This window comes from Paenibacillus sp. 32O-W (genome assembly GCF_007679495.1).
Classification (GTDB): domain Bacteria; phylum Bacillota; class Bacilli; order Paenibacillales; family NBRC-103111; genus Paenibacillus_L; species Paenibacillus_L residui.
The window spans coordinates 1-115,343 of the sequence record NZ_VEGP01000007.1; the positions used below are offsets into that span (position 1 = coordinate 1).

The following is a 115,343-nucleotide window of genomic DNA, read 5'->3' on the forward strand; positions in this document are numbered from 1 at the left end:
GTTTTCCAGTTAGTTTCCATATTTCTTCCGAATATAGAAATCTAACTGTATGAAATCCATTTAGTTTTCAAATTTCAGCCCTCGGGGTTATTTTCAGGATAGAAATTTTCTCATATTAAGTATAGCAAGAAATGGATCGATTACAATGTTTCCAGGAAACATTACTGACAAAGGTTGAAAGGATTGTTAATATTGTTTCCCGGAAACTATTTTGAAGATGAGGGATAGAGATGATGAAAATGAAGGCGATTCGTATACATTCCTACGGAGGCCCTGAAGTTATGCAATTGGAAGAGCTGCCCGTGCCGGTGCCGGGTCTCGGCCAGGCGCTTGTGCGTGTCCAGGCGGCGAGCGTTAACTTCCTGGATGTTCAGCATCGCCGTGGCGACCTTGTGAATCAGGCATTTTACAAAAAGGAAGGGGCCGTGGAATATAAGCTTCCGGCCACTATAGGGAGTCAATGCGTGGGGATTGTGGAGTCGCTGGGCCCTGGTGACAGTCCTGTTCAGGTTGGAGATAGGGTCATCTGCGGAGGAGGCAGCGGAACGTACGCCACCCATGTGATAGCCCCGGTTCAGCGGCTCATTCCCGTCCCGGACGAACTCCACCTGGAACATGCCGCGGCAGGATTATCCCAGGGCTTTCTCGCTTATGCGCTAACCCATGCCGCGTATCCCGTCAAGCCGGGGGATTGGTGCCTGATCCAGTGGGCAGGGATACCTTCGAGGCCAGCCTCGACAGTCTTGCCCCCCGGGGATATCTGGAGATTTTCGGGCAGGCAAGCGGGTTCATTCCGCCGTTTGATCTCATGCTCCTTCAAGAGAAAGGCTCGCTTTATATCAACCGTTTTTCCGGGCTATATTTTATGAAGGAATGGCATTCGTATCTCCCGAAATTTTTAGATTGGATCCGGGAAGGCCGTCTTTCGGTCAAAGTAGGGCGCACATATCCGCTGGCCGATGCCGCCAAAGCTCATATTGCTTTTGAACAGAGGCAGGTTACAGGCCGGGTGCTGCTTATTCCGTAATCTTATCCGCAGTCCAAAGCATAGTAGAAGATAATATTTTCATAGTGCTCCTGGATAAATCATTCGCAACCCTCGCGATGAGCGTCGAGGGTTCTTTGTCGTGTTTGCGAGTTAGGCTGCGGACTAGCGATATTGATCGAGCAGGCGGGAAGCCTGCTTTTTGATGAGCTCCACAATTTCCTGCGGTTCGATCACTTGGGCCTCCGTCCCTAGCTGGATGAAATAGGAGGACAGAAATTCGACCTCGCTGTAATCAATCATCGTATCGATATACCCGGAATCCTCATCCACAGATACGATATGCGGTTCGAACCAGGGCTTGCTTTGACACTGTCTCATCCCTTCTCTGGTCAGCTTAACATACAGACGGACCGGTGTATGGATCGTATACCCGTCTAACCAATCGGGCAAATTCATTTTCAGCTCGCAGGTTCTTTTGGAATTTTCCAAAGACAGGATTCTGTCCGCCCTGAACAGCCGCACCTTGTCTTTTTCCATGTCCCAGGCCGGCATATACCAGAATCCGTCATTAGCATATAAACCGATGGGCACGACTTCTCTCTTTTTACGGTTGGATTTGGAACGGTATTCGATAATGAGTACGTGATGGTCTAATGCCGCTTCAATAATCTCTTTCAGAAAGGGAGAGGAAGCCCTTCTCTTCGGATTCCAAAAAGACAGGACGGATTCCAGGCGGTCTATTTTCTTCTTAATGTCATCGGGAAGGCTGAAATACAATTTTCTGGAGGCGGAGTCCATATCCGTATCAAAGGGCAGGGATGGATAGTATCTCAAGGACTGGAAAGCGAAGAAAATCGCCAGCGCCTCGTGCTCATCCAATAACACGGGCGGAAGAATCCGGTTGTGCAGGATACGGTATCCTCCGTTTCTCCCCTGTTCCGTATACAAAGGAACCCCCATTTCACTAATTTCCATCAGGTACCGATGGGCGGTCCGGACGGATACGTGAAATTCATCGGCAATCTCTTGGGCGGTAAAGCTTCTCTTCGAGTTGGCATACATAATCAAGTCGAATAACAGCTTGGCTTTCGACATAAATTTCTCCTCACTTCCGAAGACAGTGATTAAACTGGACAACATTTGGCATGTTTAAAGTGTATCTTATGTAGGAAAGGTCGTCAAAGCCAAATCATTGGATAGACTGAAACTGAAATAGCAGGGGACTGCACGCGGAATTTATGCAGGTTATATGACTTGATTCCGCCTGCGAACTCCGTTAAGGAAGGAGAATGACAGCTATGAGAGAAGAATTTCGGGGAAATCCTATACAGGTTATTGGAGCCAGGGAGAAAAACTTGAAAGGGATAAGTGTGACGATCCCCAAGAAGCAGATCACAGTATTTGCAGGCGTATCCGGTTCCGGGAAATCGGCCCTTGTCTTTGATACCATTGCAGCGGAGTCGCAGCGCCAATTGAACGAAACGTATTCCAGCTTTATCCGCCATCGCCTCCCCCATTACGGACAGCCGGATGCGGACACGTTGAACAATCTTTCCGTGGCGGTGGTCATTAATCAGAAGAGGATAGGGGGAAACGCAAGATCGACCGTTGGAACGATTACGGATATCTACTCCTTGCTGCGCTTGTTATATTCCCGAAACGGTCGGCCCTTCGTCGGATCTATGGACATGTTTTCATTTAACAATCCTCAGGGCATGTGTCCCGAATGCAAGGGATTGGGAAGTGTGCAGACGATAAATATAGACCGGCTGATCGACCGGCAGAAATCCCTCAACGAAGGGGCGATCCGCTTCCCTACCTTCCGGCCGGGAGAATATCGTTGGAAGCGGTATGTTTGCACAGGGCTGTTTGACAATGATAAAAAGCTGAAGGATTACACGGATGAGGAATGGAACACGCTCTTGTACAAATCGGGCTTCAAGCCTCCCCATCCGACGGAGGGCTGGCCTCCTACTTCCAAATACGAGGGAATCATTCCGAGGATGGAACGCTCCTTCCTGAGCAAGGAATCGAGGGATGTGAAGCTGTACAAAGAGGCGATTGATTACGTGGTGACCCAGGGGAAATGCCCATTGTGCCGGGGGGCTCGGCTGAATGCCAAAGTGCTGGAGTGCAAAATCAACGGTCAATCGATTGCAGACTGCACGCATATGCAGGTCAGTGATCTGATCGGCTTTGTCCGGACGATCCGGGAGCCTTCGGCCCGTACGGTAGTCGATGCCATCGTCCATCGCCTGGAGCATCTGATCTCCGTAGGATTAGGCTATTTAAGCTTGAATCGGGAGACATCGACCTTGTCCGGCGGCGAATCTCAACGAATTAAAATGGTCCGCCAATTGGGCAGCAGCTTGACGGAGCTGACTTATATTTTTGACGAGCCCAGCATAGGGCTCCATCCTCACGATGTCAGCAGGATCAACCGCCTGCTGCGGCAGTTGCGGGACAAGGGCAATACCGTGCTGATCGTGGAGCATGACCCGGATGTTATTCAAATCGCCGATCATATTATCGAAATGGGGCCTCGGGCCGGGACCGAAGGCGGCAAAGTCGTATATGAGGGGGATTTGCAGGGGCTGGTCCGGGCCGGGACGCTGACCGGACAATTTCTGAATCGCCGGCCGGCTTTGAAGAAAGAACCAAGACAGCCTTCCGGCTGGCTCTCGATCAAACATGCGTTCCTTCACAATTTGAAGGACGTTAGCGCCGATATCCCGAAAGGGGTCATGATCGCAGTTACGGGCGTTGCCGGATCGGGGAAGAGCACTCTTATCCGCCAGGTGCTGCCGCAATATTATCCGGAAGCGATTTTCATCGATCAAGGAGCGATTCAGGCCTCCAACCGTTCGAATATGGCCACTTTTATCGGCATTTTCGATTTCATCCGAAGCTTGTTCGCAAGGGAGAACCGGGCCGACGCCTCTCTCTTCAGCTTTAATTCGAAAGGGGCCTGTCCGGAATGCAAAGGCTCCGGGATGATGAATATCGATCTCGCTTTTATGGATACGATTACCAGTATTTGTGATGCCTGCCAGGGGCGCCGATTTAAAGAGGAGGTTCTCGGGTTCACCCTGCGCGGGAGTACGATCAGCGAAGTGCTGGAGATGACGGTGGACGAGGCTGTGGAATTTTTCCGGGAACCGGAAATAAGGCCTGCTCTGCTGCGGTTACAGGACGTAGAAATCGGCTACTTGACCCTTGGGCAGCCTTTAACTACGTTGTCGGGCGGCGAGCTTCAGAGGGTAAAGCTGGCGGCGGAGCTGGAGAATCATGGAGAAATTTATGTGTTGGACGAGCCGACGACCGGACTGCACATGTCCGATACGCAGCGGCTGATTCGAATCTTCGACCGGCTAGTGGATCAGGGCAGCACCGTCATTGTCATCGAGCATAATCTGGACGTTATAAGCCAGGCGGACTGGATTATAGACCTGGGTCCGGGAGCGGGGCAGGAGGGGGGAAGGGTGATCTTTCAGGGACGGCCGCAGTATTTGGTGAACTGTAAAGCTTCGATTACAGGACAATATTTACGAGGCCGGTAAGGTGCAATCAGACGTTCATCCGTTCTTTCCTTATTTACCACATTAGAAAGTTTAAGTTCATTAAAGCATTAACATGGAACAAACTTTCTAATTGGCATAAAAAGCTTCCTCTAATACCGGGTTATTCATCTTCGAGATGGCTCCGTTAGGAGCTTTTTTTATCTTTGAATCCGATGGCGAATTGCATGCCTTCGCTGATGGCGTCATAGAGCTAAGAGCGGCGACATACTTTAAATAATGATTATTAATTGGACCCTATGTCAAGAGTTCCCGGAGAGGAGGAAGCTCCTTGAATCCTGTCGTTATTGTCGGAAATGGGAAACTTGCAGAAGCGGTATGCAAGCAATTATCCGGGCTCCCCATAGTGCACAGACCGGATTTCGGCGAAAGCGTACCGGCTGCGGGGCTCGTATGGGTGGTGCAGGATCAGTCTGATTCCGCTCTGAATGTGGAAGCGGAGAAGATTCTGCGGCCGCGCGGGCTTCCCTGGTCACGGGCCTGCTTATCCAGAGAAGAGGGGGAAGGGAGGATAGGACCGTTGGTCCTTCCGGGAAAGCCCGGCTGCTTCCAATGTGCGGAGACCCGGCTATCCTTGGCGGGTGGCGGGCGCGAAGAACCGGACGACTCGCTTATGAAACTAATTTCTCCAGATGCGATCGCTCCTTCCCCCCCGGAAGTTCCGCCGGCAGCATTCCGTCATATGGCGCTTATCGTCTCATTGGAAACGGCAAGGCTGCTGCGGGGGGAAATAACGGATTCGGAAGGCCGCGTCCATCTAATCAACTTAAGAAGCTTGACCAGCACCGTTCACTACATTCTGCCGGACGGGCTCTGTCCGGTTTGCGGCGAGCTGCCGGAGGATTCACCGGAGGCGGCGGCCATATCCCTGGAGCCGTGCAAGAAGCTCAACAACAGTTACCGCTGCCGTTCAATGGGCGACCTGCGGAAGGTTCTGGCCAAGGATTATCTGGATAACCGGACCGGGCTCATGAACGGCAAGCGGCCGGACCTCGCATCCGCCTTCGCCGGGGTAGCTATGAATCTACCTTTAGGACTGTATAATGAGGTGGTTGGGGGCCATTCGAATTCTTATGCAGATAGCGAAATGGCCGCAATACTGGAGGGGTTGGAACGATTTTGTGGGCTTGCTCCCCGGGGCAAACGAACGATCGTATCCGACAGCTATTCCCGCCTTAAGGAGGTGGCGCTGGACCCTGCTAAGGTAGGCTTTCATGCTAAAGAACTGTTGGAACAACCGGATTTTCCTTTCCAGTCTTTCGATCCCGATATTCCGATGGATTGGGTGTGGGGATATTCGTTCCTGCAGGAGCGGCCCATTCTCGTTCCCGAACGATTGGCCTATTACAGCCTGGGCTATGGCGGGGGATTTGTCTATGAAACCTCCAATGGCTGCGCCATAGGGGGCAGCCTTGAGGAGGCGATCCTGCATGGAATTTTCGAGGTTGTCGAGAGGGATTCTTTCCTGATGACCTGGTACACCAGGCTGCCGGTTCCGCGGCTTGATCCCGCCTCAGCGGAGGATCGGGAGCTATTGTTAATGATTCATCGCTTAAGGGCGGTTACAGGATACGAGGTATGCTTGTACAATACAACGATGGAGAACGGGATTCCGAGCATCTGGGCATTGGCGAAGGGTGGGAAAAAGCCTGGAGTAAATCTGCTCTGTGCCGCCGGAGCTCATCTCGACCCCGTCCGTGCGGCCAAGAGCGCCATACACGAGCTGGCGAACATGATCCCGATGGCCGAAGCCCGCTATAGGGAACGCAGGCCGGAGGCCGAGTCGATGCTCAAGGATTCGTTCCTGGTGGAGAGCATGGAGGATCACGCCTTGCTGTACAGCTTGCCTCAGGCGGAGGAAAGACTCCGGTTTTTGCTCGACGAACGGCGTCCCCTGCGTACATTCGCCGAAGAGTTTCAGGCTGCATCGACGAATGATGATCTAACGGAAGATTTGAAACAGGTCCTTCGAACGTTTCGCAGTCTTCGGTTGGATGTTATTGTTATCGATCAATCGTCCGGTGAGACACTCCGCAACGGCCTGCGCTGTGTGAAAGTGCTGATTCCGGGAATGCTGCCTATGACGTTCGGACACCGGTTTGCCCGGTTGACGGGCCTTGATAGGGTCTTCGAGGTCCCGATGAAGCTGGGTTATGCAGAGCACAAACTGACGCCGGAGGAGCTTAATCCATACCCGCATCCCTTTCCGTAGCGTGGGATAAGAATGTCAAAAAAGAAGAGCGAGGTTAGCGGTGCTGTTTCCACCGACACACTCGCTCTTTCTCTTTCATCGCAGGGACGGCCAGAATCCCTTATAGCTTGCTAATCATGCGATAACGTAAAGTATCGCTAGAAACTACACAAGCCATGCACGGGAAACAATAACAAGCAGAATGAAAAGAACAAGAATAACCCCTGTAGATGTAAACAATCCGCCACAGCTACCTGCTCCACCAAATCCCATAACGACATCCTCCCTTCTATTTTTTCTGTATTATATGTGTCTGAACGGCCGGAAGATTGGACGCCAAGGAAAATGTGCCGTTATAAAGGAAACAATCGCCTATTTCCTTGTATGGGAAAGGAGGATGGGTTTTCGGACCCGTTAAGTAATAACATTCGAAGATTCCGGACTGTATTGGAATGAGAGAGTATTCTTTTATTTTTTTTACTGCCTATGATGGATAGAGTTTTAATATACTTATTGTATTAGTAACGTAAGCCGCTTTCCCAAAACGGTCAGGAGGATGTAATGAACAAGCTGAAAACCATTTTGAAGGAGCATTATAGCTTAGAGATCAAGGGAATTTTACCGCAGCAGGGAGGCTGGGCGGCACTCGCTTATAAAGTGTCCGGTGACAGTGGCACCTACTTTTTGAAGGCGTATGAAAAAAGCAGAGCGTCCACCCCCAAGTGGACAGCTCTTATTGACAAGTATGTGCCTATCACCATTTGGCTTCTGCAAAATAGCGGCTTGAAAGGCAAACTTCCCGTGCCGCTCGTAACAAAGCAAGGGGAATACAAATGTGAGGACGAGGAAGGAATCTATCTGCTCTATGAGTATATCGATGGCGAAACGATAGGAGACCGAGATTTATCCGGGGAGCAGGTTCGCCAGCTTTCGGAAATGATAGCGGAGCTTCATTCATATGGGGAAGAAATACCGCCGGACACCGATGCCATTAAGGAAGATTTCTGCATCCCGTTTATGCAGCGGCTGAGGAGTACGTTGGGCGGGGAGTATTCCCGTGTTCCTGCCGAAATCAGAGAAGTGACGGACCCTTATCTTGAGCAGGTTAAAGGGTTGATGGACACTGTGGACAAGCTGTCCGCCGGTTTGAAATGCCGTTCGTTAAGGATGGCCCTGTGCCACACAGATATTCATCATTGGAATCTGATGCAAGCCGGACAACAACTGATGTTGCTGGATTGGGAAGGATTGAAATTGGCCCCCGTTGAAGCGGATATCATGTTTATGACAGACAAGCCCTACTATGAAGACTTTGTAAGCATCTACAAGCAGGTTCACAGCGATTATACCGTTGATCCCGATGTTCTGCTCTTTTATCAGGGAAGGCGTAAATTGGAAGATATTTGGGAATGGATGGAACAGCTTCTATTCGATCGGCAAAATGCAAAAGAAAGGGCCGCCTCCATCCAATATTTGGCGAACGAACTGAAAACGATAGGCGGATAATTGTTTGACACAGGTACCGGATGGTTCGGCCCGAAGGAATAATTGTGTTTTCCCTTACGGTTATGTTACTGTAATAACAAATTGTTTTGCATAAAATGGAAATTCCCCTGTTTCCTATTAGAATGTGATCCATTTTTTTGAAAGGAGTACCGTTCATGGGAAAGCTGGATAAGTGGTAACCCCTTCATCTTGTTATTGGCCGGGAAAATCGAATTCGCGGACCGCCTGCCTTTATAGTAAGCAGGAAATCCAATCAAAAATAGGGAGGCCGTGAAACGATGATGAGAAGTGAGAGAGAAATGCTGGATGACATCCTCGCATTCGCCGAGAAGGATGAGCGGATTCGAGCGGTGACCCTGGAAGGATCAAGAACCAATTCGAATGTGCCCAAGGATATGTTTCAAGATTATGACATCAGTTTTCTTGTGACCGAAATGGACTCTTTCGTGCAAGACCCCAATTGGGTCGACCGGTTCGGAGAACGAATCATTATGCAGACTCCTGAGGCGATGGCCATGTTTCCTCCGGACCTGGGCAGGCGTTTCTCTTACTTGATGCTGTTTACGGATGGCAACCGGATCGACCTGACCTTGATTCCGTTGGATGAGAAGGACGAATACTGTAAGGAAGATAAGCTGCTGCTCGTGTTATTGGATAAGGATAACTGCTTGCCGGATATTCCCGCTCCGACGGATGAAGATTACTGGGTGAAAAGGCCATCGGCGGAATTTTTCGCGGATTGCTGCAATGAGTTTTGGTGGGTGTCCACCTATGTAGCTAAAGGTCTATGGAGACAAGAGATTCTATTTGCCCTGGACCATCTTAATCTATATGTCCGGCCGATGCTTCTCAAGATGCTGGAGTGGCAGGTCGGCATTCAAACCGATTTTTCGCTCAGTGTCGGCAAGAACGGCAAATATTTGGAGAACTATCTCCCGGAGAACCGCTGGCAGCAGCTATTGCGCACCTATCCGAGTGGAGATTATGAAGAAGTTTGGAATGCGCTGTTCACAGCGGGCGATCTGTTCCGCAGAACAGCCCGGGAGGTAGCCGAACATCTGAAGTATGAATATCCTGCCGAGGACGACCGGCGTGTCACGGATTATTTGCAGCATGTCCGGGTCTTGCCGCGAGATGCCACTGAAATTTTTCCGAATATGATTAAGGAAAAGCTTTGGGATTAATCACAGTATTCTGCTTGATAGCGATTAACACAACTTTGAGGGGCGGTCCACCAGGCTGAAGCCTGGATGGGGACGCCCCCCTTTTTGTTTATGGTGTTGTTACACGCCAGAGTCGTAACTTTTCGAATTTACGTTCGGATATTCACTCTCTCGCTTGCTCTTGATCTCCATTCCACCGTCCCTTGGACTGTTATCCCCATTGCTCAGAAAGCACGTAATCCGGAAGCCGACAGACTTACTCCGGTTCAGGACGTATAACTAACGGCCAAAGCGGTAAAAGAAATAATTTTTTAAACCGTATGCGGCTGGTTCCCAGGGTTAGTTGGTTTGAAAATCTATATGAGGAGGAAGGAAATTACTTTCGGCTTCGAACTGCATAGGTTCGATTTAACGGGACAGTTTCGGCTGGCCCTAAGCAGTTTTCTGATTAAATGGGATAACAGTCAAAAAGGGGGGAGGAGATAAGGAAGAAGATTATTCTGAAGACGGTTGCAAAAAAACGTTGACATTTGATAGCCGGGAAATTAAGATATCACTATAGTTTATTCTTTGCATAAACTAACTGGCTACATACTTAAATTTTAGTCTTGAGGAGATTGATGGATGGCGTTGATTATGGGAGTGGACGGCGGTGGGAGTAAGACCTATGCGGTAATAACCGACGCCGAGGGGAATTTGCTTGGAGAAGGTCTGGCCGGTGGAGCCAATTACCAGAAGATAGGTCTCGATAGAGCGATGGACCATATTTCAACTGCAATGAAGCATGCACTGGAACAGGCCGGCTTGCAGTATGCGGATCTGGATTTTGTCCAATATACGCTCGCAGGGGCCGACCGCGAAGCAGATATGATCCGGCTGGAATCCGGACTTAAGAAAATACCGGTAACCAGCTGGAACCTGGCTTGTGATACAATGGCCGGGCTGCGCGCGGGTAGTCCGGACAATGTGGGCATTGTGCTTGTCTGCGGAAGCGGAACGAACGCATTCGGCAGAAACAGGGACGGGCAGGTCGTGCAAACAGGGGGATTCGGTTATCTGTACGGCGATTATGCCGGGGGCAATCATATGGCAATCGAAACCTTCAGAGCGGCAGTCCGGTCGTGGGAGCAGCGGGATATCCCTTCTATTCTTACGGAAAGGGTTCCTTCCTACCTCGGCTATTCTTCCATGGAAGCGCTGCTCAACGATTATTTGGACCGGCAGGTAAGGACGGTTCCATCCGAATTGACCATTGTTCTTCATGAAGCGGTCCAGGACGGGGATGCTCTCTCGATCCGTCTGTTGTCCGAGGTCGGGCACGAATTGGGCAATGCGGCACGCTCCGTCATGAGAAGAATAGGAAGCTTCGGTGTGGACAACATTCCGATAGTGTTGATCGGAAGCATTTTCCAGAGGGGCAAGAGCTCCTGCCTGCTGCAAAGTCTCGAAGAGACCCTGCGTGAGGAGCATACTGATTTTACGATTGAAATCCCGGAAATGGAGCCGGTCTTCGGAGCGGTATTGATGGGGATGGATCAGCTTCAGCTTCCTGCGGGGCCGCAAATTACCGAACGATTAAATTCGTACAGGAGGGAGATTATCGTTGAATCCTAAACCGCTTAAAGTGGCCGTTATCGGCGGGGGCTCCTCTTATACCCCCGAGTTGATTGAAGGGTTTATCAAAAATTATGAGCAATTTCCGCTGCAAGAGCTGTACCTCGTGGATATTGAAGCCGGCCGCGAGAAGCTGCAGATCGTCGGTGAACTTGCCCGGAGAATGATTGAGAACGCGGGGGTTCCCATCCGGCTGCATCTGACGTTGGATCGTCGGGAAGCGATTTCCGGGGCCAGCTTTGTACTGACGCAAATTCGCGTTGGCGGCCTGGATGCCCGGGCGGTGGACGAACGGATTCCGCTCCAGTACGGCTGCATCGGCCAGGAAACAACCGGGGCCGGAGGGTTCGCGAAAGCGATCCGAACGATTCCCGTCATCCTGGACATATGCAAAGAGATGGAAGAGCTTGCACCCGAAGCTTTCCTGATTAACTTCACTAACCCGGCAGGCATTATTACGGAAGCGGTATTGAAGCATTCCTCCATTCGTACCATCGGCTTATGCAATTTGCCCATCCATACCAAGATGCAAATTGCCCAGCTGGCGGAGACCGATCCGGCGAATGTCGATATGGAAATGGTCGGCATCAATCATTTGAACTGGACGCGAAATATCAGGATCAACGGCGTCGACCGGACGGAGGACATCGTGCGGATGTTTGACAACGCCAGCGGCCTGTCCGTGAAGAATATCCCCGATTATAAATGGGGGGACGGGTTTCTTGCTTCTCTCGGAATGATCCCCTGCTCTTATCTTCGCTACTATTATTTGAAGGATAAGATGCTCAAGGAGCAGCAGGAAGCGCTGAAGGTCAAAGGAACCAGGGCCGATGCGGTCAAGAAGGTGGAGGCGGAGCTGTTCGAGCTGTATAAGGATCCGGAATTAAAGGTGAAGCCGGCTCAGCTGGAACAACGGGGAGGAGCGTACTACTCGGAAGCGGCGGTTGACCTTATTACATCGATATACAACAATGCCCGCAATATCCAGGTAGTCAACGTTCGCAATAATGGGGTTATTCCGTGTCTGGGAGAGGATGTTTCGGTGGAGGTCAGATGCATCATTTCTTCGGAGGGGGCTACTCCGATGATGCTGAGCGGCGGGCCGCTGCCGGCTGAAATCCGGGGCTTGATCCAGGTCGTTAAAGCCTACGAAGAGCTTACGGTAGAAGCCGGTGTGAACGGGGACTACGGCAGTGCTCTACAAGCGCTTGCCATCCATCCGCTGGTAGGAGGCTCTTCATTGGCCAAAGCTGTACTCGATCAGATTTTGGCGGAGAACAAGCCGTATTTGCCTCAGTTTTTCAAGTAACAAGGCACAGGTATTCCAGACAGATGCAGACAGGACTTCCGCCGGTATAGCGCAGGAACGGGGAAGAATGGAATCTTCGGCAAGGGGATTGCAAGCCGGCCTATGCATTAAGCGGAATTTCCTGAACCGCATTTGGCTGTATTACTATATTTTGTTAGATTATTCGACAAATAAACTAACTAATTATGCAAAAGGGAGGACTTATTCATGAGTTTGGCAGATGAAAGAATTAAAGAGCTAGGTTTGATACTTCCAAAGATCGATTTGCAGGGAAAAGCCATCGTGCCGATCCGTCAGCACGGCAACCTGCTGTACACTTCCGGCCACGGACCGGAACGGGAGGATGACGGCAGTCCGATCTGGACAGGCAAACTCGGCAAAGATCTGACGGTGGAGGAAGGCTATCAGGCAGCCCGGGAATGCGGGATTATCCTGCTGGCCCAGCTCAAGAACTACTTGGGAAGTCTGGATCGTGTCGATGCTTTGGTCAAGGTGCTCGGTCTGGTCGCCAGCAGCGAGGATTTCTATCAGCAGCCTCAAGTAATGAACGGCTTCTCGGACTTGATGGTGGATGTTTTCGGGGAAAGAGGCAAGCATGCCCGTTCCGCAATGGGTACCTATGTGCTGCCTAAAAATATCCCTGTCGAAATCGAAATGATTGTAAGGATCAGAGATTAGTAGAGCATTTAAGCTGAGAGATGAAGGGGAGAGCGTATTAATGAAAAGTCCTTTTCGAGTAATGAAAATGTCGATGGCCGCCGTTATGTCCGTATCCTTGCTGGGTGCCTGCTCCCAGAGCGGCGGCAGTGAAGGATCGTCCTCGGAAGAGAAGGTAGAGCTTGTATTTCAGCATATCGGCGGAACGGTCCCCGCGCAGGTGACCCTGTTGGATGAAATGGCCAAGGAATTCAGCAGCCAAAATCCCGGAGTCACTGTGAAAATCGTCAATGTCGGCTGGGGGGAAGCTTACTCCATGTTCCAGCGCCAGCTAACGGTCGGACAAGCTCCGGACCTGGTCATGCTTAACGGGCAATGGGCCAGCGAGTACCAGCGTTTGGGAGCGTTCGCTCCCGTCAATGATTATGTCTCTCAAGAAATGCTCAATCAGTTCCTGGAATCCGGATTCGATTCGGTGAAGGGGGAAGACGGCAAGTATTACGGCGTCCCTTGGGATGGAAGCGTATGGGGCTTCTTCTACCGCACCGACCTGTTTGAAGAGGCGGGGTTGGATCCCAATAACCCGCCTGAAACCTGGGAAGAACTGCTGGAGTATGCACAGAAGCTCACCAAGGGCGATCAATACGGACTGGCTTTCCCGGCTGCCGGCTGGGAGCCCGATGATTATGTGCTTCCTTTCTTCTGGCAGGCCGGTAATGACGTTATCGTTCGCGAGGGGAACTTCTGGAGACCGACGATTAACAACGAATCCGGACTTGCTGTTGCGAAGTATATCTACGATTTGTCCAATACTTACAACGTGATGCCGAAAACGGTTACAGGTATGGATTGGGAAGCGACCATGAACAGCTTTATTTCCGGAAATACGGCGATGATGTTCAACGGAATGTGGGCGTCGGGCAGCCTGAAGGCCAATCCTAATCTGGATGGGAAATGGGCGACCGCCCCAAGCCCTGCGGGACCGGCCGGGAAAGCCGTGCTTGGTTATCCGAACACGTTAAGCATCACGGAGCAAAGCAAGCATAAGGAAATTGCAGGAAAGTTTCTGGAATTTATCTTTACCGGAGAGAAGCCGACTTACTACGATAAATTTGCCGAAGTGACCAGCGTAGTCGGCTGGACGAAGGATTTTGCGACGACGGAATTTGCCCAGGATCCGATTATGAAACCGTTTGTCGATCAGGTGTCCATTAGCCGCAACCGCCCGTTAGCGCCCAAGTATGAGGAATTTAGGCAGCTGCATTTCAATGCGGCCATCCAAAAGCTTATTCAGGGGCAGCTGACGCCGGAGCAGTTTGTCAATGATATGCACACGAGACTGGAAGAGCTAATGGGTCAATGATCATTCTTTAGGAGACATTCCGATAGCCCGGCGGCACAAGCATGCTGTAAATGCTGCCGGGCTTAATCTTTAAGGAAGCCTGGAGGTTAACTTAGTTATGAAACTCACTGCGAGTTTGTTTTGGAAGAGGGCGCTACCGTATTTTCTCATAGCACCGGGCGTCATATTTGTCGGACTCATCTTGATATATCCCATGATCTCGGGGATTATCTCCAGCTTTTTCACCCAGCATTCCCTGACCGCTTCCGACCGGACCTTTGCAGGGCTCGATCATTACAGAGCGCTGTTCTCGGACAGTATTTTTACGGGAGCCTTCTGGAATACGGTCATTTGGACGGTAGGAGTAGTTGTCGGCCAGTATTTGATCGGCCTTGCCGTTGCTCTGTTGTTAAATGAAGAAATTCCCGGGAGGGGTATCTTCCGGAGCTTGATCCTTATTCCCTGGATCGTGCCCATGATCGCCGCCGGTCTCACCTGGAAATGGATCTATTCCAGCCAATTCGGGATTTTGAACTATGTGTTAATGAAATTGGGAATTATCTCGGGGCCCATCGACTGGCTCGGAGATTCCGCATATGCCCTTTATTCGGTACTGGCTGTAAGCGTTTGGAAAGGAATCCCTTTCGTCGCTGTTGTTCTGCTTGCCGGACTGCAAGCGATCGACCGTGAAATGTATGAGGCGGCTAACATTAGCGGAGCTAATTTGTGGCAGCGTTTCTGGTATATCACGCTCCCCAGTCTCAAGGGGGTTTCTCTTGTAATTGTAACTTTGACAATCATCTGGTCCTTTAACCAGTTTGACTTGGTCTACCTGATGACTAAAGGCGGACCTTCCAATTCGACGCAGCTCATTCCGGTATACTCGTACCTTAATGCCTTCAATTTCTTTAAAATGAATTACGCTGCGGCCATTTCTACTATTGGCGTACTCATGCTGAGTGTATTCGCCATTTTCTATCTGAAGAAAAACAAGGAGGACTAAAACATGGGGGGGAATGCGAGAAAAAAGTTGCTCGTCAAACGGAGCATCACTTACGTTTTATTGACATTGGCTACGGTGCTGCTCGTGTTTCCGTTTGTATGGATGATTTCCACTTCGTTTAAATCGTCCGCTGAAATTTTTGCCGAAGTGCCCAAGTGGTTTCCGAACGAGCCCACCCTGGAGAACTACCGGACGCTGTTTCAAGAGACCGGATTTCTGCAGTATTTCAAAAACAGTGTCATCGTCGCCATTTCGACAACGATTGTCACTTTATTTATAGCCATCTTCTTTTCTTATGGCCTCTCCCGTTTTAAATTCAGGGGCAGAATGCTGTTTTTGAATTCCTTGCTGGTTTCCCAAATGTTTCCCTTGGTGCTGCTTATTATTCCGATCTTCGCCATCTTTATCAAGCTGGATCTGATCGACAGCTACCTGTCCCTTATTATCGCTTACTGTACGTTTGCGATACCGTTCGCCACATTGATGATGAAAAGCTACTTCGACGGAATCCCGAAGGATATGGAGGAAGCCGCCTTTATCGACGGCTGTACACCGGTAAGCGCGATCTTCCGCGTTGTGATTCCGCTGGCGGCTCCGGGAATCGCCGCCGTAGGCCTGTTCTCTTTCATCCTGTCGTGGCAGGAGTTCATCTTTGCATTGACGCTGACCAGCTCCGACACCATGCGGACTCTGCCCGTCGGCATCTCTCTGATGGTAGGAAACCGCGAAGTGCTGTGGGGACAGCTGATGGCCGCTTCGGCCATGGTGACGACTCCTGTTGTAATCGTCTTTATCTATTTCCAAAAATATTTAATCAGCGGTATGACGATGGGCGGCGTGAAGGGCTAGCCGTCGCCGGTATACCCGGTATGGAGGAATCTTGATGAGCTTTGATGTTTGCATTAGAAATGGAATGATTATTGACGGAACCGGGAACGAACGCTACAAGGCGGATATTGTGATCAAGGACGGCAAAATCGCCGGAATCGGCAGCTTCCCCGACGCGGAGGCGCGTTACACGATCGATGCGAGCGGCCGCGTCGTCAGTCCCGGCTTTATTGATACACATGTCCATTCGGACGTGATGCTGCTGTGGGACAGGCAGCATGCTTGCGGATTATATCAGGGAGTCACGACCGAAATCCTCGGTCAGGACGGGTTGTCCTACGCTCCGTTATCCAAGGACAATTTGGAAATGTACTTTAAGTATTTGGGCGGATTGAACGGAACACCGGATATTCCGCTGGACTGGTCGACGGTAGAGGAATACCGCAGCAAATTCGACGGAACCGTGGCCATTAATACGGCCTACCAGGTTCCTCATGGCGTTCTGCGCCTGGAAACGGTCGGCTTCCGAGATGTGCCGCTAACCGGCGCTCATCTGGAGAAGGCCAAGCGCTTGCTGGCTGATGGAATCGATCAGGGAGCCGTTGCTTTCTCCACAGGCCTTAGTTATTTCCCGGGCTCCTATGGAGATACGCAGGAACTGATTGAGCTGTCCCGTGTCCTTGCGGAGAAGGACAGCATCTATGTCACTCATTTGCGCACCGTGTTCAAAGGTGAGAAATTCGATGCGATTCAGGAAGCGCTGGATATCGGATGGCAATCCGGCTGCAAAATCCACTATTCCCATTTCCGCACGGGGCCCAACAACGCGGGCAAGGTGGATGAGCTGATGGGGCCGATCGATGACGCCTACCAGAAAGGACTTGACGTCAGCCTCGAATTGTATCCTTATGCCTTCGGAAGCAGCACAGGCGTCATTCACCTGCCGCCTTGGACCGTGGAAGGGGGCTACGAATCGACCCTGGAGAGGCTGGCGGACAAGAAGCTGCGCCCGGCTATTGTGCGGGACATTCAGAAGGATTTCCCGAATATTGACGGCACTTTCTCCTACCTGCCTTCGGGCCGCAATGATGAATTGCTTGGATTAACGTTCCAGCAAGCGGCGGACTTGCGCGGTCAGACGGTGTACGAGGTGCTGTGCGACCTGCTCCTTGAAGAGAAGCTGGCTGTGGGGATCTTAGGGGAGCGTCCCGAGGACGAGTCTGTAGTGAAGCAAATTGAGGACGACCTGTTCGAGCTGCTGTCCCGCCCTTACTATATGGTAGGAAGCGATGCGATTTATCTCGGGCAGAACCCGCATCCTAGGGCATTCGGAAGCTTTCCCAAGCTGCTCAGGCTGGCCAGGGAGAAGAATTTCTCGCTGGAAGTGCTGATCAACCGGATGACTATGGTGCCTGCCGAGCGTTTCGGACTTAAGGACAGGGGGGTTATCTTGGAAGGGAAAGCGGCTGATCTCGTAGTGTTCGACGCGGAGACCGTCACGGATACATCCGTAGTTCAGCAGGCCAGAACAGGCCCGTCAGGTATTTCACACGTATTGGTTAACGGAGAAATTGCGGTGTGGGACGAGAAGGTTACCGGAGTATTCGCGGGCAGGGCGTTGCCGGTTATGCGATAAGGAAAGGGGAGCAGGATTATGCAATCATTCTATGACCGATTCGGGTTAAGAAAAGTAATTAATGCCAGGGGGCCGGCAACCGTATTGGGCGCATCGCGGGTCAAAGACGGCATACGGCAGGATATTTATGACATGCTCGGGCTGTCCGTGGAAATGTGGGAGCTGCAGAGAAGAGCGAACGAAGCGATCGTTAAGCTGACCGGCGCCGAAGCCGGTGTCGCTGCAGGCTGTACGGCCGCCGGGATGGCCATCAGCATCGCCGCCACGCTGACCGGAGACGATATGGGCAAGATCAAGGAGCTGCCGATTATCCGGGGGCCGAAGCATAAAGTAGTCATTCAGAAAGGCCATGTTATCGGAATCGGCGATACGCCGGCCAACCAATTGATAAGGCTGACCGGTGCGGAGCCCGTGGAAATCGGCGAGGCGCTCGATTGTGCCTCCTATCATCTGGAGGCCGCACTCACCTCCGATGTAGCCGCGGCCGTCTATGTGATGATGGATGTGTTTCCTCCCAATCTGCTGCCGTTCGATAAATTCGTGGAGATCTGTAAGTCCAAGGGTGTTCCCGTCATTGTCGACGCCGCTTACGACACCGATTTCCGCCATTCCATCGCCAAAGGGGCGGATTTGGTCGTTCACAGCGGGCAGAAATGGCTCGGGGGAGCGACTTCAGCTCTCGTCGCCGGGCGCAAGGATCTGGTACACGCCTGTTTCCTGCAGGAGTTGGGCATCGGGCGGCCGATGAAGGTGGGCAAGGAAGGCGTGCTCGGATTGATCTCGGCCATCGAGCATTGGCTGGCCAGGGACGAAGAGGCGATTATCCGGCAGCAGGAGGCGTTTGCCGAGCGTTTTATTGCGGCCATGGCCGAAGTTCCGGGTTTGACGGGGTCGATCAAGCGTACCCGCTTCTCGCCGTCCGTCAGAGTCGTCATGGAGATCGATGAAGAACAGACCGGGGTTCCGGCATGGGAGATCAACATGAAGCTGGGAACCGGCGATCCGGTCATTAAAATGGACGATTACGCCGTATACCACGGGAAAATGGAATTCGATCTGTCCTTTCTTGACGATGGGGACGAGAGAACGATCATTAAAGCTATTGCCTCTATTGTAGAGGAGAAGAAGAAGAACGGCGGCGCAGTTCGGCAGCCGGAGCCGATGAATCGTCTGGATCTACAGTATCACACATTGAGGCGGTGGTTGGATGACAACCCGAGGGCATAAGCTGCGGTTCGGACTGATTGGTTTTTCCCAAGGGTTCTACGCAACCACCTATACCCGGCACTTGGCGAAGCTCAAGGAGGTTGAAGTGGTTGCCTGCTGTGATCTGGGCCAATCACCGGAGTATGTGGAGGAGTGTGCGGGAACGACGGCAAGCCGGTTTTGCGAAGAGATCGGCTGCCGTCTGGTTCATCAGCCCGAGGAGCTGTTTGAGCTTGGCGTAGATGCGGTCATGGTCGCTTGTGAGGTATGGGAGCATGCGAAATACGCGGACATGGCGCTCCGGCATGGCTGCCATGTCTTCGTCGGCAAGCCGTTATCGCTGGAACCGGATGAAATCCGTTCCCTGATGCGGACGGCGGAAGCCGGAAGAAGCATCGTCCTGCCGGGCAACCCTCTGCGTTATGAGGGATCGATCATCTCCATAGCCGATCGGATTCGCCGGGGAGAGATCGGCCGGCCTACGAATTTGCGGCTGTTCATCCATCATGAGGCGATGATTCATCAGGAATGGGAGCGGGACCCTGCACGAAGCGGAGGTCCTCTCGGCACCTTCGGTGTCTATCTTATCGATACGGTCCGCTGGATGACCGGAGATGATTTGACGGAGCTTTATGCGGCGGGCGGACAATATGTATTCCGGCAAATCGGCACCTGGGATACCGTTCAGGCCATGGGCAAAACGTCGGGAGGCGCACTCGTGCAATTAAATCTTGTCTCCTCGATGGATTGGGATTTCCCGTTCTATATGCTGGACATTGTCGGAACCAAAGGAGTGATCCGGACCGATCACGACCGTTTCTCCTATGTTATGCAAAATCCGAAAACCGAGCTGGGTCCGATCCGTTATGATCCTATGGGAAGCCTGGAAATCGAGCATTTTCTGAACTGCTGTCTGGGAAGAGAGGAGCAGTGCATGACATTGGAGGATATGCTGCATGCGGCCAACGGAATCAAGGCCATGGAGCAGAGCATTCGGACCGGCCAGCCTGTTCTGTTGTAAGTGCATAACGGTAATGCACACTAAGAGCGAGCAAGATTGCAGAGGAGGAACTTCAGGGTGAAGAAGAGGATCATTATCATTGGTGCGGGCTGGGCCGGCCAGCATCACGCCCGCGCGGTATACGAGCATCATGACACCGAGCTTGCGGCCATTATCGACCGGGGGGAAGAAGCGGCGGGAGCATTGGCACAGAAGCTCGGAGGCGTCCCTTATTATCAGTCGCTGGAGGAGCTGGAGCGGCAGGGAACCGGCTACGATGCGGCGGTCATCTGCACATTGCCGGATACCCACGCTTCCTTCTGCAAGGCGCTTCTGCAACGCGGCAAGCATCTGTTCTGTGAGAAGCCGGCCGGCAAAAACTCCGGCGAAATCGCCTGGCTGCTCGCGCTCTCCAGAACAACGGAGGCGATTGCGGGCGTCAACTACAACCAGAGATACTCTCCTTGCTACCGGAAGCTGAAGGATAAAATCAGCGGCGAGAAGCCGCATTTAATCGCCATATCCATGCAGCAGCAGGGCCCGGTGAAGCAGTCCGACCTGGCCCATCCTTACTTTATTGTGACGGATTCCTGCTGCCATATGATTGATACCTTAAGGTATATTAACGGGGAGATCCGCAGCGTCTATGCTGTCGGCAAACGGATTGACAGCGAAATCCTGTCCGACGTGGCCGTCAGCCTCGAATTCCGCAACGGCAGCATCGGAGTCATGACCCATACGTTCGTCGGCGGCGTCCATGAAAGCCAACATCCGTTCCAGCATTTCGAGCTGTCTACGGACAAGGCCAGGTATGAGGTGACGAACATGCTGGAAGGTCTTCACACCTATCCTCACCATTCGATGGAAAGAACGACCTGGTCGCCCTCCGTCTTCGAAAGCTGCAATTATGCGGAGACGCTGAAGAGTTCGATTCACGCTTGGATAGAGAGCTTGACCGGTTCTTCACCGGCACCCGTCGACCTCCTGGATGCCTACCGCAATGCATTGGTTGTCGAAGCCTGCATTAAATCTCTGGAAACCGGACTGAGAGTTCAATTGCAAGATGATATTGAGACAGGGGGCGGGTTAATATGAAGAAAATCGGCTTTATTGGCTGTGGCGAAATTGCCCATATCCATGCCGCATGCATACTGCGGCATGGAGGAACGGTTGCCGGAGGCTTCGATCTTGCGGAGTCTTCGGCCGGCAAGCTGACTGCAGCTTACGGAGGAAAAATCTACCTCTCGGCGGAAGAGCTCTGCGCGGACTCTGATGTCGATGCCGTCTATATCTGCACCCGGCATGATTCGCATGTTGCCTATATCGCGATGGCCGCGGGCCATGGCAAAGCCGTCTTCTGCGAGAAGCCGATCGGGCTTCGGCTGGCGGATGCGGAACAGGCAGCGGACATTGTCGCGAGCAGCGGCATCCGTTTCGCAATGGGATTTAATCACCGTTACTCTCCCGGAATGCAGAGATTGAAACGATTTATTGACCAGGCCGGATCGAAGGTCGATGCTCTGAATGCCCAATTCGTTACGGCCCCGTTCATGCAGGGATGGGCAGGGGGCGCTGAGCAGGGAGGCGGCGTTTTTGTCTGTCTGGGAAGTCATATATTTGATCTGGTCCATTACCTAATCCCGGGCGAGATTCAAGAGGTCAAGGCGGTTTCCTCCCGGATCCGGCTGGGCCCGGAATATGAGGATGACGCTTTTGCGGCGATTCTGATGACAGAGGCCGGGCAAATGCTGACGCTCAATGCCCATGAATTCGGAAATGCTTCTTATTCCACCGATCCCGGGCACCGCATCAATACCATAACGGTATTTAAAGGTCATGAAGCGGCTTCCGCAGGCACCGGCCATTTCGAAAGCTTCTCTGCCGGCGGAAGCACGATGGAGCGGTTTCCGGCAGATCATTTGTCTTTATGGGGATACTCCGAGCTTAACCGCAGATTTTTGCTGACCTTACAAGGAAAAGCGGTGGAAATTCCGGGAGTGGACGCGGGCTTGTTCGCGGCCCAACTTATCGAACGCTGTAAGGAAGGCTTATAAGATAGATCCAACATGGCGGAGGTAATCGTTTTGAACAAAAGAACCATTTTCATATATGCATGGGACTTGCTGGATGAAGGGATCGAGCCTGTACTGAACAAGTTGAAGGAAATGGGTGTAACCGGCATTGCGGTGACGGCCGCCTATCATTCCGGAAAGTTTTTGCTGCCCCATAATCCGCATAGAAAAATATACTATCACCCTTACAGTTCCGTATACTATAATGTAAATACTACCAAATATGGGCAGCTCCTGCCCCGGACGGGGGAAGCATTCGAGCAGCACCGCAGCGCGTCGCGAGGAACGGGTGCACCCGGAGACTTATTGACATTGATATGTCATCACGCCAAAGCACTTCAGATGGAAGTTTACGCATGGGTTGTAGGCTTCCACAATTCATATCTCGGAGAGGCCTTCCCTGAATTTACGGTTCGCAATGCGTTCGGGGAGTCTTACCGGCATGCCTTATGTCCGGCGCACAAGGAAACGCAGCAGTATGTGAAGGCAATCCTTTCGGATTTGGCCGAAGGCTATGATTTAGACGGCTTTGTGCTGGAATCATTCGATTATCCCGGTATGCTTCATGGCGACCATCATGAGTTGGTCTGCTCTGCCCGCAAGGATGAGCTTGAACGGCTGCTGGGGCTTTGTTTCTGTAATCAATGCATGGCCAATGCCCGGGCTGCAGGAATAGATGCGGACCGGTTCCGGCAGGAAATCGCACATGCGGCGGAAACGGTGGCCAACAGCCGGGAGCCCGTAACTGCGACGTCTCTCCCTCAATATATGCAATTCATTCAAATGAGGGAAGACACGGTGGACGCTGTTTTCGCACAGTGCCGCAGTATCGTTGACGGCTCCGGGAAGCCTCTGCAGATGCTTAGCACCCTGTGGATGGCCTATGGAGCCGAGCCGGGACTGTATGGCATGAATCCACGAAGGCTCGACCGGTATATAGATCAATGGGTAGCCTGCTATCCGTCTTCCGCTGAGGATACGGTACCGTTCGTGGACAGAGCCCTGCAATCCGTCCCGCGGCATAAGCTGGCGGCAGGCGTCAGAATGATCGAGCCTGAAATCACGGCCCCGGAACATCTGGACGGCTATTTGAACGCTTATGCCAAAGCGGGGGTTAACGATTTGTTTTTCTATAATTACGGCTTGGCGTCCAGAGAAATAGTCGAGCGGCTTGGGATAAGCCTCGAATAAAGAGGAGGACACATGGTCAAATTTGCCAAAGCGGGTGACCAGAGGTTTCTGCAAACTTTAAACAGAACGCTGGTCTTGAATACTATACATCATTTTAAGACGATATCTCGAATCGATATAGCCAAAAAAACAAAATTGAGTCAAAGCACCGTCTCCAACGTGGTGGATGCCTTGGAGAAAGAAGGCTACATTGTCGAGGTCGGAACGGGCAATTCGACCAAGGCGGGAGGCCGGCGCCCAACATTGCTCACCATAAACGCAGCCGGCGGATATATGGCTACTCTTGCAGTCGTCACGGAAGCTTTTCATATTACGCTGCAGGTCTGCCTGTTCGATCTGCATCTGACGATGGTGGACGAGCAGGAAATAGAGGTCAAGGAAAAAGGCGCGGAGTTAGTCGAAACGATCAAAGCTTGCGTCCACAGCTTCCTTCAGAAGCATGCCGACAAAAATATTATCGGCCTCGGGTTTTCCATGCCTACGGTATTGGACCGGGCAGGCGTCGTATATAGAGGACACTTGTTGGAATTGGAAGATTACCCGTTTGAGGAAGAGATGCGCAAAGCGTTCCCGTCCTTGTTTCTCGTTGTGGAGCAGGAACAGCATGCGGCCATTCTCGGGGAGCGTGCGATCGGTCCGGCCAAGGATGTTAATAACCTTATCTATGTGACGGTGGGCAGGGGGATCGGATCCTCGGTCATCGTCAATAACGAACTGATTCGTGGAGAATATGGCGGGGCCGGAGAAATCGGGCACATGTCCATTAATAAATACGGCCCCAAATGCATATGCGGCAAGAAAGGCTGTCTGCGCTTGTACGCAACGGAGCTGGCCTTCATTAATAAAATCAATGAGGCTGCCCAGAACGGGTTTCCGCTGCCCCCCAAAATCTACAATTCTGTGCTGGATCAATGCAATATCCGCGAAGTGTATAATCTGGCGATGGAGGGGGATGAATTTTGCAGAGAAATGCTGACCAGCTTGCTTGACGATCTGTCCATCGGCTTAAGCAATTTAATTTACCTGATCAATCCGAAGATGATTATCATTGGCGGAAATTTATTGTTTGCCAAGCCTTTCGTGCTTCCTTATATTACGGACAAGCTTAAGGAAATTATGGATTCACCGACTGCGGATATAGAAATTGTTGGAGCCGCCCTGGGTAATAAATCATCGGTTTACGGAATGGCCTCATTAATTCTGGATAAGCATTTTTTGAAGAAGGAATTAATGTTTCACAGTGCGTGAGCGATGGACAACGAAGAGGCCCCTTCATTTTTTTGAAAATACAGCGATTAATTCAGGCGGGTTTGCGTGGTTACGTAAACCCGCCTGTTTGTGCTGCGACGGGGTCCGGGCATAACCATGATTCACCGATTCTGGGTCAGTGTCATATGTTGTAGCAGTATGGGGAAGGGGGGTAAAAGCTTGGTAAAGCTTACTTTAGAGACCGCGAAGAGATTACTGGCAGCCGCCGAACAAAAATCCCGCCAGATGGGACTCTCCAGCAATATAGCGATTGTGGATGACGGTGGGAACCTGGTTGCTTTTCAGCGTATGGATAATGCTCGAATTGCGGGAATCGAAATTTCGAAGAATAAGGCTTGGACGAGTGTAAGCATGCAAATGCCGACGGCAAATTTGGCGCAAACCGCTCAGCCGGGTGGCCCTACGTTTGGTATAAATACCACGAACTTTGGCAGAATTGTTATCCTGGGAGGAGGCATTCCATTAGTCAGTAACGGACATATTGTTGGCGGTATTGGCGTAAGCGGAGGGACCAGCGCCCAAGACATCGAAATTGCCAACGCGGCGGTTCAAGCCTTCGAGGGGAAGGTCAACGCTCGTATTGGGTCCTTGCAGCAGTCATACAGTTAATCGGGGGCAATGGACGTTTCAGCATGACGGTCATGACCGACTGGTAATCCTTAGATTTTCCGCCGGAGGGCAACCAAGAGGATGATACGATTAGCAGGGGAGCTTTCGACTTTGAACTCCTTGAACATTCGCCTGGTTGCCCAACGCTGTCATAGCGGAAATTTCGGAGAAACTTGCATCCTATTTTCGTAAAAAAGCCGCATTAAGGTTTGCTACAGAACGCCCTGAAGGGTGAGACAGCCTTTTCATTTATTCTCGGTAATGAGAGATGTCCCCGTACAGATCTACTATCGGTCTGCCGTCATCCATTGTAATCTTACATAATGCAGTAGGATAGATGTCGGGCATGCTTGCTATTTCATGAAGCTTTTTATGCAAAAAATGACTCATGACCGCTTTCAAAGTAATTCGGTGAGTAACAATAAGCACCTGCTCGCCTTTATGCTCTGTCAGAATATTTTCGATGACGGGGAGTGTTCTTTCCAGTAATTCTGTATAAGTTTCTCCATGACCTGCGGGCCTGTATACATGCGGCTCATTGAAAAATTGATCATATTGAAGGGGATATTGCTGCTGAATGTGTTCTATCTGTCGGCCTTCCCACAGCCCCATGTTAATTTCCTTAAGTGAATCATCCTCCAAAATATCCAATGAGCGGTTTCCCAGGAGAATTCGGGCTGTGTTTAGCGCCCTTGGACTGGTACTGGAATAGATCGCATCCAAATGGATATTCTCCAAACGTTCCTTTAGCCATCCGGCTTGCTGAATACCGTATTCGGTTAGAGGGGAATCTTTATGCCCTTGCATTTTCTTCTGCAAATTCCATTCCGTTTGACCGTGACGGGTTAAGTACAGAGTTGTTTTCATTGTGGAAAGCCTCCGATCGATGTGCGATTGAAACTATGAATCATTTTCCCATGTCTACTTTTATCAGGTTAGTCCCCTTCTTGGCCCTCCATTTCCCCTATATTATTGAGTTCAACATATTCATTTTTATGAATGTAATGCATTTCCTGCAAAAAGTAACCACCCAATTGGATAGCAATAGGAACAATCCGCTTTAACCGCGAAGTGGTTGGCGCACAATAGATGGAAATGGATGGTTACTAACGGATTCATAGCTGCTATATTGGAGTTGAGCTGGGGGTAAGATAAAAGGGACTGTTCATTTAGAACATCCGAATTATATATAGACTGATGATTAGGAATTCTAGTACTGCTACTAAGTTTAGGGGGGATTTCAATGGAAGTGCCAGCGGGTGTGTGGATTATATCGGCCGTAGTCACTTTTATCGTCTGCTATATCACTTTCTGGATCACGAGGAAGGCCTACTCCAAAAAATGGGAAGATGATGAATAGCATTCAAAAAAGAGCTTCAACCGTCTATTGGAGAAGATCGTAAATCTCCAAAATAAATCTAACTTTGCGAGGAATGGTCGATGAGAAATCGTAATATTAAGGCAGCCGTTGTTCAGTCCGCGCCTATCCTGTTCGATAAACAATCGGCCATGGACAAGATTGCAGCCATGACGAGAGAGGCGGCCGGCCAAGGGGCCGAATTGATTGTTTTTCCGGAGGTGTTTCTTCCGGGTTATCCGCGGGGATTAAGCTTCGGTACGCGAGTCGGAAGCCGCAATGACGGCGGGAGAACAGACTGGGGACGCTATTGGGCGAACGCAATCGAGATCCCGGGTGCCGAAATCGAAACTATTGGCGAATGGGCCAAGGAGCTGGGAGTTTATCTAATCATTGGCGTTGTGGAGCGGGATCAGGAATTCAGCACCGGAACGCTATATAACTCAATGGTATACATCGGGCCGGACGGGCGTCTAATGGGGAAACACCGCAAGCTTGTTCCGACCGGTTCCGAACGACTCTTGTGGGGACAAGGGGACGGCAGTACGCTTACGGTTATCGATACTCCCGCGGGAAGAATCGGCGGTTTGATCTGCTGGGAAAATTACATGCCGCTTGCCCGAATGGCCATGTATGTACAAGGCATAGACATTTATGTTGCTCCGACGGCGGATGCCCGGGATACGTGGCAAGCGACGATGCGGCATATCGCCTGTGAAGGCCGCTGCTATGTCATTTCCTGCAATCAGTTTGCAACCAAGGCCTCTTATCCTGCCGATTTGGCTTGCTATGAAGATATTAGGGAAGACGAGGATATTCTATGCAGAGGAGGAAGCGCCATCATAGGACCGCTTGGCGAATATGTCGTCGAGCCGCTCTATAACCAGGAAGGCATTCTGGTGGCCGATCTGGATCTTACCCGGGTTACCCAAAGCCGGTATGATTTTGATGTTGCCGGTCATTACAGCCGGCCGGATGTATTTCAATTGATCGTTAACGATAAAAAACAGGAAATTGTAAGAACTACAGACATGAATACATTGGTTTAAAATGAGACACGATCTTGGGTCGTGTTTTTTTGTTGTCTGTATTAGGTGATGCAGGACCGATTTCGGCAGATAGGTGCCGGTAGGGTTGTTGGGAGAACAGAGACAAATCATTTTGGTTCGTTCTGTCACCGCTTCTATAATCGCATCCAAATCGAAAGAGTATTGTTCTCCGAGCGGTACGAAAATGACGCTCGCCCCCATAAGATGCGCCCCGAATTCATACTCGCTGAATGACGGAGAGAGTACGATGATTTCATCGCCGGGCTCCAGGAATGTCTCGGAGATGAGTGTAATCAGTTCATCCCCGCCGTTTGTAAGGATGAGCTGCTCCGGTTTCATGTCCAGTTTGGAGGCAATTACCTGCTTCAATTTCAACGCACCTGCATCCGGATAACGGTGAATGTCCGCTAAAGAGCGTTGTACGGCTTCCAATGCTTTAGGAGAAGGTCCCAATGGGTTTTCGTTAGACGCCAATTTAATGACTTGCAATAAGCCAAGCTCGATCTGAAGCTCCCAAATCGGCTTTCCCGGAGTATAAGGGCGGATATTTTGTATTGTCTTCCTTGCTGTCACTTTCATATTTTCAGACATAAGCAATCTCCTCGCAGTATTAATATTCCTCGACTAGTCCATTCATTTCAAATGTAAATCTTCTTCCAGGTTTAGTAACCATCCAATTCCTTGTCTTTGGACCAGTCCGGTGCCCATAAATCCATCTTGCCTGCCGTTATCTTGTTCGGCAATGCACTAAGGTTGAGCTCTTCATTTTCTATGGGGGGCATTTTCTTTTCCACAGAAAGTTTATATGGCTCCGTTGGGTGCTTTTTTTATGGAAAGGAGATTCGTCAATGGGTAAATATTGCCTATTTTGTTTCATTTTATTGAACATGGTCGGTTCATTGACTTCGGTATCGGTTGGTGACAGATATCACATTCACCCTTAAAGTAAGGCGTGATGATATACCCGCAATTCGATAGGAGATGAGAAAGAAATGAAGACCCCCAAAGCACTCCGCCGGTTGGCTTCCTGGTCCAGGATTTCTATATTTGGGGGATACAGGTTTCTCCATTATTTTGACGATCATTCCCGTTGCAGTCGCCGTATACGGCTGGCTGGAGGGGATGGCGAACACAATCGTTCTGATGACGGCAGCCGTGCTGCAGTTCGTCGTTCAACTGATTTATTTCATGCATCTGCGGGAGGAAAAAAAGCCTCGTTACAACCTGGTGACCCTGATTCTTGGTCTGTTCATTTTACTTCTTATCGTTATCGGCTCCATGTGGATCATGATGTTTAATATGGTGGCAACATGAGCCGGTCTTCCGCAAGTTTATCGGCTTCTGACAGGAGGAAGGAGGTGATGATCAAAGATTGGATTCAATTGACCAAGCCGCGAATCCTTCAATTGAATCTCGTTACCGCCTTTGGCCGGTATTGGTTGGCTTCCCGGAACTTCGTCTTGCTCATCCTGATCTTGGACACCGCCGGTAGTTCATTTTAATAATAAAAATTTGGAGGGATCGTTTATGAAAAAAACTAGTTTGCTGCTGATTGGTCTTATGTTTATCTTATTCACCGCAGCCTGCACAAATAGCGATATTGCCGAAGATTCCGGGCCGCTTCAGGTCGAAATAAAGACGGTTCAGGACACTCTGCAGCCGGGACGGGCCATTCTTATTGACGCATCTGTTACTCAGGGCGCGGAAAAGGTGACAGATGCCCAGGAAGTCAAGTTTGAAATTTGGAAGAAGGATCAAGCAAAACATGAGACGGTCACCGCGAAGCATTGGCAAGATGGAACTTATCGAATCAAAACGATGTTCCCGGAAGACGGCATCTACTATGTAGTTGCTCACGTTACGGCCGGAGATATGCAGGCCATGCCGAGAAAAGAACTGGTTGTGGGGAAAGTAATAGCGAGTTAATTTGGCTCGCCTTGAATGAATGTAAGATATCTTTATTTTGGGAGTGGAGTGGTTGTTTTGAAGGCAAGCCTGCTCTGCTTTGATATAGAATGGCATAACAAGGAGGGGCGAAAGGATGATCCAAAGACTCGATCACCTTGTTCTGACCGTAACCGATATGGAAAAGACCATCCGGTTTTATACGCGTATTCTCGGGATGGAGGAAGAAACGTTCGGTTCAGGAAGAAAAGCACTGCGATTCGGCCAGCAAAAAATCAATTTGCATGAGGCCGGCAAAGAATTTGAACCGAAAGCGAAACATCCTGTGCCCGGATCGGCAGATCTGTGTTTTATTTTCGATGGGATGACTATGGGGCAGCTTATAAATCATCTTGGAAATAATGATGTGGAGATTGAGGAGGGACCTGTCAGAAGGACCGGGGCGCTCGGCCCGATTGTGTCCGTATATGTTCGGGACCCGGATCAAAATTTAATCGAAATCTCCCGGTATCTTGAGGAGTAATTGGCTGACGGGCAAGGAATCCGCTTGAGTGATACAAGGGATCAAGAATCTGCAAACGGATTCTTGATCCCTTTATAGGTCGATTTCGAAATGGCTCCTTTAGGGGCTTTTTTACCGGATTAACCAAGAATGGTCCGAAGTGCTGAGGCGAATTTGGAAATGCCCGGAACGATTTCATCCGGCTTCGGTCTAGCAAATGTGAATCGCACATAGCCCGAATCCGAACCGTAGACGCTGCCGGGCACAAAGATGACTCCATGGCGGATAGCCTCCTCCAACAGCTTGCTATCGTTCACCTCGGGGATAATTCTGCACCACAGATGCAAGCCTCCCTGCGGAATCGAGAAGCGGACCAGGTCCGGCAGTTCTTTCTGAAGCGCTTCTATCAATAAATCCCGCTTATAAAGCAGATTCGTTCGCAAACGTTCCAAATGCGGCCGGATATACTTGGACTTCAAGAACTGGGCAGCAACCTGCTGGGGGACAACGCTAAGCCCGAAATCCATCTGCTGTCTGGCATCGGCAAGCCGCTCGACCACGGAATGAGGAGCGACCATCCAGCCCACCCGCAGCCCGGATGCGGCCATTTTGGAGAAAGAGCCGATGTAGAGGACCGAGCCGATGGAATCCATCGATTTCAGCGGTGTCGGCGGCGTTCCGTCGTAAGACGTCAGGCTGAAGGGATCATCCTCCACAATCGGGAGGCCCAGCTCGCTGGCCAGATCCAGCAGTTCCGTCCGGCGTTTGGCATCAAGGACGACGCCTGTCGGATTCTGATAATTCGGATTGATGAATACCATCTTGATGCGGTGTTTTTTGTATAAAGAGCGGACGTCCTCAGGACGGATTCCTTTAGAGTCAACGGGGAGACGGAACAATCGCAAGCCTGCCGATTGAAACATGGGCAGCGAGTAGCAGTAAGAAGGATCTTCAATGGCGACCGCATCTCCGGGGGTCAGCAAACACTGGGTAATTAAATACAAGGATTGCTGGGAGCCGGATGTGATGAGGATCGACGATTCCGTCGTTTGAATGCCCCGATATTGTTTTAAATACGAGACAACTGTTTCCCTAAGCGGAACAAATCCTTGCGGATTGTCATATCCGAGATATCCCGTATAGTGATTCTCGTCAAGAAGAGTATTGATCTCTTTCACGGGAGAGAGGTCCGCACCCAGTTCGCCGCTGGCAAAATCAATCAGCGCTTTGTCTTTCTGCAATGCTTCCCGAATTCGGCGCAAAAAAGGCAGATTAGGCAGGAAGCTGCCGCCTTCAACGTACCGGTGCCAGTTGGGGGTATGCTTCGGCATGGCTCCCCATTTATACTTGCTGACCCGGGTTCCGCTTCCCGTACGGCTTTCGATGATCCCTAACGAGCGAAGCTCCGCATACGCAAGAATGACCGTGCTTCGATTCACTCCCAATTGTTCGGCCAGTTTTCGTTCGGACGGTAGCAGGCTGCCCGGCGGAAATTCCCCGTATGAAATTCTCCGTTCGATGTCATCCGCAATTTGTTGATACAGAGGTTGGCTGCTGAGACGATCGGGCTTCCGCATCTTGGTCACCTCCTGCATGATGTAATGGAATGGATTGCGTCATAGGATTATTTTCATCATAACATTGGCTTGTAAATCATAGGCCATTCTTTTTATCAAAAAAATGACGAATCTATTTCAATCCGTTGAACATGGAGGGTGATTGGGCTGACAAATTGGATGGTGTACTCGGCAGTTAAGTCCCGAAGTCTCGATTACCGTTATTCCGCGAGTTTAAGCAGGGCCGGGGAGTAACGGTCGTGCTGTGAACGGCCTTCGGAGCCTCTTTGTTGCTTGGACCCCCGACAAGTAAAAAAAGCAGAAGACTTACTTCTGCTTCCCGCTATATTGCAAATGCAATATCGGATAAGGACGGCCTGCACTGTCCGTCGCATCCTCGCTGACCATCGAAAAGCCGCTTTTCAAGTAGAACATGACGGCATTCTCGTTTTGCTTGTTTACATCAACGGACGTCACGCCATAATCATGAATTAATGACCGGATGATTTGTTTTCCGTATCCTTTGCCGATTTGGCCGGGATCCAGAAACAACATCTCCAAGTGATATCCGTTTGTGGCTGAAAATCCTATTAAAGAGCTTTCGGCGTACCATAGCCGTACATCGAGATGAGGAAAATACGAAGGAATTTCTATCTTCATATCCTGTATATCGTTGAAACTTACAAAATGATGAGTGGCCGCTACAGATTGTTCCCACAGCTCATCATGCTTTTAGCAAAAGTGGATCAGGTCTTGAAAGCAGCGGGCGGATATATTAATATAAAATTGTTAGCACTCCACTAAATTGAGTGCTAAAACGCCAAAAGTGAAAGGAGAGAAAATAACAATGAGGAGATTGCGTAGAACCATTATCCGAGGTCTGAAAAAATCCGCCGGGTTATGGCCGAGAACGCGGCTCCGGAATGCTTCGTAATCAGCGAAGCCGGCAGCATTAGAACAATTTCATATCTGAAAATAGGAAGAAGCTTTTAAAAAACCATTGATTTTTTCTGAACAAGCTGCAAAGGCACGTTATCTGCAACCTGTTCACAATCAAATTGCGCAATACGTTGTTGCTTTCAAGGGACCGCGTATTACGGAGTTTTTTTGGCCCTATGGCGTGAGGATCCCTGGCTTTTCAAAACTTCTTTTTTATTTTTCAGGAGGGTGGTTCACAGATGAATGCACTTCTGCTAGCGGGAGGACTGGGTACTCGGCTGAGACCGTTAACGGAAAGCTTGCCTAAACCGATGGCTCTGGTGGGCAACAGCCCATGGCTGGAGCGTCTGGTCATTCATTTGCGGGAACAAAACATCCGGGAGATTGTTATGGCCGTCAAGCATTATTCGGAGGTTATCCAAGACTATTTTGGCACAGGGGAGAAATGGGGCGTCACCATTCAATATGCGGCGGAGTCATCGCCGTTGGGCACGGCCGGAGCGATCAAAAACGCAGAGCCTCTGCTGCACGACACGTTTTTAGTGATCAATGCGGATATTGTCCATGACATAGATTTGCAATCGCTGCTGTCGTACCATAAACGGCACGGCGGGGCCGTAACGATCGGATTAACCGAAGTAGACGATCCGACCTCTTATGGCGTCGTTGAACAGGACGGTGACGGCCGCATTGTCCGTTTTGTGGAAAAACCGGCACGGGAAGAAGCGCCTTCCTGCAGGATCAATGCGGGAATTTATGTCATGGACAAAAAGGCGCTGCAGCATATTCCGTCAAACCGGGAAGTGTCCATTGAACGGGAAACGTTCCCTTTACTTATTGAAAAGCAGTTGGGCGTTTACGGCAAAGTGGTGGACGGCTACTGGATGGATATGGGGACGAAAGAGCGCTATCGGCAAATTCACTGGGATTTGTTAAATCGGGTATATACGCTGCCGCTTCCGGGGGAGCAGAGAGGAAACGGCATCTGGATTGGAAGCAGCTGCAGCATTCCGTCCAGCGTTCTATTGATTCCGCCTGTGTTGATCGGCGACCGCGTAAACATTGGGGAGCGAGCGATAATCGGGCCGTTCAGTGTCATTGGAGATGACTGCATCATCGGAAGAAATGTTCGCTGCGCGGAAACGATCATGTGGCACCGCTGCCTGACCCATAACGAAGTCGTCCTGAACAACTGCATATTCGGGTATGATCTGGAAATCGGATCGGAGCATATTTTGCATGAAGCCGTCATGAGCCGAATGGAGGTGCTGCAGTCTTGACCCGAGTCGCCTATGTCAGTACTTATGTGCCGCAAAAATGCGGTTTGGCCACCTTTACCTTTCATTTAAGACAGGCAGTTAACGAAGCGAAAGGGAGACAGGATCGGGACCCGGTTGTCGTTCCCGTCCAGCCTGCCGGCGAATGGCATGAGGATGCGATCTTGTGGCCGCTGCGCCGCGACCGGCTGGAAGACTACGCAAAAATGGCGAGAAGAATAAACCGTTCCGGCATTGACGTCGTCTCGCTGCAGCATGAATTTGGCATATTCGGAGGAGAGGCCGGGGCTTATGTATTGAATTTCGTGAGGCAACTGGAGAAGCCGCTGGTGACCACCTTCCATACGGTGTTCGAGCATCCCCGCCCGCCTTATGATTCGATACAGAAGGAAATTGCGGAGCGAAGCGATAAAATCGTGGTCATGAACCGTAAAGCCATTGATTATTTACATGAAGCGTTCGGGGTGCCCCGCAGCAAGATCGTATTCATCCCGCACGGCACACCCGAGCCGAATCCGGAATTAAGGCAGGAGTGGCGCAGCACATTGAACTGGAGCGACCGCAAGGTACTGATGACCTTCGGATTGCTGAGCCGGGGCAAAGGGCTGGAATGGATCATAGAAATTCTGCCGGAGATCGTGAAGAGGGTTCCCCAAGCGCTGTATGCCATTGTCGGGCAAACCCATCCGGAGGTAAAGCGGCAGGAGGGTGAACGGTACCGGGAGCAGTTACGGGGGCGGATAGAGGAGCTCGGGCTCGAGCAGCACGTCATCATGATCGATCGCTATATGGATGAGCCCGAATTGGTTAAGCATCTGACGGCTTGTGATATCTATGTCACGCCTTATCCGGGACTGCAGCAAATTACGAGCGGTACATTGGCTTATGCGGTCGGGCTGGGCAGACCGGTTGTCTCGTCTCCCTATTCTTATGCGACCGATTTGCTGGCAGATTATCCGGAGCTTCTGCTGGATCCCGGGGATTCGGACGCCTGGATTAACAAAATAACCGAGCTTCTGGCGGACGATGCAGAGCTGGAGAAATGGAGCCGGAAGATCGGTTTCATTGGTCAAAATATGCATTGGCCGGAAGTCGGCAGGCGCCATGCCGAGCTGTTTTCCGAGGTGAGGGCTCTTGAGTACGTCCGTTGACGCGCTTAAGCATCTCTTCCGGTTAACAGATGATACCGGAATTATGGAGCATGCTTGCGGTATCGTTCCCCGGAGACAAGAAGGATACAGCACCGATGACCAGGCCAGAGCGCTTTGGGTTTGTCTGGAGTGGCTGGACATCGTCAGCGAGAGAGAGTCGGGAAGAATATATGCGCTCATCGACAAGTATTTGTCCTTTATGCTGTGGGCTCAGACGGAAGACGGCCATTTCCACAATAATTTCGCTTACGATCGCTCGCGAGAGGCCGAATCTCCGTCAGAGGATTGTCTAAGCCGCTGCCTGTGGGCCTGCGCACGGCTTATGGTTCGCCTGCCGGATACGAACCGGTTCATTGCTGCGGAGACGATGCTGAGGCAAGCGCGGAAATACATAGCCGGTATGAACTCTCCCCGCGGCTGTGCGTATGCGCTGGCATCATTCAGTCTGCTGGCCAAGCATCGTTATCCTGTCGATTACGAGAGCGAAGTCGCAGCTCTGGCGAATAAACTTGTGAGCCATTACCGGCGGCATGCAAGGGAGGATTGGCATTGGTATGAGCCCGCGGCGACCTATAGCAACGGGCTGCTGCCATGGGGCCTGCTGTGCGCATATGAGGTTACTCCGAACCGGCAATGGCTTGACGTTGCGGTCGAAAGTCTGGACTTCTTAATTCGTCTTATGACGAATGAACGGGGACAAATCCGCCCGATAGGGAACCGGGGATGGTGTACCCGCGAGGGGAGGGCGAAATGGGATCAGCAGCCGATCGATGTCATGAAGCTTGGCCTGGCGGCGGCCAAAGCTTATGAGATCGTGGGGCGCTCCAAATATTACGATGCTGCCATGAAATGCCGGGCCTGGTTTCACGGGGAAAATGACGCCCGCACGGCTATGGTGGACCCGAAGACAGGGGGCTGCTACGACGGGATTGGTGAACGGGGAGTGAATTATAACCAGGGAGCGGAAGCGATCATATCTTTTTTGTTGACAGAAGCGATCATGATGAAATTAACCCATTCCGGAGATGAGGTGAAGGTACATGCAAACTACGCAGGAGCGATATCTTGAAATCCCGAAGCAGGTGTTCAGGGAATATGACATTCGCGGCAAAGCCGGTGAGCAAATCAGTGCTGATTTCAGCTATTTGCTCGGTGCTGCGTTCGGCAATAAAGCGAAGCTGGCGGGAGCCGACAAGGTAGTGGTCGGTCATGACAACCGCAAATCTTCTCCCGATTTTCACCGGGCGCTCATCAGCGGCCTGCATCAATCCGATTGCCGGGTGATCGATATTGGAGAAGTGACAACGCCGATGTTCTACTATGCTTTGGAACACTTCAAGTGCCCGAGCGGAATAATGATTACGGCCAGCCATAACCCAGGGGACGACAACGGCTTTAAGATAGCGATGAACTACTCGACTATATATGGGGAGGCCATTCAGGAACTGCGGCAGGCGATGCGAATGATAGCGGATAAAGAAGAGCTGCCCCAGAAGCACCGCTGGAAGAATGGTTTGCTTCAACGCGAGGACATCGAGGTGCCTTATTTGTCCATGTTGAGGGATAAAATCAAGCTTGGCCCGCGAAAGCTGAAAGTCGTTGTCGATTGCGGCAACGGTACGGCATCGCCATTCGCGCCGAAGGCACTCCGCAACTGGGGCTGTGAAGTGGTAGAGCTGTACTGCCAGTCGAATCCGGACTTTCCCCATCATCATCCGGACCCCGTGGATCCGGCCAATTTGGCCGATCTGATCGCGAAGGTCAAGGAAGAGCGGGCCGATCTTGGCATCGCGTTCGACGGCGACGGGGACAGGCTTGGCGTCGTGGATGAACAAGGAAACATTTTATGGGGAGATCAATTAATGATCTTGTTCTGGAGGGAAATATTGCCGAAATATCCCGGCTGCCAGGCGCTGGTGGAGGTGAAGTGCTCGCAAGCCCTGGTTGAAGAAATTGAGAAACTGGGCGGCCAACCGATCTTCCACCGCACCGGACACTCGCATATAAAAGCGTCGATGCGGAAGCTCGACACGCCTTTTACCGGAGAAATGTCGGGGCACTTGTTCTTCCGGGATGAATACTATGGATTCGATGACGCTCTGTATGCTGCGGGACGCTTGTTACGAATAGTGAGTCAATCCGGCAAGCCTCTCTCCGGGCTCTATGCCGACGTCCCGCGGTATTGCTCGACTCCGGAAACGAGAATTCCGTGCGAAGAGAATGAAAAATCTAAAATCATAAATAAAGTGAAACAGTATTTCCGCGGTCTTCATGAAACGGTAGAGGTCGATGGAATCCGGGTATTGTTCCCCGATGGCTGGGGGCTGGTGCGGAGTTCAAACACACAGCCTATCCTGGTGCTCCGGGCCGAAGCCGGCAGTCATGAAGGGCTGAAGCGGATCAAGGCCGAAATGGAGAAGGCGCTGCGCAGCGCTTCGGGACATGTGCAAGTCCAGTGGTGATCCAAGGGGAGGCTCATCCTTGCCGCGGAGGGAAACGCCTTCCTTCCGTCCTTCCGTCCCGAAGCAAGAGGTGCCGGAAGGTTATGAGTGAAATGGTTGTATGAATTTAGGTTATAAATTCAGGTTATAAATTTAGGTTTGACAAAAAAATTCCAATACCCTATAATAGCCAATAAATTAATACTCCAAATGTTGTGATTAGAATTAGTAGGAGTGAAATGACCTTCCAGAGAGCCGTTGGTTGGTGTGAAACGGCAGCGTCGATCACTTTGAACTCGTCTATGAACAGCTGCCCGATAATGTAGGGTATGACGGAATTCCCCCGTTACAGGGATAGATGGTGATGGCCATCGAAAGAGATCATTTCGCATGAAATGAATTAGAGTGGTACCGCGGGTTAACCTCGTCTCTATACGTAGAGACGGGGTTTTTTTGTTGATTAAAGTCCGGGTTTAATCAACCCCGCTTGACATATAGATATCCAAAAAGGTTTAGGGAGGAAACAGAGATGAACCGAAACATCATCGTGCTGGATACCACATTGCGTGACGGCGAACAAGTGCCGGGCGCCAAGCTGAACGTCAATCAAAAAGTCGAGTTCGCTCAGCAATTGAAGCGGCTTAATGTAGATATCATCGAAGCGGGATTCCCGGCTTCTTCCGCGGGAGATTTCAACGCGGTCCGGGAAATTGTCCGCACCGTAGGAGATTCCGTATCGATTACCGCTCTTGCGCGGGCGGTTAAGAGCGATATCGATGCCGTACATGAGAGCATCAAGCTTGCGCAAAATCCGTTCATTCATATCGTGCTGGGCACCTCCAACATCCATGTCGACAAGAAATTTAACCGTTCCAAGGAAGCTGTCATGCAGATGGGAGTCGATGCGGTCAAGTACGCCAAAACTTTGCTTCCTGAAGTGCAGTACTCCACGGAAGACGCGTCGCGATCGGATTTCGAATATTTGTGGCGAACGATCGAGGCCGTAGTCAAAGCGGGGGCCACCATCATCAACGTGCCCGATACGGTAGGCTATGCTGTTCCGGAGGAATTCGGCGATCTGATCCGGCGCATTAACGAGCGTTTAAAAAATTTGAACGAAAACGTAATCCTTAGCGTTCACTGCCATAACGACCTGGGGCTGGCGACGGCCAATACGCTCAGTGCGATCCATAACGGAGCCGATAAAGTCGAGTGCACCATCAACGGTTTGGGAGAACGGGCTGGCAATACATCGCTGGAAGAGGTTGTGATGGGGCTCAAAGTGAGGGAAAACTATTATCACTGCTCCACCCGGATCCAGACGACAGAGCTGCTCAGAACTTCCAGATTGCTGACCCATTTGACGGGACTTGATGTGCAGGTGAACAAAGCGATTACCGGCGAGAACGCTTTTGCCCATTCTTCCGGCATACATCAGGACGGACTGCTGAAGGACCGTCAGGTCTATGAAATCATGTCGCCCGAGGAGGTCGGGGCGGAAAGCATGGAGCTGATCCTGACGGCCCGTTCCGGAAGGCATGCCTTCAAGAACGCAGTTGAGAAGATGGGCTTCGATCCGGGCGATGCCGAAGATTTCGAAGCGCTGTTCGCGAAATTTCTTACTTTGGCCGATGCCAAGAAAGAAGTTTACGACCACGATGTGTTTTACCTGGTGACCAGTCACCGCACCTTGAATGAAAACAGCGGTCATCTGTACGAACTGGAATCCTTTCAAGTAGTAACGAACGATCTGTATCCTACCGCTACGGCCAAATTGAAGAAGGGCTCCGAGACGTTCAAAGGCAGCGCGGTTGGCGATGGTCCGATCGATGCCTTGTACAGTGTGCTGAAAACATTGACGGGGCTGGAGGTCCAATTGAAGGATTACAAAATAAACAGCCTGTCCCGGGGCAAAGAAGCGGTCGGCCGGGTCAATATCCGTATCGAGTATCAAGGCAAAATCTACTCTGGACGCGCCATGGACACGGATATCATCAAGGCCAGCGCAGTAGCTTTCCTGAACGGCATCAATGCCGCATTGCTGGATGCAGGCAGCGACAGCCCGAACCCGCAAAGCTAATTTCTAAGCCCCATAGTGCCTAATTCTAAGCAATAATGCACGTCTTTTCGGAGAAAGTGTCGGAAGTACCTGATTCTAGAGCAATAATGCACGTCTTTGGAGCGTTTTTTAGCAAAAGGGTCCCATTTTGTGAAAAAGACCTGCACATTTGCGCGTCTTTCGCCTTTTTATTGGAAAAAGGCACCGATTTTAATGTATTTTTGCTCGTCTTTGCGATGTCTTCGCCGATGTCCCGACGTATTCCGTAAATCCGGATGATCTCTCCTGCCGGCGGCGTGGGATCGTGCATAGAATAGCGAGCCATTCCTTCTTGTTCAGACGATGGCGTACAAAGAGATGGTGACGGGTATCCCCGGAGACAGAAAGCCGGTTTAATTTCATTTGGAAGTTAATCCGGCTGTACGCAGGGTGGTTAGTTGAGATCGGCATTGCTTGTGCCGGACAGCAGGTTGTCTGAAGCAGCAGGGGAATGTGGTGATACCAGAAAATGGTAAAAGCAACCCACGGTTTGCGGGCCGCTCTTAACCGATCAAGCAGATTCAAGGTACGGTATTCAATAGAAACGGCATAGTCCAATCGAGGCCGTTAGCCGCGCTTCAGGGCTGGACGCCCCGGTCTTGCCGGACAGCGTCCGTGGTCGGCTTCGCGGATGGCCGGTGCCATAAGGCGATAAGGAGAAGAACGATCGCGCTTCCCAGATAAAGATACAACATTCCGTTAGGCAGGCCGACCAACAAGTATGTCAACATCGGGCCCAGCGCGGAGCCTAGATCGGTAGCCACCGAGTAAGCGGTCATGACCGCTACGACGGAAGAGAGCCGGGCGACATCCGACGCCAAGGCGTCCAATAAAGTGGAGACGGCTGTGCTGGCCGCCATGATGAACAAGATAATCGCGCACCAAGCGTACAGCGGAAGGTTCCAAGGCACCAAGGCGTATCCGGCCGCCGAGACGACCAGCGCCAGGCAGAAGAGGGGCAGCCGACCCTTCGGGCCGTCCGAGCGCCTGCCGACCCAGGCGGCGAGGAACGGCTCCCACGCCCAGCGGGCCGCCTGGAGTATGCCTGCCAGCATCGTGCTCGTCATGACTATGCCGATCAGCATCATTGGCTGAGTATAGTTGGTTTCGATCAACAGACTTAAAGTGGCGACCATGACTGTCTGGATAAGATAAAGCAGCAGGCCGGTAGCGATGATTATGATAACTGGCTTGGTCCAAATCCTTCTGCTTATGCTCCGGTCTTCCTTCTGCATCTGCGAAGCTTCGGTATCATTTGCTTTACCGCCGGTAATGTAGAGGGCGACATAGGGAAGACCTGCCAGCATGAACAAGCCGAATACGATGGAGACGGCATCCATGCCGCACAATGGAACGAGAATGCCGCCGGCCAGCATGCCAACGAGGCTTCCGAGCCGGGATATTCCGTTAAAGCGTCCCATCAATCGCCCCCGATTCGAATCGTCGGAGTAACGGATAACGGTTAAATAGCCGCCCATACGCAGGAAAGACCAGGCTATCCCCCACAGGCCTCGGAGAATGAGCCATATGGCAAATCCATCGAAAAGTCCGTAACCGACTGTCGTTGCAGCAGCCAGCAGCACGGCAAGGAATAGTCCGATGCGTAGAGGCATTTTTCTGTAAAGCAGACCGATTAGCGGCGTCGATGGCAGGCGGATAAAACGGTTCACCGACAGGAGAACGCCGACCTCCCATAATGCACTGAGGCCGGCTTCTTTCCAGTAAATAGGCAGTACGATGTACAGCATGGAATCTCCGAGCAGACAGAGTGCGGTAACAATAGCAATGATCGTAACCGGCCGCTGCCCGTTGCCGGTCGTCGTTTCTTTCAATAAATTAAGGTTCATAGATTGTCATGAGGGTCAGAAAGGCCGTCTGTTCGTCACAGGGTACCTTGTACCTTGTGCGTAAGACCTGAAAATGCCCAACCGGTTCGATATGAAGCAAACCGAGAATGTGGGCGACCTTCATTCTTCTCCTACATGCTCCTTTTTCTGGGAAATCTTTCTTCACTCCCTTCTTTTTACCCCTTTTTAACATTTCGGTCAAGACCAGACTTATAAATAGCCGATGAAGCCTCCGTGAGGGCGCTGCTTTCCGGTGTAGTCAAACAGGGTCCGGGCCTTCGCAAAAGCGGAAAAGCGCCGAAGGAACCGGGTTGGTTCCTTCGGCGCCCAAGGCTCTTCCGATTATTCCTGCAAGCTTTCTCCCATCGGATTCTCCTTCCACATCATTGTAATCCCGAGTCCGATGGCCATAATGACAGCAGCGAAAAGATAAGGATAATGGATGTTTAAGTCAAATAATATTCCAGCGACCGCAGGCCCGACGATATTACCCAGGCTCGTATAGGTGGAGTTCATTCCCGCCACAAATCCTTGCTCTTTGCCGGCAGACCTGGATAGGGAGGTTGTCAATGCCGGACGAAGCAGGTCAAAGGCGAGGAAGATGAAGCAGGTTACGGCCAGCACGACCCAAAAGTTCGAGATTACGGTAGATACGACCGCCATTATGGCGCCAGAAATCAAACATAATTGGATCAGCTTCTTCTCACCGAGAATATCGACCATTTTTCCAAACATGAAGATTTGCACAACAACGCCGAAGATGGAGCTTATCGTAATAATGGTGGCTATGTCCTTGGGCGTAAAGCCGAATTTATGATCGGAAAAGAGGCTAAAAACCGTTTCATAGGCCGATAATCCGAAAGCAAGAACAAACACGATGATAAAGGCAATAATGTAAAGCGGATTAAGCGATTTTCTTAAATCTGTAATAAAGCTAGTATGCTTTGCAGCCGCAGAGATTTCCTTAAGCTGTTCCTTGGTAAGCTGCTCCTTTAGGATAAAAATAGATGAGATACAGGCTATGAAGGCAATCGCCGCCGCAAAGAAGAAAGGCATGCGAACGCCATATTCGGCGATAAAGCCACCGACGCCCGGCCCTATAATAAAGCCGGTGCTGATCGCCGCGGAAACGTAACCCATCGCTTTGGGTCTCTCCTCGAGAGACGTAATGTCTGCCACGTATGCAGTAACCCCGGGCATAATAAAGGCGGCGCTGATTCCTCCCAAAATCCTGGACAGGTAAAGCCACAATACCTCCGTAGCCAAACCGAAGATAAGTTCCGAAACGCTGAAAAGGAGCAGGCCGATGGTGATGATTTTCTTCCTGCCATAACGGTCAACCCATCGTCCTGCGAACGGAGATGTCAGAAGCTGTGCCACCGCGAAGATCGCTACAAGATAGCCCATCGTCTTTCCCGACAAATGCATGATATTCATAAAAGACGGCATGACGGGGATGACGAGGCCGATGCCCAGAAATGCTATGAATATATTGCTCAGAAGTATGACTAATACCATTTTTTGTTCTTTTATTGTTTTTTTCATGGATCAACACTTTCTTTCTCTAAGTATCAATGATGCGAAATTCCTCTCCAGAATACCGTCCAGGAGGCTTCCAGCTTTTCTTTCAGCCTTCTCTTATCATTGCCGTATACTAACTCAATCATTATGGAATCGACGACTCCCAAGAAGGCGAGGGTCGGTGTTTTCGCTGCCTCTCCGACAATGGCATCGGCATCGATCCAATCCCGGAATTTGCTCTCCAGTACCGCCTGTACCTTCTCCTCGAGATCAATCACTTCCTTCTCGATAGCTTGAGCCAGATGAGCCGGCGGGAAGAAGGACATCCGCAGCCAAAACGTTAACTGCTCATTTTTTTGGAAAAGATCTATGACCAGCTGCAGAAAACCATATAAATTCTGTTCAGGATGGCGGGAATCCATATTACGAAAATATTCAAGCTTGGAAGACAGCTCCGTCTCTTTCGCATCACGCAAAACTTGCAGAAAAAGATCATCCTTTCCTTTAAAATGGGCGTAAATGGATTGCTTCTTCATGCCGACTTCTTCGGCGATCTGAGAAAGGGAGGCTCCTTCATAGCCATGAATGGTGAAATATTTTAACGCAGCCTCTTTAATTTCATTGCTTTTCAACCTTATCACCTCAATTAACGAACGTTCGTCAGTCATCATAGCAAAATAAAAAATGATATGCAAGCAAAAAATAAGCCCGCCCGGCATATTGGACAAATGTTGCGGACATGAGAGACCTTATTTTGCCCATGGGCTATTTTGTTGAAAAATATTTGCCATACCTATTTACAAACCGACGGTCGGTTTTTATAATTAGAGTATGTAAAATGTCTGGAGGAATGATTATGAAGAATGAGGATCGCAGGAAACAAACCATCCGGCAATTACTGGATGCGACAAAACAATTGCTTAGGGAGAAAAGCTGCCACGCTATAACGATGAAGGATATTATGGATCAATCGCAGTTGTCCAAGGGGGCCATCTTCCATTATGTGAAGAGCAAGGATGAAATTTTTGCCTGGGTGCTGCAGGAACGGCTGGAGGAGATCCACGAACATTTTATGAGCGAAGTTGAGAAGGGCGGAAGAACGTTCGACGGACCGATGCAAATCATCTCGAACAATCTGGCCGGCTTGGAGGATGCAGAGGAGGTAACCAATAAGGTTCTCGTGTATTTGCTGGGCAGGGAGGATGAACCCGCCGTCGCGGAAGTGCTCCGGAGCTTCTATGAGAGATCGGTGCATCTGTCCAAACAATGGATTATGATCGGCCAACAGCACGGTGTGATACAGGAGTCGGTCGATCCGGACAAGACGGCGGAATTGTTCGTTCTGCTCGCTTTCGGTCTGCGCGTTCGGGCTTCGCTGCCAGCGCTCCCCGTTTCATTCGCTGCCGGGGATTTATCGGCGTTCATGGCCCATCTGTTGAAAAAATAATAGCTTCATAGAAAGGAAAATGCGCTATGCATTTATGGCTGTTACTGCATTTGGCCGGTGTCGTATTATTTGTCGGAAATATCGTTACGGCGGCGTTCTGGAAATTCGCGCGGACCTGCACAAAAATCCGGTCGTCATTCACTCTGCGGTCAAAAACGTCATGCTTGCCGATTTTGTGTTCACTCTGCCGGGACTCGTCCTGATCATTCTATCGGGGATTGTTATGGCTGTTCAGACGGAAATGCTCGCTCAGGGATTTAATTGGCTAATGGCGTCGTTGATCTTGTTTGCGGTTACCGGCGTAGTCTGGCTGGCGGTGCTCCTTCCCCTGCAGCGGGCCATGATCCGTTATAGCGCCGCATGTGTGGATCGCGGGTACATCACGGAGGAGTACGCCCGAGCTTCCCGTTGGTGGGCTGTCTTCGGCACCATCGCCACTCTGCTGCCGGTTGTTATTCTTTATCTGATGATTGCAAAAAGCTTCTAAATCCGGGGAGGGATAACAATGGCTCCGTTTATCGCTCTGCTTTCATCCTTTGTGCTCTTTCGGGGCATCGGCTTGCTTGGCTGGCCTTATTTCGACGGTTGGCATTCTTCCCTGCGGGCGGCTGTAGTGGTCATGCTGCTGCTTGCCGCCTCCGCCCATTGGGGCAAGAGGCGTCCTGATCTGATACGGATGGTCCCGCCTTTTTTTCCAAAAAGAGAATGGATTGTGACCGTGACCGGTTGTCTGGAAATTGCAGGGGCTATCGGCCTGCTGCTGCCGGCTTTCTCGTTTGCTGCATCTGTGTGCTTGACCGTGCTGCTTCTTGCCATGTTTCCCGCCAACGTATATGCCGCCCGGGAAAAATTGACGATCGGCGGCAAGCCTGTGCCAAAGCTGTCTTTCCGTATTGTGCTGCAGATTGTTTTCATAGCGGCGGCCCTGCTGTCATCACCGATGTTCGGTCCAGAGCTTGGATGACAGGCAAGGGTTAAAACAATATCATAGGCAGGTCGGCTATAAGCCTCCTGGACATTCTCATTGAGAAGCTTCTCTCCATGTGATTGTAAGGGGGCTTTTATTTATGGGCATCAAAGGACGGGCATAATTTTTGCAAAAATAAAATTTGTCCCGCAAATTCCTGACAAACGGATGTCAGGGTCGTAGGTTTATACTTTTAGATAAAAAGCGAATGGGGGAGTTCCATGTCACAGCAGGAGTACATTGTCATACGGGGAGCCAGGGAAAATAACTTGAAAAATGTATCGCTTCGAATCCCCAAACGGAAAATAACGGTTTTTACCGGAGTGTCGGGATCGGGTAAATCATCGATCGTTTTCGATACGATAAGTGCGGAAGCACAGCGGCTGTTAAATGAAACATTCACGGCGTTTATCCGAAATCGTCTGCCTAAACACAGCCGGCCTGATATGGATTCGATAGAAAATCTGTCCACCGCCATCGTTATTGATCAGAGACGTCTGGGGGGCAACTCTCGTTCGACATTGGGCACTATTACCGATATTTATTCGATGCTCCGCCTGCTTTACTCGCGCGTAGGCAAGCCATTCGTCGGGTACTCCCACGTCTTCTCCTTTAACGATCCGGCAGGCATGTGTCCGGGATGTCAAGGCCTCGGCAAAAAGGTGGAGCTCGATGTTCGCAAACTCTTTGATCCATCGAAGTCATTAAATGAAGGAGCGATATTATTTCCCGTGTTTTCCGTAGGGTCGTGGTATTTAAAAACATATACCTTGTCAGGTTTATTCGATAATGACAAGAAGCTTGCGGACTATACGGAGCAGGAGCGGGAGCTGCTGCTGTACGGCAAAGGCAAAAAAATAAAGCTTCCGTCCAAGGGAGGACCGATCCAGTCTGATTATGAAGGAGTCGTCCACAAATTCAACCGTCTGTATATTCAAAGAGACAGCAGCGAATTGTCCGAGAGTACCCGAAGCAAGGTGAACCGCTTCATTACCCTTGTCGCGTGTCCGGAGTGCAAGGGCGCCCGTCTTAATCAGGCGTCTTTAAGCTGCACCATCAACGGACTTAACATAGCGGAATGCTCTGCGATGGAGATAAGCGAGCTTCATAAAGTGATAAACCGTATCAAAGATCCGATCGCGGCCCCGCTCGTATCCGCTTTGTCGGAGCGGCTGCAGCATCTGATCGACATAGGGCTGGATTATCTCACCTTGAACCGTGAGAGGCGCTTGAATTTTTTGATAAAGAAGAGATACGACGCCAGCTGCAGGCTATAGATGATGTTGGTTTGCATTATTTGACACTCGGCCAACCGTTAAGCACGCTGTCCGGAGGGGAATGCCAGCGTATTAAGCTGGCGGGCGAATTGCACAGGAAAGGAAAAATCTATGTCATGGACGAGCCGACAACGGGACTTCATCTATCGGATGTGGATCATTTGTTGACCATTCTAAACCGACTTGTCATTGTTATTGAACACAACCTGGATATCATCAGACAGGCGGACTGGGTGATCGACCTTGGACCGGAAGGCGGTCATAAAGGCGGACAGGTTATTTTTGCAGGAACGCCAAGGCAGCTATCTGACGCTCAGGGATCGTTAACAGGTATGTATATAGGAAAATGAAGAATGCTCAAGATGGATGAAGTACACTTGGGTGTCAGCCGTTGCTGGGATGATGGCTAAGTGGTTGACCACCGTCATGCGACGCCAAACACCGCGCGCCGGGAGTCTGGAGCGTTGCGGAAGGCTGGGGGGCCGCTCGTGCTTTTGGTCTGTTGCCGATATAATCGGGATAGGGGGGGATTTGGCTTGAAGCTGGATCGATTACTTGCTATTACAATGTGTCTGCTCAGTAATAAAAGAGTGACTGCCGCCGAGTTGGCGGACAGGTTCGAGGTATCCTTAAGGACTGTCTACCGGGATATCGACGCGATTAATCAGGCTGGAATTCCTGTTGCTTCCTATCCCGGTCCGGACGGAGGGTATGAAATTATGCCGGGCTACCGGATAGATAAACAAGTATTGACGCTGGAACATTTAGTTGCGATCTATACTTCGTTGCGAGGCATTCAATCGGCAACGGATAACTCCGAGCTGACCGAGCTGCTTGAAAGAATCGGGGCTTTGATCCCGGAGGATTTCACAACCTCTGCCTCATTCAGCCTCGATTTCCGGCACTCTTCGAATGCGGATGTCAAGGAGAAGATACGGTCTCTTCAGCTTGCTGTCCGGGAGATGCATACAGTGAAATTTGACTACATGGATAGTAGGGGAGCAGAGACGTCCCGAACGGTTGAGCCCATGGGATTGTACCTGAAGCGGAGCGCTTGGTATTTATGGGGGTTCTGTCGTATCCGTTCGGCCCTCAGGGTCTTTCGTTTATCCCGCATGAACAATTTGAAGCTCTTATCTGAAAGGTTCGTCCGCCGCAACTTGACCATTGAGGATATAGATAAGGACCGCAACATAAAGCCGCCGGATGGCGTGGATGTAATGCTATGCTTTAACCCCGCGGCGAAGGCTAGGGTCAGGGAAGAGTTCGAAGCCGCCGATATTGCGGAGAATCCCGATGGAACCTTGCTGATAAAGGCCTATTATTATTCGAGGGAGAAGGCCGTACAGCATCTTTTGAGCTTTGGGATTCATGTAAGGGTGCTGGCACCGCCGGAGTTTATTGATGAATTCCGCTGCCAAGTGCTTCAAATTTCGCGTCTGTATCAGCATTGACGGTTTGGCCGTAGAAATGTTGTTGTTTATTTTATTTAAGTATTTACTTTATTAAGGAAAAGATTTAATATGAAGTCAGAAATAACCGGAAGGGAGGAAAACGACTAACGATGCCTGTCGATATATTTTCTGCACTTGCCGACCCGACCCGGCGCAGGATTCTGGAGATGCTCGCTGATCATGACGGGTTATCTGCATCCGAGATTTACGATCAATTCAAAGTCAGCCCGCAGGCGATTTCCCAACATCTGAAAATTCTTCGCGGGGCGAATTTGGTAGAGGTGGAAAAGCGGGCACAGCAGCGCATCTATCGAATCAACACTAAAGCAATGGTCCAATTCGAGGAATGGTCTAAGCGGATGAGACAGCGCTGGAGCCGAAGACTGGATACCTTGGATGCAGTATTAAAAGAAGAAATGAAGAAACATGCAAATAACCAAATTGAAAAGGAGAAACCCGAATGAATCCAAAAGAGAGTCAGCAAGCCCTTGTCATTACCCGCACGTTTGAATACGGCTGGACAGTGCTTGGGCCCATGTCAGACAATGCCGTTGCCGGCATGAATCAATCGCTGGATAAGCTCGTCCAAGCCATCGCGTGAGAAGGGGAGCCGATCCCGACCGTAATTAACAAGTTTAAACATTACTACGGATTAGCTCCAGGCCAAGTATTTAAATCGATTGTCCGTTTTGTACAATGATTATGGACCTAAATATGCGATGATTTGCTGAAAAGATTAAACATCGACACAGGAGGAGAATAATGAAGCCTCGAATTTCCGTACTCACATTAGGCGTGGACGATTTGGAAAGATCATTAAAATTCTATCGGGATGGACTGGGCCTGCCGACCCAAGGGATCATAGGCAAAGAGTTTGAACACGGGGCGGTCGCCTTTTTCGACTTGCAGGCCGGTGTCAAACTGGCCATCTGGAACCGCCGTGATCTCGCCCATGAGGCGAAGGTCCCTCTGGGATCGCCGAGCCCGACGGAAATGACCATCGGCCATAATGTAGGCAGCAAGGAAGAAGTGGACAGAATTATGGAACAAGCCCGGAATGCAGGGGCTGTCATTACGGATCCCGCGCATGACGCTTTCTGGGGCGGGTACTCGGGACACTTCCAGGACCCCGATGGCCATTTATGGGAAATCGTCTGGAATCCTGCTTGGGAGATCGAGGATTGATCTATCGTCCCGCTCGCATAGGGCGGGAAAGAGCAGCCCAACTATAGGAAATAACACATAGGCAACAATACTCTCCAGACGATTGGTTGCAAACATCCATGCATGTATAATAGTAGCCAGAGGAACAAACGCATTATGCATAATGAAAAGAAGCGGAGAGGAAGAGATGAACCACTCGAGTCACGGCGGACCATACCATGTACGTCCATACCGTCAGGAAGATCGGGAAGCATGTATGGCTTTGTTTGAGAGCAATGTACCGAAATATTTTGCGCCCGAGGAGCTTAAAGATTTTGTTTCTGATCTGGATGATTTGAAGTGGCCGTATTTGGTCATGGAGGATGAGAACGGGAAGATTGTCGCCAGTGGCGGTTATGGCGCTATAGGAGAAGACGGGACCGTTGCCGCTCTCTGTTGGGGGATGGTCCGCCGGGATCTTCATCGATGCGGGCTGGGCAGGCGGCTTCTCGTCGAGCGATTGAAGAGGATCGCGGCGGAGCCGAAATTTACCAGAGTAACCATTGAAACGTCGCAGTACAGCCGCGGCTTTTTCGAACGTTTCGGGTTCGTCGCAAAGCGGGTTTGCCCGGATGGTTTTGCCCCGGGCTTGGATCTAGTAGAGATGGAGCTTGATCTTTCCCGGTTGAAATTATAGCTCGACTTTCGGTGCGAGATCGCATTAAACCTGAAAGTTGAGTATTAAGATCTTTGGGATAAGCTGCCGTGAAATTCAAAGATCATGTACGGTTACACAAAGTTGGATAACGATCCCAAATGGATCTTGTAGTACAGCATATCCAGGACTAAAGTAAAGTGCATCGTTTACTCCAGCCTATGCAGAACATTCGGATGATCCTCTTTAGCGAGAGAGAAAGCGGCCGTACCGATAATTCAGTAAAAATTACCGGCTTTCGCGGAAGCGCGAACGGCTGAGGGGTATATGGCCGAGGAATTCTTCTCTGCATGTCAAAATCGACTCTGGCGGCGGGCGGCTTTCGCTTGCCTTAACGGCGATGCAAAAAAAAGCGAGTGTTTGTGGGTACCCGACCACGAACCTCGCTCTTTTATTTTCCTTCTTCGATCATTAAACCGATTCCGCAGGCAAGTTCCCGCCATACACGTTGCGAGCGATAATTTTCGCCACTTCCGATTTATGGGCTAAATAAGCATCCGATTTGGTTTCGATAAAATCGGCTTTTCTCATTTACGTCTGTTCCTAACTATTATATAATGAGTTAAAGTCCTATATAGGTATAGCGTCTCTATATATGAGACGAACAAGATTCTCCTTTTCAGAATTCCATTAAATAAGAGCGAACGAGTCAAGACTTTTCAGAGAACTAAGAGTGGGGGATTGAATATGACCAACGCTTTGGTAAAGAGGGAAGTTATTCGTTTGGCGATGATCGGCATGGTTGATGGCAACGGGCATCCTTATTCCTGGAGCGCCATCTTCAATGGATACAATGAGAGGGCTATGCAGAACTGTCCTTATCCCGGCATTCCGGAGTATTTGGCTAAAGAGCCTAAGGAGAATTTGCGCATCAAGGGAGCTAAGGTGACTCATATTTGGACGGATTCGCCGGAAGATGCCCGGCTTGTTGCGGAGGCGTCCTTAATTCCCCATATTGCAAGCTATCCGGAGCAGGTTATTGGCCAGGTGGATGCGGTCATTATAGCAACCGACATAGGGGGAGAGCATGTGGAGCGGTGCCGGCCTTTCGTGGAGGCAGGTCTTCCCGTGTTCGTGGATAAGCCGCTGGTGGATAATGAAAGCGATTTAGCGATATTTGCCCAATGGGCGAGAGAGGGTAGGGCAATCCTGTCCTCCAGCAGTATGAGGTACAGCAAGGAATATATGCCTTATCGGCTGTCAACGGCAAATTTAGGGCAGCTGCGCTATGTAACGGTGGCTATGGCCAAGTCTTGGGAACGGTACGGTATCCATGCGCTGGAAGGAATTTATCCTATTGTGGGGCCGGGTTTCTTGACGGTGCGGAATACGGGCACCGAGGACAGGAACATCGTGCATCTTAAGCACCGGTGCGGGGCGGATATAGTGATTTCCGTTACAGCCGATATGTATGGAGCTTTCGGCCCCGTGCTTCTGTGCGGTACATCGGGGCATGCGTATGTTTCCTTTCAAGATACTTTCTATTCGTTCAAAGCCCAGCTTCAAGCTTTTATCGATTATTTGCGCACAGGCGAAAGGCCCTTTCCGTTTGCGGAGACAGCTGAATTGATGAAGCTTGTCATAGCGGGAATCCGAAGCCGCGAACAGCAGGGAGCGGAAATTGCGGTGAAGGATATAGCACCTTCCCTTGCTGGGTTAGAATGATAGAACTGCTTAATTCTGTCAGGGAATCAGGTTGTCGGCCGGGCAGCCGTTGACAGATCAACCGCCTGTTTGCCGTTGACGATCCGTCGAACGTTAGCCTGTGACGGATCAGCTTACCGTTTAGCTGGAGTTCTAGGCCCCTCAGTTAATACTTTGCTGCCAGCCATAACAACTCAATAATCAGGAGGAACCGCTATGTCCGTAAGAAAGTACGCAATGCGGCCTAGTAGAGTACTGAGAAAGCTGCATGCAGGAGAAGTAGCTTATTGCACCAAACTTAATCTGGCCGATTCCCGTTCGGCGGAAATAGCCGCTATGTCGGGCTTTGATTGTATCTGGACCGATATGGAGCATGTGCCCAATGACTGGTCTGCGGTAGAAAAGCAAATTTTGGCCGCCAAGGCTTACGATGCGGATACGATTGTCCGAGTTGCACGCGGAAGCTACAGCGACTATATCCGCCCGCTGGAAATGGACGCGGCCGGCATTATGGTGCCGCATATTATGAGCCTGGAGGACGCGCAGCGGGTGGTCCGCAGCACGAAATTCCATCCGCTTGGCATGAGGCCGGTCGACGGGGGCAACTCGGATGGAGCATACTGCAACGTGGACTTTAACGATTACATCAAGCAGGCGAATGAAGAACGCTTTTTGATTCTGCAGATTGAAGATGTGGAGCCGTTGGATGAGCTGGAGCAGATCGTTGCTTTGCCCGGGGTTAATATGATCTTTTTCGGTCCGGGCGATTTCAGCCAATCGATCGGGGCTCCCGGCCGGATGGATCATCCCCTGCTGTTGGAAACGCGGAAGCGGATAGCCGATCTTGCCAACAAATACGGGAAGTTCGCAGGCACCGTAGGGACCGTGGACAACCGCGAGGAGCTGATCGGGCTTGGTTACAGGTTCATCAGTATTGGGGCGGATGTAGTCGCTTTAAGCCAGTATTACAATGCCATTATGAAGCGGCTGTTGTCCTCTTGCGGAAGACCGGCGGACAGCATTTACTCGGAAAGCTCGAAGGAGGGAACAACATGAACGTTATGTCATCTTTTTCACTCGAGGGTAAAGTAGCTGTTGTAAGCGGAGGCAGCGGTTTGTATGGGCGGCAAATCGCCTCCGCGCTCGCTCAGGCGGGGGCGATTACCCAGGTGACTTCCCGCAATGGCGACAAGCTCGCCGAGATCGAGGCAGACTTCGCCGCTAGAGGGGTGCAGGTTACCGCCCGCCAGCTGGACCAGGCCGAGGAGCCGTCTATTCTGGCCCTAAGGGACACGCTGCTGGACGTATACGGACGCATCGATATCCTCGTCAACAATGCGGTGCTGCGTACGATGGGCTCTTGGCAGGACCCCTTGGAGACGTTCACCAAGAGCATGGAGGTTAACGCAGCGGGATTATTTGCAATGACCCGCGCTTTTGGTGATGTGATGGCCCGACAGGGAGGGGGATCTATTATTAATGTAGGTTCTATCCAAGGCATGGTGGGGCCTGACGCCGAAATATACCGCGATGTCGAATTCCATGGCTTTGTTCCCGACTACTTCTTTCATAAAGGCGGCATGATTAATTTTACCCGCTTTACGGCCAGCTATTATGGAAAGAGCGGGGTGCGCTGCAACTGCATTAGCCCGGGAGGAATGGCCTCCGAGCGTACGCCTCCGGCTTTTATTGAAAGCTACAGCAGACGGACCTTCCTCGGGAGGATGGCGGGGGAAAGCGATCTGATGGGCAGCATCGTTTTTTTGGCATCGGATGCTTCGGCTTATATCACCGGGGTCAACCTTCCCGTAGACGGCGGCTACACCGCCAAATAGCGGGTTTGGATTGCATAAGCTCAGCCCGGTAAGGTAACGACCGGCATGGATTTGATAATCGAGGAGGCTCGAAGAATGTACAGTTGCTTGTTTTCCATGGAAAACAGAACCGTTGTCGTAACCGGAGGAAGCGGTTATTTAGGTCGAGAAATCGTTCGCGCCATGTCTGATTTTGGCGCTGCGGTTGTATCGGCTGATTTGCAGCCCGCAGAGCATACGGGAGAGAGAATCGTCAGTGCGGTTTGTGATGTCTCTGATACCGAATCGATTCGCCGCCTGTTCAACGAAGCTAGGGAAACGTTCGGCCGCATCGATGTCTTGATCAACTGCGCCACTTACGGGGCCGGCTACGGGCCGCTGGGCACCGTGGAGCAGATGTCCGACGAGGATTGGGCGTACGGATTGGACGGGGCGGTGGGTACCTGCTTCCGCTGTACCCGTGAAGCTGTGCCGCATTTGGAGGCTGCGGGGGGCGGAAGCATCGTCAATATCGCTTCCATGTATGGAATGGTTTCGCCCGACCCGTCCATCTACGGAACCAGCGGGGCGAACAACCCTGCCAATTACGGAGCCGGCAAAGCGGCCGTCATCCAGTTTACCCGTTATTGTGCGGCTCATCTGGCTGCGAAGGGCATCCGCGTGAATAGTGTTACCCCAGGGCCGTTCCCGAATCCCAACACCCAGCAGGATGAAGCTTTTCTGACCCGTCTGAACAGCAAGACGATGCTTGGCCGAGTAGGACAGGCGCATGAAATCGTAGGAGCCGTACTCTACTTGGCATCCGGCGCCTCCAGCTTTGTAACCGGATCCAACATCGTAGTGGATGGCGGTTGGACCGCCTGGTAGCGTCTCGATTTCGTTGTTAGGTGTCCATTCGCAATTTTGGGATAGCAAGTAACTCCGTATTTGTTATTCACCAGCGCCCTCATTTTAGAGAATAATGCATTTGCTTTACTTATGTTCACATGCACTACTTGCATCTGTCACCGGACAGCTTGTCTTTCGAAGGGGGGTGGGGACGAGCCGACAGGGAATAAATGAACTTGATTCATTAACGGATAAATAGAAGCGATTTCGGAGCGGAGTCATCGGAACCTGCTGAATGGAAGCCCTACGCTATGGTGTCAAGGAATGCCAAATCTAATTCGGAGGATGCTCATATGAGAAAATTACCGATGATCATGCTGATGATCTTGCTAATGTTGATGATTCCCTTGGCCGCATTGGCAGCCGTACCAAATCCGTCAGAGCCGGATGTGATTGTAGCGGCAAAGACGGCTGATGGTTACAATACCTATTTTCCTTCTATGGAGCAATTGCCGTCCGGCAAGCTTGTTGTAGTCTACTACAGTGCAACCGCTCATCAAGGCACGAATGGCAGAATTGCTATGGTAGAGAGCACGGATGAAGGACTGACCTGGTCTCAACCGCGGATCATCATGGATACGCCTGAAGATGATCGCGATCCTTCCATTACCCTGTTGTCTGACGGAACGCTGCTTCTGAACTGGTTCAAACCTGATAACGGAGTCAATCAAGTATACGTATCCCGAAGCACGGATGAGGGCTTGACCTGGAGCGCGCCGACCAAGGTGCAAACGAATCTGATAAACGCCGCAGTTTCTTCCAAAATGGTTGAATTGGATACCGGAGAGCTCCTGCTGCCTATCTATGGCTCTTACACCTCCGATCAAGGGGTTAGCCGATCGGTAGTTGTTCGCAGCTCGGACGGTGGCTTGACCTGGAATCCGTCGTTGGAAGCGACGATGGCCGAGCCGGTACCCTTGCCTCAGCCGAATCTGTTTCCAGCTATCGGGTTTGTTGAACCGGTTATTGCCGATTTGGGCGGCGGGCACCTGATAAGCATGCACCGAACTTATTCAGACAGCGACAATGGGATTGCCTGGGAATCGGAGTCTTTTGATAACGGGCACACTTGGAGTGCCGCGGTCAGAACCACGATGTACGCCCACTGCTCGGATCTGCTTGTGCTCAGTAATGGTACTGTGCTTCATACGTGGGGAGACCGCAAATTTGACTTCAGCAGCGGAAGAGCTGTAGTAGGGCGGGTAATGGAGCCCGGAACCGATTGGGAGGACTGGGAGGATGCTCTAATTTATAAAAGCCCCGGCTCTACGGACATGGCTTATCCGAGTGCGGTTGAGCTTTCCGATGGGCGGATCTTTATTGTCTTCTACGATGCTCATTCCACCAAGGGCTTCATAGGCGGAAAGTATTTTAACCCGGAGGATGTAACGGTTGAGAAACGTACCGACCGTATGGAGCTGCTTGCCATGTATAATAGCGGAAGCCTGCAGATTGATACCAATATGACTTATGAGGATCCGGGTACTCCTAGCCGCGTGAATGTCAAACCAACAGGAGCCATTGATGGGGTGGCTAGCTTGAATTATGCTGCCTGGGGAAGCGTCCCCATGCCGCCGGAATCCTATTACTACACTCTTATTTTACCGAAAACTTACAAACTTAACGCTATCGGGATCAACTTGAAACCGCAAGCCGGAAGACCGGAGAGCGCGGTTGTCGAATATAAAGATGCGCAGGGTCAATGGCATTCCTTGTTTTCTTACACCGACGTTGTTCATGAGCAGGGGATTCTTGATATCCATGAATATGATCCGGGGCTTCTGGCCAAGGAAGTTAGGGTAAGAATTACGAAAGCGTCCGGGCAAGCGGTTCTGAGCGAAATAGCTTTGTACGGTGAGCCTGCGTTATCCCAGATCGATCTGCTGTCGCTATACAATAACGGCCAAATTCAAATTGATACCGATATGACTTATACATCGGGCAGGGTGGGCATTACCGGACCGCTGGACGGCAGTCTGGATTATTGGGATTCCGCCACGCGAAATTCACCTACACCGCCACCGGCATACTATACCGTTGAATTGGATACTGTGAGGGAGCTTAGTGCCATCGGGGTCAATTTGAAGCCCAGAGAGTATGCGGAGGACGCTATCGTATCTCTATCCGTAGACGGTACGACATGGACACCGGTCATTTCCTACACCGGGGCAAGGCACAACAGCGACAGTATGGAAATCCATCATTTCGACACTGTTCAAGCGGCCAAGTACGTTAAGGTGGAAATAACAAGATCCGAGGGCTGGCCTCAGCTGAACGAATTGAGGCTCTATGAAGAATACTAACACTCCTTGTAAAGATTCGTAGTTATACAACTATGGGGCAGGGGAAGAGGAGTTCCCCGTTAGGCCGGCTTTTATATAAACCATGAATAGGCTGCCTCTAATCGTCCTCTAGTCAGACAGGGCCATTGCCCCCCTAAATATTTAGGAAGACAATGGCCCTGCATTTTGTGTGGCAAAAAGACAGCGAATTTCTAGCTCGACGGTTGTTGAGTGAAGCGTAGAGGGGAGCATAATGATGAGACCAACTGCTGAACGGAAGATATCGAAGCTTACTTTGGGTACGGTGCAATTGGGGATTCCATATGGCATTAACAACCGGGAAGGCATGCTTACGGAGGAACAGGGGCTGCGGCTTCTGGAGCTGGCCTGGAGCGAGGGCATAACTTCATTCGATACTGCTGCGGGGTACGGCCGCGCGGAAGCGCTGCTTGGCCGGTTCAGCCGAGGCAAGAGTCCCTTCATTATTACCAAGCTGAAGACGGGAGTCGGCGGGAGGATTGATCCCGATAAGCTGGAGCAGAACATGCGTAAGGAGGCCATCGATTCCTTGAAACTGCTGGGTGTGTCCTCCATTCCGCTGTTAATGCTGCATAATACCGATGTTTTGAAGGAGCACGGGGACGCTATTGAGGCCGGCTTGCGATCCCTGCGTAAGGAAGGCTTAATCGAGCGTGCCGGCATTTCCGTTGCATATAACACCGAGGAAGAGTATTCGCTGATCGGCAGCCGTTTGCTTAACGATCTTTATGAAGCGGTCCAGCTGCCTATGAATTTGCTTGACCACCGCCCCTTGCGCAATGGCTGGCTGCGGAAACTGAAGGAGAGGGGAAAGCTGGTGTTTGTGCGCAGTGTTTTCCTGCAGGGTCTTATCCTTATGCAGCCGAATGAGCTTGGGAAAACGATGGCCAAGGCAAAGTCGCCGTTGATGGAGCTTCACGACCTGGCCGGGAAGTACAGGTTTCCGCTGCCCCAGATGGCGGTTTCCTTCGTCAGGGATTGCGGCAGCGCAGACAGCCTCATTATTGGTGCGGAGACAGAGGGGCAGATTAGGGAGAACCTGCGGCTGATGGCCGGACCGCCATTGCCTGAAGAGCTTAGGGAAGAGATCTTGAACCGTTTTGCAAATATAGATGATGCAGTCATCACCCCCCATTTGTGGGCGCCCCGCTAACATATAAAACTCGCCACTGTCGAAGAAACGAGACAGCGTATTTCTTTTTTTCTTTGGTTTGTGTATACTTTTATTAACCGTTTCTGCGGATTTTTATTGTATGTCATGAAGCTATTGTATATTGCACAGCTTACACTACACTGGGGCCTTACTGAACTTATCTTTAAATACAGCGGGAGCAGGTGACTTGTCATGAGTGACTCATCCATCAAATCGAAAGATTCCCCCTATTTCCTGATCCAGTCCGTGGACAGGTCGTTGACAATTCTGCAAAGCTTTATAGAGGAAAGGCGCCCTATGGGGGTAACGGAAATCGCCAAGCGGCTCGGGCTGCACAAGAGCGTCGTTCACCGTTTAATGCTGACCCTGCAGGCACATGGTTATTTGGAACAGGTTCGGGATACCGACAAATATATGGTAGGCCCGAAGGCATTTGAGCTCGGCTCCGTATTTACAGGCTCCACTTCCCTGGTAGATGAGGGCAAGCAGATACTAATGCAGGTGGTCGAGGAAATAGGCATGACTGCGCACCTGGCCATCCTTGACAGAGACTCCGTGCTGTATATGGTGAACGTGGAACCGGATCACTTCAAGTATTTATTTGGAGCCGTCGGACAAAGGAAGCAGATCTATAATACCGCCTTGGGCAAATCCTTGACTGCCTGGCTGCCGGAGGAAAAGACCAGGAAGCTGTTGGAAAACTGCAGCTTCGAGAAGCTGACAAGCACTACGATCGGATCGGTAGAGGAGTACTTGGAAGAGCTGGAGAGGGTAAGACAGAACGGTTATGCGATTGATAACGAGGAAGCGGTAGTGGGTGTGAGATGCGCATCCGCACCGGTATGTGACCGTGGAGGCGATGTCATTGCGGCAATCAGCGTCAGCGGCTATAACGTCTCGTATGAGCAGATCCATGAAATCGGGATCAAAATTAAGGGCCTCGCCGCACAATTGTCCCGCAGGCTGGGGTATTTTGGAGCAAGATAGGAATTGCAGCACCACAAGGATATGAACAACAAGCCGGAGTTCCCACAAGGAACCCGGCTTTTTTTCTAAATATAAGAAAGTATAAGCTTTAAGAGCTTATTCAGGTCATCCACCGGATTATGTAAAAGACAATCAATACAGCAGGTCTTTTTTGGAAAAAGACGCACGATGCCTAATTCTAGAGCGATAGTGCAGGTCTTTTTTGGAAAAAATCGCGAAATGCCTAATTCTAAAACGATAATGCAGGTCTTTGGAGCGATTTTTGCGGAATGGCCCCATTTTGTCAAAAAGACCTGCACATTTGAGCGTCCTTCGCTCTTTTTTGGGGAAAGGGGCGGATTTTAATGCACTTTTGCTCGTCTTTACGACTTCCTTACCGACCCGGATGCGGCATGAAGGCGATTTCATTCCGTGCTTGACACTAATTAGGGTCTATAATAGAATATAAGTAATAAAAGAGACTATGTCTCTCATTGTGATACGAACGACAATGGCATCTTTAGTCCTCCAACAACGGATCGGCCCGGTGTTCCTTTTATAGCTGCAGGTTCGCCTGTTTCTATACATTAATTATTATGACTTTTGGGGGGAGATGGATGAGAAGGTTTCGCCTACCGATTATGAGCGGACTGCTCGCGATCTTATTAATGGCCACGGCTTGCTCCGGTCAGCAGGGAAAGGGCACCGGATCAGAGGGGAATGCCGGGGGAGATGGGGACTCCAAAGAAAAGCCGGTCACAATCACTTATTGGATTGACCCGCGTTTCCAATTAATTGAGGGAATGGAAGATGAGACTAAAAATTACGGCGACTACGAGAAGATTCAAGCGCAAAAATTTATGGATCTTCACCCTCACGTAACCATCGATATTCAAACGCTTACATGGGATGATCTTCCAAAGAAAGTGCCTGTAGCTATTGCTGGCGGAACACCTCCGGATATTTTACGTGATTACCTTGGAAGAACTGCACAATACGCCTATGAAGGGGTGCTGGAGAATTTAGAAGACTTGCTGCCTAAGGAGGAGCTGGATGATTATATTCAGGATTACCTGGATTTGTATACCATCGATGGGCACCTTCATGCGCTCCCAGCCTATGCGTGGGCGGCAGGCCTTGTCGTCAACAAGGAATTATGGTCGAAGAAGGGCAAGGAGAATCTCCTGCCGACACCTGAAAACCCTTACTGGACGATAGAGCAGTTCGATGAGGCGATCCAAGCGATTGCCGAGAAGAATAAAGTCTTCCCTTATGCCGTACAGATTGCGGTTCCTCAGGGCGACCAAGGCATCCTGAACCTTCTCTGGGGCTTCGGAGCCAAGCTGTTCAAGGACGGCGATTACAGCAAGACAGCGTTAAACAGCCCGGAAGCTGTCAAGGCGCTGGAATATCTGGTCAAGCTGAACGATGAAGGCAAGCTGCAGCCGAGTGCCGTTACGACTCAAGCCGGGGAAATAGATACGCTGATGTGGCAGGGGCAGTTGGGCTCGGTTAGCGATACTTTGGCCGTCTGGGCGAGGCTGAATGCCGCCAAAGAAGAAGGCAAGACGAACGGGGAGCACGATCTGGTCATGGTCCACCAGCCTAATGACGAAGGAGTCAGCAATGGGGTTCCTGTAGGACCTACCGGATTCGCTGTATTCAAGCAAGATGACGAGTATAAATTGAAATGGGTTATCGAATTCCTGTTATACCTGAACAATACGGAGCATCAGCAGGTATATGCGAAGAGCGCTGGACAATTCCCGGTGAAGAAATCGGCCGGAGTCCCTATGAAGGATGACGCGAACTATAGGGTGCTGCAGAAAATCATTGAAGAACGAGGGCTGGAGGATATGGGCGTGACTCATCCGAAATATGCGGAATTCCGCGTTCTATTGCAGCCGGAAATTCAAGCGGTTCTATTAAAGCAGAAAACACCTGCTCAAGCGCTGGAGGATTATGAGCGGGCAGTCAATAAAATACTGGCGAAATAACATGGGGAAAAGTGTGGAATGCCTGGGTGAAGGGCATTCCTTACCCCTGTCTTAAGGTTTCGAGTGCTTAGGGGATAGAATAGGAAGGAGGGCATTAAGGTTGATCAGAAGAATCATACAGGCTAGATGGGCATATTTTTTTCTCCTTCCGGCTTACTTCTTTTTTGTCATCTTTACATTGTTGCCTTTGATTCAAGGAGTAGGCTTCAGCTTATATGACGTTAAGCTGAACACAAGGAAATTCGTTGGACTGCAGCATTATGTTGCCCTCTATCATGACGACGCCTTCTGGAAAGCGTTAGTCAATACGCTGCTTATTACACTGGGCGTTGTTCCGGCCGTAGTCGTTATTTCTATCCTGGTAGCCGTAGTGGTTCATCCGTTAAACAAACATGTCCAGACCTTCTTCCGGATGTCTTTCTACATGCCAGTTGTAGCGAGCGGAGTAGTCCTCTCCATGGTTTGGCTTTGGATTTATAATCCCACTTACGGGCTTTTTAACTATTTAATCGGTCTGATAGGACTGGAGCCGGTTGCATGGCTGGGAACCCCCGGCAAAGCGCTCGTTTCGATTATTATAGTTGTTATTACCCTGGTGCTTGGCCAGCCTATCATTCTGTTTCTGGCTGCCTTAGGGGGAATCCCCCAAGATTTGCAGGAAGCGGCAATGATAGATGGGGCAAACAGCCGTCAGCGGTTTTTCCGGATTACGCTTCCTCTATTAAAGCCGACAACGCTGTTTGTTATGGTGACGCAGACGATAGCCGTTTTCCAGGTATTTGTCGTTATCATGCTCCTTACCAACGGGGGGCCGGCCAACGGGACGCAGACGATTGTTTACCGCATTTATCAGACGGCATTCGATTTTTTTAATTTCGGTTACGCCTCCGCGCTTGGTGTGGTTATGCTGGTCATTGTCAGCTTCCTGGCCTGGTTTAACTTCCGCTTGCTCGGACAGGACACGGAGTTTTGACTTCTGATAAGACCGCTGATGGAAAAGGAGGGCCCGTTAAGATGAATTACCGCAAAATGAGTGCGCCAGAAAAAGGCTGGAGTATATTGGGGTTGGCGGTCGTGATTGTTCTCGCCCTATTTTCCCTAATGCCGCTGTATTGGATGCTGACCGGCTCTTTTAAAATTTTGTCAGACACGATGAAGATACCTCCGGAATGGTTCCCGAAGTCACCGACGCTGGCCAACTATAATCAATTGTTTACAAATAATCCGGCCTTCCGCTGGTTGTTCAACAGCATTTTTGTTGCCGGCTGTGCGTCGATCGGGGCTATTCTTACCAGTACGACGGCGGGGTATGCTTTTGGCAAGAAGCAGTTTCCCGGGAAGAAGCAGTTGTTTTGGCTGATGCTGATCACGATGATGCTGCCGCATCAGGTTCTGTTGATTCCGCTCTACCTGCTAATCGCCGACTTGAAATGGATCAACACTTATGCCGGTCTGATCGTACCGTTTATCGCTTATCCGTTCGGGGTATTTCTGGTTAAGCAGTTTATGCAGTCCGTGCCCAACGAGCTTCTGGAAGCGGCCCGGATCGATGGAGCGGGGGAAATCCGAACGTTTATCAGCATAGTGCTGCCAATAATTAAGCCGGCGATCGGCGCACTGGGGATTTTCTCGTTCGTGGCGGTATGGAACGAGTATTTATGGCAGCTGGTCGTCACGGACAAGAGGGAAATGTTCACCCTGCCGCTTGCGGTATCGAAGCTGGCTTATGGGACGCAGAGCATTAATTTGGGGCTGGCAATGGCCGGGGCGACGGTCACTTTTATCCCTATGCTGCTGTTTTTCCTTGCTTTTCAGAGGTTTTTCGTCAAAGGAATTGCGGTAGGCGCCGTTAAAGGATAACGGTATTCCGGCTGAATCGGTGTGGCCCTTTAGAAAATACAAATTCAAGTTCAGAAGACCCCTACAAACTAACGAGGTGACGGACAGTGATAGAAACGATAGCTGGTATTCAAGCGGTTCTGGGGGAAGGGCCGACATGGGATGGACAGCGGGAAGTGCTGTATATGGTGGATATTATCGGGCAAACGATTTACGAATACGACCCGCATAGGGAGACGATACATAAGACCGCATTGAATCAGATGATCGGCGCACTCGTTCCTCGCCAGGCGGGCGGCCTGCTGCTGGCGCTTCAGCATGGGTTCCATACCTACGATCCGGATAGTGGAAAGCTGACGGCCATTCATGATCCCGAACAGCATCTGCCGGGCAACCGCTTTAACGACGGGAAATGTGATCCGGCGGGCAGATTCTGGGCCGGAACGATGTCGTTAACCGGGGAGAGCTTCCAGGGAGCCTTGTATCGCCTCGACGAAGACTGGAATGTATCGCGGATGGTGGAATCCGTATCCTGCTCCAACGGCTTGGCCTGGAGTCCGGACGGGGGCACTTTCTATTACATTGATACGCCAACGAGGGAGGTGGCTGCCTTTGACTATGAGGCGGCGACAGGAGCAATCAGCAGCAGACGGGTGGTCATCCGCTTGGAACAAGATCAGGGCTTGCCGGACGGTATGACGATTGACGAGGAAGGAATGCTTTGGATAGCTCATTGGGGCGGAGCCCGGGTGTCCAGATGGGACCCCGGAAGCGGCAGGCAGCTTGGACAGATTGAGCTTCCGGTTCCTTTGGTCACCTCCTGTACCTTTGGCGGCCCTAATTTGGATGAGTTGTATATAACTTCGGCACGAGTAGGCATGTCCGAGCAAGAGCTGGAGGAGTATCCGCTAGCGGGCAGCCTCTTCCGAACAAAGCCGGGAGTAAAAGGGATGCGAACGATTGCGTTTCAAGGATGAGAAGTTCTCAGTTAGTTAACCAACAATGCTTATATCTCCAGGAATGGTTAACCCAAGCTTTCTTGCCGTTCTCACGGCTCCTAACACTTTGTAAACATTTGCTGCGAAAATAATTGTAGGCGGGTTTGGCAGGTCAAGCCATTGGCTGGTCCCTGCCCTCCCATTTCCTCCATCTCCTGAATGACTTTGTTCAGGGTACCCCGGTAAGAAGTCCCCCTTTATCAAAAATACATACCTAACGAAATAATGACATCTTTACGTTGTTCAAAGTTTATTTCATAAGTTCCCGCCGTAAACGCTGCGCTCGATAATATCCGCCACTTCCGATTTATGGGCCAGATACGCTTCCCGAGACAGGCTGCCGTTTGCTAGACGTGCGTCCAGTTGTTCGGTCAATTCGGCGATTTGCAGATCGATGACGTTCTGTACATCGGCATTGTTAGCGGCGGCGATGTCAGCCAGTGATTTGCCATCATATAACGAATAGTAGACTTCCTCATCCGACGCAGCGCCAAGCGCATGAAGCAAAGGATCTCGAACGGCGGCGTCTTGCTGTGTTCCGTCGCCGCCGGAGATTTTGCTTAGAATTTTATATTTATCGACGCATGCTGCAGCGCTTTTCTCCTCATTCCATACGATGCCAATGGCGATGGCGGCAGCCATCGTACAGACGATCACAATTCGTTTGGAACTCATAAGTAAAAATCCTCGTTTCCGGGGCCGTATTATGTAAGCACTTTTTCCCCTGGAATACTTCTACGGATAGGATTTGATTTGGTTTCGATAAAATAGGCGTTTTTGAAATAGGGTAAAAATATTGCACACTTCAGCTAAAATTTGAACCCGCACCGCTCTCCTTATTTCGCTAAAATGGGTAGAAAGCAATGTAAGAAAGCGAAGGGAGCTTGTTATGGTGTGGAAAAAAGCGATTGAAGACGCCGTCGCCAAGACGTTAAACAACATCGACCGGTTCGGGGACCGATTCCCCCATGTCAGCCAAAACGGGGTTTACCGGCAAATCGAGAACAACGATTGGACGAACGGATTTTGGTCCGGCAATGTGCCGGGGAAAGCGGGAGCCGATAAAGTGTACGCACGCTACGTCAAGGTCGAATTCCCGGTCAACGTCTGGGTCTTCCTTGATGAAATCGAAATTCTCGGCATTGACGGCAAGGCGAATGGAGCCGTAGTTTTGCCGCCGAGGCGGTAAAATATGATTTCCCGCGCGAGCTCAGAATTCGATGGCATCCGGCCTGACTTCCATGATATTGACTTTGGATGAGGATAGGGCATTCCATGACAAATTCTGCCGCGCCACGATTTATGCTAATTTATGTTTCGTAATAAAAGCCATGGACGCAGCGTTATTTTCACGCTGTGATCTGTGGCTTTTGCTTTTGAATCACTATATGACTGGTCCGTTATCTAGTGCAGCGGCATTGTCCCCGTTTGCTCATCGATCCGGCCAATCTCAATTGACAATGATAATCGTTATCAATTAAGATTATGGAGTCTAGAGAATTAACTACTGTTCGGAATAATGATGAATACTTCCGCCTAGTACTGGTCTAAAGGGGGAATAAATTTCATGGGTGCAGATGACCGCAGCTCTGTCACATCGTCAGATCGACCCTCCGGGATGAACTTGCAGCAGATTCGAGAGTATATGGAGAATCATTATCATGAGCCTCTGTCCATTGCGCAATTGGCTCATATGGCCAATCTGAGTCCAAAATATTTTGTGTATGCATTCAAAAAGACCTTTGGCCAAAGTGCCATGGATTACTTGACGGACCTGAGAATCAATCGGGCCAAACGATATTTGCTCGAATCGGAATATCGGATGCGTGAGATCGCCCATAAGGTAGGTTACAGCGATGAATTCTACTTTAGCCGGAAGTTTAAGAAAGAAGTGGGGATTTCCCCGTCCGAATTTGTCAAGAAACGAAAGATACGGGTTGCTGCATGCTCCCCGTCGGTTATCGGACAATTACTTGCTTTGAAGATCATTCCGGTGTCGGCTCCCTTAAATTCGAAGTGGACGCCTTATTACTACTATGCTTATCGTTCACAAATTGAAGTATGTCTGGAATATGACGGCCTCCGGGAAGCTGATTGGCGTCAATGGGTCAGGTCGCGGCCTGATGCCATTGTCGGGGATGTGCATCTATCGGAACATGTACGACGGAAGCTTGAAGATACGGCTCCGGCGCTTTTCCTTCCCTGTCCACCGCTGAATTGGCGGGAGCAGCTTCATCAGATTGCGTTGTTTCTTGGGAGGGAGGAGCAATGCAAGGCCTGGATTCAAAGCTATGAGCAAAAAGTGCAATTCGCGCGAAAACAGCTTGCCCCCGTTCTCGATACGGATTCATTTGTAGTGCTGCGTCTTTGCGGCGAAGTCCTGTACATATATTGCAATCAGGGAATCCATGATTTATTGTATTACGATTTGAAGGTGACGCCTGCTTATCCAGCGGAAGCTTTATATAATACAGAATTAACGATCGAACAACTGGACCGGCTTGATCCGGATCGTATTCTGGTCGCAGTCTGTCCCGAACCTGTATCACGGGCTTATTGGCTGTCGCTTCAGCATAACGAAGCATGGTGCAAGCTTAAGGCGGTGAATCGCGGACATGTTTATACCATTCCTTCCGATCCGTGGTTTGAATATTCGGCAACGGCTATCGACCGGATGTTGGATGAGATTTTGCTTTTCTTCACTGGCAAAAATCCAAAACGGATGTGGCGAAAGTCCATGGAGACTTCGATGAGCATCATATATAATCTCCCATATTGAGAATGATTATCATTGAGAGGAGATTTATGAATGCTGTACAAAATTCGTTCGACAAGGGGACGATTTGGAATCAGTGTGCTGCTGAGCATGAGTCTGCTAGCCGCATGCGGTTCCAATCAAACGGATATGAGCGGTTCAAAAGCGAATCCAACGGTTGCGGCAAAGAATCCCGAAGCTGCCGTTTCCGCAGAACGGGTATTTACCGATGAATTAGGACATGAGGTGATTCTGCCGAAACCGCCCGTCAGAGTGTTTGCTCCATATATGGAAGATGCGTTGCTAAGCCTTGGCGTTAAACCTGTTGCGCAATGGTCGAACGGAAACCAGGGTCATCGTTATTTGCAGAACGAACTGCAGGACATTCCAAAGCTTGATTTTTCAGGCGGGCTGCCGTCCTCGGAGGTGCTGCTGTCGTATAACCCCGACCTGATCATTCTGCATACGGCGAATTATGCGGATAACGGCGTTTATGAGAATTATTCCAAGATCGCGCCAACCTATGTGTTCAGCAACGCAGCGGGTGATGTCGAGAAATCACTCGAAATATTGGGAGAACTGTTAGGCAAGACCGATGAGGCCAAGCAAGCACTGGACAATTATCGCCGGAAAGTCGAGGACGCCAAAGCGGCTATCGAGAAGAACGCAGCAGACAAGAAGGTGGCGATCATCCGGTTTGCCAATAGAGGCGTGAGTTTGATGGGCGGGAATTACTTTTGCGGGTATGTCATTAATCGGCATTTGGGCATTGACATGACCAAGCTGACGGAGAACGAGAACAGCTTGAATTTCTCGTTGGAAATTCTTCCGGAATTGGATGCGGATTATATTTTCGTCATCAATGCTTATGGACAAGGGACGGAACGGATGAAGGAGATGACGGAAAGCAGCATCTGGAAGAGCGTTCCAGCCGTTCAGCGAGGCCATGTGTACGAAGTAAACGATGAATACTGGCTTGGAAGCGGCCTGATTGCATATGAGAAAGTCGTAGAGGATGTTGTAAGGGTGTTGTCGCCATGAACATGGACAGAACAGAAAAATACTGCATGCCCGGATGTGTTGAACAAGTTCTCTGCTCCAGCCATAAACAATTGGAATACAGGATTCTGATTGCAGTACCCGGTGAAGATCCTCCCGAGCGTGGTTATCCTGTAATTTATGCTCTGGACGGAGACGCGGTATTCGGAACCTTGGTTGAAGCGGCTCGTTTGCAAACCCGTAAACCTCATGGTTTTGATCCGGCCATGATCGTCGGGATCTGCTACCCGTCCAGAGAGCCGTTTGACCGGAACAGGCGCTATTATGACTTTACGACGCCGGCTCAAGCGGAACACTTGCCGGAACGGCCGAACGGGTGGGAATGGCCCGATCTTGGAGGGGCGGATGCTTTCCTCGACTTTATGGAAGCGGAATTAATGCCGAAGATTTTCGGACAATATCCGGTTGATCGCGAGCGGCAAGCGATTTTTGGACATTCGCTCGGGGGATTGTTAGTTCTCCATGCCTTATTCAGCCGCCCGCAATTGTTCCAGCATTATATTGCCGGCAGCCCCTCGATTTGGTGGAACAACCGGGCGATTCTGCAGGAGAAAATAAAGTTCGAGACGACGCTGGCCGAAGCTCGTATCTACCCGCGCCTGTTGATAACGATAGGAGCCGATGAACTGGACTACATGGTCAAGGATGCGGAACAACTGGCGGAGAGCCTAGAGCCTCTTGCTGCCTGCGGATTTCATTCGGAAATGGTGAAATTCGCTGATGAAAACCATGTTAGCGTACTGCCTGCGGCCCTAAGCAGATTACTAAAATTTACACTGGGCGGAGCATAAGTGTCGGCCTGTGGGAGCCGGTCCAAACCGATCCAGGTGACCGTTCCTTATTCGATACGGTCACTTCGCATCAAACAGATTGCGGAACCATTGCAGCAATGGTTTTATAATTTCACGCGTCATCCAATGGATCGCCGGAGACACTACATGTCTCCACCCCCATCTCAACGGATAATATATGATGTGCATCCATAACCGCCCAAGCACGCGAAACAGCCATGCTACTGCAATGCCGCTATAGCGCAGCACCGGAAGCAGAACTTCCCGCCAGAACCAGCGTAAACCATGGTTCCATAATATAAATAGCGTACGATATATGCCGTAATACATGACAGGGTACAGGACATACTTCCACAAAAATATTAGAGTCGGTTTAATGGCGTGCTTCCATAGCCATTCAAGCGGACCTGAGGCAGCCTCAAACACAGGCACGATAATATACTTGATGAGTGCCAGCACGAACGGGATGATGATTTTGTTGAACAGCCATTCTATGGAAGGAGAAAGAACGTCTATAACAGCGCTAATCAGGCGAATCAACAGGTAGAATGGAAAATAAACAGCAAAGACAATACCGCGGAGTACGTATTTAATCGCTTTTGACAGAGCTTCCATAGGCGGTTACTCTCCTTCCGAATATGTAATAACAATTCAGCTAATCTTTGCCGGTGTACATCTTTCTTTATATATACTGCGGAATTATTTGGATGGTTTCATAGGAGCGTGTCACGGAAGCTGCAAAATCTTCCCCGGTTAATCGGCAGCTTCCAGTGTAACTTGGACACATCGATTTATAAGAATGAGGAGAACGGGTATGCCGGAATGGACAGAAAGAGCGAACAAGAATGAATCAGGTGTAGAAACGGCGAAATTGCGGGTAAGGCCGCTCGCTGCGATCTTAATTATGTTGGGAGGAACCGTAGCATTATTGCTCGGGATTGCGATCTCTGTTTCCTTTGGTGCTGCCGATATAGGGCTTGGCACTGTATGGGAAGCTATAGTCTGGTTTCATCCGGATATCACCCAGCATCAAATCATTCAAGAGCTTCGTCTGCCGCGTGTGCTTGGCGGAGCAATGGTGGGTGCGAGCTTTGCGGTAGCGGGCGCACTGATGCAAGGCATGACCCGCAATCCAATGGCAGATTCCGGAATACTCGGACTCAACGCCGGGGCCGGCTTCGTTCTGGCGATATGTTTAGCCATTTTTCCCGGGCTGCCGTTTATGGTTCTAATCTTATATTCATTCCTCGGCGCCGGTGTGGGAGCAGGGCTTGTGTTCGGTATCGGCTCGCTGGCCAAAGGGGGATTGACGCCTGTACGTCTTGTATTGGCCGGAGCGGCAGTCAGTACGCTTCTCGCAGCGCTAAGCGAAGGTATCGCCCTCTATTTCCGCATCGGGCAGGATTTGGCATTCTGGTATGCAGGCGGCGTGGCGGGCACGAACTGGTTTCAACTGAAAATCATGTTTCCCTGGGTTGCGGGAGCAATGCTCGCGGCGATCATGCTCTCCCGATCCGTTACCATGTTAAGCCTTGGGGAAGAGGTCGCTACCGGTCTCGGACAACGGACGGGGCTCGTCAAGCTTGCGGGAACAATCATCGTTCTCATTCTGGCCGGTTCCGCTGTTTCGGTAGTCGGCGCCGTCAGCTTCGTCGGCCTGATTATCCCGCATTTGACGCGGTTTCTGGTTGGAGTGGATTATCGTTGGATTATTCCTTGTTCTGCAGTGCTTGGCAGCTTGCTTGTCGTGTTCGCCGATCTGGGGGCCAGAATCATCAACCTTCCGTATGAAACTCCAATAGGGGCGCTGATCAGCTTGATCGGAGTGCCGTTCTTTCTATATCTGGCACGTAAACAGAGGAGGGAGCTCTCATGAAAACGGGGCAAGCCGTACCCTCCGCCCGAACTAGAACGGCCCGGGGGATAACCGTCATGGTCGTTCTGGCTGTGCTAATTATCGTTTCTTTCGTCATTAGCATGAATACCGGCTATATTCGCCTGTCTCCATGGGATGTACTCAAGACGCTGGCAGGCTTGGGCACGGAGAAGCAGTCGCTCGTATTGTTCGATTTCCGGCTGCCTCGCATTGTCCTGTCCATTCTGGTCGGTGCAGGATTGGCCGTGTCGGGCTGCATCCTGCAGGGCGTCTCCCGCAATGCGCTGGCAGATCCGGGGATTTTGGGGATCAATGCCGGGGCCGGACTCATGGTCATGCTGTTCATTTATTTCTTTCCGGCAACGACAGCGGCCCCGGTATTCCTGCTGCCGGTTCTAGCCTTGGTCGGGGCCGGGTTGACGGCCTTGCTGATTTACACGCTTGCTCACCAACGGCATGAAGGCGTCTCGCCGACCAGGCTAGTGCTTACCGGAATCGCGGTAGCTGCGGGGATTAGCGCGGCCATGATCGTGCTGACGCTTCGTCTCGATCCCGCCAGGTATCAGTTTGTGGCCACTTGGCTGGCCGGCAGCATCTGGGGAACGAACTGGACATTTGTCCTCGCCCTGCTGCCATGGATAGCTGCGCTTCTCCCATTTGTTTTTAGCAAAGCCCGGGTCATGAACGTATTGAACCTTGGTGAGCAGGCGGCGACCGGACTTGGCGCCCCGGTGGACAAAGAACGGCTTCAGTTGCTTGCCGCAGCAGTAGGCTTGGCCGGTTCCTCTGTGGCAGTGAGCGGCGGGATCGGATTTGTCGGCCTGATCGGTCCGCATTTGGCCCGCCGGCTAGTCGGCCCGAAGCACGAGCTGCTGCTGCCGGCTTCGGCTTTGACCGGAAGCTTGCTGATGATCTTGGCCGATACGATCGGACGCTGGATCTTCCAGCCGGCGGATATTCCGACAGGTATTGTCGTTGCGGTCATCGGTGCCCCGTATTTTTTGTATTTGCTGGCGAAGGCGAAAGCCGGATAAGCAGTCCGGAAGCGAGGCCGGATTTGAAGAAACGGCGGTTTTGCAAGATCATCCCAGGCAGAATATGACCTTATTTGGTAAAATAGAGAAAATGTTCATCCTCATGGATGATTGCCAAAAAGGAAGTGGTCATGTAATGATCATTGCTACCAAATTGCATATTCCCCGGCCACGAACTGCGCTTATTACGCGTCCTCGTCTCATCCATCGTTTAAAAGAAGGACTGAATCGCGCACTCACGTTGGTCACAGCCCCTGCAGGATACGGCAAAACCACACTGCTCAGCGAGTGGGCGGAAGTGTTGGAAAGCCCCGTCGCCTGGGTATCGCTGGATATGGGAGATAATGATCGATTGCGCTTCTGGGCACATACGATTGCGGCGTTGAAACAAGCTTACCCGGCCTTCGACGAACAGGCTGTGCTTCGTCATGCTGCGGAAGACGCATCCGGTTACTCGCTGATTGCCGCACTCGTTAACGGGCTGCATCGCTTATCGCAGACGATAGTACTTGTGTGGGATGACTTTCACCAAATCGAAGAACCAACGCTGCTGAAGGGAATCATCTACCTGCTGGAACGACTTCCTTCTCACGTTCATCTCTATATCGCAAGCCGAATTTCACCATCGCTTTCCCTTTCCAGAATCCGGGTGGGAGATGGGCTAAATCAATTAGAAGCGAGTGATCTGCGTTTCGATCCGGAAGAGACGAGCGAATTTTTCACAAAATGCTCCGGGGTGGAATTGTCCAGCGTAGAAACGGCAGCCGTTCAGGAACGAACGGAAGGGTGGGTAGCCGCCATGCGGCTGGCTGTCTTGTCATTGAACGACAATTTCGATCCAGCCGCGATTATCCGGAAGATGACGGGAACGGAGCGTGACATTTCGGATTATTTCTTCGAAGAAGTGTTGTCCCGGCAGCCTGAAGCGCTGCAGCAATTTCTGCTTCAGACGTCAATCTTGCAGCGGATGAGCGGCGAACTTTGCAAGGCGGTTACCAGAATGACCGAAAGTGCCGCATGGCTGCATTGGTTGGAGCAGGAGAGCCTGTTTATTGTGTCTTTGGACGAGCAGAGGAATTGGTATAGGTATCATCATTTGTTTCAGCATTTTTTGACAGGGCAGTTGAAAATAAAAGAACCGCAGTTATGGGAGACGCTTCATATCGCGGCAGGAAGATGGTTAGAGGAAAACGGATATCCTCATGAGGCGGTAGAGCATTATTTGACGGCAGCGAGTTATGAAGATGCGCTTGTTATATTGGAAGCGATGGCGCCGGAGTTGATGATGAACGAATGGACGATGCTCTGCAAGTGGCTAAGCGATATTCCCGATTCGTTGTTGTTTGCCAAGCCGATGATGCTGTTGACTAAACTCGCTTCCCAGTATTTAGCCGGGCATACCGAGGCAGCCACGGACGGGTATTGGCGGGCGATCCGCAAGCTGGAAGAGGACGCAGGCTCCCTTCATGCCGACGAATCCGAGACGCTGCAAGCCGGCCTGGCTTTTCTGGCTGCATTCCGCACGTTTTTGGATCGGGATTTCGAATATGCCGTTCAATTCTCCAAGGAATTTGTTGAGAGACACCCTCAAGGTGATTTATTCATCGGCTTTGGCAACGATTCGGACGGTTACCATCCCGTTTGGGACATCTATGTGTCGGAAGACAGTCTTCGATTGGCCGATCAGGTGCTGACACCTTTATTGTCCATTTGGTCCAAAACACAAAATGTATATTTTGTCGCTCACCTGAGTATAGATTTCGGAAAGCTGCAGTACGAAAGGAATCGCCTGGATGAAGCCAGGACGTATATGCAGCGGGCATACGATATCGGAAGATCCAATGACAACCCCAGCCTTGCTGCGACAGCCTCGCTGTGGCTTGCCCGCATTGCTGCGGTGCAAGGCAACTGGGAAATTGCAAGCTCTATACTTCAGGAGTTGACGGAACATACGGCTCCGAAGGTCAAGCCCCATTTGTCCAGGAAAATCATATGGTTCCGGGCAATGCAGGGCAGGATGCAAGGGAAAGAGAAGCCGGTGAGGCAATGGCTGCGAATGAGCGATCTTCGCTCCGGGGATGAAATTCCGTTATCGATGATCGGGGAATATGACTTGCTGGCCACCCTGTTGGCAGAGCAGGGGAAGACAGAGGAAGCAGTGGCTTTAACGGAACGGCTCATCCTCATCGCGAGCCAGGCAGGACGGCAAAGCGACAAGATCCGTTTGCTCATTCATAAAAGCCGGTTGCTTTCTTTGCAGGGCAAGCATGTACAGAGCATGGATGCGTTGGAAGAGGCGCTCGCCTTGGCTTGGCCCGAAGGGTACATACGCACCTTTGTTGATGAAGGGGTACCGATCGGGCAATTATTGAGTCGATTTATACATTTGCGTCAAAATCAACATCACCGTCCCGGAAGAAAAGTTCCTTTACCTCACGTGAAACGACTGCTGCGGCTCATCTCTCCAATCGAAGGAGGGAGGTCGGTTTCCAACGAGGGATACATGCCTTCTATAACCTCCAAAGAACAAAGTGTTCTTCGGCTTATGCAGACCGGGATGTCAAACAAGGAAATTGCGAATGAATTAAACGTTTCGTTATCGACCGTTAAAACTCATATTAACAATATCTATGGCAAACTGCAGGTCAATAGCCGTTTGCAAGCTTTGGAACGTGCCAGAACACTCAAGCTGTTCTGATCCGTTCCTTCTTTTTTTTGCGGGGATTATCTCCACCCCCCTTGCTCCACCCCGGATCGTTTTATGACAAGAGGGGTTGATCACAACCGGGAGGGAAGTTTGTATAATCTTCTGGATGAAGCCGTTAAGAGCTCAAAGAGAGGAGGGGTTGTAAGAGATGAATCCACGTGGAAAAAGCATGAAACAATCATACAAATGCAATAGGAGGAGCGGCTTGGCGAGGTTATGCATCTCTTTGCTGCTCATACAGTCGTTTCTGATCGCGGTACCTTTTGACAATGTATCCGCTCAAGGGAGCTTTCATCCAGCCCTGAGTGATCGTTGGGGCGGGGGCCAGCAAATCGCGGGAGGGCGGTACCATTCCTTAGCCTTAACATCGGATGGGGAAGTGCTCGCTTGGGGATCGAATCAAAGTGGCAGAACTACGGTACCTATTGAAGCGCAGTCCAATATTGTCCAGGTGAGCGCAGGACAGGATCACTCCCTGGCTCTTACATCTGACGGCAAGGTCATTGCCTGGGGAGGGGGAAGATTTGGCGAAGCTGATGTACCCGAGGAGGCGAAAAGCGATATCGTAGCGATTGCATCAGGTAACAGCGCCTTCCATTCGTTAGCCCTCACATCGTCGGGGAAAGTCATTGCCTGGGGCAACAATTCTTATGGTGTATCGGATGTGCCGGAAGAAGCGGAACGTGGCGTTGTAGCCATAGCGGCGGGGTATAGGCATTCCTTAGCATTAACTTCAGCTGGTGAAGTGGTTGCATGGGGAGGAGACCCGTACCAATCTGGAGTGTTGGATATCCCCAATGAAGTGCAAGGTCATGCAGTGGCCATTAGCACAGGAAAGCATCATTCTTTGGCGTTAACTGCTTCGGGCAAGGTGGTTGCTTGGGGGAGCAACGATTATGGACAATCGTCTGTGCCGAAAGAGGCGGAAAGTGGTGTCATCGCCATTGCGGCAGGGAGAGCGCATTCTCTTGCCTTGAAATCTGATGGTTCGGTCATTGCCTGGGGCATTTCCAACGGTTCGTGGGATGACTACGGACAAACGGTTGTACCCGAAGCTGCGAAAAACGGTGTGATTGAGATTGAAGCGGGATATGAATATTCCCTCGCCCGAAAAGCGGATGGAACGATCGTTGCTTGGGGGGATAACGGATCGAGACAGATCGATGCGCCGGCACGTATCGCTGCGCCCGTGAAAGCAAAAAAACTGGCTGCGGGGGCAGCTCATTCTCTCGCTTTAACATCCGATGGCAAGGTGTTCGGTTGGGGACTCAATCTCGATAAGCGGCTTGATATCCCTGCAGATTTACAAGCTGTGCAAGCGATTGGCACGGAGTTTTCTTATTCCCTGGCGTTACAAGCCGATGGTTCGATTGTCGGCTAGGGAGACAATAGGTATTTAGACATTCCAGATGAAGTGCAAGGGCGGACAGTTTCAATTAGCACTAATTTATATCACGCGTTAGCGCTTACGTCAAACGGTAAAGTCTTTGATTGGGGTAGGATTTATGGGAATGAGGAAGATAAACGGCTCGAAGTACCAGACGATCTGGAAGATGCGATCGCCGTTAGCGCAGGACAGAATCACTCCCTAGCGCTAAAGGCAGATGGAAAAGTGGCGATTTGGGGGGATAATATCGATAACCTGTTGGATATACCAGGTGATTTGCAGGATGTAAAAGCAATTAGCGCAGGAGGTTATCATTCCTTGGCGCTACAAACGGACGGTACCGTGGTCGCCTGGGGATCTGATAAAAATAACCAGCTAGATGTGCCCGAAAATTTACAAAATGTTGTGGCCGTCAGTGCAGGCCTCATGCATTCCGTCGCTTTAAAGTCGGACGGCTCGGTGGTCGCCTGGGGAGATAACACATTTAACCAACTCGAAGTTCCTTCTAATTTGCGTGACGTTGTAGCGATTTCGGCAGGTAATTATCACACGCTAGCCTTGCAAGCAGACGGAACAATTGTCGGCTGGGGCCATAATGCCTCCGGTCAACTCGATATTCCAAGAAGCGACCTCGTAACGATGGAACTAAGAGATCAGAGCGGGGAAGAAGTAGAGCTTCCATTTGATACTGCACAGCAGGAATACACGGTTTTAATTGACAATCATGTTACATCGGTGAACGTGCTTGCGACACTGGAAAACGCGGAATATGCCGATGTGTATGTGAATGGCGAGCGACAGTCTGATCCGGCAGAAGGAGTCAATATACCAGTAACCGACGAGCAAACGGTCATTAAAGTGGAAGTATCCCCGTACATGAAACAAAGTAAAACATATACGGTCACTCTGACAAAAGAACCGGAGCCGCCCGAGCAAGTCGTCAAGCCGGTTGCTAGTCCAGTCGGCGGTGAAGTCTCGCTGGGAACCAAGGTAACATTGAGCACGGCGACCGATGGAGCGACGATCTATTACACGACGGATGGAAGCGATCCGACCCGCAGCAGCGTCGAGTATACCGCGCCTATCGAAATGACATCTGAGACGACGATCAAAGCGATTGCGGTGAAGGAAGGCATGCTGGACAGCGAGGTAATGGAGGAGCATTATACCATCCTGCCCCCAGAGCAAGTTGCGAAGCCAATTGCAAGTCCTGCAGGCAGTACGGTTCCATCAGGCACGAAGGTAACATTGAGCACGGCGACCGATGGAGCGACGATCTATTACACGACGGATGGAAGCGATCCGACCCGCAGCAGCGTCGAGTATACCGCGCCTATCGAAGTGACATCGGAGATGACGATCAAAGCGATTGCGGTGAAGGAAGGCATGCTCGACAGCGAGGTAATGGAGGAGTATTATAAGATTACGCCGCTACCTGCACCAGCGAATCTGACCGCTTCGGCGGGTGATCGTTCTGTTACCTTAAAGTGGGAAGCTGTCACGGGAACAGGTAGCGTGACTTACGCGGTTTATCAAGTGGAAGGCACATCCGCACCTGTCGATCCGGCGAACTGGAAGCTCACCCAATCGAATGTTACAGCGAATTCCTTCATCGTCACGGGATTGACGAACGAAATGGCCTATTCGTTTGCCGTTAAAGCTATCTATGCAGAAGGCGTCAGCGACTTCTCCAACAAAGCAACGTCGACGCCAAGGGCGGCAGGAGGCGTTTCCGGCCATTCGGGCATTGTTGTCGGCCCCATCTTATCCGGCAACGCTGATCTGGCAGATCTGCAAGTATGGGCCAATGATCAGAAGCTGAAGCTGGACCCATCGTTTGCTTCGGAAACGACAGATTATACAGCACGGACAGAAGCCAAACGGGTCGAGATTGTGGCGAAACAGGAGCACTTCGGGGCGAAAGTGATGCTGGAGGATAATGTCTTTACGGACAGCATCCGAATCGATTTGGAGGAAGGTAATAATACGGTTGTGCTGACGGTACAAGCGATGAACGGGACGAAGAAGAAATATACGTTGACCATTTACCGCGAAACGCCAAAGCCAACCGAACCGGTCATTAAATTTACGGACATCGCTGGACATTGGGCGGAAGGCTTCATCAAGCATGCCGCGGCTAAAGGCATCGTCTGCGGTTATCCCGACGGAACGTTCAAACCGGACCATCCGGTCACTCGAGCCGAGTTTACAGTGATGCTGGCTGGCGCATTGAAACTGAAAGGTGAAGATGCCGCGCTTACGTTCACCGACAACGAACAAATCGGTGAATGGGCAAAACAAGCCGTTGCACAGGCGGTAGAGTCAGGAATTATTGAAGGATACGATGATGGCAGTTTCCGGCCGAACAACCGCATCAGTCGTGCAGAGATGGCGGCGATGATCGCCCGGGCGCTTAAACTGCAGCTTAACGCTGATGTGTCAACCGGATTTGCCGATAACGAGACGATACCGGAATGGGCAAGAGGTGCGGTCGAGGCGATTCGCGAGCTGGGCATTGTCGATGGCCGTGGCGAAAACCGTTTCATGCCGAACGAAACGGCTACCCGCGCGGAAGCAACGGTGATGCTGCTTCGGATGTTAGAACACAAATAATCGAGTAACAATCGTCGTGTAAAATAGACATTCGATGATATGTTGCATTGCTCAGACGTTAAAAAATATGTGAACGGATAGTAAGATTGTGACAGGGGCATTTCCGGTTGTAGTGGGGAAATGTCCCTTCTTTTCGATAGAGGACGGTGGCTCGGATTCGAAAACAGTAACATTGATGACCCGACAATTTTGGGTTTTTCTTTTTGCCCCGGGGTATGCTACGCTCTATTTATCAGCAAACGAGAAGGAGGAGATGCGCTTGAACCGCAAAATTATCTATGATGTAAGGGCCGTATGCGGGAATGAGGTGCTATGGCCGGCTAATGTTTGGATTTGTGACGGATTAATAGAAAAAATCGACACCCGGCGTCTATCTTCGGGGCAGGTACAAAATTACGAGCTTATCGATGGTCAAGGAATGCTGCTCATTCCCGGAATGATTGATGTACATATTCATGGAGCCAACGGTTTTGATATGATGGATGGTACGGCACAAAGTGTCCAGGAAGTTTCCCTTGCCTGTGCATCAAGCGGATGCACTTCATTTCTGGCCACTTCCGTAAGCTCGACGATAGAAGATTTGCTGGGGATGATTCAAAGTGTGAAGCGGGTCATCGGTCATGAGGAAGGAGCCGCGATCGCGGGTATTCATTTGGAAGGCCCCTATTTAAACGAGAAACGGAAAGGAATGCAGAATGAAAAATTCCTCCGGCATCCCGATATCGAAGAGATGAGGAGAATTTACCGGGAAGCGGACGGTTGGATTAAAATGGTGACGATTGCTCCCGAATTACCCGGCGGAATGGAAATGATCTCTTACTTGCGGGAACAAGGGACCATTGTGGCGGCCGCCCACTCCGATGCTACCTATGAAGAGGCGAAGCTTGCCTTCGCCCGTGGGGCCAGTCACGTGACTCATTGCTTCAACGGCATGCGGCCCATTCATCACCGGGATCCCGGACTTGTCGCAGCCGCCTTTGAGGAGGAGCATGTGAGCCTGCAAGCTATAGTGGATAATGTCCATCTCCATCCGGCCATCGTTCGATTGATGCATCGTGTGAAGGGCGCCGATAACATGGTTTTGATTACGGATGCTCTTCAAGCCATGGGTTTGGGAGACGGAATTTATACTTTCGGAGGGCATCAAGTCGAAGTAGCCGGCGGGATTGCCCGTTTACAGGACGGAACGTTAGCCTCGAGCACGATTACAATGAATAAAGCATTGCAATTGACGGTCGAGCTCGGAATTTCCATAACCGATGCGGTTCAGATGGCATCGACGACGCCTGCGAATATATTAGGCTGTCGGCATAAGGGAAGAATCGCTGCCGGCTGCCAGGCCGATCTAGTATTGCTCAACGACAGCTTCGACGTGCAGTGGACGATGATCGAAGGAAACTTAATCCCCTCTACCATACGGATTTAATGTTTAACGCATGGGAAAGTTTCCGGCTCGGAATCATCCCAGGATCTGGCCGGGTTAAAGTGATAAGCACCTCTCTTCGACGTGATCGGTGGGAGGTGTTATTTCATTTGCTCCTGATATTTAATTCAGGTAACGTCTATTTTTCGAAGAGGTATGCAGGAAACAAAATATGGCGGCAGACACCTGTGATTAAACAGCTGTTCATTTTTTGTTTAGTTTGACCTTGTATTCTATTTCAGGTTCAAGTATACAAGGGAAGGAGGAAAGAAATGTATCCCTCATGGAAAAAATATGCGGCCGAATTCATCGGTACGTTGGTGCTGGTGCTGATAGGCTGCGGAAGTGCGGCAACAGCCGGGGGCGAGTTAGGCTATCTGGGAATCGCCTTCGCGTTCGGATTGTCCATCGTTGCGATGGCTTATGTGATCGGCCCCATCTCCGGATGCCATATAAATCCGGCGGTTTCGCTGGCAATGCTCATCCGTCGCAAGATGTCGGGAAAGGAATTCATAGGTTATGTGATAGCTCAGACAGCCGGGGCCGTAGCGGGTTCGGTGCTGCTGTACGCTATTATTCATTCAACGGGTCTGCCCGTAACTGGTCTGGGACAGAACGGATTCGGTGAAGGGTACGGAATCGGAATCACCGCGGGCATGGCGTTCATCGTGGAGATCGTATTGACTTTCATCTTCATTTACGTCATATTGGGTGTCACCTCCGATTCTGCGAATAGTCATGTAGCAGGGCTGGTTATCGGGTTATCGCTGGTGCTCGTTCACATTCTGGGCATAGGCCTTACCGGCACGTCCGTCAATCCGGCAAGAAGCTTCGGTCCGGCCATTCTATTGGGCGGGGAAGCTCTGGCAGAATTATGGGTATTTATTGTGGCCCCTCTCATCGGTGCGGTGATGGCCGCCATCGTATACCGGCTGTTGAATGTTGGCAAAGAGGCATAGCTGCCGCAAATGGGTTCAACCTAGATAGTACTAAAATATCATTACGAATACTTGCGGAATCGGGGAACTTGCAGCCTTCCTGAACAGATTGGCACTGCCTGGGAACCGACACCCGTTAATTCTGCAACAAAAACCGCTCGGCACTTCATTGTGCAAGCGGTTTTTTTTGCTAATTAGCCACTTAATAAGCAAGGGCAGGGCAGGAGTCGCAAAATAATGATTAGCACGTAAAAAAGCTGCCTATATAACGCAATAACCCGTTATAGGCAGCCGTGGTAGTATGAGTGGATTGATTATTCCTCGCGAATAATCGCGAACATTTCGTCTTCGACATCCAGTTCAATCTCGCTGCGGAAAACGCGGCGGTCGTACTGGGTAAGCATGTACCTCTCGATCGCTTCCTTCATGTTCGCTTCGATCAAATATTGGTTGCGTCCCTCTGCCGTCACTTCGGCGGAGAAGCCCAGCTCCTCATCCCACATGAGCTGCACCTGCACCTGAGTAGGCTGAATTTGCTTGCGCTCCGCAATGTGAAGGCAGATAGCGTTAATAAGTTCTTGTTCGTTCAGTATCATCTATCTTACCTCTTGTAGGGATCGTTGTGCATTTGCTGCTTCTTGCGGCGGTCCATGGCGTTGAAGATTGCCCGAACGATCGCAAATACGACAAAAATGACGATGAACAATGCAGCAAGATTAACCAGCAGACCAAGAATTTCTCCCATGAAGCCCATTCCGCCGAACAAGCCTCCGAACAGCATACCTGCGAGTCCGCCGATCATTAGCCCTTTCATAAAGCTGCCTCCGCTGAAGAATCCGCGGTTGGCATTGGCGGCCGTACCGGTGCTATTCGTAGAACGGTTGGTAGCAGAATCCTTGTTGACGCTATCCTGGCTCTTGGACGGTGTGTTCTGCTGCTGTTTGAAACTGCCGGTATTAGACTTGTAGCTTCCGCCTCTCGGCTTGGCATCGACGATGGCCGGAGCTGCCGTGGCAAATAATAAGAAGCAGGCCATAAATACTAGCATGAACTTTTTCATAGTTCCCCTCCTGAAGTTTGTAAAATCTATTTATACAATACTAAATACGGACGTCCAGAGCAACCGTTTCATTATAGTTAGAAAAAAGGTTTTATTACTTGGCAAGCAGGCCTCGGACTATAAACGGTTTTCCAAGGGGAAGGCACATCCGGTTCTTAGCGCTGCAGCCATTCACGCCCGGCTCCAAGCTTGCCGTTCTTGGGATTATAACAATCTATTGCGTTCTGGAAACGGACGAAGTGGTATTTCTTTTGTCCAGCAAGGTCATCGAGGCGTTGTAGATTTGCTGATTACTCTTGAGCTGGAACACTTTCTTCTCGGTATTATAATCCAGCCTCAGATTATCCTCGAAAAAAACCTCCTGTCTCTTCTCGTAAAGGATAGAGATTGGAGAATATGCGGCCGCAGGAGATTCCTCCGAAGGCTCCATCGGATCCACCACCCAAATTTGCGGAACCCCGCTCACAGCGCATCCGCATCCCTCCGAATCGTAGACGAGCTTCAGGGCATAGCCTTCTCTGCCGAACCGTTGTAAAATTTCGCTTTGCGCAGCCGGTCCCACCTCTATATGCATCATCATCACTCCTTGTTCTTATCGGCGCTCCTATGTAATTAATCTACATGTTGATTATAAAACGAAGAAAAAGTAATATCAAAGTGTACCATATAATGGGAAGGAGTTGTCGGAATGAGCGCCTTTGAACAGCGTTTGAATGATTTTCAAAAACTGATCAAAAAAATGATCGCTTATGGAGAAGCCGTTGGATTAATGCACTGGGATTTGCGGACAGGCGCCCCCAAGAAAGCAGTCGAAGGCCGATCGCAAGTGATCGGACAGTTGTCGGGGGAATTGTTCAGATTATCGACATCCGACGAGATGGGAGCCATCCTGGAAGAGCTGTCCCGGCCCGACCATGAAGAACGGCTGAACCGGACTCAGAAAAAAATGATCGCTGTGGCAAAGAAAGAGTATGACCGGAGCAAAAAAATTCCGCCCGATCTATACCAGCAGTACGTCGTCCTTACTTCACAGGCCGAGTCTGTCTGGGAGGAGGCGAAGGAAACCTCTGATTTTGCCAAATTCCGTCCCTATCTTGAAAAAATAGTGGCCACAAATCTCGAATTTATCGAGTTCTTGGGCTATGAAACTAACAAATATGATACTCTGCTGGACATGTACGAGCCGGGCATGACCATGGCTAAGCTGGATCAGCTGTTCGGAGCCTTAAGAGAGCGGGTAGTGCCGCTGGTAGCCGCAATACAGCAGTCTCCCCATCAGCCGGACACATCCTTCCTTAAGCAAACCTTCGATAAGGAGAAGCAGCGGCAGTTCAACCTGTTCATCCTGCGGGAGATGGGCTATGATCTGGAGGCCGGACGTCTGGATGAGACGGTGCATCCGTTTGCTATCGGACTTAATCCCGGAGATGTTCGGATCACGACGAAGTTTGTGCTGGATGATCTGGCGACGGCACTGTTCGGCACGATTCATGAAGGCGGTCACGCTCTGTATGAACAAAATATAACCAAAGACTTGATGGGTACCAATCTGTGCTCCGGCACTTCGATGGGCATTCACGAGTCTCAATCCCGCTTCTGGGAAAACATGGTCGGCCGAAGCTATTCATTCTGGCAGCGGTACTACGGTGAGCTACAGCAGACATTCAGCGGACTTCTGGATGGCGTGCCGCTTTCCGACTTCTACCGGGCTATCAACGAATCCAAGCCATCCTTGATCCGTACGGAATCGGATGAGGTCACTTACAATTTACATATCATGATCCGCTATGAAATCGAGAAAGCACTGTTTGAAGAAACGGTGAGCGTTGCGGATCTGCCCGAATTCTGGAATGAGAAATATAGGGACTATTTAGGGGTTGTCCCGGCGAATGACGGGGAAGGCGTACTGCAGGACGTTCACTGGGCCGGAGGAATGTTCGGCTACTTCCCGTCCTATGCGTTAGGAAATATGTATGCGGCCCAATTCCGCCATACTCTGCTGGGTCAGATGCCCGATATGGAAGACAAAATAGCGAAAGGGGACCTGCTGCCGATCAAGGAATGGCTGACCGAGCAGATTTATCAGTACGGCAAGCTGCTGGACCCCGGAGAGATTGTGCTTCAGGTGACAGGCGAGGAACTGAATCCGGATTACCTAGTCCGGTATTTGGAAGAGAAATATAAACCGATCTACAAGCTGTGAGCAGGTGGATCGCATGAATTTGAAGCGCCCTTATGCCGGGGCGCTTTTTCTCGTATGTAGGATTCAAGGAGTCGGTCAGACGGATGAAAATGGATTCCTGCCTAAGGCGTCCATTCCGTTCCGAAGAAAAGTGACGAAGCTTCAAACAACGAATCAGTGACCGGCGCATGCTGAAATAGAATTGAATGTGGCTAACTGCCGGGTCATGAAGGAAGGTTATCGCGACACTCCAGAAGAAGTGTTGTGATGATTGGTTATTCACTCCTTGATTGGAAGGGATAACGCTCAGATGATGAATCCGGATAGAGCATTCGGGTTCATTCTTTTTTCCCAGGTATACAGCAGGAAATAGGGAAAAAGTCGGCTGAGGTTAAACCACTTGCTGGGCTTCTGCATATGATACAGGGAACAATCACTAGCGGGGAGGAGAATGATGTTCATGAGTAAACGGGGATGGCAAGCGTTCCTTGTGCTGATGCTGGCGCTCGGGCTTATACTGCCCGCGTGCTCGCAAAACGGAGGAGCAACGAAAATCCGACTGGGAGAAGTAACCCGTTCGATTTTTTACGCTCCCCAGTATGTAGCCCTATCAGAAGGTTTTTTTAAAGAGGAGGGGCTGGAGGTGGAGCTGACGACTACCTTCGGCGGAGATAAAACGATGACCACGCTGCTTTCCGGAGGGATCGACATTGCGCTGGTCGGTTCGGAAACCTCCATTTATGTCCATCAGCAGGGTAGTGATGATCCGGTCATGAATTTCGCCCAGCTGACGCAAACGGATGGGACGTTTCTGGTAGCCCGCAAGGAGATGCCGGACTTCAAATGGGAGCAGCTTAAAGGGAGCACTTTCCTTGGTCAGCGCAAAGGCGGAATGCCGCAGATGGCGGGTGAATTTACATTGAAGAAGCACGGAATCGATCCGCATAAAGACTTGAACCTGCTGCAAAACGTCGAATTCGCCAACATCCCGACAGCCTTCGCTTCGGGCACGGGAGATTATGTCCAGCTGTTCGAGCCGCAGGCATCCGTGTTTGAGAAGGAAGGCAAAGGCTCGGTCATAGCATCGTTCGGAGTGGAGAGCGGACGTTTGCCTTATACCGTTTTTATGGCCAAGAAAAGCTATATCGACAAGAACGAAGAGATTATTCAAAAATTCACTAACGCGGTCCAACGCGCGCAGAAATGGGTCGACAGCCAGCCGGTAGAGGCCATAGCCGAATCCATCGCTCCTTTCTTCCAGGATACGGAGAAGGACATTATAATCCGCGTAGTTCAGCGTTATAAAGAGCAAGGAAGCTATGCAAGCGATCCTATCATCGATGACGAGGAGTGGAATAATCTGCTTGATGTCATGGAGGAAGCCGGAGAGCTGAAGGAAAGAATTGAACCGGCTGCACTGGTTAATAACAAGTATGCGGAACAGGCCAAACAGAAGGAGTAACAATTCCTGAGAGATTTGAACAAGAGTGGTGAAGTAAATCTATATTTACGGGCAAAGGGGGAATCGGAATGGAAGCCGCAGTTCGTCTGAATGAGATTACTCAGGTATACGTAACCGAAAGAGGCGCCTCCCTCGCCATCGAAGAGATCAACCTGTCGCTGGAACCAGGTGAGTTTGTCGGTCTGGTCGGTCCAAGCGGCTGCGGAAAAACAACCCTGCTTTCGATAATCGCCGGGCTGATCCGTCCAACATCCGGGACGGTGCAGATTTTTGGAGAAACGGTAGAGAGCCCGTCAGGCAAGGTCGGCTATATGCTTCAGCAGGATTATTTGTTTCCCTGGAGGACTATTTACCAGAATGTTTTGGTCGGGTTGGAACTGACCGGTCAGCTTACGAAGGCTAACCGGGAGTATGCCCTTCATCTGTTAAATGAGCTGGGGCTGGCCGATACGAAGGATCAGTATCCTTCTCAATTGTCCGGAGGGATGCGGCAGCGTGTGGCTTTGGTGCGGACTCTTGTGACCGAACCGGATATTTTGCTTCTGGATGAACCTTTCTCGGCGCTTGATTATCAGACCAAGCTGGAGCTGGAGGATTTGCTGTCCGCTACCCTGAAGGCCAGAGGCAAAACAGCCCTGCTAGTCACCCACGATATTTCCGAAGCGGTGGCGATGAGTGACCGCGTACTGGTTATGGGCCGCAACCCCGGCATATTGCGCAAGGAGATTATCATTCCGGAGCCGATAAGGCATGAGACGCCTTTCAAGGCCAGGGAGGCGGCTGAATTTCACCCGATCTTCAATCAAATTTGGAGGGAGCTGGAGACTCAAGAAAGAAAGAGTGGTGTCAATGATGCTAACCGGTAACAAGTCATCTAGGCGGACAGCTTTGACAGAATCGATCTTCGGACAATATTTGGCGCAGCGCAGAAGAATGAAGTGGCTGGTATGGTTGTCCCAGCTGGCGATCCTTGCGGGCGGGTTGATCCTATGGGAAATGGCGGGAAGGAATAAATGGATAGATGTATTGCTGTTCAGCTACCCCAGCAAAATCATCGAGCTGTTGTATTCCAAGCTGCTGGACGGCAGTCTGCTTCCGCATATCGGGGTGACGGTGCTGGAGACACTGGTCGGCTTCATTCTAGGTACGCTTGTGGGTACGGCTATAGCGATCTTGATCTGGTGGTCGCCTTTTTTGCAAAAGGTTCTCGATCCCTACATCGTCGTCCTGAACAGTATGCCCAAGGTAGCGCTCGGACCTCTTTTTATTGTCGGTCTGGGTCCCAATGTCCTGTCCATCATCGCCATGACATTGGCTATAACGGTCATAGTAACGACACTGGTCATCTACTCGAGCTTCAACGAGGTGGATTCGAACTATGTGAAGGTGATCCGGATCTTCGGGGGGCAGCGGACCCAGGTGTTTCGCAAGGTGATTCTGCCGGCTTCCTTTCCGACGATTGTTTCCACTCTGAAGGTGAATGTCGGTCTGGCTTGGATCGGGGTGATTGTCGGGGAATTTCTTGTGTCGAAACAAGGACTGGGCTATTTGATCATCTACGGTTTCCAAGTGTTCAACTTCTCTCTGGTTATCGGCAGTCTGTTTATTATCGCGATCGTAGCGACCTTGATGTATCAAGCGGTAGCCTACTTGGAAGGAAGGCTTGCAAGGAAGAATTAAAGATTTGCTTCAGCAGGCGGACTTCGTCGGGAACCGGCGGCCCGGAGGGGAATCCCACGCTGCAGGGGGGATTCCTTCCCTCCGTCGACATCCGGTTTAAGAATAGAAGACAAAAAGAAGGAAGAAAGCCGAGGGTTGTCCGACAAGGCAAGGGCAGCAGCCAAAAATCCTAGAAAAATCAGGAATGAACAAGTTTGGCGTGGTTTCTCGGATTCTCAAAAATTTTTGTCACCCTAGACGAATGTCCTGCATACAATTTAAAAGAATGATTGTATGGAGGAGGTTGAAACGATGTCGATTACAGATAAAGATCTGCAGTTTAGAGAGATCATAACAAAAGCAGTTTGCGGCAAAGGACGTAAATTCAGTCAGGTGAGCCATACCGTAACTCCGTCTCATGCTCCAACCAGCATCCTAGGCGCGTGGATTATCAATCATCAGTACGAAGCGGCCAAAGCGAGCGACGGAGTAGAAGTAATAGGTACTTATGATATTAACATCTGGTATTCGTATGATCGGAATACGAAGACGGACGTAGCCAAAGAAACGGTTTCGTATGTCGATGTCATCCCGCTATCTTACATTGACAAAAAACATAGGGCTTCCACGGCAGAAGTATCTGCTACTGCGACACAGGAACCGAACTGCGTCGAGGCGAGCGTATCGGCAGACGGTAGCTGTGTCATTATTAGGGTAGAGCGGGAGTTTATGATCGAAATGGTGGCGGAAACGAAAGTATGCGTCCTTGTGAATCCGAACGGATGCCCGGATTTCCATGATAAATCCTATGACTTTGATGGCGAGGATCTCGGCGATTATGAAGATCTGGATCCTGAACTGATCGACGAGGACTACACCTGACTTATTAACCATTATATGTAACAGGCTTTATTATGCTGAGGGCGGGAGCCCTCTTTTTTACCACATAAGGGTCTTATTTATTTACAGCATAAATAATTCGTAAAATCAGACTCTTATTGGCATAAAAAGCTACCTCTAAAGAAGGATTCGACGACATCTCCGAGTATGCATCAATGGAGGTTTTCTTCGGCATCAGGGTTGGTGCCGGCAAGGAGGGGCGGTTATGGGGATTTTTGTGCTGCATGGCCGGGAGAGAGAACTGGAGCCTCTTCTGAAGCAGTTGGACCTGCCGCACGGAGATAGGCTGCCGGAAGACTTTCCGGTAGAAGCGGTCATTCGGTGGGGGACGAAGGTGGAGGAGCCGGAAGGAGTGCTGACGCTCAATCGGCTGAAACCTGTGCTGCGGGCCGGTAACCGGCCGGAGAGGGAAGAGATACTGAAGCTTCACGGATTAAAGCCGGGAATACTTCAAACGAGGGCGGAACGAAGCGGCTTTCCTATGTATACACATGAGTATATGATCCCCGTCTTTCATCTGGAAGTGTTGACCGTCTACGAGAAGAAGGCCGCTCAACCTCTGCTGGCTCGTTCGGCCTCCGCCATCCGTCCGGCTTTCCGTGAGCTGGGGGAGGAGAACTGGAGCCACCCTGTGCGCAGAGCGGTTAAGGATTCTTTAAAAGCGGTTTATGCTTTGGGCCTGGACTTTGCACTGGTACGAACGGCGGTAACGGCGGACAGCCGGACCGTCATTGTTGATGTGGAGCCCAATCCGAAGCTGATGGGCGGCTGGGTCCGAAGGCTTGTCGAGGCGATCCGTCAATTTGCCGCGGATGTCAGGAAGCAGGCGGGAGGGGCACCTGCAGCAATGCTCGGGGCGGACCCGGAATTCGTGCTGCAGAATCGGGAAGGGAAAATTACTCCCGCCTCCCGTTTTATGGACAAGGAAGGGGCAGTCGGCTGCGATAACGTGATTGTGCGCGGACAGCGAACGTTCATGCCGCTGGTGGAGCTGCGTCCGGAACCCGCCTCCGATCCGAGGCAATTGGTCCGCCATCTGCGGAGAAGTCTTCTGCAGGCGACCCGGTTGATTACGGACCGCGATCTTGCCTGGGTAGCGGGAGGCATGCCCGTGCGCGGGATTCCGCTCGGCGGCCATATTCATATTAGCGGAATCTGGCTTCATTCCCGATTGGTCCGGATGCTCGATAATTATTTGGCCCTCCCGATGCTGCTGACGGAGGAAGAGCGTGATCGATATCGCCGGCCCCGCTATGGCTATCTGGGAGATATTCGCCGCAAAGCCCATGGCGGATTCGAATACCGCTCGTTGGCGAGTTGGCTCGGTTCCCCCCGTCTGAGCGCAGGGGTATTGTGCCTGACCCGCTGCATCATCGATCACTATGGCGAGCTAAAGCAGGAGCCGCTGACACGGTTCGAGGTGCAGCAGGCATTTTACGAAGGCAACAAAACGTATTTGCGCCCGGTGGTCCGCGAACTATGGGGAGAGCTCGAACGATTGCCCGCTTATTCCACCTACAGGAAAGAGCTGGACGCATTGAAGCAAATCGTATTTGGCTGGAAGGTTCTGCCGGCGGGTGATTTTCGCAGTGCTTGGAAACTCCCCGCCGCTTCGGAATTGAACCTTCCGGCAGGCCGGAAAACTTTGGAGAGGCTCTGATCAGTTTGGGCAAATATCCCTAGCCCGAGTTGCGCCATCGGCCAGGAGCGGTCTGGACCAACAGGCTTCACATTTACGCATTTCTGCCAAAGGATGCACAAGCTTTTCGAACGTGCGTTTTGGCATAATTTTTTGCGAGCTTCAAAAAAGGTGATGAAGAAAAGGCCTGCAAAAACAAAACGGCAGGTCTTTTGTAATATTTAACTTGAGATCAGCCAAAGACATGCAAATGTTGCGTAAATTTATCCATTTTGTTGATATCCCATATTTTTCCAGGAATGGACATGCAGTTTTGCACGTCTTTTTCGGGATTTGCCGGATTTTCGCCAAAAGTCATGCACTTTGCTTGTCTTTTGGGACATCACCGGTACAGTTGTGGAGAAGGTTCGCGAAAATATGCATGACTATATCCCGAATAATCAGCAACGTCAGTGATTATCGGCACTTCATTCCTCGGCGAACATAAATTCCTGCGAAAGTACATCAATTATGTAGCGAATCTAGATATCGGGAAGAAAAGCCTGCGAAAATACAGGAATTCTCGTTCGAAATAACCAAACCGCCGCTTCAACAAGCCAAAAAGATGTATCTTTGCAGGCTTTCCCCGAGACAGCTCGGCAAACATTCCAAAAGATGTACTTTCGCAGGTTTTTGACTCCACGGACCCTGATGGAACTCGTCGATTCTCCCACTTACATTATATTAATGAAGGTGCCGTCGCTCTCTGAACGGATGCCCTAAGTCATGTCGGTGATTTGCAGCGAGTTTTCGAAACAGCGTGACCGTGAAAAAAGAAACTGTTTAATAGAGCCAGCAAACGTTTGGAGGATCCGATCCGCAGACGTCGCTGCTAACGGTCGGCTGGATGTATACCTGGTTCAATCCAAGCTTGTCCTGGCGGACCTCTAAAGAAATGGAAATGAGATGTCAAAAAATCAGGCGGGCCTCCAACCATTCATGTTATAATGAAATTTATACGCTGTTTCTGTTATGGGGGTTTGAAATGACTAAGTATACACCGATGATACAGCAATATTTGTCCGTCAAAGCCGAGGCGAAGGACGCTTTGCTATTTTTCCGGCTTGGCGACTTCTATGAGATGTTTTTCGAGGATGCGATCATTGCTTCACGGGAGCTAGAGCTGACGTTGACCGGTCGGGAGGGCGGGGCGGAAGAGCGGATTCCGATGTGCGGCGTTCCCTATCATTCGGCCGATAACTATATTTCCAGATTAATAGATAAGGGCTATAAAGTGGCGATCTGCGAGCAAGTGGAGAATCCGCAGGAGGCCAAGGGAATTGTCCGCCGGGAAGTTGTCAGGATCGTTACTCCGGGAACGGTCATGGAAGGCAAGCAGCTGCCGGAAGGCACCAACAACTATGTGGCCTGTCTTGCTTCTGTGGAAGGAAGCTTCGCTTTCGCGGCCTGCGACCTATCTACCGGGGAGCTGTATGTGACAGAGGTGGAGGCGGAGGAATCGCTTCTGGACGAGCTGTCCGTCTATTCTCCCTCGGAGGTGATCGGGGAGGAGGCGCTGCTGAACAGGGTTAGAACAGCCTTGCAAGGTCAGGCCAAAGCTCCGCTGTATACGGTCAGAGAGGCGGAGGATCCGGAAGCCGGCTCCTTCTTTGGAGAGCAAGAGTGGGGCACGCTTGGACAAGCCGAGCAGAAGGTCGTTTCGGTCCTTATGGCGTATTTGAGTGAAACGCAGAAGAGAGCGCTCGCTCATATTACTTCCATCCGGCGTTATGAGACGAATCAATTCATGGTAATGGACCCCTTCACCAGACGCAACCTGGAATTGGTCGAAACCGTTCGCGAACGTTCGAAAAAGGGCTCCCTGCTATGGCTTCTGGACCAAACCGTGACCTCCATGGGGGCGAGGATGCTGCGCCGATGGATAGAGAAGCCGCTGATAACGCGCGGGCCCATCGAGGAAAGGCTAGAAGCCGTGGAATGCTTACATAATCAGGTCATCGTCCGCGATGATCTCCGCTCGGCTCTGAAGGAGGTCTACGATCTGGAGCGGTTGGTCGGCCGGATCTCCTACGGCAACGCGAACGGCAGAGACCTGGTGGCGCTGCAGCATTCGCTCAGGCAAGTTCCGGCGCTGCGGGAAGTATGCGTCCAATCGGGTTCTTCCACACTACATAAGCTCGTTGAAGGAATGGACGATTGCCAGGACATCCGCGCATGGATCGAGGAAGCGATCGTTGACGAACCGCCGGTATCCGTAAGAGACGGGGGACTGATCCGTGACGGCTATCACGAATATCTCGACCAGCTCCGCGAAGCCGACCGCAACGGAAAGCAATGGATTGCCGAACTGGAGAGCAGGGAACGGGAGAAGACCGGAATTAAATCGCTGAAGGTCGGATATAACAAAGTATTTGGATATTACATAGAAGTAACCCGTTCCAATCTGCATTCGATCCCCGAGGGCACCTACGAGCGCAAGCAAACGCTGGCGAATGCCGAGCGGTTCATTACGCCCGAGCTGAAGGAGAAGGAAGCACTCATTCTGGAAGCCCAGGAGAAGATTGTAGTTATTGAATACGACTTGTTCCAGCAGCTTCGCGGGCGAATCGCCGGACAGATGGACAGGCTGCAGAAGCTGGCCGGGATCATCGCCACCATCGACGTTCTGCAGTCTCTGGCAACGGTAGGCGCCGAACGGCGGTTCTGCCGTCCGGTCCTGGCAGAGAGCGGTGATATGTCCATCAAGGCGGGGAGACATCCGGTTGTCGAGGCGGTGCTGGAGGAACATGCCTTTGTCGCGAACGATACGGAGCTGCAGATGAACGAAGGTCGGATCATGCTTATTACCGGTCCGAACATGGCCGGTAAAAGCACTTATATGCGGCAGGTGGCCATTCTGTCGATCATGGCGCAAATCGGCAGCTTCGTCCCGGCGGAGAGTGCGGACATTCCGCTGGTTGACCGGATTTTTACGAGGATCGGGGCGGCCGACGATCTGATCGGCGGGCAGAGCACCTTTATGGTCGAAATGATGGACATTCAGGTGATGACCGAGAAAGCGACGGATCGCAGCCTGGTCATCATCGACGAGTTGGGCCGCGGGACATCCACGGGGGAAGGAATGGCGATAGCCCAGGCGGTGATCGAATACCTGCATGACCAGGTTGGGTGTAAGACGCTTGTTTCGACTCATTTTCATGAGTTGGCACATTTGGACGAGAGCCTGCCGCACCTGCGTAATTTCTGTATGGCGGTTAAAGAAAGCGGGCAGCAGGTTACCTTCCTGCGCAAGCTGATCCCCGGGGCTGCGAGCACGAGCTACGGAATTTATTGCGCACAAATTGCCGGCCTCCCGGAATCGATCATCCAGAGATCCTACACGCTGCTTAACGCCTTCGAGGCCAGAGCCGCCGTACAGCATGCCGAGGAGGAAGCGGCGGCAGCGGCGGTCCAGTTGAGCTTCTTCCCGCCGGAAGCTTCCCTATCCGAAGCAAAACCGGGAGCCTCGGGCTCGAAATCCCGGGAACGAGAAGCAGCCCGGTATAACGCCGCTTCAGACGGTAAATCGTCAGGCAAGGCGGAGCAGGTGATGGAACGGTTGAAAAATGCCGATTTGATCAATATGACTCCTCTTCAGGCGATGAATTTTCTATATGAACTCAAGAACGATTGTTAATTTATACCCGAAAGCTGCAATCCAATGGAGGAGGAATCAGATTGAAGAACAGGACTTATCTCTGGAAATCGCTTATGCTCGCCGTCATTATGGCATTGACGCTTGCGCTGCCGGCTTATGCGGAAGAGGCAAACGAAGCACTATATGTGGATGACCTGGAGTATCGTGTACTTGAAGTTTATGAGCTGTTGAAGAATCTTCATGTGAGCGGTGTGGATACTGAGACGCTGTCGGAAGCTTCTATCAAGGGCATGCTGCAAGCAGTCGATGATCCTTATACCAGTTTTATGACGGTTGAGGAATGGGAAGCTTTCCAGAACACAATAGACCAACAGTATACCGGATTGGGGATCGTAGTGACGAAGATTCCTGAAGGAATCGCCATTGAACGGGTGATTCCCGGTTCCCCCGGGGAGGCAGCCGGCTTGATGGCAGGTGACCGGGTACTGTCTGTCGCGGGCCAGCCGGTGACGGAGCAAATGACTCTGGATGAAATGGTTGCCCTTATTCCGAAAGAGGAAAATGCGGAAGTGGAGCTTTCCGTTGGCCGGGGCGAGGAAACGCTGCAAATCAAGGCGACGGTGAAAAAGGTAACGGTGCCTGTGGCAACGGGCAAACTGCTGCAAGGAGGCATCGGTTATATTGAACTGACCATGTTTTCCACGGAGTCGGCAGCGGAGTTCTCCAAGATTATGGAGCAGTGGAAAAACGAGTCCATCCGCGGCTTGGTCATAGATCTTCGGGATAATCCCGGAGGGCTGTTGGATGCTTCGGTTGAGATAGCCAAGCATTTTGTGAAGGAAGGGGTCATCGTGCAAACCCAGGATCGCAGCGGGAAGAAGGCTGAGATCAAGGTTGACGGTGGTTCTGAAGTGAGCTATCCGGTCGTTCTTCTGGTCAACGAGAACAGCGCCAGCGCATCGGAATTGTTGTCCGGAGCATTGAGGGATCACGGCAAGGCAACCATTGTAGGTACGAAGACATTCGGCAAAGGTAGCGTACAGGCTTCTTATGAGCTATCCGATGGCAGTGTCCTGAAGCTGACGATAGAAGAGTACTTGACTCCGAAATCGGATAAAGTGAACGGAGTCGGAATTACGCCGGACGTTCACGCAGAGGGAGATCTTCCTCAATTGTTAACCGCACTTCGTACGGCCGGTGCAGACAATTTGCAGGTAAGCCAGTCGGAGGGACAGGCGGTACGGATTAACGGAGTGGAATTTGCCGGGAGCGTGCCTGTTCTTCGCGAAGAAGGCCGTACGTTCGTTCATTCCCGCATTCTTGCTTCTCTGGCCGGCGGCACCATCGAATGGAAGGCCGACCGGCAAATGGTTGAAATGACGCTAGATGGCCATGCGGTTCAATTCCCGCTCGGAGCGGAAATGAAGATGAAAGAAGACATGACGTATATTGAACTGAATGCCTTCAAGCAATCGTACGGCAAATTCGATTGGTCCGACGAAGCCGGGCAGTTGACTCTTACGATATCTTAATGCACAAGCTATCCGATCAGAAATGAAGTCCCAATCGGCCGGATCGGGCCGCTATTATGTGGCAATTATAAAATTTGCATTAAACGATACGCTTGGAAAATGAGGAAAGGAGGCGGTCCGGATGGGAATTATCCGACTGTTGGACGAGCATATCGCTAACCAGATTGCAGCAGGTGAAGTGGTGGAACGGCCATCCTCGGTCGTGAAAGAGCTGGTCGAAAATTCGATAGACGCCGGAAGCACCCGGGTGGACGTCAGTCTGGAGGAAGGCGGCATTCAGTTGATCCGGGTGACGGATAACGGGTCGGGGATGGCGGCGGAGGATTGCCGGACCGCTTTCTTCCGCCATGCGACCAGCAAAATCTCGAGCGGCAAAGATTTATTTCACATCCGTACGCTCGGCTTCAGAGGGGAAGCCCTGCCAAGTATCGCTGCCGTAGCCAAGGTGGAATGCCTGACCTCCGACAATGAATCAGGACTCGGCCGGCGGATAGTGGTGGAAGGCGGAACGGTCGTTACAGAGGAGGAGGCAGCGGCCAATAGAGGCACGGATATTTTGGTGAAGGAACTGTTTTACAATACGCCGGCCCGGCTTAAGTACATGAAAACGATCCAGACCGAATTAGGCCACGTGTCGGATTTCATGTACAGGCTGGCGCTCGCACACCCCGAAATAGCTTTCTCCCTTAAGCATAACGGCAACTCGCTGTTGAGGACACTGGGCAACGGAGATCTGCTGCAGGTTATCGCAGCCGTCTATGGAAGTGCGGCAGCCAAGAAAATGGTTCCCGTCTCCGGGGAGACATTGGATTATACGCTGACCGGGTTCATTTCGCTGCCGGAATGGACGCGGGCGAACCGACTCGGAATCTCTTCGTTGATTAATGGAAGGTATATTCGCAATTATGGACTCGTTCAGGCTATTTTGAAGGGCTACCATACGTTGCTGCCCATTAACCGGTATCCGCTGGCCGCTGTCCATCTGAAGATGGACCCGAGCCTGATCGATGTCAACGTTCATCCTTCGAAGCTCGAGGTCCGGTTCAGCAAGGAAGCGGAGCTGATGCAGCTGCTGGAGGAGGCGGTGCGCTCGGCCCTGCGGCAGGAGGTGCTGATACCAAGCGGCTCCAAGCCGGTGAAGCGCCAGCCTGTGGTGCACGAGCAGCTGGCGTGGTACGGCAGCGAGCCTGCCGCAGCGCCTGGCGAACAGCCGCTGCCCCCGCCGCCGCAGGCTGCGCCGCCTGCCGCGGCGGATGCGCCTACGGCGCGCCCGGCCGGCGAAGCGCCCGCCAGCGAGCAGCGTCCCACCGGGCCACATATAGGCCCGGACGACGCTCTGCTCGCAGCGGCCGCCGCCGGTGACGGCGCGCCGCCCGGCGCATCGCCGCGCGCCTGCGCAGCCGAGCCGCCCGCCGCTGCCGGCGCCGACGCGACCGCGCCTGCGCCGGAGCGGCCCAGCCACGCGAACGACGCGTGGCGCTCAGCCGCCGGCGCAGCGTCGGGCCGCGGGCCGCAGGCGCGGTCGGCCGCCCCGCAGGGGCCGGCAGCGTCCCCGTACGGGAATCGTTCCCGTACAGGGACGGCCGGCCGCGAGGGCGGCTTCGGCGGCGGCGCAGGCGCGCAGGCGCGTGCGGCGGCGGAGGCGGCCGCAGGCGTGCTCGCGCAGGCGGAGGCAGGCGGCGGGATGCCCGCGTTCCCGCGGCTCGAGCCGATCGGCCAGCTGCATGGCACGTATATCCTCGCCCAGAACGAGGATGGCTTGTACATGATCGACCAGCATGCCGCCCATGAGCGGATTAATTACGAATACTATTATGATAAATTCGGCCAGCCTCAGGAGGCCAGCCAGGAGCTGCTCGTTCCGCTAACCCTGGAATTCACCTCTGCGGAAGCGGAACGGCTTAAGGAGCGGCTGGACTATTTCGAACAGGTCGGCGTCTATCTGGAGAGCTTCGGCGGGAACAGCTTCATCGTCCGCGCCTATCCCCATTGGTTTCCGGAAGGGGAAGAGAAGGACATTATAGAAGAAATGGCCGAATGGATATTGGCGGAGAAGAAACAGATTGACGTGGCCAAGCTGCGGGAAGCTTCCTCTACGCTTTGCTCCTGCAAAGCGTCCATTAAAGCGAACCAGCGACTGAGCCTGGCGGAAATCGAGGCATTGCTGGAACGGCTCGCTTCCTGCCGGATTCCATATACGTGTCCGCACGGGCGGCCGATTGTCGTCAGCTTCTCCACATATGAACTGGAAAAAATGTTTAAAAGAGTAATGTAGCTCAACAGATGATTCCGGCTTCCGCAGCATAGGGGAGCCGGATTATACTTTTGGGGCAAAATAGAGTATACTCTTGGGGCAAGGGAAGATGTTTTCTTGCAGACGAGCATAGAAATGACCGGGTGATGGCATGATTGTAACGACTACATATAACCCTACGGATGGCGCGATAGCGCGATCCCGAAGGATTGCTGCCGAGAACGGCTGGACCTGGGTGCCCCGGGAACGCCAATCTCTCAAGCAGCTTGCCGATAAATATGGAGAGGAACGGATTTGGTCCGTCTCCGAGCAAGAGCTGAATTATTATTGCGGCTCGCAGCCGCCTTTATTTTTTCATCCCAGCATGGCGCTGGTAAGAATCAAGCGAATCGTGCGCGGGGAGTCCGACTCGCTGCTCGCAGCCGCCGGTGTCCGGGAAGGAGATTCGGTGCTGGACTGTACCGCCGGTTTGGCCTCGGATGCCATTGTATTTTCTCATGCGGTCGGAAGCAGCGGGCATGTGACCGCGCTGGAGAGCGAGGGGGCTCTGGCCGTTTTGCTGAAGGAAGGGCTTAAGACCTATATTTCCGAAATTCCCCAGCTGAACGAAGCGATGCGCCGGGTGCAGGTGGTTCACCGGGACCATGCGGAATATTTAAAGCAGCTTGCGGACAAGAGCTTCGATATCGTGTACTTCGATCCGATGTTCCGGGAGCCGGTGCAGGAGACCAGCCACCTGTCCCCGCTTCGAGAGGTGGCGAATTCCGCCTCCCTGCAGCCTTCCGCCATTGAGGAGGCCAAGCGGGTTGCGCGGAGAGCGGTTGTTCTTAAGGAGCTGCGGGGAAGCCGGGAATTCGAACGGCTTGGCTTCGGAGAGGTCGTTCGTTCCAGCTCGAAAATCGCTTACGGGGTGATCTCAGGATGACACGTGAATCTGACCAACCTAAACTGCTTGTTCTCGTAGGGCCGACGGCCGTCGGCAAGACAAGGCTCAGCCTGGATATAGCCGAATCGCTTCATTGCGAAATCATTTCCGGAGATTCGATGCAGGTATACCGGGGCATGGATATCGGCACGGCCAAGGCGACGAAGGAGGAAAGAGCCCGGGTTCCCCATCATATGATCGATATTCACGATCCGGATCATCCTTTTTCCGTAGCCGAATTTCAGGAACGGGCCCGGCGGCTTATCGAGCAAATCGGCGCCCGGGGCAAGCTGCCTTTCATTGTCGGGGGCACCGGACTGTATATTGAATCGCTGTGCTATGATTTTCATTTTAGCGATGCCGGCTCCGACGAACCATTCCGTGAGGAACAGCGGGCTTATCTGGAGCAGCATGGGGAGCAGGCTCTTCATGACAGGCTTCGCCAGATCGATCCGGCAACCGCGGAGCGGCTTCACCCGAACGATCACCGCAGGGTCATCCGGGCTCTGGAGGTCGCCCACTTGACAGGAATTCCGTTGTCGGAGCATCTGGCCGGGCAGCGCAGGGAATCTCCTTATAATCTTTGCATCATAGGCTTGACAATGGACCGGGAATTACTATATAAACGTATTGAAGACCGTATCGATCAGATGGTCGAGGAAGGACTCGTCGAAGAAGTGCGTGAGCTTCTTCGTCTCGGATATGGGGAGCACCTTGTTTCCATGCAAGGACTTGGCTATAAGGAAATCGCCGCTTATTTACGCAACGAGATGTCTTGGGAAGACGCAATTACGCTGCTTAAACGGAACACAAGGCGTTTTGCCAAGCGCCAGCTTTCCTGGTTTAGACGAATGAAGGACATCTGTTGGGTCGATGTGACAGACCATTCAAATTTTTCTAAACATTTGCGGACAATTAATGATATAATAGCAGGAAAGTTAACGCCCCATACGGAATACACTTCGTAACGTAGCTAATTCTTCCATAAAGTTTAGATGGCTGTCTGTTCCAACTATTTGAAGGAGGACCAATGGATGAACAAAACAATTAATATTCAGGACAATTTTCTTAATTCGTTGCGTAAAGAAAGTGTGCCCGTAACGGTTTACCTGACGAACGGGTTCCAGATTCGCGGGCTTATTAAAGCCTTCGACAATTTTACGATCATCATCGATAGCGAAGGCAGACAGCAGATGGTATACAAGCATGCGATATCAACGTTCACGCCAATGCGAGCGGTATCGTTTGCTCCGGAGATAGAATCAGATAAGTAAACGATTGTGTAAATATTGGTAAACGAAGAAAACCCTTGCACCTGATTCAGGTGAAGGGTTGTTCTTTTTCTGGCGGCTTTTCCGGATGGATTATTAACGGTCTGTGCATGTTTTTCTCTACGGATTGTTCCTAAAAACGATAGTCGGAAAGGTTCGATTGGCCTTTTGCAGGTTAATGTTTGACAAGAGGTGCCGTGGGTTTTGGCTTGCTATGAAACTTTTAATCGTTTATATTCGTTTATACATTAGGAAGGGAAGGTTGAGCTTGCGTGCTGCCGGTGAATAAAGATTGAAAATCCGGTTGGGGACGGATCTGCGCAGGCTTTGGCCTGGCATGACGAAAGGATTCAACCGTTGGATGTTTAACAGACAATTGCTGATCGTTTATGCAAACTTGACGAGAAGCCATCCATCATTCACCGGAAGCGAGATCAAGGACAAGAGATAGAAGAAAGATAACTTCCAGGGAGGAGACAAGGGGGAGAGAAACTTGACATCCAAGAAGAAAGCCAAAGCGAAACCGAAGAAACGTGTCTTTACATGGAGGAAAATGGCGGCATTGAGTTTGGTCACCGCCGCTCTGGCCGTTGTCGTCGCCTTGGCCGGATATTTGATCATTATTTACATGGGGAAAAATATACTGGATGAGCAGGCTAATAAGCTGCAGCTTACGGAAGGCTCCGTTGTTCTGGATTCTCAAGGCAACGAGGTGGCCAAGCTTTATCTGGAAAACCGGGAGCTGGTAGCTCTCGATGATATTCCGCCGCTCTTGCGTAAAGCTTTCATCGCGACCGAGGATAGAAGATTTGAAGAGCATACAGGTATCGATCTATGGGCGATCGGCCGGGCATTGGTCAAGGACGTCATTGCCCGCAAAGTCGTGGAGGGCGGCAGTACGATTACCCAGCAGCTGGCCAAAAACCTGTTCCTCAGTGCGGACAAGACGGTGTTCCGGAAGGCGACCGAGGTTTCCATCGCCATCGCTCTGGAGGAAGAGTTTACGAAGGATGAAATACTGGAAATGTATCTGAACCGAATTTTCTTCGGGAGCGGCGCCTGGGGGATCAAGATGGCCTCCAAACGCTATTTCGGCATTTCCGACCTGAACGAATTGGAGCTGTGGCAGATCGCTACGCTGGCGGCACTGCCCAAAGCGCCGACGACCTACTCTCCTCTTAATAATCCGGAGAAATCGAAAGAGCGGCGCGGGGTTGTCCTCACGCTGATGCATCAGCAGGGGCTGATCACAGAGGAAGAGATGAATCAGGCGAAGGCGGTGGACTACGATCCCGCCATGTCGACGGACATCCAGACGAGCAATCAATTTCCTTCCTATATTGATTATGTGGTTCAGGAAGCAAGCAAGCTATACGATATCGAGGAAGAGGAGCTGCTTCTTGGCGGCTACAGAATCGAGACGACACTGAATTCCAATGCCCAGAGAATTCTGGAGGAAACCTTCAAGAACGATAAAATGTTCCAGAAGAAGACAGACAAGCAGACAATGGCTATGCAGGGAAGTATGGTCATTATTGACCATAAGACGGGCGGAATTGTCTCGATGATTGGCGGACGGGACTATGAGCGGAAGGGCTGGAACCGTGCATTGGTCAAGCAGCAGCCGGGCTCATCCTTCAAGCCTATCATCAGCTTTGCTCCGGCGATCGAATCCGGCAAATTTACGCCTTATTCGATGCTGAAGGATGAGAAAATGTCTTTCAACGGATATTCGCCCAGCAACCTGAGCGGTCAGTATCGCGGAGAAGTCACGATGTTCGATGCGATGAAGTATTCCTGGAACATGCCTGCCGTATGGCTGTTGAATGAAGTAGGCCTGAAGTATGCGATGAATTTCGCAGAGGGGCTTGGAATTACTTTTGATGAAAATGACAGGAACCTCGCTATCGCTCTCGGGGGAATGACTTACGGGGTTTCGCCGTTAGAGATGGCGCAGGCGTACAGCGCTTTTGCCAATGATGGAATAATGCATGAGGCTCATGCCATCGTCAGCATCAAGGATAGAAACGGCAAAGAAATTCATGCCTTTAAAAATACGAAGGGCAAACGGGTGATGAAAGAATCTACGGCCCGATCCATGACGGCACTGATGCAGAAGGTCGTGGAGCCGGGAGGAACGGGTGCCAGCGCCGCGATGAACCGCCCGGTCGCCGGTAAAACAGGCTCGACCCAGCATCCGTTCGTGGACAAACGCGACAAGGATATATGGTTTGCCGGTTATACTCCGGAATGGACCGCAGCTGTATGGATGGGCTTCGACAAAGCGGACAAAGACCACTACATCACGATCAAGAGCGGTCAAGCGGCCGCCTTGTTCAAGGAAGTGATGTCCAAGGCATTGGCCAAGGAGCCGGTCAAACCGTTCCCGGGTACGAAGGTGGAGGAGGAGCCGCCGGCCGATGAGGAAAAACCGGAGACGGTGACGAATTTCAACGCGCATTACGATAAGGAAAGCCGGAAGGTCAAGCTTTCCTGGCAAGCGGTAACCGGAAATGTCAATTACAAGATTTACCGGAAAGGCTCCAATGAAGGGGACTTCAGCTTCCTGCTGGAGGTTAAGACGGCGGAGGCGAACGACATTTCAGCCTTCCCGGGAGAAACCTATCAATACTATGTCGTCGCTTATGATCCGGAGAAAGATACGACTGGGGAACAATCGAATGTTGTGGAGGTAGCTATACCGGGTGAGAACGGAGAAGATGATTCTTCTCCCGATGAGACACCGATACCGCCCGACAATCCGGATCATGGGGATAAAGACAAGGATAAAGATAACGGCAGGGATAAAGATAAAGACAAAGACAAAGATCGAGAGCCGGGGGAAACACCTGATCCGAATCCGAGCCCGTCTCAGGACCCGGATTCATCAAATCGGCCCGATCCGACCCCGACTCCAAGCCCGGGTCGGGAGCCCGATAACCCGGATCGTCATCAATCCTCCTCCAATTCGACAATGAATCCGGGGGGAACGCCGGAGATCATTGATCCCATTGAGAACAATCGGGGTCAGGAAGAAGGCGGAGAGACAGCGGCTCCATGATCCGGTGGGGTTGTCTCAACAATTAGTTCATTCATATGGAGAAACAGGCTTAACCGGTGAAAAGTTCATATATCGCCCAAAAAGGGCGAGAGGAGTGGGCAATTGTCCGCTAACTCTCGCTCTTTTTCTTTCATCGTTATCTGGTTGAACAAATGATGTACTGGGGGAAGGTCATTCTGCTCAATGTTTACTATCGAATCTCTTTCGTTAAAGCAATCGCAAGATTTGAGAGTGATTTCTTCAATATGCTATAATGGGTTATATTTTTCCAACTGAGGTGTTCATCATTGATTCCATACAGTAAAGGATTTAAAGCAGCGTTAGTCTGTTCACTAGCCGCAGCACTGTTGGCAGGGTGCGGCGGCAAATCGGGCGGGGAAGCCGGGCAAGGCAGCCAGAACGGGCAGCCGGCAACGACACAGGCTCCATCCGCCTCGCCGGGACAAGCCAAGAAATGGTCACAGCCTCCGGCTATGACTATCGATCCGGAACAAACCTATCAAGCCGAATTCGAAACGAGCAAAGGCACGTTTACAATTGAGTTATTTGCGAAAGAAGCGCCCAATACGGTCAATAATTTTGTCTTTCTGGCGAAGGAGGGATATTACGATGGAGTCACTTTCCATCGAATCATTGAGACCTTCATGATTCAGACCGGCGATCCGACGGGTACGGGGACCGGAACGCCCGGGTATTACATTAAGGACGAACTGGACTCGGGGTATACCTACGAGCCTGGAATAGTCGCTATGGCGAAGTCCGGGAAGGACCGCAACGGAAGCCAGTTTTTTATATGCACGGGTGAAGATAGCTACAACCTGAATTTGCAGCCGGATTATTCTATCTTCGGCAAAGTGATTGAAGGTATGGATACCGTGCAGGAAATTGCGGCTACACCGGTTAAGATGAACCCGAAGGGGAATGATCGCACGCCGAGCCTTCCGACGGAGACCGTGACGATCAACAAAGTGACGATTCATGAAGCCGGACAATAAACCGGCCTTGGACATAGAGGCTGCTGTTGAAGCGGCCTCCTTCTTAGCAGAGTCTGTCTCTGCTATTTTTTAAATATAGAAAGGATAAGTTTCACTTTATATAAAGAACGACCGGGAGTAGAGGAAAGGCAACGCCGTTAATGGATCAAGAATTGCTGCGATAACAGCGATAATACTCCATTTCGAAGCGATTCGGATACTTATGGAGAAAAGCCTGCGAAAATACATTTATTTCGGCATCAAATCACTCGATTACCCCTGGAACGGGAAAAGAAGATGTATTTTTTCAGGCTTTGCCGCGTATACGGAGTAAAACGACCTAAAATTCGTGCAGAATTGCAGGCTTTAAATCTTTTAATTCCAGGGGGCTCCCCGCAAAGTACCCGGAATACGCTTCGAAGGCTATGCGTCACTTTGTGGGGAATTTACAGGGATCCGGCAAAGTACCCTGAATAAGCTTCAAAGGCTACGCGTCACGTGGGGAATTTACAGGGCGCGACAGCTCACGTGCTTGTGGGGGATTTACAGGGCTTCGTTTGCAAATTTTTACTTCTAGGATTAATGCAGCAGTACGTTTAATGGCAAGTAAGTCTTAAAGTGTGCGGGGCAGCATTTAGAGTTCTTCTCGGAAACGGCACTCATGAGGTGACCTTGGGAGGTAGATAGCCAGTGTCCACGCGAGCTTGTATGCTAATCCACGGTTTTACCGGAGGACCGTATGAATTAGGTCCTTTAGCGGACTATTTGCGGAAGCGGGGAGTGCTATGCACGGTTCCGGAGCTTCCCGGCCACGGAGGGAAATTACGTGAACTCAAGCGCTATACCCGGGCCGACTGGATAGCCAAAGCCTTAACCGAAGCCGAGGAGCTGGTTGAACGCTGCGGTCCGATCGATCTGGTCGGATTCTCCATGGGCGGACTGCTGGCTACTTATGTGGCTAACCGGCTTCCGGTTCGCAGACTGGCCTTACTGGGAACGCCGGTCATTTATATCAGCCCGGGAAGGATGATCCGGGATATTGCCGGAAGGCTGGCTGGAAGCAGAACGAAGGATACGCCGGGCAAGGCCGGGACGCCTGTGCGCGCTGTGGTGGAATTTATGAAGCTGGTCAAGGAGATCAGGCCGGAATTCGAGCAAGTGTCCGTACCGACGCTGATTGTCCAAGGGGCGGAGGACCATATTGTACATCCTTACAGTGCAAAGTATATTTACGAGAAAATATCCGCACCCAAGGAACTGCTGATTTTGCCGAATTCCCGGCATTTGCTTTGCTTTGGGGAGGAAGCGGATCGTTTGTTCGGCGAAGTGGAGCAGTTTTTGCAATATTGATTGTGTTCGCGGGAGCTGAGGGGGAACCGAATGAAAAGAAGAAAAGCCAAGGCCTTATTCTGGTTGAAAACCGCCGGGATATTGGCAGGCTTGCTAGTCCTATGGGTTGGGTATGTGCAGTGGAAAATTTACTCGGTTCAGCACAGTCAGAATTCGGAGCCGGCAGATGTCGCGATCGTTCTTGGAGCCGCCCTCTGGAATGGCGTCCCCAGTCCGGGCCTTCGGGAAAGACTGGAAGGGGCCGTTGAACTGTACGAGCAAGGCATAGTAGATAAAATTATTCTTTCCGGGGGACTGGGTACACATGGCTCGACCGTGACCGAGGCGGAAGGGATGAAGAGGTATTTGCTGGAGCGCGGCATCCCCGAATCCGATCTGTTCAAGGAAGATGAGGCCAGAAATACGCTGCAAAATTTGTCCTTCAGCCAGAATATTATGAAAGCCAATCAATGGACGACGGCCATCATTGTTACTCATCATTATCATGGCGCCCGGGCTCTCGATATGGCCCGATTCCTCCATTTCGAGAACCCGAGAGTGTATACGGTCGATTCGGAAGTGATGAATATTACTTGGCACAAGACGAGGGAGACGCTGGCTTACGGGAAATGGACCTTGGACAAATGGATGATGTGGCTGGGCCTTTCCTCTGCTCCTTGAATTTGGACCGCGGGGGAACAGATGCACGTTCGTCAGACGCTGTCATGTATCACGGAGAAGCATTATGCTGGACAATTGGACAACCTGGAGCTTTTCGTTTATCCTCCTCCAATCCGATAATGATATTGATATAAGGGACGGTAACCGGAACGGGTATAGAGGGCGATAGCCGGCTCATTATCTGCGGAGACTTGCAGATAAAGATTCGAGGCCCCGTTCTGGCCGCTCCAGTCGGCCAGCGCGCGGACCAGGCGGCGGCCGGCACCCTGCCTGCGGAATGGAGGAGCGATAACGACGTTGGTATATCCCGCCCAGCCTCTTTCGACGATGGCCGTTCCTACCCCGATCGTCTCCTCTCGGGCATTTTTCAAAGTGAGAAAGGTATGCCTAGGCCCGATAGCGGCAAACATTTTTTCGTAGACCGGCTTTCGCGTTACCGGGAATTGCTCGAAAGCGATAAAGTCATCTATCCATTCCCCGGAAGGGCCGGAATGGAGGATGATGTAATCGTCCTCGGGGGGGTTTAGACAAGCCCTGACTTTTTCAATACTCGAGATCATTACGGTCGTAACCATTTCTTTGCGATACCCTTCAAGCTCCAGCAGTCTGTCCAACTCCGGCGGAGAGGCCGGACTGATTTGGTAACAAACCGGCAGCCCGCGGCGGCTGTAAAAAGCATTGACCTCTTCCCGCCAATTTCCTTCCGGCAGATCCCCGCAAGTCCATACGCTGTTGGCCCGCCGGGTAACTCCTTCGGCCGCTCTTAGCTTCCAGCCCCCATAAGCTTGCTGAACGATAGAAGGCCAGGTATTGGCGGCCAATTGTTCAATAAAGGCTATGAACGCCCGGTCTTTCTCCACTATAAGCTCCTCCCGTCTGCACCTCGATATTTCCATGATTTTAATAAAAATACATTTTAATGAATAAATATGCAATGTGTTTTTGACTGAATTTTTATTTGAGTAAAATCCGAAGACGAGATATGCTGCAAATAATAAGGGCACCTGAGGTCGCCAGTTCTTTCCAATTGGTTTAGCCGCATGAAATAAAAATCACCGGGTCGTCAACCGTACCAGTTGCAGACTCTCCCAACGCGGCCATCCACATTTTCCTTGGCGTCTTTAGGGCTTGTCGGGAACCCTTTTCTGGGCTCCTGCGTATACTGCTTACACAAAAAATATACGAGGTGATCCGATATGAGCGGTCGATATACGGCAACCATCCACCGAAATCCGGAAGATCCTTCGCGGCGTATCAGCATTGTATTGAATTCACCTGAAGGGACTGCCGCTGCCGCCGAAGCGCCGCCCTTGTCCAAGATCGACAGAGCTCCGACCCGGCAATTTTCCGCGATTCTGAAAGAGCTGGACCGAATGATCGGACTGGAGAATGTGAAGGAGCTTATTTATGAAATCTACGCTCTGCTGCTGATCAAGCAGTACCGGGCCGAGGCGGGTCTCCACTATGACGCTCATGTCTATCACATGGTCTTCAAAGGAAATCCGGGAACGGGAAAGACCACCGTCGCCCGAATCGTCGCCAAGCTGCTGCATGAGCTGGGGGTGCTGTCCAAAGGTCATCTGATCGAGGTGGATCGTGCGGAGCTGGTCGGCGAATATATAGGGCATACCGCATTGAAGACGAAGGAACTGATCAAGAAAGCGATGGGCGGGGCATTGTTTATCGATGAGGCTTACAGCCTGGCCCGGGGAGGCGACAAGGACTTCGGCAAGGAAGCCATCGATACCCTCGTTAAAGCGATGGATTAGGTTTTTATGCGGGTATTGATTGGGCGGAAAATGGGCGTAAAAAATCCTCCCCTTGAGAGGAACCTGGTTTCTTGCGGCAGGGAGGAGGCTGAAGCATGAATTTCATTGATTTTCGCTTTAAAGTTAGGACGACCCTGGTTCTCGAAAAATCTGCTGCCAAAAGGGCATTTATGAATACGGCTTCCTTGTACCTTATAGATGCGTTTTAGCTATTTAAAGCAATTAGCGCATGTAGAGAAAGTTTGGGAGAGCCGTGAACGGATCATCGATTGAGGCCGGCAGGCATCGTGTCATTAAGTACTTACCATTCGATGAGTAAGATTTTCTACAACCGGAAGCATTCGGGCCTCTTTTTCCATAGAATTATGGCATAAGGGACAAGCCGGAGTGTCCACGAAGGAGAAATCCTGTCTCATCCATCCATTGCAATCCTGATTGGTGCAAGCCCATACCTCCGTCTCTCTTTGTTCGATTTCTTCAAAAGTTTTGCGTGAATACAAAACAAAGCCCTCCTTCCATCATGATCCCACAATATTTTCCATCGAACCGCATTTATAATATGTGATGATCTGCAGGTAATTATTCGGTCAGTATCCCTGCTCTTGGATGAGAATATCCTCGGCTCGTAGGGTCCGCAGCTCCTTTTTGGATAACCGATTGATCTGCGGAGAGTAAAATTGCATTAATCGTACGGCCTGGTTTCTGATTGATTGCTCAATGACATTTCGGACATAGCGGGCATTGGAGAAATTGACAAGATTTTGTTCTTTCTCTTGGACCAAGTCCGCTTTCAGCTTCTGCTCCGATGCTTCGGACAACTCATAATCCCGTTCTTTCGCCATCTGACGTGCGATGTCCATTAATTCTTCGATTGTATAGTCGGGAAAATCAATATGTACGGGGAAGCGAGAAGGTAAGCCGGGATTCAGGGAGATGAAAGTTTCCATTTCCAGCGGGTAGCCGGCCAGGATCAGGATGAAATCATTACGGTGATCTTCCATCATTTTGACAAGGGTATCGATGGCTTCTTTGCCGAAATCCTTCTCTCCTCCTCGGGAGAGAGAATAGGCTTCGTCAATAAAGAGAACTCCTCCAAGCGATTTTTTGACCAATTCGCGGGTTTTCTGGGCGGTGTGGCCAATATATTCCCCGACAAGATCCGCCCGATCCGCCTCCACCAGATGGCCCTTGGACAAGACCTCCATTTTCTGGAATAATTTAGCCAGTATCCGAGCTACCGTTGTCTTTCCAGTACCGGGATTGCCGTTAAAAATCATATGGTATACCTGCTTGTTTGTCTTGAGCCCGGCATTTTCCCGCAGCTGATTGATTTTGAGGAAGGCGTAAATTTCATAAACCAATTTTTTGACCTTATCTAAACCGATCATTTGATGAAGCTCATCCAGAACTTCTTTGCATGGATCAATTTCGAGTATTTTGCGGTCTTGATTTTCTTCCGGTTCTCTCTTGTTAAGAACGATGTTGATCTGCCCGGGATTTTTCTTAATCCGGACCTCCTTAGTGATTACTTCAGCACTTTCCGTCATTAAGCTTACCACCTCGCTTATACATTATATTAGCGAAGGGGCAAGAATATTTTAAAATGGTAAAACCGTCTCCCGGACTTACTGCTGCCCCTTATTTTTCGCATTCCTCCTGAAGGAAGTGACCGCGAGCAGAACCAATGGCAGTATAATGCCGTAGGTGCCTCCGTAGGGGAGCCATATTTGTTTATTGTAGTAATCACTATGATCGTAATCCGGGTGAACGATCAGAGACAGAATCGTCAGGATCATTCCTAAGGGCAAAGTAAGCGGACGATAATCTTTCAGCTTGAAAATATGGGTGAGACCCGTAGCAGAGACATAGAACAGAATGGTCATTTTATAATAAATAGTAACAAACCAAAGGGTGGCCACAATGACCTCGACCCTCTGGAAAAAATCCCCCACGTTAATCATCTTGGCCAAAGAGTAGCTGGGATACACTTGCATTTCGGTCATTTGTGCCCCTAGTACGGCTATGGCCAGAAAGATCATAAGGATAAGCACGGCTCCGCCAATAGCAGCCCCAATGACGAAAGCGCGGTTTGCTTTGTCCGGCTTGTTCACACCGGATGGATAGAACATCAGGAACACGACGGGAGTCAAGGAGAAAATACTCATATAAAAAACAGATGCTCTTATAACCGGTTTCGGTCCTTCGGCCATAACCGGCCCCAGATTATCGAAATGGATTTGAGGGGAAAGGGCTACCAACAGGATAAAGAAGAAAAACACCACGAACAGAAACAAGATGTCAGCGGAACGTGCAATAGTTACCAAGCCCAGTCGAACGCTGTATAGCACAAGCAATATACATGTAATATTGACGGCCCACATGGGAGTTCCGGGCAGAATCTGAATCGTAATAAACTGTCCCATGAAATAAACCAGCTCGGCTGTGGTAACGAAGGTGAAAAAAACAAAGGTCAGGGAAATGATCTTCCCTGCCAAAGAGCCGAAGGCTTTGTCGTTCATTTCCATCAGCGTTAAGCCTTGGTTCCGTTTGCCCACGACCGTATACAGCCAGGATAGACACAGCCCTAATCCTGTGCCAATCACAGCGGCGATCCAGGCATCCTGTCTGGCGAGTTCAGCCATACTGGAAGGGACGATAAGAATGGCGGTGCCAATGGAAAACAGAGCGACCATGATGGCAAATTGCCGGACCGTGTATTTATCGCTCATCTGTATCTGACCCACCTCTATTCTATCAGCCAAGGCTTCAATGCTTCGCTAATTGGTCTATATAGGACAATAATCCAATCCAGCGGATTAGGAATATTTACTTTCATGACATAAGCGGCCGTCAAACCTGTGGCCATAAGGAGCAGAAGCCAGAAGAAAATTTCTTCTCTCGCCAGTCGATGCTTTCTCAGATAAGGTATTTCCTTGATCGCGATTAGAACTCCGATCAGAATAATTCCAATACTCTTCCACATCCAAACCTACTCCTTAGCTGTCTTCATAAACGGGTTCCCGATCGTTCCGGAATGCCTCAATTTGATTTTCGCATCGACTTGAATCGGCATTTTCCTGAAGGCTTTATTCCAGTCTTTTTTATTTTTTTTCCAGTAGGCCGGGTTGGAACGGTGAACCTCTTCTCCGAAGCCGAACACATCCGAGCCTAGTTTTTGTCCGGCACGAATGGAGGTCAGGATTTTCTTCTCCAAACTTTCCTTATATAACTGTTCCAATTGATGGAGAACGACTCTCTTGGTCAGATCGATGGAACAGCTAGCCTCGGCGATGCTGCCTTCAATGTTAATCTTTACTTGTGCCTCCGGCTGCCCGTCCTTAAGCTTCGTTATCATTTTGCTGTCGGCCCTACCGACTTCAATCGTTATCTCTCCCTGCCCCTCCGGACAAGGTATGATGGCCACAGTGCTTTTTACTTTTTTGCGAAGGTAGGTTACCCCCTTGCTGTTATCCTGATCAAACCAGCCGATGAGCCTGTCATCCTTAAAAATGGCGAGACCGGCGTACCGGAGGACGGCTTCCGGAGTGATCTCCTTAACATTTTGCTGGGTTTCGCCTATTCGCTGATCTCCTATCAATTCCAACGCCGTTAAGACTGGCTCGCGTCCATCGCTAATCAGGTCGTTGATCAGGTCGTGCATGGCAATTCCAACAGCAGGGGCCCAGTATCTCTGCGCGGTTTCCAATGAAGACAGCAGCCGGTTCGCCGGTATTTTCTCCAAGGGGGTAACGATTTTAAGCATATTTTCCGCCTTGGTGTTTTTGGCTACGACAATATAGAAATCCGTTCGGAATTCATGATCTCTGGAGAAAACATCCATTACTTTATTAAGCCCTTCCTTGGCAATTTCGTCGCTCAGAATAATCATGCGAAGGTGAGCCCCGTACAATCGCCGCGGGGATGTCAACGTCATTTTCCGATAAGTCTCCATCAGAGTCTTGCCTGTGGCCGAATAAGTAGTGACGGGAGAGCGAACGCCTCCCGCCCCTTTTTTCGCCACTTCGGACGGTTCGACGACCTGTGCCGTCAATTTGTATAATTCTCCTGCCTTGTCAATGCCCACGGCGACCTGAATCGCCAGGTCGTTCAGTTCCCTGCGGCTCCAGCAGCTGGTCAGAAGGATTGTAAGGAGTACCCATACAAGTGCAACACTCAAGCGGCGTTTCATTAGGCTCACCATTCTTCTGTCATTGGTTATAAGTAACATTATTAACTCGGGGCGATCAATTTAAACGAACACTGCCGGGTATGTGTGCAAAGCGGAAAAACGGGCGTTCACCCCTCTGGAATAGTGCAATAATACAGGCTCGTCCGGTTTGTGGATTCCCAAGGCATCCGTCAATGTGTTCGCCAATTGGGCCAATTCAACGGATTGCAGCGGCCAAGGAGGGTGGAAGACTTGACCGCAGTAGATTTTCACGTACGGCTTCGCAATGCAATAAAACCGGTATCGTTCCGTCAGCCAGTGCTCCAAAGTGCCTTTCTCCGCTTGATAAGGCGCGGACAAAGGACGGTAATGGGCCGCAAAAGAAGGGGACTCCGATGTCACTCTCCGGCTTGAAAGCTTCAAAAATCCGTCTTTGTGCTTAAGCTGCATTTTGGCCCGGTAGTATGGAAGCTTGTACCACCATTTGGCGATGTTCAGCACAATGGGATCGGAGGCGTCCAGAGTAATGAAATACACTCCCGGCCCCTGTTGGTGGGAGACATAGGTACGTACATTCACTTCCGGGAAAGAGAAGGGGTAAGGAACGGGGCAGCCCCTTAACCGAATTCCCGTCATGCGGAAGGCGACAACCCCAAGCCAGGCCTGCCCTTTGAACGTATCTATCGTTAAAGGCCGGGGGACCCTCTCTCTTATAGAGGAAACCGGAACCGGCCAGTGAAGGAACAGCACATGCTGCCAGCTCTGTTTCATGATCCAGGCGTCCTCGTCTTGTGCCGGAGGGAAATGGCTATGGCTCATGCGGCGTTCCCCCTCGTTCATTATTTTTTCTTGAAATAGTCAAACCAGTTTTTCCCTTTCTGCGGGTAGGTCGGAGAAGTCGGCTTCTGCGGCACTGCCTGGGTGTCCCCTGCAGGCTCCATCGGGTCTGGACCTCCGAGCGGGTCGTAAGCTTGCGTGGCCAAGGGAATGCCGGTCACCTTGCTTGTCCATTCGTCCAACGAGGCCAGATCTTCTGCCTGCACCTGCTGCAGACTGGTTTTCCCGAGGGCGCGGATGCCCAGCTTCATTTCCTCGACGAAGGAAGTGAAGAAGTTCTCCAAATGACGGGCGGCCAGATTTTCATCGAACTGCTCGGCCATCTCCCCCGGATAAAAGGTAAGCTGCGTAGGCGGCTCCCACGGAATCGCTTTGGTCACTTGCTCGTGCGTCATGGCCCACAGCAGGGCGGTGCCCATGTATACTCCGTCTGCTCCCAGCGCAAGAGCCTTCAGGCATTCCCCCGGATTGGAAAACCCGCCGCCGACCAACAGACTGATTTGATCCTTGACTCCGCGTTGATTCAAATAACGGACGGCACGGCATAAGGCAAAGAGGGTGGGGAGGCCGAAATCATCCTCGAGAATCGGCGGACCGCCTTTCGTTCCGGCCTGGCTTCCGTCTAAGCTGATGAAATCTACGTTCGCCCGGATAGCTACCTCCAGATCCGCCTCCAGCTTCGCACTGGCGCAGAGCTTCACGCCTATAGGCACTCCGCCGGTCACCGAACGCAGCCTTTCAACCAAAGGGATCAGGTCGTCCGGCTGGTTAATTTCCTGGTGACGGGAAGGAATAACGACGATTTCTCCGTCCTTCACGTTCATGACCTGACGCGCTTTGCCGGGCATAAATTCAGGCGGAATAATGCTCGCGGCTGTTGCGGTAGCTCCCTGGCCGATATGAATTTCTATAGCATCCGCTTGATTGAGAATGGAAGGCTGCTTCGACCAGTGGCCGGAGTTGTACTGCAAGATGAGAAATTTGGCAAGATTTCGTTCCTCGGGCAGAAAACCGCCTTCCCCCGTGTTGGTCGCCGTTCCGACGGCGGCTGTTCCTCGGGCCATTGCGATTTTGACCTTCTCGCTCACTCCTATTCCATACCCCATGGCTCCGGCCATAATAGGAATTTGCAGCGTCATGGGCTTCTTGGCCTTCGGACCGATGGTCACCTCAAGGTCCACATTCTCATCCTCGTGGACAGGGAGTACGGCTAACTGAGCCGGTGTAAAAATCAGCCCGTCGAAGCTCAGATGCTTGCGTGGACTGCCGAATGGCCTCTCAATAATGGCGCCGGAAGCCGCCCGGAGGCTGTTCTCCATCACCTTGATCGGATTTGTGCGGGTTAAGGCGGTAACCATCTCCCAAATATTAACCGGATATCGTTCAGACATCAGTTTTTTCATGAACATAGCGAACAGCCGTTGTGTAATCGGTTTGAAGAAGATGACCACCATGCCTATAACAAGCAGGAAGGCCAGCAGGGTGCCCGCTATAGAAACCAGGAATGACCCTATCAACGATGTTTGCATAAGGCATCTCCTTCTGTACGGTCATCGGAAGTTTAACCTCAGGATATCAGGGGGCGGGGGGCTTCTTGAACCATCCAAGCTTCCTTCCCGGAACCCGCATTTTTAATAATGGTCGTCCACCGGATTTACGGACCCAGATGCGACGTGTGGCTTTCCCTTGGGGATTTTATAGGTCCCGTTAGGAGCTTTTTTTGCATTGAATTCTCATCATTGTTCGTCCTTCTGCTTCTGTGTAAGAGCTTCGCTTCCGGTTCCGGAGCGCCCGCCGCCGCTCTGTCCGCTATCTCTGGTGCGGACGGTATTCTGCTTAACTATAATATCCGGCCGGGTATACATCTTCCACCAAGGCATGCGGATGACATTGTCCTTCTGGTCGGAAACGCGAAAAGGAGCGAACGGGGTCATATACGGAACGCCGAACGATTGCAGGTGACACAAGTGAAGAACGAGAGCAATCGTTCCAAGAAAAATTCCATAGAACCCAAAGGAAGCTGCAAGCCCCATGAACCCGAAGCGCAGAATACGCGCCGAAATTCCTATATCGAAGCTTGGAAAGATAAAGCCGGCAATGGCGGTGATGGATACGACGATAACCATCGCGGGAGAAACCAGGCCCGCCTCAACCGCTGCTTGTCCCAATACGAGAGCTCCGACAATGGAAATGGCCGTGCCTATCGCTCTGGGCATTCGTATACTTGCCTCACGCAGCAGCTCGAAGGTGATTTCCATGATCAACGCCTCAATAAAGGCCGGGAACGGAATGGCCTCTCTCTGGGCAGCCAGGCTGATCAGCAAGTCCGTCGGCAGCATCTCCTGGTGAAAGGTGGTGACGGCGATATAAATAGAGGGACCGAACAAGGAAATGAAAAAAGCAGCATATCGAATCAGCCGCAGCAGACCGAAATCCGAACGGTGATAATAATCCTCTGCCGACTGAAGGAACTGGGTGAACAAAGCTGGCACCAACAGCACGAAAGGCGTACCGTCAACGAGGATAGCAATCCGTCCTTCTAGCAGAGAGGCCGCCACGACATCGGGCCGTTCCGAATTGATAATCGTCGGGAAGACGGTAAAGGTTTTATCCTGGATAAACTCTTCTACATAGTTGCTTTCCAAGATACCATCTATATCAATTTGCTGCAGGCGTGTACGAACCTCTTCCAATGTCGTCTCATTGACCAGACCGTTCAAGTACATGATCGCCACTTTGGTCTTCGTTATGCGCCCTACCGGGTTCATTTCCAACCATAAGTTCGGGTCTCTAATTTTGCGGCGAATCAACGTAATGTTCGTCTGCAGAGCCTCGGTAAATCCTTCTTGCGGCCCCCGCACCACGGTTTGTGAGGTAGGCTCCGTTATATTCCGGTGTTCGAAACCGACCGTATCTACAGAAAAGGCCTGAGCTTGCTGATCGATCAAGATAACCGTCTCGCCACAGAGGATAGCATGATGAACGGTCTCCCAATCGGTCAAGCTGCGATAATCTCCTACTGTAATTCGCATAAGCCTGACCGCCTCGGAGGAATCTCTCCACTGGTCGTGAGCGGCCTGAGATGCAAGTGACTCTATTAGGCGATAGACGGAGGTCCGGTCGGCCATTCCGTCTATGTATATGAAGGCTGCCCGGATGCCCGGGGGCGGACCGAGGGTAAGCTCCCGGAATATCAGGTCGTCGCTGTTTCCAAAAGCCTCTCTAAGCAAGTTCAGATTGTCCTGAAGGACAAGATTTAATCTCATGGGCCTACCTCAATTAAGCGAGTTTTGCTTACATTATTGGCATATCGCAAACGACCTAAACATGGGTGATTCGTGAATAACATGTTCTTAATATAAGGGAAGCCGGTGAATCGGCACCCTCCCGCATCCGGCCCGGAAGTGCCTGCCCCATGATTATCCCGTTTTAATTATGTCAATAATGAATTATCAGATTAAGCGCCGCCCGACAATCAATCCATGGACCATCCGGCCAGGATAGCAGACTGTCGTTATATGGCATGGCGCGAAGTTAGTCCTGTATTTGACAGTGTGCCGGAAGCGAGGGAGAAACATTGGAGTATGCCGTGGTGATCGTATTGGCCGGCGCCCTGGGAGTATGGCTGGAGGTTCCCGGATTAAGACGTAAGAAGCTCTACAGAGAGCTTCGCTTGTTTAGCATTGCCCTGTTGGCGGCGATAGCTATCGGAATCATTAAGAGCTTGCAGCTTCCGTTTCCCAACTTGATGGAATGGATCATGATAGCTGTGAGTCCGCTTGTGGAATGGTTCGGGGGATGACAGAATTGAAGGGCAAAGGAATGATTGCATGAACCGTTCTGAGATAACCACCCGCCAGTTCTGCCTGCTGGTTACTCTGTTTACGATCGGCAGCTCGATCCTGTTCGTTCCTTCGCAATTGGCTGAAGAAGCGCAGCAGGATTCATGGTTGGCACTGGGGATCGGGATTATCATCAACTTGCTTGTCGTT

At 51.1% G+C, this 115,343-nt stretch carries 101 protein-coding genes, 5 pseudogenes and 1 other annotated feature (1 of these 107 running past the window's edge); of the genes and pseudogenes, 82 read left to right on the forward strand and 24 right to left on the reverse strand.

Annotated features, from left to right (window positions below; translation table 11 throughout):
• Nucleotides 1-281 precede the first annotated feature (281 nt).
• Nucleotides 282-539, forward strand: a pseudogene (locus FS806_RS26550) (alcohol dehydrogenase catalytic domain-containing protein); the annotation flags it as partial.
• Between the two features lie 167 nt (nucleotides 540-706).
• Nucleotides 707-1,027: a zinc-binding dehydrogenase gene (locus FS806_RS26555; protein WP_260981975.1), complete on the forward strand. Its 321-nt coding sequence runs from the start codon at nucleotides 707-709 to the stop codon at nucleotides 1,025-1,027.
• A gap of 123 nt (nucleotides 1,028-1,150) precedes the next feature.
• Here FS806_RS26555 and FS806_RS04350 read toward each other — a convergent pair whose 3' ends face one another.
• Nucleotides 1,151-2,083 (reverse strand): helix-turn-helix transcriptional regulator, encoded by a 933-nt coding sequence (locus FS806_RS04350; RefSeq protein WP_144933400.1) that lies wholly within the window; start codon nucleotides 2,081-2,083, stop codon nucleotides 1,151-1,153.
• Nucleotides 2,084-2,286: 203 nt separating this feature from the next.
• Between FS806_RS04350 and FS806_RS04355 the strand changes: the two genes are divergently transcribed.
• Both FS806_RS04355 and FS806_RS04360 read left to right on the forward strand, forming a co-directional pair.
• A complete protein-coding gene (locus FS806_RS04355) occupies nucleotides 2,287-4,548 on the forward strand; it encodes an ATP-binding cassette domain-containing protein (RefSeq protein WP_144933401.1) in 2,262 nt (753 codons plus the stop codon).
• Nucleotides 4,549-4,837: 289 nt separating this feature from the next.
• On the forward strand, nucleotides 4,838-6,778 hold the full coding sequence (locus tag FS806_RS04360; protein WP_144933402.1) for a TOMM precursor leader peptide-binding protein: 1,941 nt from the start codon (nucleotides 4,838-4,840) through the stop codon (nucleotides 6,776-6,778).
• A 144-nt stretch (nucleotides 6,779-6,922) separates the two neighbouring features.
• On the opposite strand, the gene FS806_RS26560 is transcribed toward FS806_RS04360, so the two are convergent.
• Nucleotides 6,923-7,030 carry a sporulation protein YjcZ gene (locus tag FS806_RS26560; RefSeq protein ID WP_144933403.1) on the reverse strand — a complete coding sequence of 36 codons (108 nt, stop codon included), beginning with the start codon at nucleotides 7,028-7,030 and terminating at the stop codon, nucleotides 6,923-6,925.
• Between the two features lie 288 nt (nucleotides 7,031-7,318).
• Between FS806_RS26560 and FS806_RS04370 the strand changes: the two genes are divergently transcribed.
• The 16 genes from FS806_RS04370 to FS806_RS04445 all read left to right on the forward strand — a co-directional run bounded on the left by FS806_RS04370 (nucleotide 7,319) and on the right by FS806_RS04445 (nucleotide 25,162).
• Nucleotides 7,319-8,263, forward strand: coding sequence for an aminoglycoside phosphotransferase family protein (locus tag FS806_RS04370; RefSeq protein WP_144933404.1), 945 nt, complete (start codon nucleotides 7,319-7,321; stop codon nucleotides 8,261-8,263).
• 281 nt (nucleotides 8,264-8,544) lie between these two features.
• Nucleotides 8,545-9,447 (forward strand): aminoglycoside 6-adenylyltransferase, encoded by a 903-nt coding sequence (locus FS806_RS04375; protein WP_144933510.1) that lies wholly within the window; start codon nucleotides 8,545-8,547, stop codon nucleotides 9,445-9,447.
• Between the two features lie 603 nt (nucleotides 9,448-10,050).
• Nucleotides 10,051-11,040 carry an N-acetylglucosamine kinase gene (locus tag FS806_RS04380; RefSeq protein ID WP_144933405.1) on the forward strand — a complete coding sequence of 330 codons (990 nt, stop codon included), beginning with the start codon at nucleotides 10,051-10,053 and terminating at the stop codon, nucleotides 11,038-11,040.
• On the forward strand, nucleotides 11,030-12,349 hold the full coding sequence (locus FS806_RS04385; RefSeq protein ID WP_144933406.1) for a 6-phospho-beta-glucosidase: 1,320 nt from the start codon (nucleotides 11,030-11,032) through the stop codon (nucleotides 12,347-12,349). The genes FS806_RS04380 and FS806_RS04385 overlap by 11 nt, the downstream gene beginning before the upstream one ends.
• Before the next feature lie 207 nt (nucleotides 12,350-12,556).
• A complete protein-coding gene (locus FS806_RS04390) occupies nucleotides 12,557-13,027 on the forward strand; it encodes a RidA family protein (RefSeq protein WP_144933407.1) in 471 nt (156 codons plus the stop codon).
• A gap of 40 nt (nucleotides 13,028-13,067) precedes the next feature.
• The gene (locus FS806_RS04395; protein ID WP_144933408.1) at nucleotides 13,068-14,369 is read left to right on the forward strand and encodes an ABC transporter substrate-binding protein; all 1,302 of its coding nucleotides are present in this window, start codon (nucleotides 13,068-13,070) and stop codon (nucleotides 14,367-14,369) included.
• Between the two features lie 97 nt (nucleotides 14,370-14,466).
• On the forward strand, nucleotides 14,467-15,351 hold the full coding sequence (locus FS806_RS04400) for a carbohydrate ABC transporter permease (RefSeq protein WP_144933409.1): 885 nt from the start codon (nucleotides 14,467-14,469) through the stop codon (nucleotides 15,349-15,351).
• 3 nt (nucleotides 15,352-15,354) lie between these two features.
• A complete protein-coding gene (locus tag FS806_RS04405) occupies nucleotides 15,355-16,200 on the forward strand; it encodes a carbohydrate ABC transporter permease (RefSeq protein WP_144933410.1) in 846 nt (281 codons plus the stop codon).
• Nucleotides 16,201-16,234: 34 nt separating this feature from the next.
• Complete coding sequence (locus FS806_RS04410) at nucleotides 16,235-17,815, forward strand: N-acyl-D-amino-acid deacylase family protein (RefSeq protein ID WP_144933411.1); 1,581 nt, start codon at nucleotides 16,235-16,237, stop codon at nucleotides 17,813-17,815.
• Between the two features lie 18 nt (nucleotides 17,816-17,833).
• Nucleotides 17,834-19,042 carry an aminotransferase class V-fold PLP-dependent enzyme gene (locus FS806_RS04415; protein ID WP_144933412.1) on the forward strand — a complete coding sequence of 403 codons (1,209 nt, stop codon included), beginning with the start codon at nucleotides 17,834-17,836 and terminating at the stop codon, nucleotides 19,040-19,042.
• On the forward strand, nucleotides 19,023-20,042 hold the full coding sequence (locus tag FS806_RS04420) for a Gfo/Idh/MocA family protein (RefSeq protein ID WP_144933413.1): 1,020 nt from the start codon (nucleotides 19,023-19,025) through the stop codon (nucleotides 20,040-20,042). The genes FS806_RS04415 and FS806_RS04420 overlap by 20 nt, the downstream gene beginning before the upstream one ends.
• A gap of 57 nt (nucleotides 20,043-20,099) precedes the next feature.
• A complete protein-coding gene (locus FS806_RS04425) occupies nucleotides 20,100-21,116 on the forward strand; it encodes a Gfo/Idh/MocA family protein (protein ID WP_186328199.1) in 1,017 nt (338 codons plus the stop codon).
• Nucleotides 21,113-22,075 carry a Gfo/Idh/MocA family protein gene (locus FS806_RS04430; RefSeq protein WP_144933415.1) on the forward strand — a complete coding sequence of 321 codons (963 nt, stop codon included), beginning with the start codon at nucleotides 21,113-21,115 and terminating at the stop codon, nucleotides 22,073-22,075. Before FS806_RS04425 ends, FS806_RS04430 begins: the two co-directional genes overlap by 4 nt.
• A 30-nt stretch (nucleotides 22,076-22,105) precedes the next feature.
• The gene (locus FS806_RS04435) at nucleotides 22,106-23,284 is read left to right on the forward strand and encodes a hypothetical protein (RefSeq protein ID WP_144933416.1); all 1,179 of its coding nucleotides are present in this window, start codon (nucleotides 22,106-22,108) and stop codon (nucleotides 23,282-23,284) included.
• A gap of 12 nt (nucleotides 23,285-23,296) precedes the next feature.
• Nucleotides 23,297-24,532, forward strand: coding sequence for an ROK family transcriptional regulator (locus FS806_RS04440; protein WP_144933417.1), 1,236 nt, complete (start codon nucleotides 23,297-23,299; stop codon nucleotides 24,530-24,532).
• A 180-nt stretch (nucleotides 24,533-24,712) separates the two neighbouring features.
• Nucleotides 24,713-25,162 carry a GlcG/HbpS family heme-binding protein gene (locus FS806_RS04445; RefSeq protein ID WP_144933418.1) on the forward strand — a complete coding sequence of 150 codons (450 nt, stop codon included), beginning with the start codon at nucleotides 24,713-24,715 and terminating at the stop codon, nucleotides 25,160-25,162.
• A 249-nt stretch (nucleotides 25,163-25,411) separates the two neighbouring features.
• Here FS806_RS04445 and FS806_RS04450 read toward each other — a convergent pair whose 3' ends face one another.
• Nucleotides 25,412-26,029 carry a histidine phosphatase family protein gene (locus FS806_RS04450; protein ID WP_144933419.1) on the reverse strand — a complete coding sequence of 206 codons (618 nt, stop codon included), beginning with the start codon at nucleotides 26,027-26,029 and terminating at the stop codon, nucleotides 25,412-25,414.
• 573 nt (nucleotides 26,030-26,602) lie between these two features.
• Here FS806_RS04450 and FS806_RS04455 point away from each other — a divergent pair.
• Nucleotides 26,603-27,568 (forward strand): carbon-nitrogen hydrolase family protein, encoded by a 966-nt coding sequence (locus FS806_RS04455; protein ID WP_144933420.1) that lies wholly within the window; start codon nucleotides 26,603-26,605, stop codon nucleotides 27,566-27,568.
• Between the two features lie 33 nt (nucleotides 27,569-27,601).
• Here FS806_RS04455 and FS806_RS04460 read toward each other — a convergent pair.
• Nucleotides 27,602-28,159: pseudogene (locus FS806_RS04460) on the reverse strand (pyridoxal phosphate-dependent aminotransferase); the annotation flags it as partial.
• Nucleotides 28,160-28,615: 456 nt separating this feature from the next.
• Between FS806_RS04460 and FS806_RS04465 the strand changes: the two are divergent.
• The 4 genes from FS806_RS04465 to FS806_RS04480 all read left to right on the forward strand — a co-directional run bounded on the left by FS806_RS04465 (nucleotide 28,616) and on the right by FS806_RS04480 (nucleotide 29,996).
• Nucleotides 28,616-28,882 carry a cytochrome o ubiquinol oxidase subunit IV gene (locus FS806_RS04465; RefSeq protein WP_144933421.1) on the forward strand — a complete coding sequence of 89 codons (267 nt, stop codon included), beginning with the start codon at nucleotides 28,616-28,618 and terminating at the stop codon, nucleotides 28,880-28,882.
• 47 nt (nucleotides 28,883-28,929) lie between these two features.
• Nucleotides 28,930-29,070: a hypothetical protein gene (locus FS806_RS25625; RefSeq protein ID WP_186328200.1), complete on the forward strand. Its 141-nt coding sequence runs from the start codon at nucleotides 28,930-28,932 to the stop codon at nucleotides 29,068-29,070.
• Nucleotides 29,071-29,095: 25 nt separating this feature from the next.
• Nucleotides 29,096-29,494, forward strand: coding sequence for a FixH family protein (locus FS806_RS04475; RefSeq protein ID WP_144933422.1), 399 nt, complete (start codon nucleotides 29,096-29,098; stop codon nucleotides 29,492-29,494).
• 115 nt (nucleotides 29,495-29,609) lie between these two features.
• Nucleotides 29,610-29,996, forward strand: coding sequence for a VOC family protein (locus FS806_RS04480; protein WP_144933423.1), 387 nt, complete (start codon nucleotides 29,610-29,612; stop codon nucleotides 29,994-29,996).
• A 119-nt stretch (nucleotides 29,997-30,115) separates the two neighbouring features.
• Here FS806_RS04480 and pdxR read toward each other — a convergent pair whose 3' ends face one another.
• Nucleotides 30,116-31,552 carry a MocR-like pyridoxine biosynthesis transcription factor PdxR gene (gene pdxR, locus FS806_RS04485; protein ID WP_144933424.1) on the reverse strand — a complete coding sequence of 479 codons (1,437 nt, stop codon included), beginning with the start codon at nucleotides 31,550-31,552 and terminating at the stop codon, nucleotides 30,116-30,118.
• Nucleotides 31,553-31,858: 306 nt separating this feature from the next.
• On the reverse strand, nucleotides 31,859-32,191 hold the full coding sequence (locus FS806_RS04490; RefSeq protein ID WP_144933425.1) for a GNAT family N-acetyltransferase: 333 nt from the start codon (nucleotides 32,189-32,191) through the stop codon (nucleotides 31,859-31,861).
• A gap of 518 nt (nucleotides 32,192-32,709) precedes the next feature.
• On the opposite strand from FS806_RS04490, the gene FS806_RS04495 reads away from it, so the two are divergent.
• From FS806_RS04495 to FS806_RS04515, 5 genes are all read left to right on the forward strand, one after another.
• Nucleotides 32,710-33,750 carry a nucleotidyltransferase family protein gene (locus FS806_RS04495; protein ID WP_144933426.1) on the forward strand — a complete coding sequence of 347 codons (1,041 nt, stop codon included), beginning with the start codon at nucleotides 32,710-32,712 and terminating at the stop codon, nucleotides 33,748-33,750.
• Nucleotides 33,747-34,898, forward strand: coding sequence for a glycosyltransferase (locus FS806_RS04500; RefSeq protein ID WP_144933427.1), 1,152 nt, complete (start codon nucleotides 33,747-33,749; stop codon nucleotides 34,896-34,898). Before FS806_RS04495 ends, FS806_RS04500 begins: the two co-directional genes overlap by 4 nt.
• Nucleotides 34,882-35,967 carry a glycosyl transferase gene (locus FS806_RS04505; RefSeq protein WP_144933428.1) on the forward strand — a complete coding sequence of 362 codons (1,086 nt, stop codon included), beginning with the start codon at nucleotides 34,882-34,884 and terminating at the stop codon, nucleotides 35,965-35,967. The genes FS806_RS04500 and FS806_RS04505 overlap by 17 nt, the downstream gene beginning before the upstream one ends.
• Complete coding sequence (locus FS806_RS04510) at nucleotides 35,939-37,360, forward strand: phosphomannomutase/phosphoglucomutase (RefSeq protein WP_144933429.1); 1,422 nt, start codon at nucleotides 35,939-35,941, stop codon at nucleotides 37,358-37,360. The genes FS806_RS04505 and FS806_RS04510 overlap by 29 nt, the downstream gene beginning before the upstream one ends.
• Nucleotides 37,361-37,545: 185 nt before the next feature.
• Nucleotides 37,546-37,774, forward strand: a binding site (T-box leader).
• Nucleotides 37,775-37,868: 94 nt separating this feature from the next.
• On the forward strand, nucleotides 37,869-39,419 hold the full coding sequence (locus FS806_RS04515; RefSeq protein WP_144933430.1) for a 2-isopropylmalate synthase: 1,551 nt from the start codon (nucleotides 37,869-37,871) through the stop codon (nucleotides 39,417-39,419).
• Between the two features lie 189 nt (nucleotides 39,420-39,608).
• Here the strand turns inward: FS806_RS04515 and FS806_RS04520 are convergent, their stop codons facing one another.
• The 4 genes from FS806_RS04520 to FS806_RS04535 all read right to left on the reverse strand — a co-directional run bounded on the left by FS806_RS04520 (nucleotide 39,609) and on the right by FS806_RS04535 (nucleotide 43,437).
• Complete coding sequence (locus FS806_RS04520; RefSeq protein ID WP_144933431.1) at nucleotides 39,609-39,962, reverse strand: hypothetical protein; 354 nt, start codon at nucleotides 39,960-39,962, stop codon at nucleotides 39,609-39,611.
• A gap of 53 nt (nucleotides 39,963-40,015) precedes the next feature.
• Nucleotides 40,016-41,284, reverse strand: a complete 1,269-nt coding sequence (locus tag FS806_RS04525) for an MFS transporter (protein ID WP_144933432.1) — start codon at nucleotides 41,282-41,284, stop codon at nucleotides 40,016-40,018.
• Between the two features lie 342 nt (nucleotides 41,285-41,626).
• Nucleotides 41,627-42,829 carry an MFS transporter gene (locus tag FS806_RS04530; RefSeq protein WP_144933433.1) on the reverse strand — a complete coding sequence of 401 codons (1,203 nt, stop codon included), beginning with the start codon at nucleotides 42,827-42,829 and terminating at the stop codon, nucleotides 41,627-41,629.
• A gap of 26 nt (nucleotides 42,830-42,855) precedes the next feature.
• Nucleotides 42,856-43,437 (reverse strand): TetR/AcrR family transcriptional regulator, encoded by a 582-nt coding sequence (locus FS806_RS04535; RefSeq protein WP_144933434.1) that lies wholly within the window; start codon nucleotides 43,435-43,437, stop codon nucleotides 42,856-42,858.
• Between the two features lie 224 nt (nucleotides 43,438-43,661).
• On the opposite strand from FS806_RS04535, the gene FS806_RS04540 reads away from it, so the two are divergent.
• From FS806_RS04540 to FS806_RS04635, 20 genes and pseudogenes are all read left to right on the forward strand, one after another.
• A complete protein-coding gene (locus FS806_RS04540) occupies nucleotides 43,662-44,252 on the forward strand; it encodes a TetR/AcrR family transcriptional regulator (RefSeq protein ID WP_144933435.1) in 591 nt (196 codons plus the stop codon).
• A 34-nt stretch (nucleotides 44,253-44,286) separates the two neighbouring features.
• Nucleotides 44,287-44,739: a DUF2269 family protein gene (locus FS806_RS04545; protein WP_313960561.1), complete on the forward strand. Its 453-nt coding sequence runs from the start codon at nucleotides 44,287-44,289 to the stop codon at nucleotides 44,737-44,739.
• 18 nt (nucleotides 44,740-44,757) lie between these two features.
• Nucleotides 44,758-45,216 carry a DoxX family protein gene (locus FS806_RS04550; RefSeq protein ID WP_144933436.1) on the forward strand — a complete coding sequence of 153 codons (459 nt, stop codon included), beginning with the start codon at nucleotides 44,758-44,760 and terminating at the stop codon, nucleotides 45,214-45,216.
• A gap of 224 nt (nucleotides 45,217-45,440) precedes the next feature.
• Nucleotides 45,441-46,846: pseudogene (locus FS806_RS04555) on the forward strand (ATP-binding cassette domain-containing protein).
• 186 nt (nucleotides 46,847-47,032) lie between these two features.
• Entirely contained in the window at nucleotides 47,033-47,950 is a 918-nt protein-coding gene (locus FS806_RS04560) for a helix-turn-helix transcriptional regulator (protein WP_144933437.1), read from the forward strand.
• Between the two features lie 110 nt (nucleotides 47,951-48,060).
• Complete coding sequence (locus tag FS806_RS04565; protein WP_144933438.1) at nucleotides 48,061-48,414, forward strand: metalloregulator ArsR/SmtB family transcription factor; 354 nt, start codon at nucleotides 48,061-48,063, stop codon at nucleotides 48,412-48,414.
• The gene (locus FS806_RS25630) at nucleotides 48,411-48,551 is read left to right on the forward strand and encodes a hypothetical protein (RefSeq protein ID WP_186328201.1); all 141 of its coding nucleotides are present in this window, start codon (nucleotides 48,411-48,413) and stop codon (nucleotides 48,549-48,551) included. The genes FS806_RS04565 and FS806_RS25630 overlap by 4 nt, the downstream gene beginning before the upstream one ends.
• 161 nt (nucleotides 48,552-48,712) lie before the next feature.
• Entirely contained in the window at nucleotides 48,713-49,135 is a 423-nt protein-coding gene (locus FS806_RS04570) for a VOC family protein (protein WP_144933439.1), read from the forward strand.
• A gap of 142 nt (nucleotides 49,136-49,277) precedes the next feature.
• Nucleotides 49,278-49,790: a GNAT family N-acetyltransferase gene (locus FS806_RS04575; RefSeq protein WP_260981976.1), complete on the forward strand. Its 513-nt coding sequence runs from the start codon at nucleotides 49,278-49,280 to the stop codon at nucleotides 49,788-49,790.
• 705 nt (nucleotides 49,791-50,495) lie between these two features.
• On the forward strand, nucleotides 50,496-51,473 hold the full coding sequence (locus tag FS806_RS04585; protein ID WP_144933441.1) for a Gfo/Idh/MocA family oxidoreductase: 978 nt from the start codon (nucleotides 50,496-50,498) through the stop codon (nucleotides 51,471-51,473).
• Between the two features lie 195 nt (nucleotides 51,474-51,668).
• Nucleotides 51,669-52,508 carry an HpcH/HpaI aldolase family protein gene (locus tag FS806_RS04590; protein WP_144933442.1) on the forward strand — a complete coding sequence of 280 codons (840 nt, stop codon included), beginning with the start codon at nucleotides 51,669-51,671 and terminating at the stop codon, nucleotides 52,506-52,508.
• Complete coding sequence (locus FS806_RS04595) at nucleotides 52,505-53,287, forward strand: SDR family oxidoreductase (RefSeq protein ID WP_144933443.1); 783 nt, start codon at nucleotides 52,505-52,507, stop codon at nucleotides 53,285-53,287. The genes FS806_RS04590 and FS806_RS04595 overlap by 4 nt, the downstream gene beginning before the upstream one ends.
• A 75-nt stretch (nucleotides 53,288-53,362) precedes the next feature.
• A complete protein-coding gene (locus FS806_RS04600) occupies nucleotides 53,363-54,133 on the forward strand; it encodes an SDR family oxidoreductase (protein ID WP_144933444.1) in 771 nt (256 codons plus the stop codon).
• Nucleotides 54,134-54,447: 314 nt separating this feature from the next.
• The gene (locus tag FS806_RS04605) at nucleotides 54,448-56,457 is read left to right on the forward strand and encodes an exo-alpha-sialidase (RefSeq protein ID WP_186328202.1); all 2,010 of its coding nucleotides are present in this window, start codon (nucleotides 54,448-54,450) and stop codon (nucleotides 56,455-56,457) included.
• 232 nt (nucleotides 56,458-56,689) lie between these two features.
• A complete protein-coding gene (locus FS806_RS04610) occupies nucleotides 56,690-57,628 on the forward strand; it encodes an aldo/keto reductase (RefSeq protein WP_144933446.1) in 939 nt (312 codons plus the stop codon).
• Nucleotides 57,629-57,820: 192 nt separating this feature from the next.
• Entirely contained in the window at nucleotides 57,821-58,615 is a 795-nt protein-coding gene (locus FS806_RS04615; RefSeq protein WP_144933447.1) for an IclR family transcriptional regulator, read from the forward strand.
• Between the two features lie 596 nt (nucleotides 58,616-59,211).
• The gene (locus tag FS806_RS04620) at nucleotides 59,212-60,591 is read left to right on the forward strand and encodes an ABC transporter substrate-binding protein (RefSeq protein ID WP_186328203.1); all 1,380 of its coding nucleotides are present in this window, start codon (nucleotides 59,212-59,214) and stop codon (nucleotides 60,589-60,591) included.
• Nucleotides 60,592-60,691: 100 nt separating this feature from the next.
• Complete coding sequence (locus tag FS806_RS04625; protein ID WP_186328204.1) at nucleotides 60,692-61,564, forward strand: carbohydrate ABC transporter permease; 873 nt, start codon at nucleotides 60,692-60,694, stop codon at nucleotides 61,562-61,564.
• Between the two features lie 41 nt (nucleotides 61,565-61,605).
• Complete coding sequence (locus FS806_RS04630) at nucleotides 61,606-62,451, forward strand: carbohydrate ABC transporter permease (RefSeq protein ID WP_144933450.1); 846 nt, start codon at nucleotides 61,606-61,608, stop codon at nucleotides 62,449-62,451.
• Between the two features lie 89 nt (nucleotides 62,452-62,540).
• Nucleotides 62,541-63,407 (forward strand): SMP-30/gluconolactonase/LRE family protein, encoded by an 867-nt coding sequence (locus FS806_RS04635; RefSeq protein WP_144933511.1) that lies wholly within the window; start codon nucleotides 62,541-62,543, stop codon nucleotides 63,405-63,407.
• Between the two features lie 276 nt (nucleotides 63,408-63,683).
• Here FS806_RS04635 and FS806_RS04645 read toward each other — a convergent pair whose 3' ends face one another.
• Nucleotides 63,684-64,103 (reverse strand): hypothetical protein, encoded by a 420-nt coding sequence (locus FS806_RS04645; RefSeq protein WP_144933452.1) that lies wholly within the window; start codon nucleotides 64,101-64,103, stop codon nucleotides 63,684-63,686.
• Between the two features lie 217 nt (nucleotides 64,104-64,320).
• Here FS806_RS04645 and FS806_RS27185 point away from each other — a divergent pair.
• The 4 genes and pseudogenes from FS806_RS27185 to FS806_RS04665 form a co-directional block, all read left to right on the forward strand.
• Nucleotides 64,321-64,464: pseudogene (locus tag FS806_RS27185) on the forward strand (glycoside hydrolase family 88 protein); the annotation flags it as partial.
• 531 nt (nucleotides 64,465-64,995) lie between these two features.
• Nucleotides 64,996-66,207 carry an AraC family transcriptional regulator gene (locus tag FS806_RS04655; protein WP_144933454.1) on the forward strand — a complete coding sequence of 404 codons (1,212 nt, stop codon included), beginning with the start codon at nucleotides 64,996-64,998 and terminating at the stop codon, nucleotides 66,205-66,207.
• 30 nt (nucleotides 66,208-66,237) lie between these two features.
• The gene (locus FS806_RS04660) at nucleotides 66,238-67,224 is read left to right on the forward strand and encodes an ABC transporter substrate-binding protein (RefSeq protein WP_144933455.1); all 987 of its coding nucleotides are present in this window, start codon (nucleotides 66,238-66,240) and stop codon (nucleotides 67,222-67,224) included.
• Entirely contained in the window at nucleotides 67,221-68,033 is an 813-nt protein-coding gene (locus tag FS806_RS04665) for an alpha/beta hydrolase (protein ID WP_225312699.1), read from the forward strand. The genes FS806_RS04660 and FS806_RS04665 overlap by 4 nt, the downstream gene beginning before the upstream one ends.
• 60 nt (nucleotides 68,034-68,093) lie before the next feature.
• Here FS806_RS04665 and FS806_RS04670 read toward each other — a convergent pair whose 3' ends face one another.
• Nucleotides 68,094-68,648: a hypothetical protein gene (locus FS806_RS04670; protein ID WP_144933456.1), complete on the reverse strand. Its 555-nt coding sequence runs from the start codon at nucleotides 68,646-68,648 to the stop codon at nucleotides 68,094-68,096.
• 199 nt (nucleotides 68,649-68,847) lie between these two features.
• On the opposite strand from FS806_RS04670, the gene FS806_RS04675 reads away from it, so the two are divergent.
• From FS806_RS04675 to FS806_RS04705, 7 genes are all read left to right on the forward strand, one after another.
• A complete protein-coding gene (locus FS806_RS04675) occupies nucleotides 68,848-69,909 on the forward strand; it encodes a FecCD family ABC transporter permease (RefSeq protein ID WP_144933457.1) in 1,062 nt (353 codons plus the stop codon).
• Entirely contained in the window at nucleotides 69,906-70,943 is a 1,038-nt protein-coding gene (locus FS806_RS04680) for a FecCD family ABC transporter permease (RefSeq protein WP_144933458.1), read from the forward strand. Before FS806_RS04675 ends, FS806_RS04680 begins: the two co-directional genes overlap by 4 nt.
• Before the next feature lie 136 nt (nucleotides 70,944-71,079).
• Nucleotides 71,080-73,641 carry a winged helix-turn-helix domain-containing protein gene (locus FS806_RS04685; protein WP_144933459.1) on the forward strand — a complete coding sequence of 854 codons (2,562 nt, stop codon included), beginning with the start codon at nucleotides 71,080-71,082 and terminating at the stop codon, nucleotides 73,639-73,641.
• A 214-nt stretch (nucleotides 73,642-73,855) separates the two neighbouring features.
• Entirely contained in the window at nucleotides 73,856-75,031 is a 1,176-nt protein-coding gene (locus tag FS806_RS04690) for an RCC1 domain-containing protein (protein ID WP_186328206.1), read from the forward strand.
• A gap of 33 nt (nucleotides 75,032-75,064) precedes the next feature.
• Entirely contained in the window at nucleotides 75,065-77,650 is a 2,586-nt protein-coding gene (locus FS806_RS04695) for a chitobiase/beta-hexosaminidase C-terminal domain-containing protein (RefSeq protein ID WP_144933461.1), read from the forward strand.
• 259 nt (nucleotides 77,651-77,909) lie between these two features.
• Nucleotides 77,910-79,076: an N-acetylglucosamine-6-phosphate deacetylase gene (nagA, locus tag FS806_RS04700; protein ID WP_144933462.1), complete on the forward strand. Its 1,167-nt coding sequence runs from the start codon at nucleotides 77,910-77,912 to the stop codon at nucleotides 79,074-79,076.
• Between the two features lie 269 nt (nucleotides 79,077-79,345).
• Nucleotides 79,346-80,032: an MIP/aquaporin family protein gene (locus FS806_RS04705; RefSeq protein ID WP_144933463.1), complete on the forward strand. Its 687-nt coding sequence runs from the start codon at nucleotides 79,346-79,348 to the stop codon at nucleotides 80,030-80,032.
• Between the two features lie 293 nt (nucleotides 80,033-80,325).
• On the opposite strand, the gene FS806_RS04710 is transcribed toward FS806_RS04705, so the two are convergent.
• The 3 genes from FS806_RS04710 to FS806_RS04720 all read right to left on the reverse strand — a co-directional run bounded on the left by FS806_RS04710 (nucleotide 80,326) and on the right by FS806_RS04720 (nucleotide 81,651).
• The gene (locus FS806_RS04710; RefSeq protein ID WP_144933464.1) at nucleotides 80,326-80,607 is read right to left on the reverse strand and encodes a YxcD family protein; all 282 of its coding nucleotides are present in this window, start codon (nucleotides 80,605-80,607) and stop codon (nucleotides 80,326-80,328) included.
• Between the two features lie 5 nt (nucleotides 80,608-80,612).
• Complete coding sequence (locus FS806_RS04715; protein WP_144933465.1) at nucleotides 80,613-81,071, reverse strand: hypothetical protein; 459 nt, start codon at nucleotides 81,069-81,071, stop codon at nucleotides 80,613-80,615.
• 214 nt (nucleotides 81,072-81,285) lie between these two features.
• Nucleotides 81,286-81,651: an iron-sulfur cluster biosynthesis family protein gene (locus tag FS806_RS04720; protein WP_260981978.1), complete on the reverse strand. Its 366-nt coding sequence runs from the start codon at nucleotides 81,649-81,651 to the stop codon at nucleotides 81,286-81,288.
• A gap of 108 nt (nucleotides 81,652-81,759) precedes the next feature.
• On the opposite strand from FS806_RS04720, the gene FS806_RS04725 reads away from it, so the two are divergent.
• The 18 genes from FS806_RS04725 (at nucleotide 81,760) to FS806_RS04800 (ending at nucleotide 104,577) form a co-directional block, all read left to right on the forward strand.
• The gene (locus FS806_RS04725) at nucleotides 81,760-83,274 is read left to right on the forward strand and encodes a carboxypeptidase M32 (protein ID WP_144933467.1); all 1,515 of its coding nucleotides are present in this window, start codon (nucleotides 81,760-81,762) and stop codon (nucleotides 83,272-83,274) included.
• A gap of 13 nt (nucleotides 83,275-83,287) precedes the next feature.
• Complete coding sequence (locus tag FS806_RS25635; RefSeq protein WP_186328207.1) at nucleotides 83,288-83,434, forward strand: hypothetical protein; 147 nt, start codon at nucleotides 83,288-83,290, stop codon at nucleotides 83,432-83,434.
• 279 nt (nucleotides 83,435-83,713) lie between these two features.
• A complete protein-coding gene (locus FS806_RS04730; protein ID WP_144933468.1) occupies nucleotides 83,714-84,715 on the forward strand; it encodes an ABC transporter substrate-binding protein in 1,002 nt (333 codons plus the stop codon).
• A 68-nt stretch (nucleotides 84,716-84,783) separates the two neighbouring features.
• Nucleotides 84,784-85,581, forward strand: a complete 798-nt coding sequence (locus tag FS806_RS04735; RefSeq protein WP_186328208.1) for an ABC transporter ATP-binding protein — start codon at nucleotides 84,784-84,786, stop codon at nucleotides 85,579-85,581.
• A gap of 67 nt (nucleotides 85,582-85,648) precedes the next feature.
• The gene (locus FS806_RS04740) at nucleotides 85,649-86,395 is read left to right on the forward strand and encodes an ABC transporter permease (RefSeq protein ID WP_225312708.1); all 747 of its coding nucleotides are present in this window, start codon (nucleotides 85,649-85,651) and stop codon (nucleotides 86,393-86,395) included.
• Nucleotides 86,396-86,686: 291 nt separating this feature from the next.
• The gene (locus FS806_RS04745) at nucleotides 86,687-87,256 is read left to right on the forward strand and encodes an outer spore coat protein CotE (protein ID WP_144933471.1); all 570 of its coding nucleotides are present in this window, start codon (nucleotides 86,687-86,689) and stop codon (nucleotides 87,254-87,256) included.
• 223 nt (nucleotides 87,257-87,479) lie between these two features.
• Nucleotides 87,480-88,934, forward strand: coding sequence for a putative amidoligase domain-containing protein (locus tag FS806_RS04750; RefSeq protein WP_144933472.1), 1,455 nt, complete (start codon nucleotides 87,480-87,482; stop codon nucleotides 88,932-88,934).
• A gap of 1,003 nt (nucleotides 88,935-89,937) precedes the next feature.
• Nucleotides 89,938-92,589, forward strand: a complete 2,652-nt coding sequence (mutS, locus tag FS806_RS04755; RefSeq protein ID WP_144933473.1) for a DNA mismatch repair protein MutS — start codon at nucleotides 89,938-89,940, stop codon at nucleotides 92,587-92,589.
• 41 nt (nucleotides 92,590-92,630) lie between these two features.
• The gene (locus FS806_RS04760; RefSeq protein WP_144933474.1) at nucleotides 92,631-94,082 is read left to right on the forward strand and encodes a S41 family peptidase; all 1,452 of its coding nucleotides are present in this window, start codon (nucleotides 92,631-92,633) and stop codon (nucleotides 94,080-94,082) included.
• Between the two features lie 121 nt (nucleotides 94,083-94,203).
• The gene (mutL, locus tag FS806_RS04765) at nucleotides 94,204-96,357 is read left to right on the forward strand and encodes a DNA mismatch repair endonuclease MutL (protein ID WP_144933475.1); all 2,154 of its coding nucleotides are present in this window, start codon (nucleotides 94,204-94,206) and stop codon (nucleotides 96,355-96,357) included.
• Nucleotides 96,358-96,487: 130 nt separating this feature from the next.
• Nucleotides 96,488-97,261: a class I SAM-dependent methyltransferase gene (locus FS806_RS04770; protein WP_144933476.1), complete on the forward strand. Its 774-nt coding sequence runs from the start codon at nucleotides 96,488-96,490 to the stop codon at nucleotides 97,259-97,261.
• The gene (miaA, locus tag FS806_RS04775) at nucleotides 97,258-98,229 is read left to right on the forward strand and encodes a tRNA (adenosine(37)-N6)-dimethylallyltransferase MiaA (RefSeq protein ID WP_144933477.1); all 972 of its coding nucleotides are present in this window, start codon (nucleotides 97,258-97,260) and stop codon (nucleotides 98,227-98,229) included. The genes FS806_RS04770 and miaA overlap by 4 nt, the downstream gene beginning before the upstream one ends.
• Before the next feature lie 66 nt (nucleotides 98,230-98,295).
• Nucleotides 98,296-98,535 (forward strand): RNA chaperone Hfq, encoded by a 240-nt coding sequence (hfq, locus tag FS806_RS04780; RefSeq protein WP_144933478.1) that lies wholly within the window; start codon nucleotides 98,296-98,298, stop codon nucleotides 98,533-98,535.
• 289 nt (nucleotides 98,536-98,824) lie between these two features.
• A complete protein-coding gene (locus tag FS806_RS25640; protein WP_186328209.1) occupies nucleotides 98,825-98,983 on the forward strand; it encodes a hypothetical protein in 159 nt (52 codons plus the stop codon).
• Between the two features lie 42 nt (nucleotides 98,984-99,025).
• Entirely contained in the window at nucleotides 99,026-101,593 is a 2,568-nt protein-coding gene (locus FS806_RS04785) for a transglycosylase domain-containing protein (protein WP_144933479.1), read from the forward strand.
• A gap of 290 nt (nucleotides 101,594-101,883) precedes the next feature.
• Nucleotides 101,884-102,588, forward strand: coding sequence for a peptidylprolyl isomerase (locus FS806_RS04790; RefSeq protein ID WP_186328215.1), 705 nt, complete (start codon nucleotides 101,884-101,886; stop codon nucleotides 102,586-102,588).
• Nucleotides 102,589-103,257: 669 nt separating this feature from the next.
• Nucleotides 103,258-103,917, forward strand: a complete 660-nt coding sequence (locus FS806_RS04795) for an alpha/beta hydrolase (protein ID WP_260981979.1) — start codon at nucleotides 103,258-103,260, stop codon at nucleotides 103,915-103,917.
• A gap of 30 nt (nucleotides 103,918-103,947) precedes the next feature.
• Nucleotides 103,948-104,577 (forward strand): YdcF family protein, encoded by a 630-nt coding sequence (locus FS806_RS04800; RefSeq protein ID WP_144933481.1) that lies wholly within the window; start codon nucleotides 103,948-103,950, stop codon nucleotides 104,575-104,577.
• 98 nt (nucleotides 104,578-104,675) lie between these two features.
• Here the strand turns inward: FS806_RS04800 and FS806_RS04805 are convergent, their stop codons facing one another.
• On the reverse strand, nucleotides 104,676-105,437 hold the full coding sequence (locus tag FS806_RS04805; protein ID WP_186328210.1) for a GNAT family N-acetyltransferase: 762 nt from the start codon (nucleotides 105,435-105,437) through the stop codon (nucleotides 104,676-104,678).
• A 336-nt stretch (nucleotides 105,438-105,773) separates the two neighbouring features.
• Between FS806_RS04805 and FS806_RS04810 the strand changes: the two are divergent.
• Nucleotides 105,774-106,343 (forward strand): annotated as a pseudogene (locus FS806_RS04810) (AAA family ATPase); the annotation flags it as partial.
• Between the two features lie 296 nt (nucleotides 106,344-106,639).
• Here FS806_RS04810 and FS806_RS04815 read toward each other — a convergent pair.
• From FS806_RS04815 to FS806_RS04850, 8 genes are all read right to left on the reverse strand, one after another.
• Nucleotides 106,640-106,846, reverse strand: coding sequence for a cold-shock protein (locus FS806_RS04815; protein ID WP_144933484.1), 207 nt, complete (start codon nucleotides 106,844-106,846; stop codon nucleotides 106,640-106,642).
• A gap of 87 nt (nucleotides 106,847-106,933) precedes the next feature.
• Nucleotides 106,934-107,893 (reverse strand): AAA family ATPase, encoded by a 960-nt coding sequence (locus FS806_RS04820; RefSeq protein WP_144933485.1) that lies wholly within the window; start codon nucleotides 107,891-107,893, stop codon nucleotides 106,934-106,936.
• Nucleotides 107,894-107,971: 78 nt separating this feature from the next.
• The gene (locus FS806_RS04825; RefSeq protein ID WP_144933486.1) at nucleotides 107,972-109,075 is read right to left on the reverse strand and encodes a GerAB/ArcD/ProY family transporter; all 1,104 of its coding nucleotides are present in this window, start codon (nucleotides 109,073-109,075) and stop codon (nucleotides 107,972-107,974) included.
• Nucleotides 109,076-109,092: 17 nt separating this feature from the next.
• Entirely contained in the window at nucleotides 109,093-109,329 is a 237-nt protein-coding gene (locus tag FS806_RS04830; RefSeq protein ID WP_144933487.1) for a hypothetical protein, read from the reverse strand.
• 6 nt (nucleotides 109,330-109,335) lie between these two features.
• Nucleotides 109,336-110,523, reverse strand: coding sequence for a Ger(x)C family spore germination protein (locus FS806_RS04835; RefSeq protein ID WP_222126584.1), 1,188 nt, complete (start codon nucleotides 110,521-110,523; stop codon nucleotides 109,336-109,338).
• 72 nt (nucleotides 110,524-110,595) lie between these two features.
• On the reverse strand, nucleotides 110,596-111,333 hold the full coding sequence (locus FS806_RS04840; RefSeq protein WP_186328212.1) for a YqjF family protein: 738 nt from the start codon (nucleotides 111,331-111,333) through the stop codon (nucleotides 110,596-110,598).
• A gap of 20 nt (nucleotides 111,334-111,353) precedes the next feature.
• Entirely contained in the window at nucleotides 111,354-112,880 is a 1,527-nt protein-coding gene (locus tag FS806_RS04845; protein WP_144933490.1) for an FMN-binding glutamate synthase family protein, read from the reverse strand.
• A gap of 207 nt (nucleotides 112,881-113,087) precedes the next feature.
• Nucleotides 113,088-114,617 carry a spore germination protein gene (locus FS806_RS04850; protein WP_144933491.1) on the reverse strand — a complete coding sequence of 510 codons (1,530 nt, stop codon included), beginning with the start codon at nucleotides 114,615-114,617 and terminating at the stop codon, nucleotides 113,088-113,090.
• A 311-nt stretch (nucleotides 114,618-114,928) separates the two neighbouring features.
• On the opposite strand from FS806_RS04850, the gene FS806_RS04855 reads away from it, so the two are divergent.
• Both FS806_RS04855 and FS806_RS04860 read left to right on the forward strand, forming a co-directional pair.
• Nucleotides 114,929-115,153 (forward strand): hypothetical protein, encoded by a 225-nt coding sequence (locus FS806_RS04855; RefSeq protein WP_144933492.1) that lies wholly within the window; start codon nucleotides 114,929-114,931, stop codon nucleotides 115,151-115,153.
• Nucleotides 115,154-115,181: 28 nt separating this feature from the next.
• Nucleotides 115,182-115,343, forward strand: partial view of a GerAB/ArcD/ProY family transporter gene (locus FS806_RS04860; RefSeq protein WP_144933493.1) — the beginning only. 957 nt of this gene lie beyond the right edge of the window; only the first 162 of its 1,119 coding nucleotides appear in the window; its start codon is at nucleotides 115,182-115,184; the stop codon falls past the right edge of the window.

Excerpts from the sequence above, each read along its gene's own strand:
- FS806_RS04645 (WP_144933452.1), bottom strand. The coding sequence starts at position 64,103 with ATGAGTTCCAAACGAATTGTGATCGTCTGTACGATGGCTGCCGCCATC.
- FS806_RS04380 (WP_144933405.1), top strand. The coding sequence starts at position 10,051 with ATGGCGTTGATTATGGGAGTGGACGGCGGTGGGAGTAAGACCTATGCG.
- FS806_RS04370 (WP_144933404.1), top strand. The coding sequence starts at position 7,319 with ATGAACAAGCTGAAAACCATTTTGAAGGAGCATTATAGCTTAGAGATC.
- FS806_RS04665 (WP_225312699.1), top strand. The coding sequence starts at position 67,221 with ATGAACATGGACAGAACAGAAAAATACTGCATGCCCGGATGTGTTGAA.
- FS806_RS04680 (WP_144933458.1), top strand. The coding sequence starts at position 69,906 with ATGAAAACGGGGCAAGCCGTACCCTCCGCCCGAACTAGAACGGCCCGG.
- FS806_RS04540 (WP_144933435.1), top strand. The coding sequence starts at position 43,662 with ATGAAGAATGAGGATCGCAGGAAACAAACCATCCGGCAATTACTGGAT.
- FS806_RS04850 (WP_144933491.1), bottom strand. The coding sequence starts at position 114,617 with ATGAGATTAAATCTTGTCCTTCAGGACAATCTGAACTTGCTTAGAGAG.
- FS806_RS04390 (WP_144933407.1), top strand. The coding sequence starts at position 12,557 with ATGAGTTTGGCAGATGAAAGAATTAAAGAGCTAGGTTTGATACTTCCA.
- FS806_RS04405 (WP_144933410.1), top strand. The coding sequence starts at position 15,355 with ATGGGGGGGAATGCGAGAAAAAAGTTGCTCGTCAAACGGAGCATCACT.
- FS806_RS04730 (WP_144933468.1), top strand. The coding sequence starts at position 83,714 with ATGAGTAAACGGGGATGGCAAGCGTTCCTTGTGCTGATGCTGGCGCTC.
- FS806_RS04410 (WP_144933411.1), top strand. The coding sequence starts at position 16,235 with ATGAGCTTTGATGTTTGCATTAGAAATGGAATGATTATTGACGGAACC.
- FS806_RS04595 (WP_144933443.1), top strand. The coding sequence starts at position 52,505 with ATGAACGTTATGTCATCTTTTTCACTCGAGGGTAAAGTAGCTGTTGTA.
- FS806_RS04515 (WP_144933430.1), top strand. The coding sequence starts at position 37,869 with ATGAACCGAAACATCATCGTGCTGGATACCACATTGCGTGACGGCGAA.
- FS806_RS04655 (WP_144933454.1), top strand. The coding sequence starts at position 64,996 with ATGGGTGCAGATGACCGCAGCTCTGTCACATCGTCAGATCGACCCTCC.
- FS806_RS04735 (WP_186328208.1), top strand. The coding sequence starts at position 84,784 with ATGGAAGCCGCAGTTCGTCTGAATGAGATTACTCAGGTATACGTAACC.
- FS806_RS04675 (WP_144933457.1), top strand. The coding sequence starts at position 68,848 with ATGCCGGAATGGACAGAAAGAGCGAACAAGAATGAATCAGGTGTAGAA.
- FS806_RS04510 (WP_144933429.1), top strand. The coding sequence starts at position 35,939 with ATGCAAACTACGCAGGAGCGATATCTTGAAATCCCGAAGCAGGTGTTC.
- FS806_RS04400 (WP_144933409.1), top strand. The coding sequence starts at position 14,467 with ATGAAACTCACTGCGAGTTTGTTTTGGAAGAGGGCGCTACCGTATTTT.
- FS806_RS04455 (WP_144933420.1), top strand. The coding sequence starts at position 26,603 with ATGAGAAATCGTAATATTAAGGCAGCCGTTGTTCAGTCCGCGCCTATC.
- FS806_RS04440 (WP_144933417.1), top strand. The coding sequence starts at position 23,297 with ATGGTCAAATTTGCCAAAGCGGGTGACCAGAGGTTTCTGCAAACTTTA.
- FS806_RS04725 (WP_144933467.1), top strand. The coding sequence starts at position 81,760 with ATGAGCGCCTTTGAACAGCGTTTGAATGATTTTCAAAAACTGATCAAA.
- FS806_RS04590 (WP_144933442.1), top strand. The coding sequence starts at position 51,669 with ATGTCCGTAAGAAAGTACGCAATGCGGCCTAGTAGAGTACTGAGAAAG.
- FS806_RS04610 (WP_144933446.1), top strand. The coding sequence starts at position 56,690 with ATGATGAGACCAACTGCTGAACGGAAGATATCGAAGCTTACTTTGGGT.
- FS806_RS04840 (WP_186328212.1), bottom strand. The coding sequence starts at position 111,333 with ATGAGCCATAGCCATTTCCCTCCGGCACAAGACGAGGACGCCTGGATC.
- FS806_RS04430 (WP_144933415.1), top strand. The coding sequence starts at position 21,113 with ATGAAGAAAATCGGCTTTATTGGCTGTGGCGAAATTGCCCATATCCAT.
- FS806_RS04820 (WP_144933485.1), bottom strand. The coding sequence starts at position 107,893 with ATGACGGAAAGTGCTGAAGTAATCACTAAGGAGGTCCGGATTAAGAAA.
- FS806_RS04830 (WP_144933487.1), bottom strand. The coding sequence starts at position 109,329 with ATGTGGAAGAGTATTGGAATTATTCTGATCGGAGTTCTAATCGCGATC.
- FS806_RS04770 (WP_144933476.1), top strand. The coding sequence starts at position 96,488 with ATGATTGTAACGACTACATATAACCCTACGGATGGCGCGATAGCGCGA.
- FS806_RS04495 (WP_144933426.1), top strand. The coding sequence starts at position 32,710 with ATGAATGCACTTCTGCTAGCGGGAGGACTGGGTACTCGGCTGAGACCG.
- FS806_RS04565 (WP_144933438.1), top strand. The coding sequence starts at position 48,061 with ATGCCTGTCGATATATTTTCTGCACTTGCCGACCCGACCCGGCGCAGG.
- FS806_RS04660 (WP_144933455.1), top strand. The coding sequence starts at position 66,238 with ATGCTGTACAAAATTCGTTCGACAAGGGGACGATTTGGAATCAGTGTG.
- FS806_RS04710 (WP_144933464.1), bottom strand. The coding sequence starts at position 80,607 with ATGATACTGAACGAACAAGAACTTATTAACGCTATCTGCCTTCACATT.
- FS806_RS04585 (WP_144933441.1), top strand. The coding sequence starts at position 50,496 with ATGACCAACGCTTTGGTAAAGAGGGAAGTTATTCGTTTGGCGATGATC.
- FS806_RS04615 (WP_144933447.1), top strand. The coding sequence starts at position 57,821 with ATGAGTGACTCATCCATCAAATCGAAAGATTCCCCCTATTTCCTGATC.
- FS806_RS04845 (WP_144933490.1), bottom strand. The coding sequence starts at position 112,880 with ATGCAAACATCGTTGATAGGGTCATTCCTGGTTTCTATAGCGGGCACC.
- FS806_RS04715 (WP_144933465.1), bottom strand. The coding sequence starts at position 81,071 with ATGAAAAAGTTCATGCTAGTATTTATGGCCTGCTTCTTATTATTTGCC.
- FS806_RS04420 (WP_144933413.1), top strand. The coding sequence starts at position 19,023 with ATGACAACCCGAGGGCATAAGCTGCGGTTCGGACTGATTGGTTTTTCC.
- pdxR (WP_144933424.1), bottom strand. The coding sequence starts at position 31,552 with ATGCGGAAGCCCGATCGTCTCAGCAGCCAACCTCTGTATCAACAAATT.
- FS806_RS04740 (WP_225312708.1), top strand. The coding sequence starts at position 85,649 with ATGAAGTGGCTGGTATGGTTGTCCCAGCTGGCGATCCTTGCGGGCGGG.
- FS806_RS04745 (WP_144933471.1), top strand. The coding sequence starts at position 86,687 with ATGTCGATTACAGATAAAGATCTGCAGTTTAGAGAGATCATAACAAAA.
- FS806_RS04475 (WP_144933422.1), top strand. The coding sequence starts at position 29,096 with ATGAAAAAAACTAGTTTGCTGCTGATTGGTCTTATGTTTATCTTATTC.
- FS806_RS04750 (WP_144933472.1), top strand. The coding sequence starts at position 87,480 with ATGGGGATTTTTGTGCTGCATGGCCGGGAGAGAGAACTGGAGCCTCTT.
- FS806_RS04600 (WP_144933444.1), top strand. The coding sequence starts at position 53,363 with ATGTACAGTTGCTTGTTTTCCATGGAAAACAGAACCGTTGTCGTAACC.
- FS806_RS04525 (WP_144933432.1), bottom strand. The coding sequence starts at position 41,284 with ATGAACCTTAATTTATTGAAAGAAACGACGACCGGCAACGGGCAGCGG.
- FS806_RS04720 (WP_260981978.1), bottom strand. The coding sequence starts at position 81,651 with ATGATGATGCATATAGAGGTGGGACCGGCTGCGCAAAGCGAAATTTTA.
- hfq (WP_144933478.1), top strand. The coding sequence starts at position 98,296 with ATGAACAAAACAATTAATATTCAGGACAATTTTCTTAATTCGTTGCGT.
- FS806_RS04490 (WP_144933425.1), bottom strand. The coding sequence starts at position 32,191 with ATGAAGATAGAAATTCCTTCGTATTTTCCTCATCTCGATGTACGGCTA.
- FS806_RS04450 (WP_144933419.1), bottom strand. The coding sequence starts at position 26,029 with ATGAAAACAACTCTGTACTTAACCCGTCACGGTCAAACGGAATGGAAT.
- mutL (WP_144933475.1), top strand. The coding sequence starts at position 94,204 with ATGGGAATTATCCGACTGTTGGACGAGCATATCGCTAACCAGATTGCA.
- FS806_RS04550 (WP_144933436.1), top strand. The coding sequence starts at position 44,758 with ATGGCTCCGTTTATCGCTCTGCTTTCATCCTTTGTGCTCTTTCGGGGC.
- FS806_RS04355 (WP_144933401.1), top strand. The coding sequence starts at position 2,287 with ATGAGAGAAGAATTTCGGGGAAATCCTATACAGGTTATTGGAGCCAGG.
- FS806_RS04705 (WP_144933463.1), top strand. The coding sequence starts at position 79,346 with ATGTATCCCTCATGGAAAAAATATGCGGCCGAATTCATCGGTACGTTG.
- FS806_RS25625 (WP_186328200.1), top strand. The coding sequence starts at position 28,930 with ATGATCAAAGATTGGATTCAATTGACCAAGCCGCGAATCCTTCAATTG.
- miaA (WP_144933477.1), top strand. The coding sequence starts at position 97,258 with ATGACACGTGAATCTGACCAACCTAAACTGCTTGTTCTCGTAGGGCCG.
- FS806_RS04825 (WP_144933486.1), bottom strand. The coding sequence starts at position 109,075 with ATGAGCGATAAATACACGGTCCGGCAATTTGCCATCATGGTCGCTCTG.
- FS806_RS04530 (WP_144933433.1), bottom strand. The coding sequence starts at position 42,829 with ATGAAAAAAACAATAAAAGAACAAAAAATGGTATTAGTCATACTTCTG.
- FS806_RS04685 (WP_144933459.1), top strand. The coding sequence starts at position 71,080 with ATGATCATTGCTACCAAATTGCATATTCCCCGGCCACGAACTGCGCTT.
- FS806_RS04415 (WP_144933412.1), top strand. The coding sequence starts at position 17,834 with ATGCAATCATTCTATGACCGATTCGGGTTAAGAAAAGTAATTAATGCC.
- mutS (WP_144933473.1), top strand. The coding sequence starts at position 89,938 with ATGACTAAGTATACACCGATGATACAGCAATATTTGTCCGTCAAAGCC.
- FS806_RS04800 (WP_144933481.1), top strand. The coding sequence starts at position 103,948 with ATGAAAAGAAGAAAAGCCAAGGCCTTATTCTGGTTGAAAACCGCCGGG.
- FS806_RS25630 (WP_186328201.1), top strand. The coding sequence starts at position 48,411 with ATGAATCCAAAAGAGAGTCAGCAAGCCCTTGTCATTACCCGCACGTTT.
- FS806_RS04670 (WP_144933456.1), bottom strand. The coding sequence starts at position 68,648 with ATGGAAGCTCTGTCAAAAGCGATTAAATACGTACTCCGCGGTATTGTC.
- FS806_RS04545 (WP_313960561.1), top strand. The coding sequence starts at position 44,287 with ATGGCTGTTACTGCATTTGGCCGGTGTCGTATTATTTGTCGGAAATAT.
- FS806_RS25635 (WP_186328207.1), top strand. The coding sequence starts at position 83,288 with ATGAATTTGAAGCGCCCTTATGCCGGGGCGCTTTTTCTCGTATGTAGG.
- FS806_RS04605 (WP_186328202.1), top strand. The coding sequence starts at position 54,448 with ATGAGAAAATTACCGATGATCATGCTGATGATCTTGCTAATGTTGATG.
- FS806_RS04395 (WP_144933408.1), top strand. The coding sequence starts at position 13,068 with ATGAAAAGTCCTTTTCGAGTAATGAAAATGTCGATGGCCGCCGTTATG.
- FS806_RS04575 (WP_260981976.1), top strand. The coding sequence starts at position 49,278 with ATGAAAAGAAGCGGAGAGGAAGAGATGAACCACTCGAGTCACGGCGGA.
- FS806_RS04480 (WP_144933423.1), top strand. The coding sequence starts at position 29,610 with ATGATCCAAAGACTCGATCACCTTGTTCTGACCGTAACCGATATGGAA.
- FS806_RS26560 (WP_144933403.1), bottom strand. The coding sequence starts at position 7,030 with ATGGGATTTGGTGGAGCAGGTAGCTGTGGCGGATTGTTTACATCTACA.
- FS806_RS04350 (WP_144933400.1), bottom strand. The coding sequence starts at position 2,083 with ATGTCGAAAGCCAAGCTGTTATTCGACTTGATTATGTATGCCAACTCG.
- FS806_RS04570 (WP_144933439.1), top strand. The coding sequence starts at position 48,713 with ATGAAGCCTCGAATTTCCGTACTCACATTAGGCGTGGACGATTTGGAA.
- FS806_RS04620 (WP_186328203.1), top strand. The coding sequence starts at position 59,212 with ATGAGAAGGTTTCGCCTACCGATTATGAGCGGACTGCTCGCGATCTTA.
- FS806_RS04375 (WP_144933510.1), top strand. The coding sequence starts at position 8,545 with ATGAGAAGTGAGAGAGAAATGCTGGATGACATCCTCGCATTCGCCGAG.
- FS806_RS04630 (WP_144933450.1), top strand. The coding sequence starts at position 61,606 with ATGAATTACCGCAAAATGAGTGCGCCAGAAAAAGGCTGGAGTATATTG.